83 protein-coding genes (2 of these 83 running past the window's edge) are annotated in these 115,343 nt (G+C 69.9%); 40 read left to right on the forward strand and 43 right to left on the reverse strand.

Going from position 1 to position 115,343, the window contains the following annotated elements; translation table 11 throughout:
• The 8 genes from Pla133_RS08210 to Pla133_RS08245 form a co-directional block, all read left to right on the forward strand.
• A protein-coding gene (locus Pla133_RS08210; RefSeq protein ID WP_145064433.1) for a carboxypeptidase-like regulatory domain-containing protein crosses the window boundary here: on the forward strand, nucleotides 1-23 show its 3' end. It extends 1,942 nt beyond the left edge of the window; only the last 23 of its 1,965 coding nucleotides appear in the window; the start codon falls outside the window, past its left edge; the stop codon is at nucleotides 21-23.
• Nucleotides 24-45: 22 nt separating this feature from the next.
• Nucleotides 46-2,001, forward strand: a complete 1,956-nt coding sequence (locus tag Pla133_RS08215; RefSeq protein ID WP_145064434.1) for a carboxypeptidase-like regulatory domain-containing protein — start codon at nucleotides 46-48, stop codon at nucleotides 1,999-2,001.
• Nucleotides 2,002-2,055: 54 nt separating this feature from the next.
• On the forward strand, nucleotides 2,056-2,541 hold the full coding sequence (locus Pla133_RS08220; RefSeq protein ID WP_145064435.1) for a hypothetical protein: 486 nt from the start codon (nucleotides 2,056-2,058) through the stop codon (nucleotides 2,539-2,541).
• Between the two features lie 86 nt (nucleotides 2,542-2,627).
• Nucleotides 2,628-3,134 carry a hypothetical protein gene (locus Pla133_RS08225; protein ID WP_145064436.1) on the forward strand — a complete coding sequence of 169 codons (507 nt, stop codon included), beginning with the start codon at nucleotides 2,628-2,630 and terminating at the stop codon, nucleotides 3,132-3,134.
• Nucleotides 3,135-3,655: 521 nt separating this feature from the next.
• Nucleotides 3,656-4,933 (forward strand): hypothetical protein, encoded by a 1,278-nt coding sequence (locus Pla133_RS08230; protein WP_145064437.1) that lies wholly within the window; start codon nucleotides 3,656-3,658, stop codon nucleotides 4,931-4,933.
• Between the two features lie 45 nt (nucleotides 4,934-4,978).
• The gene (locus Pla133_RS08235) at nucleotides 4,979-6,235 is read left to right on the forward strand and encodes a tetratricopeptide repeat protein (protein ID WP_145064438.1); all 1,257 of its coding nucleotides are present in this window, start codon (nucleotides 4,979-4,981) and stop codon (nucleotides 6,233-6,235) included.
• Between the two features lie 73 nt (nucleotides 6,236-6,308).
• Nucleotides 6,309-7,403, forward strand: a complete 1,095-nt coding sequence (gene ychF, locus Pla133_RS08240; protein ID WP_145064439.1) for a redox-regulated ATPase YchF — start codon at nucleotides 6,309-6,311, stop codon at nucleotides 7,401-7,403.
• A 168-nt stretch (nucleotides 7,404-7,571) separates the two neighbouring features.
• A complete protein-coding gene (locus Pla133_RS08245) occupies nucleotides 7,572-8,435 on the forward strand; it encodes a hypothetical protein (protein ID WP_145064440.1) in 864 nt (287 codons plus the stop codon).
• Nucleotides 8,436-8,563: 128 nt separating this feature from the next.
• Here the strand turns inward: Pla133_RS08245 and hisD are convergent, their stop codons facing one another.
• The 9 genes from hisD to Pla133_RS08290 form a co-directional block, all read right to left on the reverse strand.
• The gene (gene hisD, locus Pla133_RS08250; protein ID WP_145064441.1) at nucleotides 8,564-9,850 is read right to left on the reverse strand and encodes a histidinol dehydrogenase; all 1,287 of its coding nucleotides are present in this window, start codon (nucleotides 9,848-9,850) and stop codon (nucleotides 8,564-8,566) included.
• On the reverse strand, nucleotides 9,847-11,124 hold the full coding sequence (gene hisE, locus Pla133_RS08255; protein ID WP_145064442.1) for a phosphoribosyl-ATP diphosphatase: 1,278 nt from the start codon (nucleotides 11,122-11,124) through the stop codon (nucleotides 9,847-9,849). The genes hisD and hisE overlap by 4 nt, the downstream gene beginning before the upstream one ends.
• A complete protein-coding gene (hisF, locus tag Pla133_RS08260; RefSeq protein WP_419192242.1) occupies nucleotides 11,121-11,903 on the reverse strand; it encodes an imidazole glycerol phosphate synthase subunit HisF in 783 nt (260 codons plus the stop codon). The genes hisE and hisF overlap by 4 nt, the downstream gene beginning before the upstream one ends.
• Nucleotides 11,900-12,574 (reverse strand): imidazole glycerol phosphate synthase subunit HisH, encoded by a 675-nt coding sequence (gene hisH, locus Pla133_RS08265; RefSeq protein WP_419192243.1) that lies wholly within the window; start codon nucleotides 12,572-12,574, stop codon nucleotides 11,900-11,902. The genes hisF and hisH overlap by 4 nt, the downstream gene beginning before the upstream one ends.
• Nucleotides 12,571-13,194 (reverse strand): imidazoleglycerol-phosphate dehydratase HisB, encoded by a 624-nt coding sequence (gene hisB / locus Pla133_RS08270; RefSeq protein ID WP_145064443.1) that lies wholly within the window; start codon nucleotides 13,192-13,194, stop codon nucleotides 12,571-12,573. Before hisB ends, hisH begins: the two co-directional genes overlap by 4 nt.
• On the reverse strand, nucleotides 13,191-14,270 hold the full coding sequence (locus Pla133_RS08275; protein ID WP_145064444.1) for a pyridoxal phosphate-dependent aminotransferase: 1,080 nt from the start codon (nucleotides 14,268-14,270) through the stop codon (nucleotides 13,191-13,193). Before Pla133_RS08275 ends, hisB begins: the two co-directional genes overlap by 4 nt.
• A gap of 11 nt (nucleotides 14,271-14,281) precedes the next feature.
• Complete coding sequence (hisG, locus tag Pla133_RS08280) at nucleotides 14,282-15,160, reverse strand: ATP phosphoribosyltransferase (RefSeq protein WP_145064445.1); 879 nt, start codon at nucleotides 15,158-15,160, stop codon at nucleotides 14,282-14,284.
• A gap of 303 nt (nucleotides 15,161-15,463) precedes the next feature.
• The gene (locus Pla133_RS08285; RefSeq protein WP_419195434.1) at nucleotides 15,464-17,461 is read right to left on the reverse strand and encodes a hypothetical protein; all 1,998 of its coding nucleotides are present in this window, start codon (nucleotides 17,459-17,461) and stop codon (nucleotides 15,464-15,466) included.
• Between the two features lie 316 nt (nucleotides 17,462-17,777).
• Nucleotides 17,778-19,514, reverse strand: a complete 1,737-nt coding sequence (locus tag Pla133_RS08290) for a carboxypeptidase-like regulatory domain-containing protein (RefSeq protein ID WP_145064447.1) — start codon at nucleotides 19,512-19,514, stop codon at nucleotides 17,778-17,780.
• Nucleotides 19,515-19,697: 183 nt separating this feature from the next.
• Between Pla133_RS08290 and Pla133_RS08295 the strand changes: the two genes are divergently transcribed.
• Nucleotides 19,698-20,213 (forward strand): hypothetical protein, encoded by a 516-nt coding sequence (locus Pla133_RS08295; RefSeq protein ID WP_145064448.1) that lies wholly within the window; start codon nucleotides 19,698-19,700, stop codon nucleotides 20,211-20,213.
• 184 nt (nucleotides 20,214-20,397) lie between these two features.
• Here the strand turns inward: Pla133_RS08295 and Pla133_RS08300 are convergent, their stop codons facing one another.
• The 10 genes from Pla133_RS08300 to Pla133_RS26100 all read right to left on the reverse strand — a co-directional run bounded on the left by Pla133_RS08300 (nucleotide 20,398) and on the right by Pla133_RS26100 (nucleotide 34,829).
• Complete coding sequence (locus Pla133_RS08300; protein ID WP_145064449.1) at nucleotides 20,398-22,410, reverse strand: carboxypeptidase-like regulatory domain-containing protein; 2,013 nt, start codon at nucleotides 22,408-22,410, stop codon at nucleotides 20,398-20,400.
• Between the two features lie 32 nt (nucleotides 22,411-22,442).
• Nucleotides 22,443-23,183: an MBL fold metallo-hydrolase gene (locus Pla133_RS08305; protein ID WP_145064450.1), complete on the reverse strand. Its 741-nt coding sequence runs from the start codon at nucleotides 23,181-23,183 to the stop codon at nucleotides 22,443-22,445.
• Nucleotides 23,180-25,756 carry a S9 family peptidase gene (locus tag Pla133_RS08310; protein ID WP_145064451.1) on the reverse strand — a complete coding sequence of 859 codons (2,577 nt, stop codon included), beginning with the start codon at nucleotides 25,754-25,756 and terminating at the stop codon, nucleotides 23,180-23,182. The genes Pla133_RS08305 and Pla133_RS08310 overlap by 4 nt, the downstream gene beginning before the upstream one ends.
• Before the next feature lie 93 nt (nucleotides 25,757-25,849).
• Nucleotides 25,850-27,985 carry a hypothetical protein gene (locus tag Pla133_RS08315; RefSeq protein WP_145064452.1) on the reverse strand — a complete coding sequence of 712 codons (2,136 nt, stop codon included), beginning with the start codon at nucleotides 27,983-27,985 and terminating at the stop codon, nucleotides 25,850-25,852.
• Nucleotides 27,985-28,353 carry a hypothetical protein gene (locus Pla133_RS08320; protein WP_145064453.1) on the reverse strand — a complete coding sequence of 123 codons (369 nt, stop codon included), beginning with the start codon at nucleotides 28,351-28,353 and terminating at the stop codon, nucleotides 27,985-27,987. The genes Pla133_RS08315 and Pla133_RS08320 overlap by 1 nt, the downstream gene beginning before the upstream one ends.
• Before the next feature lie 174 nt (nucleotides 28,354-28,527).
• The gene (locus Pla133_RS08325) at nucleotides 28,528-29,664 is read right to left on the reverse strand and encodes a DUF4340 domain-containing protein (protein ID WP_145064454.1); all 1,137 of its coding nucleotides are present in this window, start codon (nucleotides 29,662-29,664) and stop codon (nucleotides 28,528-28,530) included.
• The gene (locus Pla133_RS08330; protein ID WP_145064455.1) at nucleotides 29,664-32,915 is read right to left on the reverse strand and encodes a Gldg family protein; all 3,252 of its coding nucleotides are present in this window, start codon (nucleotides 32,913-32,915) and stop codon (nucleotides 29,664-29,666) included. The genes Pla133_RS08325 and Pla133_RS08330 overlap by 1 nt, the downstream gene beginning before the upstream one ends.
• Nucleotides 32,912-33,718: an ABC transporter permease gene (locus Pla133_RS08335; RefSeq protein WP_145064456.1), complete on the reverse strand. Its 807-nt coding sequence runs from the start codon at nucleotides 33,716-33,718 to the stop codon at nucleotides 32,912-32,914. Before Pla133_RS08335 ends, Pla133_RS08330 begins: the two co-directional genes overlap by 4 nt.
• Before the next feature lie 44 nt (nucleotides 33,719-33,762).
• Entirely contained in the window at nucleotides 33,763-34,542 is a 780-nt protein-coding gene (locus Pla133_RS08340) for an ABC transporter ATP-binding protein (RefSeq protein ID WP_145064457.1), read from the reverse strand.
• A 119-nt stretch (nucleotides 34,543-34,661) separates the two neighbouring features.
• Nucleotides 34,662-34,829: a hypothetical protein gene (locus Pla133_RS26100; RefSeq protein ID WP_419192244.1), complete on the reverse strand. Its 168-nt coding sequence runs from the start codon at nucleotides 34,827-34,829 to the stop codon at nucleotides 34,662-34,664.
• Between the two features lie 503 nt (nucleotides 34,830-35,332).
• On the opposite strand from Pla133_RS26100, the gene Pla133_RS26105 reads away from it, so the two are divergent.
• Nucleotides 35,333-36,661, forward strand: a complete 1,329-nt coding sequence (locus Pla133_RS26105; RefSeq protein ID WP_419192245.1) for a glycosyltransferase family 87 protein — start codon at nucleotides 35,333-35,335, stop codon at nucleotides 36,659-36,661.
• On the opposite strand, the gene Pla133_RS08350 is transcribed toward Pla133_RS26105, so the two are convergent.
• The 4 genes from Pla133_RS08350 to Pla133_RS08365 form a co-directional block, all read right to left on the reverse strand.
• Nucleotides 36,614-37,666 carry an SPFH domain-containing protein gene (locus tag Pla133_RS08350; RefSeq protein WP_145064459.1) on the reverse strand — a complete coding sequence of 351 codons (1,053 nt, stop codon included), beginning with the start codon at nucleotides 37,664-37,666 and terminating at the stop codon, nucleotides 36,614-36,616. The two genes, Pla133_RS26105 and Pla133_RS08350, sit on opposite strands and share 48 nt — an antisense overlap.
• The gene (locus tag Pla133_RS08355; RefSeq protein WP_145064460.1) at nucleotides 37,663-38,721 is read right to left on the reverse strand and encodes an SPFH domain-containing protein; all 1,059 of its coding nucleotides are present in this window, start codon (nucleotides 38,719-38,721) and stop codon (nucleotides 37,663-37,665) included. Before Pla133_RS08355 ends, Pla133_RS08350 begins: the two co-directional genes overlap by 4 nt.
• A 185-nt stretch (nucleotides 38,722-38,906) precedes the next feature.
• Entirely contained in the window at nucleotides 38,907-39,338 is a 432-nt protein-coding gene (locus Pla133_RS08360) for a response regulator (protein ID WP_145064461.1), read from the reverse strand.
• The gene (locus Pla133_RS08365) at nucleotides 39,335-40,495 is read right to left on the reverse strand and encodes a sensor histidine kinase (RefSeq protein WP_419192246.1); all 1,161 of its coding nucleotides are present in this window, start codon (nucleotides 40,493-40,495) and stop codon (nucleotides 39,335-39,337) included. The genes Pla133_RS08360 and Pla133_RS08365 overlap by 4 nt, the downstream gene beginning before the upstream one ends.
• Before the next feature lie 288 nt (nucleotides 40,496-40,783).
• Between Pla133_RS08365 and Pla133_RS08370 the strand changes: the two genes are divergently transcribed.
• Nucleotides 40,784-41,893, forward strand: a complete 1,110-nt coding sequence (locus Pla133_RS08370) for a response regulator (protein ID WP_145064463.1) — start codon at nucleotides 40,784-40,786, stop codon at nucleotides 41,891-41,893.
• A 19-nt stretch (nucleotides 41,894-41,912) separates the two neighbouring features.
• Here the strand turns inward: Pla133_RS08370 and Pla133_RS08375 are convergent, their stop codons facing one another.
• Nucleotides 41,913-42,311: a hypothetical protein gene (locus Pla133_RS08375; protein WP_145064464.1), complete on the reverse strand. Its 399-nt coding sequence runs from the start codon at nucleotides 42,309-42,311 to the stop codon at nucleotides 41,913-41,915.
• Nucleotides 42,312-42,365: 54 nt separating this feature from the next.
• Nucleotides 42,366-43,088, reverse strand: coding sequence for a HEAT repeat domain-containing protein (locus Pla133_RS08380; RefSeq protein ID WP_145064465.1), 723 nt, complete (start codon nucleotides 43,086-43,088; stop codon nucleotides 42,366-42,368).
• 173 nt (nucleotides 43,089-43,261) lie between these two features.
• Between Pla133_RS08380 and Pla133_RS08385 the strand changes: the two genes are divergently transcribed.
• On the forward strand, nucleotides 43,262-43,627 hold the full coding sequence (locus tag Pla133_RS08385) for a hypothetical protein (RefSeq protein ID WP_145064466.1): 366 nt from the start codon (nucleotides 43,262-43,264) through the stop codon (nucleotides 43,625-43,627).
• A 28-nt stretch (nucleotides 43,628-43,655) separates the two neighbouring features.
• Here the strand turns inward: Pla133_RS08385 and Pla133_RS08390 are convergent, their stop codons facing one another.
• The 5 genes from Pla133_RS08390 to Pla133_RS08410 form a co-directional block, all read right to left on the reverse strand.
• The gene (locus Pla133_RS08390) at nucleotides 43,656-44,681 is read right to left on the reverse strand and encodes an ABC transporter ATP-binding protein (protein ID WP_145064467.1); all 1,026 of its coding nucleotides are present in this window, start codon (nucleotides 44,679-44,681) and stop codon (nucleotides 43,656-43,658) included.
• Nucleotides 44,678-45,763, reverse strand: coding sequence for an ABC transporter ATP-binding protein (locus Pla133_RS08395; protein WP_145064468.1), 1,086 nt, complete (start codon nucleotides 45,761-45,763; stop codon nucleotides 44,678-44,680). The genes Pla133_RS08390 and Pla133_RS08395 overlap by 4 nt, the downstream gene beginning before the upstream one ends.
• A 2-nt stretch (nucleotides 45,764-45,765) precedes the next feature.
• The gene (locus tag Pla133_RS08400) at nucleotides 45,766-47,712 is read right to left on the reverse strand and encodes an ABC transporter permease (RefSeq protein ID WP_145064469.1); all 1,947 of its coding nucleotides are present in this window, start codon (nucleotides 47,710-47,712) and stop codon (nucleotides 45,766-45,768) included.
• Complete coding sequence (locus tag Pla133_RS08405; RefSeq protein WP_145064470.1) at nucleotides 47,712-48,698, reverse strand: ABC transporter permease; 987 nt, start codon at nucleotides 48,696-48,698, stop codon at nucleotides 47,712-47,714. Before Pla133_RS08405 ends, Pla133_RS08400 begins: the two co-directional genes overlap by 1 nt.
• A 129-nt stretch (nucleotides 48,699-48,827) precedes the next feature.
• On the reverse strand, nucleotides 48,828-50,669 hold the full coding sequence (locus Pla133_RS08410) for a peptide ABC transporter substrate-binding protein (protein ID WP_419192247.1): 1,842 nt from the start codon (nucleotides 50,667-50,669) through the stop codon (nucleotides 48,828-48,830).
• A 359-nt stretch (nucleotides 50,670-51,028) separates the two neighbouring features.
• Here Pla133_RS08410 and Pla133_RS08415 point away from each other — a divergent pair, with 359 nt between their 5' ends.
• From Pla133_RS08415 to Pla133_RS08435, 5 genes are read left to right on the forward strand one after another with little or no spacing between them, the layout of a single operon-like run.
• Nucleotides 51,029-53,413, forward strand: a complete 2,385-nt coding sequence (locus Pla133_RS08415; protein ID WP_419192248.1) for an ABC transporter substrate-binding protein — start codon at nucleotides 51,029-51,031, stop codon at nucleotides 53,411-53,413.
• A gap of 54 nt (nucleotides 53,414-53,467) precedes the next feature.
• Nucleotides 53,468-54,946: an ABC transporter permease gene (locus Pla133_RS08420; RefSeq protein WP_145064473.1), complete on the forward strand. Its 1,479-nt coding sequence runs from the start codon at nucleotides 53,468-53,470 to the stop codon at nucleotides 54,944-54,946.
• Nucleotides 54,947-54,956: 10 nt separating this feature from the next.
• Nucleotides 54,957-56,762 carry an ABC transporter permease gene (locus Pla133_RS08425; protein ID WP_145064474.1) on the forward strand — a complete coding sequence of 602 codons (1,806 nt, stop codon included), beginning with the start codon at nucleotides 54,957-54,959 and terminating at the stop codon, nucleotides 56,760-56,762.
• Between the two features lie 2 nt (nucleotides 56,763-56,764).
• Nucleotides 56,765-57,802, forward strand: a complete 1,038-nt coding sequence (locus tag Pla133_RS08430) for an ABC transporter ATP-binding protein (protein WP_145064475.1) — start codon at nucleotides 56,765-56,767, stop codon at nucleotides 57,800-57,802.
• The gene (locus Pla133_RS08435) at nucleotides 57,799-58,800 is read left to right on the forward strand and encodes an ABC transporter ATP-binding protein (RefSeq protein WP_419192249.1); all 1,002 of its coding nucleotides are present in this window, start codon (nucleotides 57,799-57,801) and stop codon (nucleotides 58,798-58,800) included. Before Pla133_RS08430 ends, Pla133_RS08435 begins: the two co-directional genes overlap by 4 nt.
• Before the next feature lie 221 nt (nucleotides 58,801-59,021).
• Here Pla133_RS08435 and Pla133_RS08440 read toward each other — a convergent pair whose 3' ends face one another.
• From Pla133_RS08440 to Pla133_RS08485, 10 genes are all read right to left on the reverse strand, one after another.
• Nucleotides 59,022-59,744 (reverse strand): HAD-IA family hydrolase, encoded by a 723-nt coding sequence (locus Pla133_RS08440; RefSeq protein WP_419192250.1) that lies wholly within the window; start codon nucleotides 59,742-59,744, stop codon nucleotides 59,022-59,024.
• 185 nt (nucleotides 59,745-59,929) lie between these two features.
• On the reverse strand, nucleotides 59,930-62,593 hold the full coding sequence (locus Pla133_RS08445; protein ID WP_145064478.1) for a hypothetical protein: 2,664 nt from the start codon (nucleotides 62,591-62,593) through the stop codon (nucleotides 59,930-59,932).
• 1,101 nt (nucleotides 62,594-63,694) lie between these two features.
• A complete protein-coding gene (locus tag Pla133_RS08450; protein WP_145064479.1) occupies nucleotides 63,695-64,222 on the reverse strand; it encodes an ExbD/TolR family protein in 528 nt (175 codons plus the stop codon).
• Nucleotides 64,223-64,512: 290 nt separating this feature from the next.
• A complete protein-coding gene (locus Pla133_RS08455) occupies nucleotides 64,513-65,028 on the reverse strand; it encodes an ExbD/TolR family protein (RefSeq protein ID WP_145064480.1) in 516 nt (171 codons plus the stop codon).
• A 63-nt stretch (nucleotides 65,029-65,091) separates the two neighbouring features.
• Entirely contained in the window at nucleotides 65,092-65,586 is a 495-nt protein-coding gene (locus Pla133_RS08460) for an ExbD/TolR family protein (protein WP_419192251.1), read from the reverse strand.
• A gap of 418 nt (nucleotides 65,587-66,004) precedes the next feature.
• On the reverse strand, nucleotides 66,005-66,745 hold the full coding sequence (locus Pla133_RS08465) for a MotA/TolQ/ExbB proton channel family protein (RefSeq protein WP_145064482.1): 741 nt from the start codon (nucleotides 66,743-66,745) through the stop codon (nucleotides 66,005-66,007).
• A 301-nt stretch (nucleotides 66,746-67,046) separates the two neighbouring features.
• Nucleotides 67,047-68,258, reverse strand: a complete 1,212-nt coding sequence (locus Pla133_RS08470; RefSeq protein WP_145064483.1) for a tetratricopeptide repeat protein — start codon at nucleotides 68,256-68,258, stop codon at nucleotides 67,047-67,049.
• Nucleotides 68,259-68,410: 152 nt separating this feature from the next.
• Nucleotides 68,411-71,314, reverse strand: coding sequence for a tetratricopeptide repeat protein (locus Pla133_RS08475; RefSeq protein ID WP_419195435.1), 2,904 nt, complete (start codon nucleotides 71,312-71,314; stop codon nucleotides 68,411-68,413).
• Nucleotides 71,315-71,849: 535 nt separating this feature from the next.
• On the reverse strand, nucleotides 71,850-74,528 hold the full coding sequence (locus Pla133_RS08480; protein ID WP_145064485.1) for a hypothetical protein: 2,679 nt from the start codon (nucleotides 74,526-74,528) through the stop codon (nucleotides 71,850-71,852).
• A gap of 476 nt (nucleotides 74,529-75,004) precedes the next feature.
• A complete protein-coding gene (locus tag Pla133_RS08485; RefSeq protein WP_419192253.1) occupies nucleotides 75,005-75,949 on the reverse strand; it encodes a uracil-DNA glycosylase in 945 nt (314 codons plus the stop codon).
• Between the two features lie 140 nt (nucleotides 75,950-76,089).
• Between Pla133_RS08485 and Pla133_RS08490 the strand changes: the two genes are divergently transcribed.
• The 10 genes from Pla133_RS08490 to Pla133_RS08535 all read left to right on the forward strand — a co-directional run bounded on the left by Pla133_RS08490 (nucleotide 76,090) and on the right by Pla133_RS08535 (nucleotide 97,697).
• A complete protein-coding gene (locus Pla133_RS08490) occupies nucleotides 76,090-78,072 on the forward strand; it encodes a sensor histidine kinase (protein WP_145064486.1) in 1,983 nt (660 codons plus the stop codon).
• Nucleotides 78,069-78,767 (forward strand): response regulator transcription factor, encoded by a 699-nt coding sequence (locus tag Pla133_RS08495; RefSeq protein ID WP_145064487.1) that lies wholly within the window; start codon nucleotides 78,069-78,071, stop codon nucleotides 78,765-78,767. Before Pla133_RS08490 ends, Pla133_RS08495 begins: the two co-directional genes overlap by 4 nt.
• A 139-nt stretch (nucleotides 78,768-78,906) precedes the next feature.
• Complete coding sequence (locus Pla133_RS08500; protein WP_145064488.1) at nucleotides 78,907-82,110, forward strand: hypothetical protein; 3,204 nt, start codon at nucleotides 78,907-78,909, stop codon at nucleotides 82,108-82,110.
• A 126-nt stretch (nucleotides 82,111-82,236) separates the two neighbouring features.
• Entirely contained in the window at nucleotides 82,237-83,583 is a 1,347-nt protein-coding gene (locus Pla133_RS08505; protein ID WP_145064489.1) for a tetratricopeptide repeat protein, read from the forward strand.
• A gap of 626 nt (nucleotides 83,584-84,209) precedes the next feature.
• On the forward strand, nucleotides 84,210-86,183 hold the full coding sequence (locus tag Pla133_RS08510) for a trypsin-like serine peptidase (RefSeq protein WP_145064490.1): 1,974 nt from the start codon (nucleotides 84,210-84,212) through the stop codon (nucleotides 86,181-86,183).
• A gap of 160 nt (nucleotides 86,184-86,343) precedes the next feature.
• Nucleotides 86,344-88,320 carry a trypsin-like peptidase domain-containing protein gene (locus Pla133_RS08515; protein ID WP_145064491.1) on the forward strand — a complete coding sequence of 659 codons (1,977 nt, stop codon included), beginning with the start codon at nucleotides 86,344-86,346 and terminating at the stop codon, nucleotides 88,318-88,320.
• Nucleotides 88,321-88,591: 271 nt separating this feature from the next.
• Nucleotides 88,592-90,568: a trypsin-like peptidase domain-containing protein gene (locus Pla133_RS08520; protein WP_145064492.1), complete on the forward strand. Its 1,977-nt coding sequence runs from the start codon at nucleotides 88,592-88,594 to the stop codon at nucleotides 90,566-90,568.
• Nucleotides 90,569-90,962: 394 nt separating this feature from the next.
• The gene (locus Pla133_RS08525) at nucleotides 90,963-92,933 is read left to right on the forward strand and encodes a trypsin-like serine peptidase (protein ID WP_145064493.1); all 1,971 of its coding nucleotides are present in this window, start codon (nucleotides 90,963-90,965) and stop codon (nucleotides 92,931-92,933) included.
• 314 nt (nucleotides 92,934-93,247) lie between these two features.
• A complete protein-coding gene (locus Pla133_RS08530; protein WP_145064494.1) occupies nucleotides 93,248-95,224 on the forward strand; it encodes a trypsin-like serine peptidase in 1,977 nt (658 codons plus the stop codon).
• 514 nt (nucleotides 95,225-95,738) lie between these two features.
• Nucleotides 95,739-97,697 carry a trypsin-like peptidase domain-containing protein gene (locus Pla133_RS08535; RefSeq protein ID WP_145064495.1) on the forward strand — a complete coding sequence of 653 codons (1,959 nt, stop codon included), beginning with the start codon at nucleotides 95,739-95,741 and terminating at the stop codon, nucleotides 97,695-97,697.
• 185 nt (nucleotides 97,698-97,882) lie between these two features.
• Here Pla133_RS08535 and Pla133_RS08540 read toward each other — a convergent pair whose 3' ends face one another.
• The 3 genes from Pla133_RS08540 to Pla133_RS08550 form a co-directional block, all read right to left on the reverse strand.
• Entirely contained in the window at nucleotides 97,883-99,049 is a 1,167-nt protein-coding gene (locus Pla133_RS08540; protein ID WP_145064496.1) for a tetratricopeptide repeat protein, read from the reverse strand.
• A gap of 13 nt (nucleotides 99,050-99,062) precedes the next feature.
• The gene (locus tag Pla133_RS08545; RefSeq protein WP_145064497.1) at nucleotides 99,063-100,211 is read right to left on the reverse strand and encodes a saccharopine dehydrogenase family protein; all 1,149 of its coding nucleotides are present in this window, start codon (nucleotides 100,209-100,211) and stop codon (nucleotides 99,063-99,065) included.
• A 184-nt stretch (nucleotides 100,212-100,395) separates the two neighbouring features.
• The gene (locus tag Pla133_RS08550) at nucleotides 100,396-102,288 is read right to left on the reverse strand and encodes a CRTAC1 family protein (RefSeq protein ID WP_145064498.1); all 1,893 of its coding nucleotides are present in this window, start codon (nucleotides 102,286-102,288) and stop codon (nucleotides 100,396-100,398) included.
• A 154-nt stretch (nucleotides 102,289-102,442) separates the two neighbouring features.
• Between Pla133_RS08550 and Pla133_RS08555 the strand changes: the two genes are divergently transcribed.
• The 13 genes from Pla133_RS08555 to Pla133_RS08615 form a co-directional block, all read left to right on the forward strand.
• Nucleotides 102,443-103,171, forward strand: a complete 729-nt coding sequence (locus Pla133_RS08555; RefSeq protein ID WP_145064499.1) for a hypothetical protein — start codon at nucleotides 102,443-102,445, stop codon at nucleotides 103,169-103,171.
• A gap of 185 nt (nucleotides 103,172-103,356) precedes the next feature.
• Nucleotides 103,357-103,611: a small basic protein gene (locus tag Pla133_RS08560; protein WP_145064500.1), complete on the forward strand. Its 255-nt coding sequence runs from the start codon at nucleotides 103,357-103,359 to the stop codon at nucleotides 103,609-103,611.
• Between the two features lie 104 nt (nucleotides 103,612-103,715).
• Nucleotides 103,716-104,567, forward strand: coding sequence for a 7-carboxy-7-deazaguanine synthase QueE (locus tag Pla133_RS08565; RefSeq protein WP_145064501.1), 852 nt, complete (start codon nucleotides 103,716-103,718; stop codon nucleotides 104,565-104,567).
• A 97-nt stretch (nucleotides 104,568-104,664) separates the two neighbouring features.
• The gene (der, locus tag Pla133_RS08570; protein WP_145064502.1) at nucleotides 104,665-106,020 is read left to right on the forward strand and encodes a ribosome biogenesis GTPase Der; all 1,356 of its coding nucleotides are present in this window, start codon (nucleotides 104,665-104,667) and stop codon (nucleotides 106,018-106,020) included.
• A gap of 5 nt (nucleotides 106,021-106,025) precedes the next feature.
• A complete protein-coding gene (locus Pla133_RS08575; RefSeq protein WP_145064503.1) occupies nucleotides 106,026-106,532 on the forward strand; it encodes a hypothetical protein in 507 nt (168 codons plus the stop codon).
• 110 nt (nucleotides 106,533-106,642) lie between these two features.
• Nucleotides 106,643-107,596, forward strand: coding sequence for an ABC transporter permease (locus Pla133_RS08580; RefSeq protein ID WP_145064504.1), 954 nt, complete (start codon nucleotides 106,643-106,645; stop codon nucleotides 107,594-107,596).
• Between the two features lie 2 nt (nucleotides 107,597-107,598).
• Entirely contained in the window at nucleotides 107,599-108,885 is a 1,287-nt protein-coding gene (locus Pla133_RS08585) for an ABC transporter ATP-binding protein (protein WP_145064505.1), read from the forward strand.
• On the forward strand, nucleotides 108,882-110,153 hold the full coding sequence (locus tag Pla133_RS08590; protein WP_419192254.1) for a glycosyltransferase family 2 protein: 1,272 nt from the start codon (nucleotides 108,882-108,884) through the stop codon (nucleotides 110,151-110,153). Before Pla133_RS08585 ends, Pla133_RS08590 begins: the two co-directional genes overlap by 4 nt.
• Complete coding sequence (locus Pla133_RS08595) at nucleotides 110,150-110,830, forward strand: PIG-L deacetylase family protein (RefSeq protein ID WP_145064507.1); 681 nt, start codon at nucleotides 110,150-110,152, stop codon at nucleotides 110,828-110,830. The genes Pla133_RS08590 and Pla133_RS08595 overlap by 4 nt, the downstream gene beginning before the upstream one ends.
• A 143-nt stretch (nucleotides 110,831-110,973) precedes the next feature.
• Entirely contained in the window at nucleotides 110,974-112,701 is a 1,728-nt protein-coding gene (locus Pla133_RS08600; protein ID WP_419192255.1) for a PIG-L family deacetylase, read from the forward strand.
• Nucleotides 112,698-113,825: a glycosyltransferase family 2 protein gene (locus Pla133_RS08605; protein WP_145064509.1), complete on the forward strand. Its 1,128-nt coding sequence runs from the start codon at nucleotides 112,698-112,700 to the stop codon at nucleotides 113,823-113,825. Before Pla133_RS08600 ends, Pla133_RS08605 begins: the two co-directional genes overlap by 4 nt.
• A 12-nt stretch (nucleotides 113,826-113,837) precedes the next feature.
• On the forward strand, nucleotides 113,838-115,310 hold the full coding sequence (locus Pla133_RS08610) for a glycosyltransferase (RefSeq protein WP_145064510.1): 1,473 nt from the start codon (nucleotides 113,838-113,840) through the stop codon (nucleotides 115,308-115,310).
• 2 nt (nucleotides 115,311-115,312) lie between these two features.
• Nucleotides 115,313-115,343, forward strand: the beginning of a protein-coding gene (locus Pla133_RS08615) for a glycosyltransferase (RefSeq protein ID WP_419192478.1). Its footprint extends 1,370 nt past the window's final position; 31 of the gene's 1,401 nt are visible here — the first part of the coding sequence; its start codon is at nucleotides 115,313-115,315; its stop codon lies off the right edge, out of view.

The following is a 115,343-nucleotide window of genomic DNA, read 5'->3' on the forward strand; positions in this document are numbered from 1 at the left end:
TCGAGCTGGTGCAGGAACCCTGAGTCCAAGTCGGAGCGCACATCGGTGAAGAACACGCTCTACGGCCTCGTCGCGGCCGCGATGGTCGCCCTCTGCTGGTGGGCCCTGGCGGGGAGCCGTCCGGACGCCGAGGTCCCCGCTCGAGCCACGGACGCGGCCGTGCAGGGGTCTTTCGCGACCAGCGACGGTGACTCGGGCGGGGGCGGCGTCGCCCTGGGAGAGGCGAGCCTGGCCACGATCAGCCCGGTGGGCGACGCAGGGGAAACGTCGATCGAACGGCGCGCGACGACCGCGTCCCTCGGCCCCACGCCCGCCGCTGACGGCATGCTCGAGATCCGCGTGGTCGAGGCGGGTCGCGGCGTCGCGATCGGGAGTGCGCGCGTCGACGTCTACCTCACCGGTCCAGGCGGCGATCCCTCGGAGATGCTCGTCAGCGGCGGGACGGCCGCCGAGGACGGCACCCTCCTGATCGACGTCGACCTGCCCGCTGAAACAGCCCTCGCCGCACGCGCGGTGGCCGAGGGCTTCACGCCGGGTACCGCACGTCTACTCTGGCGCCCCAACCCCGGTTCGCCGAGGCCGCTCGAGGTCTCCCTCGCGCGAGGGGCGACCTTGGTCGGTCGATTGTTCGACGGGGCGGGCGAGCCGCTCGGGAATGGCCGCGCTCACCTGGAGCCCCTGGCGACAGGTGGAGACGATCACGACTTCAACCTGCCGTGCCTCCGCGACGGCAGCTTCGCGGTGGCGCCGCCGGCCCTCGGGGAATTCGAGCTGCTGGTGTCGAAGACTGGTCTGGGTACCTCGCCGCTCGTTCCGATCCGGATCGAGGCGGGTGAGCTGATCGACCTGGGTGACCTCGCGATCCTTGGATCCGGGGTCCTGGAGGGACGCGCCCAGTTCCCCGACGGCTCCCCTGTGCCTGGTCTATCCATCCGCGCCATGCCGAGCACGGGGCAGGCACCCGGCGGGCAGGGTTTCACCCGCGGTCAAGTGGGGACCCAAGCGAGCGGCGCCTTCTCGATCGCTGGCCTCGCACCGGGTCTCTACGACCTCGAAGCCAGCCCGCACACCCACGTCGCGGTACAGCGCATGGAGCGTGTGGTCGCACCCTCGCGCAATCTGGTGGTGACCTGCGAAGGCTGGCTGGTGGAGATCACCGCCCTCGACGACGGGGGCCAAGTCGTCGCCATGGACGAGCTCGAGATCGGTGCGATCGACCACGCGGCAGCGGGCTTCGGGGCCATCTCCAAGCGCCTGGGCTCAGCCACCAGTCACACCGCGCTCTTGCCCAGGACGGCACTGCTGCTGCGGGCCAAGGACACGCGGGGCCGCGTCTTCGTCCACCGGCTCGCGGCCGACCTGCCATCCGGTCACCACACCGTCGAGCTGCGTACCGACGACCCGACCCTCGCCAGCGTGCGCGTGCGAGTCACCGGCGAGGGCCTGGTCGGTGAAGAGCGCTTGTCGGTGATGCTGCTTCCAAGGGGTGAAGGGTCGATCGCCACGGAAGCCGGCTCCCCCGGCGCCTCGGAGCTGATCGTTCAGGGCCTGACTCCCGGCACCTATTACGTCCGCTCCTCCGTGCTCGACGCTCGGTTCTCGGTCGCCGACGCCGAGCCCGGGCAGATCGAGGTCCGCGCGGGCGAGCAGGCGACGATCGACGTGCCGACCTCCCACGGCGGTCGCCTGGAGTTCGTCGTTCGCCTGGCGGATGCGGGAGACGACAGTTCGCAGGCGGCCAGCCTGCCGGTCGAGATCCACCTGCGCGGCGCCGGGGAACCGGATTGGACGCGCAGCGCCGCCGAGTGGGCCAATGCCTGGGGCGGGGTGACCACGAGCATGTCGGGGCGCCTGGTGGCCCCCTTCGGACTGGGCCTGATGCTCGTGGGGGACTACGAGGTCAAGCTCGAAGTCGAGGGCTATCGCTCCGAGATCGTCGCAGGCAGGGTGCTCGCCGGACAGGTCACCCCGGTGGCGGTGGACCTGGTCCGCGCGCCTTGACGGGGTCGGCACTTCGACCCGCGGTCGCGCGAGACGAGGGTAGGATCGGCACCGGTGAACGAGCTCGTGATCAAACCCGCGCGAGGCCTCTTCAGCCGCGACCTCGAGGTCTCCTTGGGCGGCCGCAGCATCACGATCCTGGAGCGCCGGGCCTTCCAGCGATCGGCGCCCTTCGACCTGGCCGGCGCCACCTACGCCATCGCCCGCAAGGGCTGGACCAGCGGCCGCGTCGAGTTGACCCGCGCAGGCTCGTTGGTGGCCTTTGCCGAACGCAAGTCGGCCTTCTCCAGTCGCCAGCACGTCACCCTGCTCGAGCCCTCCGAGATCCCCGGAGGAGCCCTGGTCCTGCGCAGCAAGGGCTTCTTCAGCTCGACCAGCGTGGTCGAGGCCGGTGACGTGCAGCTGGGCGAGATCGTCCGTCGGGGCCTGTTCAAGTCCGGCCTCATCCTGCGTGTCGACGAGCGGGTGCCGCCGGCGGTGGCCGTGCTCCTCGGCTTCATCGCGACCGTGCAAGTGGAAGATCAGCAAAGCGGAGGCTGAGAGCGCCGATCCGCCGGCGCCGCTCGAATCCCCATCGAGGCCGTGCCCTTCGAATCGCGCGCGCCCGGCCGCGTAAGATCGGCGCCATGCAGAGCCTCGAGTTTCGCTGCCGCGGGCTGTTGGCCCGCCACTACGACGTCCTCCGAGACGGCCGCAAGGTCGCGCTGCTGGATCGATCCGTTTGGGGGGAGGGCGCGACGATCGAGCTGGAGGGAGTCGACTACCAGATGCGCGCGCGCGGCTTTCTCCGCAGCGAGATCGATCTGGCGCGAGGCGGCGAGTTCCTGGTCAGCGCCGTGCGCCCATCGGTTTGGTCTTCGACATTCGAGCTGCGCGACCTTCATCCCGAGCTCGCCTTCACCGGTACGGGTGAGGAGCTCGAGGACCTCATGCTCACCAGGTCGTCGCTCTGGTGCTCCAGCTACGAGATCAACTGTGGGCGCCGGCGAATCGGTTCGATGACCAGGACGAGTCTTTGGTCCCGCGGTGCGGTGCTCGAGTCGCGCGAGGAGCTACCCCTGGTTCTGGCGGTCTTCATCGGCTCCGTCGTGATCTCCCTGTGGGCGCGCCAAGCCGCTGTCGCGGCGACCTGAGGCAGGGGGAGGTCTGGCGTGCGGGCCTGGACAGGGCGAGTCGGCTGCACTGGGCTGGGCCGCGCCCAACTCTTCGCAGCCCCCTGTCCGCGCGCCGGCTCCGAAGGGCGCTGGGCCGCAGACGACGAGTCTTCTCGCAACTGCCGTCGACCTCCTCGGGGGTCGCACTAGACTCGCTCGAACCGGGGTCGTTGCGCGGTTCCGGGATGCTTCGAGTCAGGCCGTCGTCGGGTCGATCCCGGCGCCCCCCCTCGAGGCCGGTTGCCGGCCCTTCCGCCATGCGAATTCTCTGGGTACTGCTCGGCTTGCTGGTGCTCGTCGGCGCGTGCCTGCTGCTGCCGAGGCACGCTGGGGAGGAGCTCGACGCGGCACGGCCTGAATCCGGGGTGACCGCGTCCCGACCCCCCGAGCCTGAGGGGGCCTCGACGTCGGTTGCTCGTGGGATTCCAATGGTCCCGAGCAGCACGCGCCAGGTTGTAGCGATCGCGGAAGTCGGTGCACCCTCGCCGCCAACCTCGCCGGTGGTCGTCGAAGCAGGCGACGACTCTGCCACGGAGCGCGTCCCGCTCGAGTTGTTCCTGCTGGAGGTTCGCGTGGTCGACAGTCGGGGATTCGACCTCCCGGGGGCCGTTGTGGAGGCGCGAGCCTCGCACCAGACATCGACCAGCGTCTGGCGACTCGACGCCGAGGCCGCGGCGGCCTTCTCGGCCCGCACCACCGCGGATGTCTCGAGCGACGCAAGGGGTTGGACCCGGCTCGCCAGCAACTGGCGTCCAGCCGAATCCACGCCATCCACGAGCTACCGCTCCAGCCGATCTTCGCTGAGGGTCGAGGCCGGCGGCGTTCACCGCCTGGCCCTGTGCGCCACGGGCTCGCTCGAAGTCACCCTGCGCGCCGAGGCTCCCGGCTACCTGTTCCGCTCCGCTGAGCCGATGGTGATGGGGCCCTTCACCGAGCAGGTGCTGGTCCTCGATCGCGCGCCCGTCGTCCGCGGCCGGATCGTGGACGAGTGGGGGACCGCCTTGGAGGTGGGGGCCCTGCACGTCGCCTGCCAACCCGGTCTGCCCGACGACCCGCGGGCTCGCACCGACACCCTGCGCCTCGCCGTCGACGCGAGCGGCCGCTTCGAGGCCAGCTTGCCGGTTGCGAGCCGCGTCGACCTGCGCCTGTCCTCTCCCGGCCACGGCTACTCCGCGACGACCTCGATCACGGCCAGTCCGCAGGGCGAGTACGACCTCGGCGACGTGCAGGTGGGCGGATCGGCGGCCATCCGTCTGCGCCTCGAGTTGGCGGACGGCACCCCCCTGGCCGGGAGGCTGGTGCGCCTCGAGTCCCTCGACAGCCCTCCACGCCTGGCGCCGGTGCATCGCACCACGGACTCCGCCGGTCGGATCGAGTTCCGCGGCCTCGCTGCGGGCTCCTACGCGATCGCGCCCACGTCCCTGACCGGGCCGATCGAGCCGATCCGGAGGGCTGCGGTCGTCGGCGCACGCGAGGAGACCGCGATCGTGGACGCCCTGCTGGTCCAGTTCGAGCTCGCCGAGCAACCCGATGGGCGCACAGGTTCGTCGCCCCTGAGCCTGGTCGTGACCCCATTCGGAACCGGTGCGGGCGGCCCCTACCCGCGCACCATCAGGCTGGGAGAAACCCTGCTGCTGCCCGGCGGCGTCGAGATGCACGTCGCGGCCCAGGGGGTGACCGGGATCGGCTACGAGGGCATCGTCAACGCCGGGCTCCCATCGGGACGGCGTACGATCCTCTTGAGCAGGGTCGCCCGCGGCCCGCTGGACTCCGAATGATGCTCGCGCCGACCTTGTGCGGCGCACCCAACCAATCGAACCACCATGCTCTGCACGATCCTGCTGCTCGCTGTCCTCTCCTCGAGTCCGGTCCAGGACTCGACCCCCTCGACCACAGCTGAGCGCGCCATCGCCCTGGCCCAGGGGGGCGACTGCGCGGCCGCTTTGCCCCTGCTCGACGTGGCCATCGATGCCGCGCCCGACGCCGTCGACCTGCGGCGTTGGCGCGGGCACTGTCGCAACCTCTTGGGCGACTACGCCGCCGCGCTCGAGGACTACGACCGCGCCCTGGCCCTCGACGACACCGATCCCTGGACCCACTACGCGCGGGCCATGTCCCTGCACAACCTCGGGCGACTGGACGAGGCGGTCGCCGGGTACACGGCGGCGATCGAGCGCAGCCCCGACTACCTCAAGGCGATCCAGTGGCGCGCGTTCACGCAGATGCTCTCAGGCCAGTATCGCGCCGCCCTCGCCGACTACGACCGCGCCCTGGGGCTCGCGCCTAATGACGCGTGGACGCTCGAGAACAGAGCCCAGACCAAGGTGCGCCTGCGCGACTTCGAGGGGGCGGAGGGGGACTACACCGCGCTCGAGACCGCGTACCCCGACGAGGGGCTCTTCGCGCTGTACGTAGCCCTGGCCCAGACCCTGGCGGGGGAGCTCGACCAGGCGCGCGTGGGCTTCGACCGCCTGCTCCGGCGCGATCCGGAGGCGGACGGCCACGCGGCCCTGTGGCGCTGGTGGGTGGACGGCGATCGGGCCCGCGCCGAGCGTGAGCTGCGCGCCTGGCGGGGCGAGCGCCAGGGCTGGGAGGCACTGGTCGCGGATCTGCTCCTGGGCCAAGGCTCGATCGAGCGGCTCGAGGCCCACCGCCTGGCCCAGCCCGCGCAGGAACAGGCGGGCCTCGCCTGCGAGCGCGACTTCTACCAGGGCCTGGCACTGAGGGCCGCGGGACTGGGAGCGCGGGCTGTTCCGGCGCTGCAGGCGGTGATCGCCTCGAACCAGCGCGCAAGTTGGGAGTGGGACGCCGCACGAATCGAGCTGGGCTCCCTCGCGGCGGAGCTGGGACGCCCCTCGGCCCTGGGGTTCGAACTCGGGGAGGACGGGAAGGTGAGCCGCCTCGGGGCCGTCGCCGCCGGGGCGGGACTCGAGATCGGCGATCGAGTGCTCTCGCCGACCCCGGCCGCGCTGGCGGAGAATGAAGCCGGCTTCGGCGCGGGTCAGATCCTGACCCTGATCGTCGAGCGCGGCGACCGCTCCCTCACGATCGAGGTGCCGATGATCGTGGCCCGGGGCTGACGCTACACTGCGCGGCTCGGCCGACCCCGTCAGGGTCCGCGCTAACCCCTCCGCCAGCCCCTCCCGATCGCCCATGAGCCTCGCCGCAGGCATCGTCGGACTGCCCAACGTGGGCAAGTCGACGATCTTCAACGCCATCACCTCCGCGGGCGCCGAGAGCGCCAACTACCCCTTCTGCACGATCGAGCCCAACGTCGGCATCGTCGACGTGCCGGACGCGCGGTTGGAGGTGATCCACGGATTCATCAAGACCGATCGCGTCCTACCGGCCTCGGTCAAGGTGGTGGACATCGCGGGCCTGGTGAAGGGCGCCTCCACCGGTGAGGGTCTCGGGAACAAGTTCCTCGGCAACATCAAGGAGACCGACGCGGTGCTGCACGTGGTGCGCTGCTTCGAGAACTCCGACATCGTGCACGTGCACGGGACGATCGACCCGCGGGCGGACATCGAGGTGATCGAGCTGGAGCTCGGCCTCGCGGACCTCGAGACCTTGAACAAGGCCCACGAGCGCGTCTCGAAGAAGGCCCGCGCCGGCGACAAGGACTCGATCTTCGAGCGCGACACCTACGACGTGGCGCGCCAGCACCTGGAGGCCGGTGGCCAACTGCGCGCCCGCGAGTGGTCCGACCGCGAGCGCGCCGCCCTGCGCCCGCTGTTCCTGATCACCATGAAGCCGGTGCTGTACGTGGCCAACGTGGCCGACGACGACTTGGCCGGCGAGTCGCCCCTGGTCGGCGCGGTACGCGCCCACGCCGAGGCGACCGGTTCGGGCGTTGTGGTGCTCTCCGGCGACATCGAGGGCGAGATCGCCGGTATGGACCCGGCCGACCGCGCCGAGTTCATGGCCGACCTCGGTCTCGTCGAGTCCGGCCTCGAGCGCCTGGCCCACTCCACCTACGACCTGCTCGGCCTGCAGACCTATTTCACCGCCGGCGAGAAGGAGATCCGCGCCTGGACCATCCAGCGCGGCTGGACCGCGCCCAAGGCGGCCGGGGTGATCCACACGGACTTCGAGAAACTCTTCATCCGCGCCGAGGTCTACTCGGTCGATGACCTGGTGCAGTTCAAGACGGAGGCCGCCATCAAGGCCGCCGGCAAGCTGCGCGTCGAGGGGCGCGAGTACGTCATGCGCGAGGGCGACGTCTGCCACTTCCTGATCGGGAAGTGAGCCGGCCGGGGCGCTCGGATCCCCATCGGGGGCGGGTGGGGTGGTCGCAGATCGCCCCTGGCGGCGCCCAGGGGGCCTGGTCCAACCGGATTTCCAGGGCGCTCGCGGATCGGGCGGCAGTCGGCTAGGGTGGAAATCGACACCCGCTAGCCCCCCTCGACCGACTGCATGCAAGCAACTTCCATCCACCCTGCACCCTGGGCCGAGCTGCGACCGACCGAAGGGCGTGGTGAGGCCTGGCGACAGGCCCATCGCGCCGCCTTGGTCATCGGCGAGGTCGGGATGCTCTGGGGCCAGACCATGGCGGACCACCGCCACCTGGCCACGACCTACCTCCACGGCCCCCGCGCGCTGGTCGGCTGCCGGATCCGCGGCGAGCGCGACTTCCACGTGGGGCTGCGCCTGGCCTCGCCGGGCTTCGTGGTGCTCGACGACAAGTACGCCGTCTTGCAGACCTTCGATCTCGTCGGTCGGACGATCTTCGAGGCGCGCAAGTGGCTCCTGGAGCGGGCCGAGAAGCTCGTCGGCGGTCCGGCGCGCAACGAGGCTCACCTGGACGCGAGGCTCGACGCCCACCCCCTGATGGAGGGCGCGCCCTTCGGCCGGGGCTGTGAGGAGGGCTTCTGCGAAGTCGATCGGGCCTACTCCAACGCGGACGCGGTCCTGCGTCGGATCCTGGGCGACATCGCGCCCGGTACGGCGGTGCGCTGTTGGCCGCACCACTTCGACATCGCCGCGCTGGTGGAGCTGGACTCGGACGGCGACGAGCCCATGACGATCGGGCTGGGCATGGCGCCCGCGGACGATCGACAGGACCGCGCCTACCTCTACGCCTCGCCCTGGCCCCATCCGCGCGCCGGAACCGTCCTGCCGCCCCTGGCCCATGGCACCTGGCTCGAGGACGGCGCGCCCCTGGCCGTGCTGCCGATCTACAAGGTGGCGGAGGCCGGCAGCGGTGCCCTCCAGGCGCGCATGGCGGAGGAGTTCCTGCGCTCGGCCTACGAGGCCTGCGAGCAGGCGCTCGAGGGCTGAGTCGATCGCGGGTCTCGCCCTCGTCCGCCGCTCGTGTGAACCGCGCAGCGGCGGCGAGGGTGTACGCGGGCGGGAGCCGCAACGGCGCGGGCCTGCCCGATGCCGGAACCTTCGGCCCTTCGGGCTCTTCAACCGGCGAATGAGGAGGCTCGACGCCCACCGCCATGGCGAAGCTCGGCGGCGCGCGCGTGGCCCTCGAGGCCTTCGACGCGCGCCAGGCTGGCGGCGTCGTCGACGAGCACCTGGGCGGCCTTCGGATCGCTGATCCGAAGCTGGGTGCGGGCACGCAGGAACGTCGACACGCTGAGCCCGGCCTGGTGCCGCGCGCTGCCGCCGGTGGGCAGCACGTGGTTGGGCCCGGCGCCGTAGTCGCCGAGGACCTCGGCGGCGAGCTCGCCGACGAAGAGCGAGCCATACCTACGCAGGCGTGAGGCCACGGCCTCCGCTTCGCCGACGCAGAGCTGCAGGTGCTCGGGGGCGAGGCGCTCGCACAGGTCGATGGCCTCTTCGAGGTCCGCGGCTGCGACGCAGAAGCCGGAACCGATCGCCGCGCACGCGGTCGCCGCGGTGCTGAGGCCATCGAGTTGGCGTTCGAGCTCGTCGTTCACCGCTCCGAGGTCGCAGCCAGGCAGCGCGATCAGGATCGGCAGGGCGTCCTCATCGTGCTCGGCCTGGGCGATCAGATCCGCGGCCACGCAGGCCGGATCGGCGCCCCCGTCGGCGACGACCACCAGCTCCGAGGGACCGGCCAGCATGTCGATCGCGACGCGACTGGAGACGAGCTCCTTGGCGGCGGTCACGAAGCGATTGCCCGGGCCGACGATGGCCTCACAGGCAGGCAGCGGACCGGCGCCGGAGGCCAGGGCCGCGATGGCCTGGGCACCGCCGGCGGCGAGCAGGCCGTCGGCCCCCGCGATCGCGGCGGCGGCGAGGGTCGCGGGCGCGGGCTTGGGAGAGGCCACCCAGACCCGCTCCACGCCGGCCACCTTGGCGGTCAGCGCCGTCATCAGCACCGACGACGGCAGTGGGTGCCGGCCGCCGGGGGCGTAGCAGCCCGCGGACGCCAGCGGCACGAAGCGGTGGCTCGCCACGCAGCCGGGGATCGCCAAGTCCACGTCGGCCAGGGCTTCCCGCTGGGCGCGGGCGAAGGACTCGATGCGCGCGGCCGTCCGCTCGAGCAGCGCGCGAGTCCGCACGTCGAGTGCATCGCGGGCTCGCTCGAGGTCGGCCCGTGACCAGAACAGCCGCGCTCCGGGTTCCAGGTCGCCCAACTTCTCGGACCAGGCCCGAAGCGCGGTTTCTCCACCGCCGCGGACCTCGTGCAGAATCTCACGCGCCACCTCGCGGGCCGCCGGGTCGACGGGCTCGCGATCGAGGCCGGCCACGTCAGCGGGGGTGATTCGTCGCAGCATCATCGCTCGGCTCCGGTCCTGTTCGGCTTGGCGTCGCCCGGCCGGCGGCTGACGCGCAGGGCCCGCGCATCGAGGGCACGCTCGACATCGGCCAAGGGAACGCCGGCGGCGCGCAGCTTGGTCAGGGTGAAGAACAGCACGTCGGCGGCTTCCTGCACGACCTCGTCGCGACCCTCGGCGGCGATCAACTCCTCAACCTCCTCGCGCAGCTTGGCATCGAGCAGCGCCGGGTCGTCGAACAACCGAGCTGTGTAGGAACCGTCGGGCGCCGATGCCCGTCGTTGCCGAAGCGTCGTTTCGAGTGCCGCCAGGCCTGTGGCGTCCCCGAAGCAAGTCGCGGTCCCCCGGTGGCAGAAGCCGGCGCCGGTCTGGCGCACGATGAAGCGCAGGGCATCGCGGTCGCAGTCGACCTCGACGCGCAGCAATTCTTGGGTGTCGCCGGAGCTCGCGCCCTTGACCCACAACCCGCGCCTGCGCGAGTGGTAGGCGCCGACACCCCCGTCGATCGCCGCGCGGACCGACTGGAGATCGGAGTAGGCGAGCCCGAGCGCTCGACCCGTCTCGTCGCAGACCACAGTGGGCCACAGGCCGTCGGGCCGATCACTGGAGAGCGGCGCGGTGAAGCCCTCCGCCAGATCCAACCGTCCGGTGTAGAGCGCCATCCCGACCTGGGCGTCGATCCCCAGGCGGTCGAGCACGGCCACGTCCGCGGGCGTGGTGACGCCGCCGGCGTAGGTCAGTGAGCGGTCGCCGGCCGCAGCGCGCAGGCTGCGCGCCAAGGTCTCGTCGACGCCGCCGAGCCGGCCCTCGCGTTCGACCACGGTGACCAGGAACCCGGACACGAAGGGCGCCAGCTCGGCCATGCGTTCGGCCACTCGGGAGCCGGTGCCGACGGTCCAGCCCTCGACCACGACCTCGCCGTTGCGGGCGTCGAGGGCGGCGATCACTCGCTCGCGGGGCAGCTGGCCCAGGAACTGGGGTGTCGCGGCGGTGCCGACGACGACTTGCTCGGCCCCGCGGTCGAGCCAGCGCCGCGCCGCCTCGACCGAACGGATGCCGCCGCCGACCCGGACGGGGCCGAGGTCCACGAGCTCATCGATCAACGCCGTGTTCTCACCCGCGCCCAGGGCCGCATCCAGGTCGACCACGGCCACGGGACCGACCCGCGCAAAGCGCTGCATCAGCGGCCGCGGATCGCCCGCCTCGAGCTCGAGGACCGCGCCGCCGATCAACTGCACGGCCTGGCCGCCCTGCAGGTCGATGCTGGGCACGATCACGGCCGCACCTCCACGCCGCCCTCGAGCAGGACGCGCTTGACGTCGGCGACGGTGAAGTCGCCGTCGTGGAAGAGCGAGGCGGCGAGGAGCGCCTGGGCTCCGGCGCGCGCGGCGGACACGAAGTCCGCGGGGGTGCGCGCGCCGCCGCTGGCCACCACGGGCACCGAGACCGCCGCGGCGACGCGTTCGACGAGGTCCAGGTCGTAGCCCTCGCGCGTGCCGTCGCGGTCGATGCTCGTGAGCAGGATCTCGCCTGCGCCCATCGACGCGACCTCGCGCGCCCAGGCGACCGCCTCGAGCTCGACCGCCCGGGTCGCGCTGGCGACGCGTACGCGGTACGCGCCTTCGACGCGCTCGGCGTCGATCGCCACCACGATGCACTGGGTACCGAAGCGCTCGGCCAGGCGCCCGACGAGGGCAGGATCCGCGACCGCGGCGGAGTTGACGGCGACGCGATCGGCCCCGGCGTCGAGCAGGGCGCCGGCGGACTCGAAGTCGCGAACGCCTCCGCCCACGGTCAGGGGGATGCCCAAGCGCTCGCGCACGCGGCGCACCGTGCGCAGCTCTGCCTGGCGTTCCTCGATGGTGGCGGAGACGTCGAGCATCACGATCTCGTCGGCGCCGGCGGCCTCGTAGCGCGCGGCCAGCTCGGCCGGGTCGCCGGCGTCGCGGAGCCCTTGGAACTTGACGCCCTTGACCACTCGGCCGCCGCGCGTGTCGAGGCAGGGCACGACGCGGCGCGCCAGGCCCGAGGTCCGAGCTTCGCCTCCGACGATCACGAGTCACCTCCGCACAGGGCTGCTGACGCCGTGCGTCGGCGAACGCTCGAGCGCTCGAGCCAGCGCTCGATCAGCGCGGCGCCGAAGGCTCCCGACAGCTCGGGGTGGAACTGGCAACCGAGCACGGCACCGCGCTCGAGGGCGGCGATGTACGGCCCCCCGTGGTCGGCCCAGGCGACGCGCCAACCCACGGGTCGCTCGGTCAGGCGATAGCCGTTGGCAAAGGCGGCCCAGCCTGTCTGCAGCAGCTCGCAGTCCGGGTCCGCCTGGATCCGGTTCCAACCGATCTGCGGCCGCAGGACGCCGTCGGGGAAGCGATTGACCCGCAGGTCCAGCAGGCCGAGCCCGCGATAGCCGCGCGCTTCCTCGCTGGTCGTGGCCAACAGCTGCAGGCCGAGGCACACCGCCAGGGTCGGCGCGCCGGCGCGGATGCGGTCGGCGAGGGCCTGGTCCAGCTCGGCCAGGCGCAGTTGCTCCATCCCGGCCGCGAAGCTGCCCACGCCGGGCAGGATCAGCGCGACCGCATCGCGCACCTCTTGCGCCGTCTCCGCCACGCGCAGTCCGATTCCAAGGCGCGCGAATGCAGCACGCAGGGAGGCCACGTTGGCCACTCCCGTCCGGACCAGGTCTACGACAGGCGGCGAGGCTTCGGGTTCGTTCGAGTCGTTCACAATGATCCCTTCGCGCTGGGGACGGGGTTGGTCTCGCCGGCGAACTCGCCCGGCAAGGGGTCCGCGGCAACGGCCTGGCGCAGGCAGCGCGCGGTGGCCTTGAAGGCGGCCTCGACCTTGTGGTGATCGTTGGCGCCGCGCAGCACGTCCACGTGCAGGGTCGCGCGCATCGCCACGGCCAGGGATTGGAGGAAGTGCGTCGCGTTCTCGGTGGCGAGGGCGCCGATGCGCTCGCGCACCAACTCGAGCTCCACCCGCGCGAAGGGCCGCCCGGAGAGGTCCAGTGCGACCTGGGCCAGGGCTTCGTCGAGGGGCACCAGGGCCCAGCCGAAGCGCCCGATGCCGCGCCGCTCGCCCAGGGCCGCGTCGATCGCCTGACCCAGGGCCAGGGCGCAGTCCTCGGCGGTGTGGTGGTCGTCGACCTCGAGGTCGCCGCGACAGGTCAAGCTCACGTCGATGCGCGAGTGCAGGGCCAGGCTCGCGACCATGTGGTCGAGGAAGCCGATGCCCGTCGAGACCTCGGCCGCGCCGCTGCCGTCGAGGACCACCCTGCACTCGACGGAGGTCTCGCGGGTGCTGCGCGTCACCTGCGCGCTACGAGGGACGGTAGTCGCGCTCACGAGCGCGCCTCCAGGCCCGCGCGGGCTCCGCTCAGCTCGCCCAGGGCGCTGTCCAAGGCCGCGGCCAGGCGCGCCGACCCCGGATCGTCGACGGGCACCGATATCCGCAGCAGGTCCGCCAGGTCCGCGCGTCCCTCGAAGCGTCGCACGAGCACGCCCCTGGCGCGCAGGGCCTCGAAGAGCTCGGTCGCGCGAGGCGTCCGCACGCCGACGAAGTTGCCGCCGCTGGGCGGCGCGTCGATGCCGGCGGCGATCAGGCGCGCGCGCAAGCGCTCGCGCTCGGCCCGGATGCGTCGGATCGCCGATTCGGTCGGAAGCTCGAGGTCGATGGCCGCCCGGGCAAGGATCAGGGCCGGACTGGAGCAGGGGTAGGGCGGTGCGACGGCCCTGATGGCCGCGATCAGATCCCGCGGGCCCAGGGCGTAGCCCACCCGCAGCCCCGCCAGTCCCAGAGCCTTGGAGAGCGTGCGCAGCACCACCACGTTGGAGCGGCCCAGTGCCGCGGCCGTCGGGTCATTGGCGCCGAACTCGACGTAGGCCAGGTCCAACAGCAGCGGGTCCGGCGCGCAGGCGTCGGCGACGGCGAGGACATCGTCGATGCCGGCCTCGCCACCGGTGGGGTTGTTGGGCGTGACCAGGGCGGCCACGGCCCCGGGCTCCGCCGCCGCCTCGGCAAAGGGATCGCGGGGGAAGGCCCCGGCGCTCCACTCGACGGGGAACAGCGCGGCACCGAGCAGCTCGGCGCAGGCCGGGATCATGGCGAAGGTCGGCGCGGTGTGGACGAAGCGCCGACCCGGGACCACGAAGGCCGCAGCGAAGGCCGCGATGGTCCCGTCGCCGCCGGTGGTCACGAGGACCTGTTCGGGATCCACGCCGTGCAGTTCGGCCAGGCGCGCCTCGAGCTCCGACTTGTCGGGGTAGCGACGCAGGTCTTCGGGGTCGAGTGCGACCAGGGACCTCGAGAGCTCCGCGGGCGGCGCCGGTCCCTCGTTGCCATCCAGGCGCAGCAGCCCCTCGCCCTGGGGGCGGACGGGTGCGTCGTCCATGCGCGCTCGCGTGGTTCGATTCGAGTTCATGGCAGTCGAGCTCACGCGACGATCTGCGACAGGGCGGAGACGACCACGTCGCTGCCGCCGCGGGCCTTGCGCGCGGGGATCAAGCGCGGCAATGCGGAGCGCGGCACCGCCGCCTTGACCGCGTAGCCGCTGCCGCCGAAGAGCTCGGCGATGGTCGGTTGGCGCATGCAGGGCAGGACCTCGACCACGGCGTCGAGGCGATCGACGGGGACGTTGACCTCGAGCATCACGCGGCCGCGCGCCTCGATCACCGAGCCGATCACCAGGGCCAGGTCGCGCACGCGGGCGGCGCGGCCCTCGTCGTCGAGCACGGCGCGGCTGGCGTAGAGCCGGGTGCTCGATTCGACCAGGGTGTCGAGCACCACCAGACCGTTGGCGCGCAGAGTTGCGCCGGTCTGGGTGATGTCGCAGATCAGGTCGGCGTCCTCGGGCGGGAAGACCTCGGTGGCCCCGTTGGAGCGCACGAAGGTCGCGTCGAGACGGCGTCCTTCGATCCAGTTCGCCGTCAGTCGCTCGAACTCGGACGCGACCACCAGCGGCCGGCGGGGCAGGGCACCGTCCTCCAGCAGCTCCGCCGGGGCCGCGGCCACCAGGCGCACCGGATCGAGGCCGGTGTCGAGCAGTTCGACCACGTCGGCGTCCAGCTCGGCCACCCAGTCGGCCCCGGCGAAGCCGACGTCGCGCGTGCCGCTGTGCAGCATCTCGACCACGGTCCGCGGCTTGAGGACCTTGACCTCGAAGCCCGGGCCCACGGTGGGGCGGTAGTTGCGGCTGGAGGCGCGCACGGGCAGGCTGCCCTCGGCCAGGAGCCTCCAGATGCCCTCCTGCATGCGGCCCTTGGGCAGGGCCAGGCGCAGGTCGTCGTCAGCTCGTCGGGGTGCAGGGTTCACGGGGATCGTCGCTGGTCGGGGGTGTCGGTCGGTCCTGGAGCCGACGGAGCGCGACGACGGGCGATCCCCGAAACGCGCAACGCCGGCCCGAGGGGCCGGTGTTGCGGTGTTCGTGGGTCGTGAAGAGGACGGCCTACGCGCTCACCGGCGCCAGCCCGCAGAGCGCGGGATGGACGTGGTGATGGCGATGGGTCGGGGCGGTCTTCACGGCGCGAGAGGATGGGACGGGACCGGGAGCGGGTCAACCGCTCGAATCGAGATTCGGAAGCGTGGGCAGAACGGCACGCCCGTCACCTGGACAGCTCAAGGCCACTCGGGGACGGCGACGTCCGCTTCGAAATTGGCCCAGAACATCAGCTCGGTTCGCGTCTGACGGCCCTCGATCACGTCGAAGGGCGCCGACCGGGTCGTGCCTCCGCGCCAAGTCAGCTCCACGCGGTAGCTGCCGGGGACGAGCGGCAGGTGGGGCTCGACGAGCAGCAGTCCCTTCTGCGTCGGCTCGCTGTTGCGCGGACCGACGACGAATGCGGGGCCGTCGCCCATGGGAACCACGCGCAGGAGCCCCGCGAGGACCTCGGCGGGCGAGATGTCGGTGACGAAGGCGACGCCACCTGCCGGATTCAGGGTGATGGCGCGACTCACGGTCTCGCCGGCGGAAAGGGTCACATCGATCCAGTTGGCGGCGGCAGAGGACTCCCAGACCTCACCGGGGTCGGCCCACATGGCCGCATCCGACTGCTCCAGCACGACGCGGTAGCGCCCGGCGGGTAGCGACAGCTCCGCCCGGCCCGAAGGCGGCATGATCAGGTCGTCGGCCACCCAGGTCCCCGAATCGAGGTCGAGCACGCTGCAATCGACGTAGGAGCGCAGCCCCTCCGGCAGCTCCGTGTCGCCCGGGATGTACTCGATCGTCAACTGTGCGCAGCGCTCCGGCTCGGGAAAGCGCAGCACCAGCGGCGATGGAGGCAGGGCCCCGACGTCGACCGTCGCCGAGGCGACGCCCCGGGTCGGGCTGAACAGGCTCAAGCGGTGCCTGCCACCGGTGCGAAAGGAGATCCAAGTAGCGTCGTCGCCGTATCCGATCGCGCCGATCGACCCGACCTCGCTCAGCTCGCCGATGCCGAGCCGGGAACCGAGCTCGTCCCAGCGCAGGGTGATACGGTCCCCGTAGAGCAACGCCAACTCGTGGCCACCGATGCGGCCGATCTGCAGCCTTTGGCCGTCGTGGGTCTCGGCCCGCACCTCCAGGAGCAGCGGGCGAGCGACGATCGTCCCCACGTTCGACGGCGCCTCCACCTCGTGGGGCAGGAGCAGGGCGTACTGGTCGGCGAACGATCCGTCCGGGTCGGCCCCTGCCAGGCGATAGGGACCGGGGCGCAGGCCCGTGAACTCGAACTCGCCGTCCTCGTCGGTGGTGGCCGGCGCGCAGAGCCTGCCGCCCAGTGGGTGATCGTCGTCGACGCTGAGGGTGCCCGCGCCCAGGGCTTCGATGCCGAGGTCGTAGTCGGCCAGGGGCTCGCCCAGCCCGTCGACCACGCGCCCGACGACCGTCGCGCCGACCAAGCGCAGGACCACGGGTGCTTCAAGGTCGCTCGCATCGATCCACGCGGTCGAGCCGAGCCGGTCGTGGGAGGCCTTGAGCCGCGGGTTCTTGGCGCCGACCGCGACCTCGAAGCGACCACGGACATCGGTCTGTTCGTTGGCCAGCATGCTCAAGGGCTCGTTGCCCTCCAGCCACACGTCGGCCTCCGGCACCGGCCGCCCGGCGAAGTCGACCACCCGCCCGCGAACCGTGCGGCCCAGGGCCACCAGGAGTTCGACCAGGGGCGGTTCGTCTGCGGTGGCGGCGACCGCCGGAACCCGTTCAGCGCGAGTCGAATAGTGGCCCAGGGCGCGCACGTCCAGGATCGTCCCGTCCATCAGCGCCGCGCGCGGTAGCGCGAACTCGAGCATCGAACGCCCGGCGGCGTCCGTGCGCCCGTGTGCGATGGGGTCGTCGCCGAGCAGCACCTCGACCTCGACGTCGGGGCGCGGGATGTGCTGCTCGCGTCGACTGCCGCGGGCGAAGACCTCGATGTGTGCTGTGATCTGACCCACGGCGAGATCGCGGCGTAGTGCCTCCGAGGGGGCGGCGGCTGGCGACTCGGTCAAGCCGGCCATAGGCGCGGCGCCGCGCGAAGTGGGGAGGGCGGCAGTCGCCGAGGATGCGGGTGCAGCGTCTCCACCTCGATCGGCGAACCACAGGACGGCGACAAGGGCCAGGATCACCGCGGCGCCAATGAGGATTCGCGACGCCCTCACCGGATCGCCTCCGCTGACTGGCGGCGATGGGCGGGGGGCGTCGGCTCCACGGCGCGGAGAACCTCGGCGCGGAGAACCACGGCGCGGAGAACTTCTGCGCGGAGGACCTCAGCGCGGAGAACTTCTGCGCGGAGTACTTCAGCGCGGAGGACCTCTGCTCTGAAGACTCCGGCGCGAACGGGCGACTGTCGTTCACCGACTTTCGACGGCCCCATCTGGCAGGCCGTCGTAACTCCTCTTGGCGCGGTCTCACCGGGCGTCATCGCATACCCTGATGCGCCGTCGACCAGCCGACTCACCGTGGCGACACGGGTCATCACTGATTGCGGGCCTCCGACGAGGCGCTGCCACCGGCCGTTCCGGTGTCAGCCCGCAGGTGAAGTACGAGGCTGCGTACCTCCCCGGGTCCGAGTTCGACAACCTCTTCGGCCGTCGCTCCAGTTGCGAACAGGCCCTTCTTCGCTCGAACGCTCAGGGACCCGGCGGGCACGGCGACAGACGCCGGTCGACCGACGTAAATCACCTCCAGCGCCACCATCTCGCCCGATCCCGAGTCGCTGATCGTGACGACGGTCGGCGCCGTGGAGGGGGCGGCCGGGTCCTCGTCGACCTGCAGGTCGAGCCGAGCCGGGGCGTGTCGTCGCTCGAACTGCAACTCGATCGACTGCATCGAGTTCTGGGGGGTGACCAGGGCTTCGGCGATGGCGACGCCCCACTTCGGGTGGGCAGCGACCACTCGATAGGCGCCGGGTTCGGCGAGCAGGAACCGGGGCGGGCCCACGCCCGGAAGAACCGCAGGACCGGACCTGGCGCGCGACGAGTGACCTGTCGCGTTCGCTCCGGATGCAATCGGCAAGATGGTCACGATCGGCGGTCCGTCCTGGTCGAGGTCGTCGAGACCAGCAAAGCGCTGCGCGGACTCGAAGGCCAGGCTCGACCCGTCCCAGTCGAGCAGGTTGACCTCGATCTGCCGGCGCGCCACGACCATCTCGAGCGCGACGTTCGGCGGCCGGATCAGTCCGCCGTCGAAGACTTCGCTCTCACGGCCCCAACTCGCGGACAGCTCGAACTCGCCGTCACCCACGCGCGGTACCGAGAAGAAACCGTTCGCGTCCGAGGTCGTCTTGGCCTCGCTCGCGCCTCCGAAGGCCTCGAGCCGTTGCAAGTCGTCCCACTCGGCGCCAGCCGGTGTCAGCGTTACTCGCCAACCCGGGACGGCTCGCCCCAGGGGATCCACCAGGCGACCAGCGACCGAGTTCCAGCTCCGCAGCCGGATCTCGAATGTCGCGTGCGGATCGATGCGCTCGGGATCGACTGGAGTCAGAGCTGACCAACTCTCGCCCGGTGTGGCCTGGAGGAAGCGGACCCTCGGGAACCGCTCGGCGTCGAAGTGCATCAGGCCGAAGAACTTCTGCGACGAGAGCGCTTGGATCCACTGACCCTCAGCGTCGTAGGCGCGCACGGCCGAGGTTGCGAACGAGCGGCCGGACAGGTCCACCACCCGGAAGCGGATCGAGCCACCGGGCACGGCGCGGGCGGTGCCCGAGAGGCGCTGCACACCGCCGAGCTCCGGCACCTTGGCGGAAAGGGCCGTCATCCTGGATTGATAGCCGGGGGAGTCGACAACGAGATCCAGTTTCAGTGACTCGCCGCCGGCCGAGCTCGCCGGTGCCTCGAAGGACAGCGCCGCGCGTCCGGAGCGGTCGGACACCCCCCGCGCCATGGCGACGCCCTCGTGCTCGACGCGAACCGCGATCCCGCCCACGCGCTTGCGGAAGTCCTCGCCGGTGGTCGTGACCGACACTTCGATGCGTCGTTCCGTCGGAAGGGGCGCCCCCTCCGATCTGCGGAGGGTCTCGACCGTAGTCGAGTTCGAAGCAGGCTCGAGCCCGGCGGCGGTTGCCGCTCCGAGCACCTCGTCCCGGGCCGACTCCGGGAACGGACCGATCGGGCAAACCGGAGCCTCGGCTACGCCCCCGACCGGAGTCAGCCACAGGGCAAACCCGATCCAGAGCACCACGACGAGGGCGGTCATCAGGCTGAGCAATCGCATCACTGGCGCGCGTCGCGCACCGACCTTAGTCGCCGGGGGTCGAGGGCAACCGTCGGCGCCGCGGATTTGGGGTGCGCCACCCGACCGATCACGCTCCAGAGGCGGGTCCGCGCCCGAACCGAGCTCGCGGACCCGGCGCGCAGGCCCCAACCAGCCCGAGGAACAGCCAGCGAAGAGCCGGAGATGGGCCTGGCCGACCTCGATCGGCGGAACCAGGCCGAGGGCAAGGCGGCCGGTGTCGACTGCTTCGACGCTTCGGACTCGCGTCGACGCCCCGCTACGATCCGGACCTCGGTCGTCGTCACTCTCAGCGCTACACTCGTGTCCGCCTGTCTCCCCGTCACACGAAACCGCCACGCGCTCGCTGGTCAGGCCGAGACCAGCCATACGCTCAACACCATGCCGTCGCCGCTCAAAGACGCCGATGACCGACGTCCCGGTGAGTTCTACGAGGATTGCGCGTATCACCCATGCCTTTGCACGGCAACCGACATGGGGACAGTCGATGGGATTTCCCTCGTGGACGGCTCTTATCCGCGCAACTGCGGAGTTCCCCACTGCGGCGTTCGGAAACTGACCTTCGAGGAGGCGGTTCAGTGGCGCCTTCACGGTCCAGCAGACCTGCCGCCAGAGGTCGAGGCTCAGATGACCGATGCCCAGAAGTGTTGGCTGAAGCCCGCCAATGACAATCGCGTCTGACCATGGGCCGTGGCGAGCCGTTCCGGGCGCACACAGCCTGTGCTCGCACTCGCAGGCCGGCACACGTCTTCGTTCCGCGTAGGCGGTGCCGCGCTCCGGAGTCGCCGGAGGGCTTGCCAGAATGGGCGCACCGGGCGCGCCCGTGTTCCCTGCTTGCGAATCATCCGGGCCAGGGTCCTCACGCTCAGAAGCGGGCCAAGTCACGCAGCGGGTCGGGGTTCTGCTCGAGATCGACCCGCAGGGCGGTCGCTTCCCCGGCTCGGATCTCGACCGTTCCCGTGAATCCCAGGTGCCGCGGCACGCGTACGCGCAGTGCGTACTTCCCCGGGGGCAGGGTGACCCGTTGGGGGTGTAGGGCGGCGCCCCAGTCGAACAGCTCGTGCAGCTCCTCGGCCGAGAGTGCGTCGGCCAGGCTCTCGTACTGGGCCACCAGCGCGGTGAGCTGCTCGGGTTCCAGCCGCACTCGCGCGACGTCGAGTTCGAGGGTCAGGGGCGAGGCCGACGAGCCTAGAGGCGTCAGCACGACGTGCCCGTGCAGGTCGCGCGCGAACCAGCCGTGTCCGTCCTGGGCTCCGCCCGCCGGCGTGAGGTAGCCGGGATCGATCGGGGCCAGGGTCACGCCCAGGGCCAACTCACCCGCCGGCGGCAGGTCCGCGCGCACGGTGGTGATCTCGCTGGTGACGACCTCGAACTCGAGTCGCCGCCACAGTCCGTGGGTGCGCGAGGGGCTCCAGTTATCGCCGCCGCCGAAGCCCTCCGGGCTCAGCTCCACGTCGTAGGAGGCGTCGGGCAGCTCGAGCCGGGTGCCGGAGCGCGGGGCGAAGGTGCCCTCCTGGACGATGCGTTGGGACGGCGCGTGGCGTATGCGAAAGCGAACCTGGCCCGGGACCGCGACGTCCTCGGCCAGGCCCAGGTCGAGGGTTCCCGTTCCGGTCGGCGCGATGAGCGGCACGTCGAGCTCCAGGGGCAGCGAGGGCTCGATGCCAGCGGGGATGCGCGCGAAGGCCACGGAGCGGTCGGCGTTAAGGAAGGAGACGACCAGCTCCTCGCCCAGGGGCAGGAGCGCGGTCACGGAGCCGTCGGGCTGCTCGACCGCCCCGATCGGCGTGCGCTCGGAGGACGCGACGCGCTCGATCCGCAGCAGGGAGTAGCTCGCGTCGAGATCCAGAGACTCAGGTCGGGCCGAATCGACGCGAGTGGGCTGCCAGTTGCCCTGGCCGTCGACCGGACGGATGCTCGCGGGGCAGAAGTTCAGGCTCGCGTCAAAGCTGTCTGCATCGATGGCGAGTGGCGTGTCCGTCAGGAGCCTGCTGCCGAGCAAGGGGTTCGACGTGAACAGTTGGACCGCGTCGGACGCAGGCGCCAAGAGCTCGAAGGCTCCGTCGCGATCGGTCACCGCCAGGGGGTAGCCGTACAGCAGGCCCGCCTCGCGCTGCGGGTCGAGGGCGCGGCCCGACTCGATCAGCCAGGCCAGGTCCTGGGGAACCTCCGCGGGCAGGGCCACCAGCGTCAGGCCGACGAGGGGCTCGCCCAGGGCATCGGTCAGGAGGCCCGCGATGGGACGCCGCTCGCCGAAGCGCAGGTCGGCGCCGCTCGCACCGGGGGCGATCGTCACCGGACCGGCCAGACCGAGGCGCGCGCTGTAGCCGACCAGCTCCAGGCCGCGATGACCCGCCAGGTGCAGGCGAAAGCCGCCGGTCGCGCGCGACGGCGCGGTCGCCACCGCCGAGGGCCCCAGGTCGAGCGAGCCGGCCTTGCCGACCGCGGTGACCTGCACGCCCTCGACGGGCAGGCCGTCGGCATCGGTGACGCGACCCTGGAGCGTGACGCCGGGCAGGGCGACCACCCGCAGGGTCACCAGGCGCCGCTGACCGGCCCGCAACTGCCCGAAGCGCGGGCGCGCCTGCCAGCCCGGCTCGTCGACCATGGCGCGTAGGACCGAGTCGGGACCGATTCGGTGCTCGGGGATCGAGACGCGGGTGCGGGCCACACCCTGCTCGTCGGTGACGAGCACGGCCAGGGGCTCGTCCGCGAAGCTGAGGGACACCCGGCGGCCGGGCACCGGCTCCCGGCCCTCCTCGCGCGTGTCCGTGGTCAACACCACCACGTCGACGTCGAGGGAATCTTGGCGGCCGTCTCGAGCGACGGCGGCTGAGACGAGGGCGGCGAGCAGCAGCAGAACGGGAACGCGAATCATCGAGCGGTTGGCGGTGGGAGAGGCCCCGCCGCTCAGCGCTTCACGCGACTGCCCGGCACGAGGTCGAGCGCGCCCGATTCCTCGAAGCGCACCTGGCACTTGGTGCCGCCATCGTAGTCGCGGGCCTCCACCAGCAGGCGGGCGGGCTGGCCGAAGGCCGTGCAGGGCTCGTCGCGCAGGTCATCGACTCCGCGCCAAGCGCGCACGAAGGGGTTCGACTCCCACTCGGCGCCGATGGTGGTCTCGTCCACGTGACCCGGGTTGACCAGGGTGCCGTGGGGCAGGGCCATGAGGGTGCCCATGACCGACTCGCGCAGCTCTTCGAAGGTCCCGTGCCCCGGCGCGCGCGTGCCGCCGACGCTGCCCTTGAACAGGGTGTCGCCGGTGAAGACGCGGGACTCGTTGACCAGGAAGGCCAACTGGCCCTCGGTGTGCCCGGGGATGTGGAGCGCGCGCAGCACCAGGTCGCCCGAGCGCAGCTCCTCGCCCGCGGCGAGCTCGCGGTCCAGGTCTCCGAAGAGCTCTGCCTCCGCGGCGTGGCCGCAGATCGGGCAATCGAAACGCTGCTTGTAGTCGGCGTTGTGGGTGACGTGGTCGTGGTGGTGGTGGGTACACAGCACGTGGGTCACGGTCAGGCGGTGGGCCTCGATCGCGGCCAGGATCGGCTCCATCGGACCACCCGTGTCGATCAGCACCCCGTGCCCGCCGGGGCGATCGCCCACGAGCCACGTGTTCGAGAGCCAGCGGGGATCGAGGCTGCGTTCGACGATCATCGCTGTTGCTCCGAGGCGCCGCCGCGCAGGTGCTCCTCGAACAGTTGCAGGATGCGGCTGTACTCGTCGCGCCAGCTCGCGGGTTCCTCGAAGCCGTGGGCCTCGACCGGGTAGAGGGCCAGCTCCCAGCCGTCCTTGCCGAGATCGATCAACTTCTGCGCCAGTCGGATCGAGTCCTTGGCGAGGACGTTGTCGTCGACCATGCCGTGGCAGATCAACAACGGGTCGGCCAGGCCCTCGGCGAACTCGATCGGCGAGGAGCGCTCGAAGGCCTCGGGATCGCGCTCCGGCGTGTTGAGGATGTTGGCGGTGTAGCCGTGGTTGTAGTGGGCCCAGTCGGTCACGGGCCGCAACGCCGCCCCGGCCGCGAAGACCTCGGGCGCCTTGAACAGGGCCATCAGCGTCATGAAACCGCCGTAGGAGCCTCCGTACAGGCCGACGCGTTCGGGATCGACCCCGTGGTTCGCCACCAGCCACTCGACCCCGTCGACCAGGTCCTCGAGCTCGGGCGTGCCCATCTGGCGGTAGATCGCCGTGCGCCAGTCGCGGCCGTAGCCGGCGGAGGCGCGGTAGTCCATGTCGAGCACCACGTAGCCGCGCCAGGCCAGGAGGCTGTGGAACATGAACTCGCGGAAGTAGCTCGACCAGCCGTGGTGCGCGTTCTGCAGGTAGCCGGCGCCGTGCACGAACAGCACCGCGGGGCGCTGGCCCGCGGCGGCGGCGACCTCGGCGGGGGGCAGGTACAAGCGCGAATGGATCGGACGACCGTGGTTCGAGGGCACCGCCACGAACTGTGGTGCGACCCAGGGCAGGGCGGCCCACTGCGGCTCGACCGTGAAGGTCATGCGCTTGGCCTGGGCGCCGGGCCGCGCTTCCTGCAGGTACAGCTCGGTGGGGCGCAGGGCGCGGTCGTTGTCGAGCAGCAGCCACTGGCCGTCGGGCGAGAGCACGAAGCCCGTGCGCCCGTCCAGGTCCGTGATCTGCTCGGCGGCACCGGTCTCGGTGTCCAGTCGCCACACGTCGTAGATCCCCGGGTCGTCGACGTTGGCGCGGTAGTACAGGTGCGGCGTGGTCCAGGAGGGGCTCACTCGGCTGACCTCGAAGGCGCCGGAGGTCATCGCCGCGCCCTCGCCCGTGGTCGGGTCCCACAGGTACAAGTGGCTGTAACCGCTCGCCTCCGACAGGAACCACAGCCGCCCGTCGTCGAGCCAATCGCTGTCGCGGAAGCCGCCGTTGACCCAGGCCTCGTCGTGCTGGTGGTGGATCAGGCGCAGCGTCGGGGTGCTCTCCTCGCCGGGGGGAGGCGTCTCGAGCGCGACCAGCCACAGGTCCTTGTTGTCGTGGGAGCGCAGGGTGGTCACGGCGCGCCGCGAGTCGGGGGACCAATTCAAGCTCCCCGCGGTCACGGGGCGGGGCTTGGCGGCGGGGGCTGCGGCGGGCTCATGGCGCGAGTTGTCGCCCTCGGTCGCGTCGCCTTCATCGTCGCTCTCCTCCTCGCTCGCCTCGCCGGGCGGCTCCTCGTCGAGGAAGGCCAGGGGGTCGTCCGTGATCATCGGCAGGTCGCCGAAGTCGAACTCGTAGAAGCTGCGACCGGCGGCGTCGACGAGCATCAGGCGCGTGTCGTCGCGCTCGGAGTAACCGACGTGCGCGCGCACGGTGCGGTTCTCGACCCAGCTCGAATCGGTCACGAACTCCGGCATCGAGTCGCGCTTGCCGCCCGAGGACTTCGACTTGGTGACCTCCAAGGCGAGCCAGCGCCCGTCCGGAGACAGGCTCCTCGACAGCTCGCGCCAACCCTTGCCGACGTAGATCGGCCCCGGGGGGCGAGTGGGGTCGGCGTCGCGCAGCTCCTCAGCCCGCTCGCGCCGCCGCTCGTTCCGGGCGCGCTCGTCGCGCACGCTGGCCAGCAGGCGTTCCTGCTGGAGGGCCAGGTAGTCGCGGTCCTCCGCCTTCTCGTCGCCCTCGGCCTCGGGGTCGTCGGCGTAGCTGACGTCGACCAGCTCCCACTCGAAGCCGTCGGTCAAGTCCCGGGCCAGGAGGTCGCCGCCGCGCTCGAAGACGATCGCGTCGACGCCCTCGAGGGCGAGGGTCCCGTCGTCGAGGAAGCCGATCGGCCGCTCGTCGACGGAGGTGCGCGTCAGGACGCGCTCCTGCCCGGTGCTGCGGTCGAGCAGGATCAGGTCGCCGTGGCGCTCGAAGAGCTTGCGCGCCCGTTCGCGATCGAAGACCCCACCCCGGCCGGGGACCAGGCCCAGCTCCTCGTCGGGCAACCGCCGGGTCTCGCCGCTGATCAGGTCGACCTGGAACAGGTCGGTCAGGCCGAAGTCGTCGGCGCGCTCGCGTCGGTAGTAGAAGGACAACGAGTCGTCCGCCCACATGGCCCCGCTGGGGGAGCGAGCGATCCACGCGGGATCAGCCATGATCCGCTCGAGGGTCAACTCGCTCGCGGCCGCGCTGGCCGGAGCCTGCTGCGGCTCGGAGACAGCTGTTCCCTGGGTCGCCAGTGAAGCACAGGCCGGGAGCGGTGCCGCGCCGGCGGCGAGGACCATGAGCGTCGGAATCAGAGGGCGCATGGGCGGGATTGTGCCCCAAGCAACCGGTGCCGACGAGGTTTCGGTGGGGAGCCGGGGGCCGCTGTCCGGCGCTCCCCCCGGCCCTGCCCGCGCTCAGTCCGACAGGGCGCCGAGCAGCTTGAACAGGCTCGTGCCCACGAAGTAGTAGGTGCGGTCCTGGTCGACGCTCAAGTCCTGACCCACGCCGACGAACAGCAGCCCGTCCCAGAAGCGCAGCTGCACGCCGAGGCCGAACTCGGCGCCCTCGTCCACGTCCAGATCGACCGAGGCGGCGTGGACGCCGAGCCCCGGATCGAGCCAGTTCACGAACTTGCCCCAGCCGCTCTCCGGCTGCCGGTAGCGGTAGTGCCAGCTCGCCATGGCCGCCACGTTGGGCTTCCACTTCTGCGCCGAGTCCGGGCCGGAATCCCCGCGCACGAAGATGGCTTCGCCACGCACGCTGCGCCGCCAGCCCATCCAGGTCACGCGGAAGTCGAACTCCTCGCGCTCGAGCTGCTCGCCGTCGTCGCCGAGCGTCTGCACGACCACGCGTACACGGTCTCCGATGTCGACGTTCGAGCCCAGCTCGACCAGACCCTCGCGCAGGTCGTCGAGCCTGCGGGGCAGGCTGACGCCGTCCCCCGCTGCCACGGCGCTCGCGGCCGCTTCCAGGTTGCCGCTGGTCAGCTTCAGCACCGCGGCCGCCTTGGTGACGACGTCGACCCACGGCCCCACGTCGTCCAACCAGCCGTCGATCCCGACCCTGAGGGACTCAGGCACCAGAACGGCGTAGGCCGCATCGGCGTCCGCTGCGCTCAGCTCCGCGACGAGGTTACTCAGGTCGTCGATCTCATCGGGAACGTCCCGGGCCGCATCGAGGGCGGCTTTCAGCTTGTCCCTGGTCGCCTTCGCCTCGTCGATCAGCTTCTTCGCGAGGTCCGGCAGGGGTGAATCGTGGCCCTGGAGCAGGTCCGCGATCTCCCTCCTCACGTTGAGCCTGGTGATCTTCTTGCCCGTTGCGACCAGGGCGTGGACCGAGTCCGCGGCCTGGGCCGTGGCACCGACGAACGCCACCAAGGCGTCGCGAGCTTCGCGCGCAGCCTCGAGCGTCGGCGGCTCGCCGTCCGCCGCCGCGGGAATCGGAATGCCCTCGAGCGCCTGCTTGGCCCGCTCCAAGGTGAGCTGCACGGCGCGCAGCTCGTCACCCCCCGTGGCCGGGACCGGGATGCCCTTGAGGGTCTGCGACAACGCGTCGGCGAGTTCGTCGACTACGTCGCGCAACTGACCGCCGAGGTCGCCACCGGTCTCGACCAGCTCGCGAATGCGCTCGTCGATGTCGTCCAGGACCACCGTCGCCTTGCGCGCTTCGTCGAGCTCGCGCACGACCCGCTCGCGAGTCTCCGCCGAGAAGCTGAAGCCGAGGTTCTTCGGCGCCGTCGAGGACGCGCCTTGGATGTCGTCGTAGTTGCGAACGTGGAGTCGCACGACGTCGTCACCGGACCCGTCGGCGAAGGCCGAGACCATGACTCGCACCTGTCCGGCGTCGTCGAGAGTGTCCCTGACCGCGCGCCGACGCTCAGCGAGCCGCTCCGAGAAGTAGCCCGAGTAGCCGGCGAAAGCCGTGCTGCCGTAGGCACCGAGGAACTCGTCCAGGGGCGCAATGGCGGTGTCGTCGAGCTCGGAATCGTCCAAGAGCACGGATTCGTCCGCGAGGGCCCCGTCGTCGAGTGCCCCGTCGCCAAGACCGAAGAATGCCTTCTGCCGCGCCTCGAGTTCTGGCTCGAGCTCGAACAGTAGCGCCTTGGCCTCTTCCGCCAAGGGATCGATCGTCTTGACGTTGAAGTCCTCGGCCTCTTTCACCAATGCGCCGAGGGTTCCGCCATCGCGTGCGGCGACGATGCGCTCGGACAGGTTGGCCGATTCGACGGCGAAGGTGTCGAGCAGCGCGAGCCAACTCTGGATCGTTGTCCAGGTCTCGTCGGCGACCGGCGTCCGCCCGCGAGTGGGCCCATTGGACGCGAAGTCGACGACGATCATCGAGTTGCGGTCGACGTAGCCACCTGGCCGAACCAAAAAATCCTTGGCGTCGGCCGGAAGGTTGGCGGGGCGTTCGTAGAGCGCGAACTCGACCGGGCCGACGTGGCCGTCGAGCGTCGCGCCCGAGGGAGTGGACGCGCAGCCGCCGAGGAAGGGCAGGAAGCAGAGTGCGCCGACGAGGGGCGCGATCTGTGTTGCTCGTTGGGTCTGCATCAAACTGTCTCGGTGGCGAGCTTGTAGGCCTTGCGGAGCCAGGTATCGCTCAGCGCGCTGCGACCGGTCATGACGAAGGCGGTGGAGCCGCCCTTGTTGAAGAAGACACCCTTGGGAGCCGAGTTGCCGAGGGGCTCGCCGTTGGCCATGCGGCGATCGGACGTCCAGCCCTGGGGCCGAGCGGCATCGGTCCAGGTCAGGGAGTCGAGCTCCGCGGCGTCACTCAGCAGGAACAGATCGAGCAACTTGTGCTCGCTGAGGTGGAACTTGGCGGTCTTCCAGGCTCCGGAGGCCTCGTTCCCGAAGGTCACGTAGACGATGTTGGTTCCGCCTTCGATGGCGGCCGCGATGTTGGTGAGGGTCGTCATGGCAGTCGATTGGTCAGGCATCGCCGGTTGGTAAGGCGTCACAGCGAGCGTCAAGCTCAGATCGCGTGGTGTGGGCACGGAGGTCCGCTCACGATCAACTCTTCTAACGGTCGGCGTGGTCGAACCGATCGGGCCCGCGCCGATTTAGCCGCCAAGGCTGTCCCCCCGTGCGCGCTAGCGCAGGTAGGGATCCCAGGGGATTCCCATGCTCGGGTCGGTCAACTGCCGCACGTCCGGGAGCAGCAGCTCGGCAATGGCGCGCTCGACCTCCACGGCGGTCTGGCTGAAGCGATCGACGACGACCCGCGCCCCGTTGGCCTTGGGCCGCAGGAACAGCACTTCGAGGGCCTCGCCCTCGACCGGTTGGATCGTGAGCGTGGCGTCGGGGCGCTCGAGGGCGCTCGGTTGCACGCTGCGCGGATCGATCGGCGCCGCGAAGGTCGCGTGGGCCAGGAACAGCTCGAAGCCGGTGGCCAGCACCGGGTGGGCTGCCGCGGACTCGCCGGTCTCCGCGTCGACCACGGTCCAGGTGCCCGTTGGCCGACCGTCGGGGCCTGGGGGGCCCGGTGCGGCCTCGCGGCGCAGCTCGAAACCGGACCCGTCGGCCCGATCCACGAAGACCCGCGCGATGCCGCTGCGGAAGCCCGGCCAGGCGTTGGGGATCACGTGGCGGTCGATCAGCGGAGGTGTCGGCAGGCCGACGACCGGACGCGAGGTGAACCGCAGGCCGGCGGCCAGATCGCGATCGAGCTCCAGCACTTCATCACCGCCGATCCGACGCGCGAAGACGCCACCGCGTGCGAGGGAGCGCCCCAGGTCGACGGCGAACAAGACGTCGCGTTCCTCGTCCTTCAACACGTCGACGCCGTGCAGCGAAACGCGCACGCAGGCCCCGGCGTCCAACCCGTATTCGGCGAGGGTCGGATCGTCGGCCGCGAGGTCGGCCACTCGCACCACGCCCTTGGCGTCGATGACGCTCTGCACCAGACCGAGCACGGCGTCCTGGTCCGCTACCAGAGCCAGGTGTGTGGTGCAGCGCCACAGTCCCGACACGCGCGCGTAGAAGAACGACTCGCGGCCCCCGCGGCCGTCGGTGCGCTCGACGGTCACGGCGGCGACGGGGACCATCACCTCGCCACGCTCGTCGAACAGTCGACTCGAGGGGCGATCGACCAGGGCCGCGACTTCGCTCCCGCCGGCACGGCTGTCGGTGTCGCGTTGGGTCAGACTGGCGCTCCAGCGGCGCAGGCCGATGGCGAGCGCGGCGAGCGCGACCCAGAGTGCGAACAGGCGCAGTCGGGAGCGTCCCATCAGAGCGGCCCTCCATTGCGCTGCCGCGTGGCGCGACGCATCCGGGCGGCCGCCAGCAGTCGCAGGGCCAAGCCGATGACGAGCACCCCGGCGGGGCCGCCCGCGAGGACCGCGACGCGCCAGGCCAGGCGCTGGTCCGGCTCCACGTACTCGAGTCCACGGGGCACGTCGCGACGCGCCGTGAGCGCGGCGACCTCCGGCGGCAGGGTCAGGTGGGCGACCGCGTTGACCAGGAAGTGGTCGCTGCGGAAGCCACCCTCGAGCAGCCAGCGGTTCTTGAAGCACTCCGATGCGCCGATCAGGACCAGGTCGCCCGCTCCGGGCGCTGGCGCCAGGGGCGCGGGATCCTCGGCGGTGCCCGGTCGCAGGGGCTCGGCCGGCAGGGGAAAGCGGCCGCGCAGGCGCACGGCGAGGTTGCGCCGTCCCTCGTACTCGCCGTCCGGCGGACCTTCGAGCACGTCTTGGGGCAGGTCGCCGCCCTCCCAGTCGAAACTCCAACTGCGCTCGCTGGTCTCGATCAGGACCTCGCTCTCGAGGCCCAGGGCTGCCAGGCGCTGGGGGTCGAGGTCGATCGCGTTCGCGAAGGGCAGGGCCAGGTCGCCCACGCCGCCCATCATCGGCGAGTTCGCGTAGTCGGCGCTCGAGGCGCGGATCAGGAAGGGCAGGGCCGAGGCCTGGGCCTCGTAGTCCCGCTGGTTCGTCTCACGATTGACCTCCGTCGCCAGGTCGGCGCTGAACTTGAGCTCGTCGAAGACCACGGTGCGCTCGAGCTCCACGCCGAACTCCGGGAACCACAGCTCGTCGATGTCGGCGGACTGGGGCTGGGGCCAGTAGGCCAGCTCGAACTCGCGACCGCGGTAGCGCTGGGGGATGATCCGGAAGTGCTGCGCTGCGACCAGCGCCGAGCCGCCTCCATGCAGGTGGTTGGCGAGGGCCTCGAGGACGTACCGCACGTCCCGGCGCGGCTGCAACCAAACCACGGTGCGCGTGCCCTCGGGCAGGGTCAGGTGCGAGGGCCCCTCCGGCGCCGGCTTGTTGTCCACGTGCTCCACATCGAACCCCGCCCGCTCGAGGGCGCCCCGCGCCAGGCTGTAGACGTCGGTGCCGCTGGGCGCGAAGAGTTGGCGCAGTTGGTACTCGGTGTGGGCCTCGGCGGGGGAGAGGCGCGGCAGGTCGCTGGCCAGGGCGACGACGGGCCGCTCGCCCGTGCCCAGGCGCCAGAGGGCGAAGGCGACGCGGAACTCGGTGTCCTCGAAGGACAGGGCGTCGGGGAAGGCCAGACGCTCGACGCGCCCGCCCGCGCGCAGCTCGAGGGTCGCGAAGATCGAGCGCACGGTGGTCGCGCCACCGTCGGTGGTGCGCGTGCGGAAGGGCGCGATCCCGCGCTCGGCCAGGCCTCCGAGGGCATCCGCTTCGAGCTCTTCGGGCACCGTGCGGGTCAGCTCCACGCCCTGGGCCGAGCCCGCCAGGTCCGCCAGCCGACGGGTCGCCGAGCGGGCGGCGGCGCGCATGCGCGGCGGCAGGTCGGCCTCCCGCGACAGGATCCACTCGAGCTCGAGGCCTCCCGACGAGGCAGCCTGCTCGGCCAGCTCGATGGTGACCTCGGCCGGTCGATTGAGGCCGTCGCCGGAGAAGTCGGCTCCGACCCCCGCGGGCTCGAGCATTCGTCCGAGGCCTCCCAGAGCGAAGCCGACTGCAACGAGACCACCGATCAAGAGCAGCGGGCGCATTGAGCGTTCGACGCTCTGTCCGCGCGGTCGCAGGGCGCCGCGCAGGAGCGCGATCAACAACACCAGCGCGGGTCCCAGTCCGACCACCGCCGCGCGCCAGGCCAGGCGCTCGGATCCGGTCAACTCCGGCAGGGGTTGCGGGCGCGGGAAGTCGGCCCGCGCCATCACGAGGCGCTCGTCGCTGGTCAACTCGTCCAGCAGGATCGAGACCAAACGGCGGTGGGCGTAGCCGCTGGAGTCGAGGAACTCGTCGGCGAAGGGACTCGCGGAGGCGGCTGCGACCACCGAGCCCTCGAAGCTGGTCGGCGGCGAGAGCAGCACCAGCAGTGGTTGCTTGGGCAGGTTGCGCCCCGACTCGGGCACCAGGGCCGAGACGCGCAGGGGTTCGGGGTCGGTGATCTCGGCCAGGCCCGGCAGGGACCAGGACAGCTCGGAGCTGGTGGCCAGGACCTGAGCCTCGAAGCCGCGCTCGGCCAGGGCCTCACCGTCGAGCTCCAGGGGCGACGGCGTGGCGAACAGCAGGTTGCCGTTGGGTTGGCCAGGCAGCCCGCGGAAGTCCTGGTTGGGCGCGATGCAACGGAACAGGAAGGGCACCGGCACCGCTTGACCGTCAAGGATCAACGACTCGCAGCGGCGGTCGAAGACCGGGCTCTCGACCGCGCGCAGGCCGAAGGTCGCCCACAGGGCCTGGACGTCGATGTCGCGCGGTCGCAGGTCGACCGCGGCCTCGTCCTCCACCGTGCCGAATTCGCCGGCGCGCGCGCTGGCCGCGATCACGAGCCCGCGCCCCTGCGCTCGCCAACGCTCGACCGCGTCGAGCCTGGCGGCGGTGGGGGCCGTGGGCTGCATCCAGAACAAGAGGTCCGCGTCGTCGGGCAGGCTCGCGCCGCCGTCCAGGTCCACGTCGAGCACCTCGCCGCGCTGGGCCAGGGCGCCGCGCAGTTGCGAGAACCCGCTGGGCGCGGCGAAGGCGATGCGCGGTCGCGCCGGCTCCTCGAGCTGCTTCAGGTGCGCGCAGATCAAGGACTGCAGGCGCGGGAGGTGCTCGGGCAGGAGGCCGTTGACCACCGCCGCGTCGCGCGCGCCCAGGGAGATCTCGAGCGTCGACCAGACCTCGCGTTCGGTCCAACCGTCGCGCTGGACCGTGCGCACGCGGAAGGGCGCCAGGCGGCGCTGGGTCGCGAAGGCGGCGACCTCGGGCCGCTGGGCCGGGTCGACGATCTCGAACCGCACGCGCTCCGGCGCCACCTCGCGGATGGCCTCGAGGACCTCGAGCACGCCGCGCTCGAGGTGTCGCAGCTCGCTCGGCATGCTGGCCGGCTCGCTGGCGTAGTAGACGATGCGGACCGGATCGGCCAGCTCCTCGAGGAAGGCGCGGTTGCGGTCGTTGACGTCGCGCAGGCGCAGGTTGCCGACCTCGATCGAGGCGTTCTTCTGGCGCGCGACGTCCACGGCACCGCTCACGACGGCACCGAGCAGGCCGAGGGTGATCAGGCTGGCGAGGAGGGCTCCGGGCTTCATGCGCGGGAGATTCGCAGCACGAGGGCGTTGGCCCACAGCAGGGCCGCCGAGAGGCCGACGAAGTAGAGCACCGCGGGCAGCTCGACCAGGCCGCGCACGAAGCTTTCGTAGGGCGGCAGGACGGCCAAGGTGTCGTACAGCGTCGAGCCGATCGTGAGGCCGGGGAAGAGTCCGTCGAGGACCGAGACCACCCGTTCGTCGCCAACCAGCACCAGGGCGATGCCGGCCACCGTGGCCAACACGTAGGCGACGATCTGGTCACCGGTCAGGGCCGAGGTGAACATCCCCAAGGCCAGGAACATGGCGCCGAACAGCACCAGGCCCAGGTAGCCGGAGACGATGCGTCCGACGTCGGGGTCGCCGAGGACGCCGATCATGATCGGGATCGGCAGGGTGCAGGCCAGGAACACGCCGTACAGGGCCAGGGCCGCCGCGAACTTGCCGAGCACCGCTTGGGCCGGTCGGATCGGCAGGGTCAAGAGCAGCTCGATCGTGCGCTTCTGCGCCTCCTCGGCCCACAGGCGCATGGTGATCGCCGGCAAGAACACCGCCAAGAGCAGCGGCAGGAGATCGAAGAACGGCGTCATGTCCGCGCGGCCGGCGAGGAAGAACTCGTTCATGAAGATCGAGCCCGCCAGCGCCACGAAGGCGATCGTGTACACGTAGGCGATGGCCGAGTCGAAGTAAGCGCCGAGCTCTCGTGTGGCGATCACGCGCACGCCACTGAGGAAGCCGGGGGCGGGGCCGGTCGCGCTGGCGCGCCCCGTCGCGGATGCCGCAGACGGTGCAGTCGATTGCGCCATTGCGGTTGCCGCGCTCTGCGCGTCAGGTCGGGGGGCCTGGTCGCTCACGCCGCACCTCCACCGGGGCGCGCGCCGCCGCGCAGGGCCGCCTCGCGGCCGCCCGAGCGCTCTTCGACGATCTCGAGCACCAGCCGCTCGAGGTCGATGCCGCGCTCAGCGGCCTGGGCGCGCAGGTCGTCGAGCTTCGCGTCGGCCAACAGCCGCCCGCGGTTGATGACCAGGATGCGTTCGCAGATGGCCGCGACCTCCGACAGGATGTGGCTCGAGAAGAGGATCGCGCGGCCGGGTGCCAGCTCGTGGATGAAGTCGCGGAAGGCGACGACTTGCAGCGGATCGAGGCCGTGGGTGGGCTCGTCGAGCAGGAGCACCCGCGGGTCGTGGATCAGGCTGGCGGCCAGGCCGATGCGTTGGCGGTAGCCCTTCGAGCACTGGTTGACCCGCTGGCGCAGGACGTCCTGCAGCGAGCAGGAGGCCACGACCCAGTCCAGGCGCTCGGCCAGGCGCGGGCCGAACAGGCCCCGGGCCTTGCCCATGAAGCGCAGGAAGTCGAACACCCGCATGGTGTCGTAGAGGGCGTTGTGCTCGGGCAGGTACCCGAGCTCGCGCCGCGCCTCGAGGGCCTCGCGTTCGACGTCGAACCCGGCCACCCGCAGCGACCCCGAGGTCGGCGGAAGCCAGGTCGAGATCATCTTCAGGACGGTGCTCTTGCCCGCGCCGTTGGGGCCCAGGAAGCCGACGACCTCGCCCGCGCCGAGGCGGAACGAGACGTCGTCGACGGCAAGGGCGCTGCCGTAGCGCTTGGTGACGTGCTCGACTTCGATCATGGGAGTCCCGGCGGCTGAGCGCGGGGCCCGAGATCATAGGCGAGGAGGGCCTCCCGATCCCGTGAGCGCCGGTGTCAACGATGGTCGGTCGCCGATCCGGCTCGCCGAGGGTTGTCGGGTCAGGCTGCGCGCTTGCCGGTGCAGCCAGCCGCGCACCTCGCCCGCCGCTGCTCTCGACGACGGCGGACGAGGTCCGGGGCCAGCTCGAGGGGCACCGCCAGCAACAGGCAAAGGCCGGCCCCGAGTCCGAGCAGGAGCAGTCGCACGAGTCCCGGGCGGTCTTGCATGGAGGGTTCCCCGGCCGGCGCGACGCGCGCCGAGCCTTCGGAGCGGACACTACGGCGCACCAGGTCCGATCTGCCCCACGGGTCGGCGGGGTTACGGGCGGGTGACGAGATGCGGATCCGAGCGGTTCGCGGTCTGGCGGGGAGACGGCCGAGCATCCGGACTCGGAGCGACTCCTCCAGCACCGAGGCTGCTCGCTCGTGCCACCACGGATCGGAGCTCTCCGACGTGCTCGGCGCCTTCGATCGGAAGGCCGGGCAGCATCCGCGACCCGACCGCCAGAGGCCCCGTCGCGCCACCTCGCGAGGGCGCGACGTGGATCGGTCCTCGTGCACGCCTCTCGCGCTGCCGGAGCTCAGCTCCGCGCTGCGTCCCGGCCCCGGCGGCGGCGGTTCACCCGTGGGCCCCACAGCGACGACCCCTGCTCGGCACGAATAGCGCGGGTCGTCACGGACCGTGGTTGCTGCCGACGATCTTTGGAAACTGGACCCTAGACTCGCCAAGCATGTCCGCCGCGCTTTCCCAACGCCCGTCGCCCTGGCACTGCCGGGCCTTCGTCGTCCTCGCGATCCTGCTGCTGCTGATCGCCGGGCGCGGTTGGGAACGGGCGATCTCCGAGCGCGGCAACGACCTGACCATCTACTTGGACGCAGCCGCCGCGATGGCTGGCGGCTCGCTGGTCTTCGACGTCGACGGCTATATCTACCTTCCGTTCTTCGCCGCCCTCTTGGCCTGCCTCGCATGGTTGCCGGTGGCCCTACAGGCAGCGATCTGGCAGCTCGCCAGCTGGGCCTGCGCGGTGGGCGGCCTGGTCGGCGCGGCGCGGCTGGTTGACCCCGCCGGGCGTTGGCCCTGGCTCGGCTGGGTCACGACCCTCGTGACCCTGCGACTGTGGGACTCGAACCTCTCCTACGGCCAGGCCAACGCCTTCACCTTCGCGGCGCTGATCGGCGCCCTGCACTGGATCGTCGCCGGTCGTGGCGGACGCGCAGGGGCACTGATCGGGCTGGCGGCGGCCTACAAGGTGCTGCCGGGGATCGGGTTGGTTCTGCTGCTGGTGCGTCGCTCGGTGCGCGGTCTGGGCGTGGGCCTGGCGACCTTGGTCGGACTCTCGCTGCTGGTGCCGCCCCTGTTCCTCGGATGGGCGGGCTCGCTCGACGCCCATCGCGATTGGTTTCACGTCGTGGCGGAGCCCTACCTGCGTGGCGGCCAGGCCCTGCTCGAGGCCCGTCCCTACGTGGCCGGACAGAGCCTCTTGGCCAGCGCCTACCGCACCCTGGCCGCGACGCCGGTGACCAACTCCGATCCCGCGGCCCGCGCGGCCCTGGCCGAGTTGGATCCGGGGCTGGTGCATGGAGTCGTGCGCGGGCTGGTGGCGGCGCACTTCTTGGCGCTGTTGTTCGCGCTCTGGCGTCGACGCGACCGCACCGATGCCGAGTCCGTGGCCTGGGCCGGGGGCCTGACCCTTTGCACCGCGCTGATCGCGGGACCCCTGGTGCATAAGGCCCACGTGTGCTGGGCCGCCCTCGGCTTCGCGGTGTGCTTCGCCCGGGCGGCGGACGCCCGAAGCGCGCGGGCACGGGCGTTGGTGCTCGTGCCCCTGGGCCTGTCGACGCTGCTGATCTCGGCTACGACCGCGCTGCTGTGGGGCACGGACTCGGCCCAGCAGCTCGTCTCGCGCAACGCGATCTATCTGGGCGTCGAGCTGCTCTGGCTGTTGTTGCTGTACCTCGGCCCGCCGCCGCCGACGGACGGTCGAACTTGGAGCGCGACGGGGCACTCGCGCTCAGCCGCCGGCCAGCAGTCCTTGGAGCTGGTCGAGGTCGAGCACTGACGGCACGCCCTCGTCGCCGGGGTCGAGTTGGACCCGCTCGATCGTCAGGCCTTGTGCCGCGCGGCGCGCGAGGAACGCTTGTCCGCCGGGGCGGGCGAGGGACTCCAGGCGCAGGCGCTGTGACTCGGCCTGGGCGTCGGCGACGGCGCGTTGGCCCGCGGCTTCCGCCCGAGCCAGGGCGCGCTCGGCCTCGGCCTTGATCGTCGCGGCCTCGAGCTTGGCCTGGCCGACTCGCTGCTCGAGGTCGCGCTCGACCTCGGCTCGACGCTGCGCGCGTTCCAGCGACGAATCGGCCAAGAGGCGGGCCAGCTCGGTCTGAGCCTCCTGCTTCAGTTGCTCCAGCTCGCGTTGGACCCGCTCGACCGCGTCGGAGGCCTCGGCCCGGCGCAGGTTCTGGACGGCCGACTGCTTCTGCTGGAGCTTCTTGGTGTATTCGAGGCTGAACTCGACGTCGAGCAGCACCAGGTCCACCAGCTCCACTTCGAGCGGCGCGAGGGCCTCGGCCAGGCGCGGGCTCATCTCGTCGAGCACGCCCCTGCGCGCCGCGACGTCGAACCAGTCTTCCGAGCCCAGGCGCGCGAGCTCGGTTCGCGCCACGTCCTCGATCACGTCGCGCACGCGTTCGGGCAGGCGCTCGTCGAGTCCGCCGGCGACCACCGACCAGGCTCGGCCGGGCGCGATGCGCCACAGGGCACTGGCCGCGACGCGGGCGGTCTGGTCGTCGCTGGTGCGGATCTCGAGCGGCTGCCCCTCGTCGCCCAGGTTGAAGCTGGCGTCGCGCGTGCCCGCGGGCAGCAGACGCCATTGCGAATCGCCGGGTGCGACCCAGTGGCGACCCGCCTCGTACTCGACGGGGATCACCCCGCGGCTGTCGTCGACCAGTACGCCGACCATTCCCACGGGCACCCAATGCAGGCAGTTGGCGACCAGGGCTCCACCTGCGAGCGAGAGGGCGAGACCGCCCAGGCCTCCGGCCCACAGGACCCCTTCGATCGCGAGCCTCATCGGGCGTCCTCCTCGCCGCGACGCGGCGCGATCTCGAAGCGGACCATCGCGAGCCTCTCGACCAGGGCTTCACGTACCGCCAGGTCGCCGTGCTCGGCGAAGGCGTCGACGGTCGAAGCCAGCGACTCGGCCTGGGCCTGACCCTCGGCCAAGGTGTTGGCGGCCAGGGTCGCGAGCTCGGTCGTGCGCGACGCGGCCTGGAGGCCCAGGGCCGTGGATCGGCGTTGGGCCTCGTCGAGGATCTGGGCCACGGTTTCGTCCTGCTGGCCCTCGAGCACAGCCAGGGCTTCCTCCTGCTGGGCGGCCGCCAGCTCCAGCTTGGCGCGCGTCTTCTCGAACAGGGCGCCGCGCTGGGCGGAGAAGCCCTGGCGTTCCGTGGCCAGGCGTTCGGCCTCCTGCTCGAAGAGCTTGCGCTGCTCGATCGCCGTCTCGTACTCGCGGTCGAAGCGCGGCTTGGGCGCCGTGACCTGGATCAGCTCGAGTCCGTGTCGCTGCAGGTGCCGCGCCAGGTCGGCGCGGGCCAGCTCGAGCGCGTCGCGGGCGCGCAGGGCGTCCGCCACCTCCTCCGACTCGAGCACCCCGTAGGCGTCTCGCATGGCGCCGGCCGCCAAGGCTGCCACGCGGCCCGGCTGGTGGGGATCGCCGGCTCCGCCATCGGCGAGGGCCTGCGTGATGTTGTCCGGGTCGACGCGCCAATGGACCTCGAGCTCCTGCATTTGCAGCACGCTGCCGTTGCGCGCACGCACGCGCAGCGCCTCGCGCCGGTCGGAGCTGGCTTCGTCGTCGTTGGCATCGGCGCCGAAGACGATGCGTCGCGGCCGCAGGTCGACGACCTGCGCCTGGACGAGGGGTGCCAGGATCCGGTGATGACCGGCGCGGACCAGAATTCGCGGCTCGTCGCCGGGGGAGCCGGCGAGCACTGCGGCCTCGCCCGGTTCGAGGTCGACCGCGAGCCGAGTCTCGGTCAGAGCGATCGTCGTCAGGATCGTTCCGGGAACGGCGAGCGACAAGGCCAGGGCGATAGCGGCGACGGTTGTTGTCGTGGATCGGGACATCGGTGCCTCGAGCGAGTGGGGGAGCCCGCGGGGCGTGTGCCAGCGGTCGACCCCGACCCTAGGACCGTCCGAACCCGGACGCGTGCAGAACCTCACCTGGTTACCGGGAGGTGACGCGACGGCGTTACCAGCTCGTGACCTCGGCAGCGCTCAGCCGACGACCGATCTTCGTCACCCGAGGTGTCTCAACCCGCGGGCAGGAACACCGAGCGCGCGTAGGCGCCGATCAGGTCCGCCAAGTCACCGAAGGCGTCGCGATCGATCGACTTGACCACGTATGCGGCGACCTGTCGGTCATAGGCTCGGTCGATGTCGGCGGCGAGAGTCGACGAGGAGAAAACGAACACTACCGATCTGCGCAGCAGCGGGTCGGCGCGCAGGTGCTCCAGGAACTCGATACCGCCCATGCCCGGCATGTTCAAGTCGAGCACCAGCAGGGGCAGGCACTCGCGTCTTCGGCCCTGGTCGCGCAAATGCTCCAGTGCCCGTTGACCGTCGCTGGCGCTGGCGAGGTTGACCTCGTCGTCGCGTTTGACCAGTGCTCGGCGCAGGGCCGAGACGTCGATCGGGTCGTCTTCGATCATCAGGACCGAGAGCTGGGTCTGGAGCTTTCTCACCCCAAGATTGTCGTCTGTTCGCTGCTTCCTGATCCGATCGGCCACAGGAAACAGAAACGGGCGCCCCTCGGTTCGGCGGGCTCGACCCAGATTTTCCCGCCCTGGATCCGCACGTCACGAGCCGCGAGGGCCAATCCCATCCCATCGCCGACAGCACCGTCGGAAAGGCGCGCGAACATCTCGAAAATGTGCTCGCGGCTCCCGGGGGGGATCCCGGGATCGTCGTCTTCGACCGTGAACCGATAAGCGTCACCTTCGCGGTTGGCGCCCACTCGAATCGAACCCTGGTCTCGATCGTGGTGGGCGACCGCGTTCGCGATCAGGTTCTGCAGTACCCGTTGCAGCGGAGCCCGGGGTGCCTCCAAGTCGGGCAGGTGCCCATCGATCTCGAGACGGAAGCCCGCTGGCGCGGCAACCTGCTTCCAGGTCTCCTGCACCAGGTCCCGGGTGCAGACACGCTCGAGCTCCACGCCTCCAGAACCCGAGCGTGAGTACTCCAAGAGGCCGCGCACCATGCGCTGCATCTGGAGCGAACGCTCGCGTAGCTGACGCAGATGCTCGCGGCCGGCCTCGGACAGGCTCTCGGCCTCGTCCTCCTCGATGAAACCCGCCAGCAGGTACATGCCTCGCAGCGGGGCTTGCAGGTCGTGCGCGGCCGCGGAGGCGAAGCGGTCCAGGTCGTCGTTGCGATTGGCCAGCTCGCGCCGGGCCTGCTCCCGCTGCTTGACTTCGCCTTCGAGCCGATCGGAAAGGGCTGCGCGGCCGGGGAGGTCGAGGGCTCTGGGGAGGGTCGTGATCAGCGCACCCACGGTGACCCCGGAGACGCTGGCCGTCACGACCTTGAACAAGCCGGACAGGCGGTACCACGGATGCCAGAAGAGCGTCGCCTCGATCAGGTGAGTCGCGCCGCAGGCGAAGATGAAGGCGACGAACAGCCACGCCACCCGCGGAAAGGGCAGGTCGCGACGTCGCATGGCAAAGACGGCGATGACCGCCGGAATGGCGAAGTAGGCGGCGAAGGTGGCCGTGTCCGCAAGGATGTGGATCCAGCCCTCCAGACTGGTCCAGTTCCCGCAGTGCCAGCGGGCCGGGAAGTCAGAGGTGTCGAAGAGCTTCGTGAAGAAGTCGACGAGCGAACCGGTGTCACGGTCGGCCATGGGGAAAGGGTCCATTGTGGACTTGGGGCTCAGGTCGCCCGAGCCGGAATGCCGAGCACTGTAGTGCGGACCACGGATTGCTACCCCCGAGACTCCCGGCCAGGGCTCTGCCCCGAGCAGGACGCAAGGGTTGGACGGATCCCGCGCCTTGCGCAATGTCTCTGGGGAAGGAGTCCGCAAGACAATCCATTTAGCGTCCAGGGCGCGGGGTCGAACCGGGCTGGCCTCAGGGCGCGCTGAAGGTGCCCTAGATCTTAGGATTGTCAACCTCACCCCGCCCCTCGAACCATGCCCGAGGCCAGCATCGACCGATCACGGGACGATCGACCCGTTGTGCTCTACGTCGACGACGATTCCGTCGACGTCGCGAGCGTCCGTCGCGCGATCGATCGCAGAGGGTTGCCGCTCGATTTCCGAAGCGCGCCCGATCTCGCCACGGCTCGGCGAATCCTTGACGAGTCGGAGGTCGCGCTGATGCTCGTGGATCAGAGCCTGGGGGATGGGCGCGGGATCGACTTGCTCAAGTCGATGCCAGGCATCGCTTCGATCATCTTGACCGGGGGCGGCTCGGAGGAGCTGGCGGCGGAGGCCCTGCGGCGCGGTGCGGCGGACTATGTTGTCAAGCGTTCGGATGGGAGTCACCTGGACGGCCTGCTGGGCAGCATCATGGCGACCCTGGGCAGCCTGCGCGCCGAGCGGGCGAGGGCCGAGGCGGCGCGGGACCTGGCCGACGCCTATCGAGAGTTGGAGGTCGTGACGCAGGGGCTGGATCGGGCGCTCAGCGCACCGTTGCAGCGATTGGAGGAGCTCGGATCGAGACTGCGAGAGCAGCTCCCCCCGCAGTTCGAGGAGGCGCGGGCGAGCACTGCCGAGATCGAAGCGATCGGACGTGGCGGCTTCGAGGTGGTGCGGCAGCTCACTCGATTGGCGACCCTCAACCCGAGTGCCGAGCAATCTTGTCGGGTCGAGTTCAGCGACGTCGTTCGTCGAGCCGCCCGCCGCATTGCGATCGACTATCCCGATCGCGTCGAGGTGATGTTGGACGCCTCCCACCCGATTCAGGCGCGGCCCAATCAACTGCAGATGGCGATCGAGAGCGTGTTGGAGTTCGCGGCCAAGCACCGGCACCCGGACGGTCGCCCGGTCTCGGTCCTGGCGACCTGCGAATGCGACGAGGACTGGGTCGAGATGCAGTTCATCGATGGTGGCATCGACATCGGCCGAATCGATCGCGACGAGGTCTTCACGATCTGCGGCCGCGGGGACCTCGGCAGCGCCACGCCCGAACTCGCCGTGTTCGATCGGGTGGCGCGGCTGCACGGGGGGACGGCTCGGGTCGACGACGGGATCGACGGCTTCGCCTGCTTCAGGCTCCGAATTCCGCGCTCGCCGCGCTGAACTCGCGTCGGAGTTTGCGTCAGTCGCCCAGACCGACCACAGCGAGCAGGGTCACCACCAGCACCAGCAGTGTGGCCGACTCGAGCAACAGACCTCTCAGGAGTGCGCGGCTCCCGCGCCGTTCCACACGGCGGGTCCGGGGCCGGCCGCGGGGGTCGCGTTGGGGCTCACCGTCGCTGTCGACAAGGGGAATCCTGCGACCGTTGCGCCACAGCAGCAGCATGGTCAGGGGCGAGGCCAACAAGCCCGTGGCGGCCGTCGAGATCCAGATCGACCACCAGACCGAGCGCATCTCGATCTGGTCGGGGGCGGTGAACGCCAGGCCGATCGCGATCGCGAGGCTGATCGTGCCCACCAGCCGCGGCAACAGCAGCAGGGTCGGCGAGAGGGGGTCGGGGAGCGGGGCCGGGTCGGTCACGTGTTCAGCGCGGTCGATGGGGAGTACGGGCGATCGGGAGCGGGTCGGTGCGCCTCAGCGCACCGCGGGCGGGTGGAGCTCGAACCACTTCTCGTAGGACGCGAAGTCGTCGCCGAAGTCGGCCTTCGCGAGGCGCGCGAAGTGGTGGCGGTAGGGCAGGGCTCCGACGGACCCGGCGTCCGCCCAGCGTCGGCCGGCGTCGAGCAGGATCGGCAGGCCCACCGGGTCCCCGAGCTGGGCCAGGGCACTGGCCGCCGCCTCGGACACGGCCGGGTCGCGGTCCTCGAGCGTCTCACGCAGGGCCGACTTGGCCTCGACCCCGCTGAGGTGCGCGACCACCTCGCAGCCGAACACGCGCCAGCGGGGATCCAGGTCGTAGAGCAGCGAGACGACGGCCGAGACCGCCCGCGGGTCGTCGGCGCCGTTGACCATCTGGGCCAGGTACAGGCCGGGAACGCCGTCCGGTGACACGGCGCCGAGGCTCGCGTCGCGCCGGTCGACCAGGGCAGCCAGGACCTTGGGAGCCGGCGGGCGGCCGGCGCGCTCGCTCCAGTCGCGGACGGCCCCTGTATCACTCGAGCTGAGGGACTGGACCAGTCCGCGCAGGTAGTCTCGCGCGGCCTCGAGCTCCGCGTCCGTCGCCGGCGCGGCGTCCATGGCGGCCAGCTCGGAGAGGCGTTCCCGGTTGTCGACGGGGTCGTCCTGCGACGCCGCGCAGCCGACGGCGAACGGCAGGACGGCGAGTCCGGCCAGGAGCGATCGGTGGGCGCGAGTCATGGGGCGATGTTGGCGTGGGGGCGCGGCAATTGCACCCGCCCAGGCGCGGTACCGGGAGCGTAACGACCCGGAAGCGGCGGCGCGCCGCGCCGCTGGGGGCGCTAGTCTCGACGGCCGTGGGTGGCCCACGCAGTGCGATCCCCGCGCAGAACCGATTGTCGAAGGAACGTCCCGTGATTCGCCGTCGCCGTCCGATCGCCTCGATCCCCCTCGCGCTCCTCCTGTGCTGCGCCTGCGCCGCGACGCCGCCGACGGACAGCGCCGGGGCTGCCTTCGACCGGGCGACGAGCTACGCCTTCACCGGAGCCGATGGAGAGCTGCATCCGGTGCCGCTGGACGGGGACGAAACCCTGTTCGAGGCCTGGGCCGGGGCCGTGGGGCAGGGGTGGATCGAGCGCTCCACCACGCGGCTCGTGCTGGTGCGCGGGGAGGGCGAGGACGCCCTGGTGATCGCGGTCGACGTGGCGCCGATGCTCGCGGGGGACACGACGTTGAACGTGCTGGTGGCCGCCGGGGATCGGATCGGACCGGACCGCTGAGGCGCGCGGGCGGCGGCGCGCTGGGGGCTCAGCCGCCGACCGGGACGCGCGCCTCCTCGAGCTGCACCAGGTGGCAGGAGGCCTCGCGGCGGCCCGCCCCGGCCAGGGCCGTCAGGTGCGGCTGCTCGGTGGAGCAGCGCTCGCCCTCGACCTCGCCGCGCAGGTGACAGCGCGGGTGGAAGGAACAGCCCGAGGGCGGGTTGAAGGGCGAGGGCACGTCGCCCTCGAGCACGATCCGGCGCCGCGCGCGCTCGACCACCGGGTCTGCGACGGGGATCGCCGACAGGAGCGCCTTGGTGTAGGGGTGGCGCGGGTTCTCGAACAGCTCGTCGCGGTCGGCGATCTCGACGATGCGGCCCAGGTACATCACCGCCACGCGCTGGCACAGGTGACGCACCACGGCGAGGTCGTGGGCGATGAACAGGTAGGCCAGGCCGAAGCGCTCCTGCAGGTCGGCCAGGAGGTTCAGGATCTGGGCCTGGATCGACACGTCCAGGGCGCTGACCGGCTCGTCGCAGATGATCAGGTCGGGCTCGAGCGCGAGGGCGCGCGCGATGCCGATGCGCTGACGCTGACCCCCCGAGAACTCGTGGGGGTAGCGGTTCACCTGACGCGGGTTGAGGCCCACCGCGTCGAGCAGTGCCAGGGCCCGCAGGCGCCGTTGGCGGGGCTTGACCGTGCGGTGGATGCGCAGGGGCTCGGTCAGGATCGAGCCTACCGTCTGGCGCGGATCGAGGGAGGCGTAGGGGTCCTGGAAGATCATCTGCATCTTCCGGCGGTAGGGCAGCATGCGGCGGCGCGAGAGGCCGACCAGCTCGTTGCCCTCGTAGCGGATCGAGCCGCTGGTGGCGGGGTGCAGGCCGACCACCGCGCGGGCGGTGGTGGACTTGCCGCAGCCGGACTCGCCGACCAGGCCCAGGGACTGGCCGCGCTCGACGGCGAAGGAAACCCCGTCGACCGCGTGCAGGTAGCCCGCGGGTTCACCCCAGATGCCCTTGTGGCCAACGGGGAAGTGCTTGTGGAGGTCGGTGACCTCGAGCAGCGGACGGCTCATCGTTGGACCTCTTCGGCGCTGTTGGTCGGGGCGGGCAGGGAGGCCCTGGAGTCGAGCAGCAGGCGGTCGAGCTCGAAGCAGGCGCTGTAGCGGCGATGGACGCCCTGGCCCTCGCCGGCAAGCTCGAGCGGCGGCTCGCTCTCGCGGCAGCGCTCGTTCGCCAGGGTGCAGCGCGGGGCGAAGGAACAGCCCGGCGGCAGGTCCGCCAGGTCCGGCGGCTGACCGTCGATGGAGAACAGGCGCTTACCCGGCGAGCCCTCCAGGGTCGGGATGCTGGCGAGCAACCCGCGGGTGTAGGGGTGCATCGGCTGGGCGAAGAGCGGGTCGGCGGGGGCCTTCTCGACCACCCGACCGGCGTACATCACCTGCACCCGATCGACCATGCCGGCGACCACGCCCAGGTCGTGGGTGATCAGCACGATCGCCGTGCCGTGCTCCGCCTGCAGGCGCTGCATCAGCTCGAGGATCTGGGCCTGGATCGTGACGTCCAGGGCCGTGGTCGGCTCGTCGGCGATCAGCACCTTGGGGTTGCAGAGCAGCCCCATGGCGATCATCACGCGTTGGCGCATGCCGCCGGAGAGTTCGTGGGGGTAGGCCGCCAGGCGCTGCTCGGGGTTGGGGATGCCCACGTTGTCCAGGGCCGCCGCGCAGCGCGCGCGCGCCTTGCGCCCGCGCAGGCCCTCGTGGATCGCGAGCACCTCGCCCAGCTGCTTGCCCACCGTCAGGAGCGGGTTCAGGGACGTCATCGGGTCCTGGAAGATCATCGACAGCGCGCCGCCGCGGATCTTCCGCATCTGCCGCTGGGGCAGGGTCAACAGGTCGCGGCCGTCGAACAGCACCTCACCGGACTCGACCACCGCCGGCGGCATGGGTAGAAGGCCCATGATCGCCAGGCTGGTGACGGACTTGCCCGAGCCGGACTCGCCCACGATGCCCAGGGTCTCGCCGGGCTCCAGGGTGAAGCTGACGTCGCGCACGGCGCGCACGGCTCCGATGTGGGAGTCGAAGCGCACGCCCAGGTTGCGCACGTCGAGGACGGGCTTGGTGTGGTGCACGGCGATCGTCGTTTGGTCGTCGGCCATGGTCAGTCCTTCCCTCGCAGCTTCGGGTCGAGGGCGTCGCGCAGGCCGTCGCCGAGGATGTTGAGGGCCAAGAGGGTCGAGCCCATGGCCATGGCCGGGAAGACCACGACCCACCAGAAGGTCTTGACCGCGCTGATGGCCTCGGTGCCGTCCACGGCCAAGAGGCCCCAACTCACCTTGGGTGGCTCGACGCCCAGGCCCAGGAACGACAGGAAGGCCTCGAATAGCATCACCGCCGGGATCGTGAGGGTCAGGTAGACGATCACGATCGAGAGCACGTTGGGCACCAGGTGCACGAACAGGATGCGCGGCGTCGAGGCGCCCAGGACCCGCGCGGCTTCCACGAACTCCTGGTTCTTGAGGCTCAGCACCTGGCCGCGCACGACGCGCGCCATCGTCAGCCAGTAGATCGCGCCGATGACCACGTAGAACACGGTCATGTAGCCGATGCCGTAGTCCGCCAGGTCGGTGCGGTACTCGTTGATCAGGGTGATCAGGAAGATCACCACGAAGATGAACGGCACCGAGTACAGCACGTCGACGATCCGCATCATCAGGTTGTCGGTGCGGCCGCCCACGAGCCCGCTGAAGGCGCCGTAGGTGACGCCGATCAACAGCGAGCAGAGGGTCGCGACCAGGCTGACCTGGATCGAGATGCGGCTGCCCCAGACGATGCGCGCGAGCAGGTCGCGGCCCTTGTTGTCGGTGCCGAGCAGCGGCCCGGTCTGCCACAGCCCGAAGACCTTGGTGCGCACCCAGACCAGGGCGCGGTCCAGGGGATTGAGGTCCCAGATGCCGTCCAGGTGGGACATCTCCAGCAGCGCCGCGCGCGAGCCGCGGGAGGCGATCTCGGCGCGCACGGCGCGGGCCAGGTCCGCGTGGTTGTGACCCTCTTGGCCGATGGCGGGGACCGCTTGGCGTCGCACGACGATCGAGCGCTCGCCGTCCTGGGAGACCACCTGGAGCTCGGACAGGTGCTGCAGGTCGATCTGATCGGCGCTCTCCAGGGCTGCCACGAGGTCGTCCGCGGCGTCGGTCTGACCGTCGAGGCCGGCGGGGTCCGCGCCGCCGTCGACCGACCAGCTGAGCGGCACCCGCTCGCCGTCGATTCGAAGTCGGGTGACGGTGATCCCGTCAGCGCCTCGGACCTCGGCCAGGTAGCGCCGGTCGCGCAACTGGTCGCCCTCGTCGCCCAGGGTGTAGACCAGTTCGATGCCGTCGCCGGAGGTGCGAACCTCGTAGGACTCCAGTGCCCCGCGGTCGAGGTCGACCTCGAAGTCGACCCAGGCCTCGCGCGCGCCAGCGTCGCGGCCGACGACCAGGACCTGGGCGGTGCCGTCGAAGCCGGTGGGGCGGTACTCGACCCGCGCCCGGTCGCCGTCGCGCAGGGGCACGGCGTGGCGCTCGATCACCGTGCCGGGTTCGTCGCCATCCTTGACGAAGACGGCGCTGGAGCGGCCCGAAGCGGCCTTGACCAGGTCGCGCAGCTCGTCGCCGCCCGGCGGCGGGTCCCCGGGCAGCCACTCCGCTCGCAGTTGGAAGTCGAGGAAGGTGCGGTGGCGCCAGGCGTTGTCGGCGAAGGCGCCCAGGGACGAGGTGGCGCCGGTTCCGAACTCGAAGCTGCGCCCGGGGGGCAGGTTCTCGGGCAGGCGCGGGGAGGCCTCCCAGGGCAGGAAGGGCGGCTGGGGCTCGGACTGGGGGTCCAGGGCCATCGGCGACGGCAGGGGCAGGACCGGCGCGAAGAAGCTCAACCCCACGAACAGGGTCAGGAACACGAGGCTCCACCAGGCGCCACGATTGCGGCCCAGCCGGCGCCAGGCGTCCTGCCACAGGCTCTCACCCTTGAAGCGCTTGGCCTCGTTCAACAGCGCCTGGAGCTGGCCGGCGTCGAGGTCGAAGCGCCCGCTGCCGGAGTCGTAGCCGGCGGCCTCTTTGTGCTTGGAGGCCATCAGGAGTTCTCCAACTCGATGCGCGGGTCGAGCAGCGTGTAGGCCAGGTCGACCAGGGTGTTGAGCCCGTAGACCAGCACCGTGTAGAGGATCGTCACACCCATCGCGAGGGTGTAGTCACGGTTGAGCGCGCTGCCCACGAAGTGCGAGCCGGTGCCCGGGATGGCGAACATGCGCTCGATCACCAGGCTGCCGGTCAGGATGCCGGCCGTGGCCGGGCCGAGGTAGGAGACCACCGGCAGGATGCCGCCCTTGATCGCGTGGCGCAGCAGCACCAGCCACTCGGGCAGGCCCTTGGCGCGGGCGGTGCGGATGTAGTCGGCGCTGAGCACCTCGAGCATGCCCGTGCGGGTCAACCGCGCGATGTAGGCCGCGAAGGGCGCTCCCAGGGCCAGCGCGGGTAGCGGCAGGTAGCGCGGACTGCCCCAGCCCGCCACCGGCAGCAGCTCGAGCTGGAAGGCGAAGATGATGATCAGGAAGGCCGCGATCACGAAGTTGGGCAGGGCGATGCCGACGGTGGCGAACAGCCGCATGCCCAGGTCGAGGGCCGTGCCGCGCCGCAGGGCCGAGACGATGCCCGCGGTCAGGCCCAGGGTCAGGGCGATCGCCATGGCCACCGAACCCAGGGCGATCGAGATCGGCAGGGACTGGCCGATGATGTCGTTGACGGTGTAGTCGCGCAGCTTGAACGAGGGGCCCAGGTCACCGGTCAGCACACCGCCGAACACATTCGAGTTGTCGCCCCCGAACAGCACCAGGCCCTCGTGGTCCAGGTTGAACGGGCCCACGTACTGCAGGTACTGCTTCCAGACCGGCCAATCGAGGTGGTAGCGCGCCTCCAGGTTGGCCTCGATCGCCGGGTGCAGGGCGCGCTCGTTGTCGAACGGTCCGCCGCGCACGGCGCGCATCAGAAAGAAGGAGATCGTGACCACGCTGAAGAGCGTGATCGCGAACCACAGGAGGCGTCTGAACAGGAACTGGAGCATCGTCCGTGGTGGGGCGGCTTGGTGGCGCTGCGTCGAGGGCGGGGGCGGGGCGGCTTCGTCAACCCGTCCGGGAGGGCCGCGATCGAGGTCTCTCGCGAACGGAGGCGTCCGCGAGAGGGACCGTCCGCGTCAGTCGAGCTGGAGGGGAGAGAGACTGCGGCGGGGATCACCCACCGGGAACACGCCGGCGGGGGCATTGGGCGGATAGAGGCCGTCGGCGGGCCCGGGAGCGTCGACCAGCTCCCACTCCGGGGGCTGGCTCGCCCGCGCGGCGGCCAGCTCTTCGTCGCTGCGGAAGTACCACCACTTGGGGAACTGCTCGTCGAGCAGGTTGCCCGGGAAGCCGCCGACCCGCGGGTTGATGATGCTCTGGGTGGTGTAGGAGTAGATCGGCAGGATCGGCAGCTCGTCGGTCAGCACGCGCTCGGCTTCGTAGAAGTACTCGAAGCGCTGCTCCGGGTCCGTCTCCCGCTTGGCGAGCTCGATCATCTCGTCGTAGCGCGCGTTGCCCCAGCCGGTCTTGTTGTTCTCGCCACCGGTCACGAACATGTCCAGGAAGGTGTTCGGGTCCAGGTAGTCGCCGATCCAAGCCGCGCGCGAGACGTCGTAGGAGAGGGTGTTCTGGGTGTCGAGGTAGACCTTCCACTCCTGGTTCAGGAATTTGACGTTGATGCCCAGGTGCCGCTTCCAGCCGTCGGCCACCAGCTCGGCCACGTCGCGGTGGGTCTCGCTGGTGTTGTAGTGGATCTCGATCGTGGGGAAGGTCTTGCCGTCGGGGCCGTAGCCCGCCTCGACCAGGAGCGCCTTGGCGGTCTCGATGTCCTTCTGCAGGCCGGACTCCCAGTTCTCGCCGACCTGCGCCGCGTGGGGTAGGGGCTGTGGCGTGTAGCCGGCCATGCCGTAGGGCACCAGCGAGAACCACGGCATCTGCCCCGACTTGGTCACGTACTTGGTGATCGCGTTGCGGTCCATGCAGAGCGCCAGGGCGCGCCGCACGCGCGGATCGTCCATCGGCGCCCGCGTGGTGTTGACGCGGTAGAAGTAGGTGCCGAAGTAGGGCGTGGGGTTGAAGTCCTCGCGCTGCAGCAGGCGTTCGATCAACTGGTTGGGGATGAAGTTGATCCAGTCCGCGTCGCCCTGGAGGTACAGGTTCAGGTTGGTCAGGTACTGCTCGACCGCCAGCACGTCGATGGTCTCGAAGGCGACGCTGTCGCGGTCCCAGTAGCTGTCGCTCTTGCGCAGGCGGATGCGATCGTTGACCCGTCGCTGGACCACCCGGTAGGGGCCGTTGGTGACGATGTTCTCGGGCCGCAGCCACTCGAACTGCCAGGTGTCCGGGTACAGCTCCTGGGCCTCCTCGATGCAGCGCCGGTTGACCGGGAAGAGGGGGTAGAAGCCCGTCAACTGGATGAAGAAGGGCGTCGGTTGGTCGAGGACCACCTCGAGGGTGTGGTCGTCCAGGGCGCGAATCCCGACCGTGTCGAAGGGCTGCAAGGGGTGGCCCTGGTCATCGAGCTCGGTGGAGTAGGCCTTGGCGCCCTTCACGTACCAGAGCTGGTAGGCGTACTCCGCGGCCGTGCTCGGGTTGAGGAAGCGCTCCCAGGAGTAGAGGAAGTCCTGGGCCGTGACCTCGTCGCCGTTGGTCCAGCGGGCGCCGTGGCGCAGGTGGAAGGTGTAGGTCAGGCCGTCCTCGGAGATCTCCCAGGTCTCGGCCATGCCAGGCATCGGCTCCAGGGTCGCCGGGTCCTTGACCGTCAGGCCCTCGAAGATCGCCCGCAGCACGCGGCCTTCGGGCACGCCGGTGACCGTGGCCGGGTCGAGGGTCTGGACCTCGGTGCCGTTGATGAAGGTGAAGTCCGCCGGCTCGAGCCGCGTGGTCGTCGTGATCCGCGTCCCCAGCGCGATGGCGCCGGCGAGCAGTGAGATGGGGACCACGGTGCGGATCCAAGCGGCCTGTCCCGAAGTACGCATGCGGTGGATGCTAGCGGGTTGACTCGCCATGGCTCTGCGTGAGGCGGCGAGGGAAGCGCGGGTGCGTGCCCGTTGTGGGCGTCTAAGTCGTTTGCATGGAGCGACTTGTGGCTACGAGTTCGCATCGGTGTGCCCAGGGCCGAGCGATCGTCGCGGGGGATTGTCGGCGGCCCGTCGGTCCGTGGGTAGGGCCTTGTGAGCGAGGGCTCGTGTTCGACCTCGGCCGACCCCTCGCCCGCGATCAGGGCGGGCAACGGGGCCGCCGCGCGCGTATCCTGTGGGCCCCCGCACCCCTCCCTGGGCACGCGAGACCCTCTCCGGCCCGGCCGACAGCCACGCCGACTCCGAACCACAACGCTATGTACGACGCCGCCCGGCCTGCGTCCTCGGCGCTGCGGCGCCTCGCGCCCGCTTCGCCCCTCCTGCTGCCGACCGTCCTGTTCTCGGGCTTCCTGAGCGGCTGCTCGTCCGAGGGCTGGGAGGCCCCGCCGGCGGTCACCCGCCAGGACGACGCCAACGTCGCGCTCGTGAACAAGCTCACGGACGTCATGGAGGAGAGGCAGCTCTGGGCCCTGGAGATCGAGGACGGGGCGGTCCGGGTGCACTTGGACCGCCGCGAGTCGGGCGGTGGCGGGATGCCGATGATGGTCGCGCCCGGTTCCTACGCCCCGGGTGGGGGCGCGGCGAACTCCGGGAGTTCGATCGCCGCGGGCGGCGCAGCGAGCAGCGGGGGCGCGGGCGGCGGGCGGAACACCGGCGGCACCAGGCCTGCGCCGGCCAAGACCACCGACGAGGCCGGCCCCGGCGCCGCCCCGGTGGACGTCTTCCACCCGGACAATCGCCTCCTGGCGGACGGCTCGACGCCGGCCCAGCCGGACCCCCTCTACGGCGGGCGGGTGATCGTGCACCTGTCAAACCTGCCCAAGCACACCAACTACGTGACCGAGAACTCCGCCGTCACCCGGCGGATGCTCTACGAGGTCCACGAGACGCTGGCCCCCCAGGACTGGGAGTACCACGATTACAAGCCGCGCCTGGCGACCGGCTACCAGGTCGAGGACATGGTGGTGCTCGCCGACGGTGCGGAGGTGCGCTACGACGACGCCAAGCCCCTGCGGGTGCGGCCGCTGGGCTTCGAGGAGCCCTTCGACGGCCACGTGCTGTACGGCAAGGTCACCGAGCTGGCGGACGGCGGCTGGCGCGTGGAACCTCAGACGGACGGTGGGTCGGCCCTCGAGTCCCTGATCGAGCTGCCCGCGGGCGACGTGATGAGCGTCGAGCTGGGCTGCGTCCTCACCTACCAGCTGCGCGACGATGCCCTCTGGCATCCGGCCGCGGGGGAGGCGAACGGTGCGGCCTACTCGATCGCCGACCAGAAGATGGACGCAGCGGACGTCTACTTCTCGTGGGCGCTCTACTCGAACATGGGCGTCGACTGCGACGAGAAGCGCTTCAACTTCGAGAAGGTCACCGACTGTGAGGTGCTCGGCGACCACGAGGTGCGCTTCTTCTACCAGGAGCAGTACTTCTCGACGATCCACACCCTGGGCGCGAACCTCACGATCCTGCCCTCGCACATCTACGACCTGTCGGACCCCGACTGCCCCTGGTACGACCCCGAGGCGACCGAGGCGGCCCAGGCCGAGCACATCAACGAGAACCCCCACAACCAGCTCTGGATCGGGTTGGGTCCCTACCGGGTCACCGACTGGAACCAGTCCTACGTGGAGGCCCAGCGCTTCGACGGCTACTTCGATCCCGACAACGGCGGCTACGTCGACACGATCCGCTGGCGCTACATCGGCGACGACAACTCCGCCTTCCAGGCCCTCCTGAACGGCGAGCTGGACTACTTCGAGCGGGTCAAGTCGACGGACTACTTCGGCGCGGCGACCGAGAAGCCCGACTTCGTCTCCCAGTTCTACAAGGGCTACAAGTACCTGGGGAGCTACGGCTACACGGGTTGGAACACCCAGCGGCCCTACCTGTCGGACAAGCGCGTGCGCCAGGCCCTGGCCCACGCCTTCCCCTTCGACGACTACCTGATCACCAACTACAAGAACCTGGCGCGCCAGATCACGGGGCCCTTCCCCTACAACTCGGCCGGCTACGACCACTCGGTCAAGCCCTTCCCCCACGACCCAGAGCGGGCGCGGGAGCTGCTCGAGGAGGCCGGCTTCTTCGACAGCGACGGCAACGGCATCGTCGACCGCGACGGCCGCGACCTGGTGATCGAGTTCATGATGCCCTCGGGCAACGACGCCTCGAAGTCCCTCGGCCTGGTCATGCAGGAGAGCTTCGGCGAGATCGGCGTCGGGCTCGAGTTCGCGGCGCTGGAGTGGGCGACCTTCCTCGACCGCATGAAGAAGCGCGAGTTCGACGGGTGCAACCTGGCCTGGGTGCCCGAGCTCGAGAGCGACCCCGAGCAGGTCTGGCACAGCAAGTGGGGTGCGCCCGAGGTCGAGGGCTCGAACAACTCCGGTGTCCAGGAGCCCGAGCTCGACGCGCTGATCCTGGCCGGCCAACGGGAAGTCGACTTCGACAAGCGCCAGGAGATCTGGAAGGCGATCCACCGCTTCCTCTACGACCTGCAGCCCTACCTGTTCGGCTACAACGTCCCGCAGAAGTTCGCGATGTCCAAGCGCATCCGCGGCTTCCAGGCCTTCGCGATCGACCCGGGCTATTCCATCCGGCGCTGGTACTTCGTCGACCCGAGCGAGCCGGGCACGCGCCCGAATCGCTGAGTGGTGGTCTCACCAGGGTTTCCCTTCCGCCACGAAAACGAGGTCTGACCCTTCGTGCTTGCGTTCATCCTGCGGCGTCTGCTGCTGATGATCCCGACGACGTTCGGGGTCGCTCTCGTCATCTTCGGGATCTACCACGCGGCCCCCGGTGACCCGGCCACGGTCATGATGGGCATGAGCTCCGGGGGCAACATGTCCCAGGGCTCCGACGCCGGCGCGCGCATCGACGCCTTCCGGCGCGAGTTCGGCCTGGACCGCAACGTGGTGGTCCAGTTCGTGAACTACATGGGGCCGTTCAACCTGCTGCGGGACGGCCATCCCTGGTTCTCGTCGCCCTACACGGAGCGCGAGTCCGAGCGGATCGAGGTCGACGGCGTGGGGCAGGTGGTGGTGGGCAAGGCCCTCGACATCGACTACCTGCCGGGCACCTCGGACGAGCGCCGCACGCAGATCGACACCGCCGTGAAGGGGCTCCTCGGCGCGACCGACACGGACGCCGCGGTGGCAGAGGTCGCCGGCTTCGGCGACGACGCGATCCCGGCCCTGTTGACCGAGCTGCACGCCGTGCGCCGGGCGCGGGGAGCGGACGTGCCGACCCGGGCGCGGTTGCTGAACGATGCCCTGGTCGCCGTCACCGGTCACGAGCCCGCTGTGCCGGTTTCGGTCGAGGAGGAAGCGCCCCGACAGCTGCTGATCGACCACTGGTTCGGCTGGTACTACACCGCGGGCGGTGGCGACCGCGTGAAGAACAGTGGCGAGAATCCCTGGGGCGGCCTGCTGTACTTCTTCGACCTCGGCAAGGAGATGCAGACCAAGACGCCGGTGGCCGAGGAGCTCGCCAAGCGCCTCAAGGTCACGGTGCCCCTGGCCCTGGTCTCGACCCTCTTGGGCTACTTCATCGCCCTGCCCCTGGGCATCTTCAGCGTCCGACGTCAGGGCACGCGCATCGACGCCCTCACCACCACGGGCCTGTTCATCCTCTACTCGATCCCGACCTTCTGGGCCGGTCTGATGCTGATCCTCCTGTTCGGCAAGACCGGCGTGGATCTCCTGCCGGTGATCGGGCTGCACGACAAGGACGCCGACACCTTCACGACCGGCCAGTACATCTGGGATACGGTCCTGCACTCGATCCTGCCGATCGTGACCCTGACCTACGTCAGCTTGGCCTACCTGTCGCGCCAGATGCGGGCCGGCATGCTGGACGTGATCCGCCAGGACTACATCCGCACTGCGCGGGCCAAGGGGCTGAGCGAGAACGTGGTCGTCTACAAGCACGCCCTACGCAACTCGATGATCCCCGTGATCACGCTGCTCGCGTCGATCCTGCCGATCCTGATCGGCGGCTCGGTCATCGTCGAGCTTGTGTTCGACATCAACGGCATGGGCAAGTACGCCTACGAGGGGCTCCTGCGGCGGGACTTCTACATCGTCATGGCGACGACGATCTTCGTCGGGATCATGACCCAGATCGGCATCCTGCTGTCCGACATCACCTACTCCCTCGTGGATCCGCGGATCCGGCACAGCTAGGCCAAGATCCATGAGCAGCATCGTCAGCGAGAGCCCCGATCCGGGCCCCCGTACAAGCTCCAGCCCGGGCCCGCGTGGGCCCGCACGGCTGATCGACGAGGGCGCGAATTACTCCAAGGACTACTGGGACCTGGTCTTCGAGCAGCTCGCGCATCGCGGGATGTTCAAGTTCGGCATGTGGGTCCTCGCGGTCCTCTACGGACTCGCGATCTTCGCGCCGCTGATCGGCAACGACCGGCCCTACAAGCTGGTGGCGATCGACTACGGCGGCTACGAGCGCGCGAACCGCGCCATCGGCGGCCTGGTCGGCGCCGCGGTCGATCGCATAGCGGCGGCGCAGACCGAGGCCGATCTGGAGCAGGCGGCGACGGCGAGCGAGCGCGAGCTCGAGGCGGTCTCGGTGCGAATCGAGACCATGCGGACCTACCTGCCCGCGCAGGAGCACCCTGCGCTCAACGATCTCGAGGCCGAGTTCCAATCGCTGGTAGCCAGCGCCAGGGAGGGCCGGGCTCCGCCGCAAGGGGAACTCGACAGCCTCGCGTCGGCCGCCCTGGCCGTCAGCGCCGAGTACGTCTCGACCGGCCCGAAGCCGACGGCCGAGAGCACCGGCAAGCGTCTGATCGCCCACCGCAGCTACCCCCTGGCCGAGGGCCTCGGTTGGGGCTCGGTGGTCTTCATCGTGCTCTGGGTGATGCTGGTCACCTACCCGGGCTGGAGCAAGGTGTGGAACCGCGGCTGGCTGGGCGGCGACCGTGAGCGCATTCGCGACCACAGGCGCTACAAGCTGGCGCTCGTCATTGGCGTCCCCGCCCTGGCCGGGCTCCTGTGGGCCGCGTTGATCGGTGGTGGCGCTCCCGCCTTCGACCTGTCGCCCTACAAGCGCGCACTGACCGACGGGACGATGGTGGCCGTCGAGCCCCCGCTCCTGGCGCCGGTGCCGATCGGCTACTCCGAGACCCACAACGAAGAGAACTTCCGTCCGCCTACCTGGCTCGCCAGCTCGCGACTCGACTCCAACGGCCGGTACATGACCGGCCTGCGGGTCGCCAAGCCGGACCCGATCACCGGCTACCTGCCGCCGCCCACGCCGACCGAGGTGCGCTTCGGCGAGGCCTGGCCCAACGCGCCGCACCGCCACCTGGCGGGCACCGACGAGCTGGGGCGCGACTTCTTCGTACGCCTGTTGTGGGGCGGTCGCGTCAGCCTGGCCGTGGGCATCCTCTCCGCCTTCCTGCTGACGGTCATCGGCGTCGTGCTCGGCTCCCTGGCCGGCTACTTCGGCGGCTGGGTCGACGTCGTGATCATGCGCGTGATCGAGGTGCTGCAGTCGATCCCGGCCTTCTTCCTGATCCTGGCCTCCCTGGCCTTCATCGACCCCAACAAGGTCGGCATCCCGCCGATCATGATCGTGGTGGTGGTGATCGCCCTGGTGCGCTGGACCGGCACGGCGCGCCTGGTGCGCGGTGAGTTCCTGCGCCTGCGTGAGCAGGAGTTCGTGCTCGCCGCCCGGGCCCTGGGCTTCTCGAACCTGCGCACGATCTTCCGCCACGTGCTGCCCAACGCCCTGAGCCCGGTGCTCGTGAGCGCCGCCTTCGCGGTGGCGTCGGGCATCCTGACCGAGTCGGCCGTCAGCTTCCTGGGCTTCGGCGTGCAGCACCCGGAGGCCTCCTGGGGCAGCCTGGTGAACGAGTCCAAGAGCCCCGAGTTCTGGTGGGTGCAGGTCTTCCCCGGGGTCCTGATCTTCGTCACGGTCACCTGCTACAACCTCGTCGGCGACGCCATCCGCGACGCCCTGGATCCGAAGATGAAGGTCTGACCTTGGCTTCCGAACAGACGACGGCCGCCGGACACGGAAGCGCTTCGGGTGAGAAGCGCGTTCTGCTCGACGTTCAGGGCCTGCAGACCTACTTCTTCTCCGACGAGGGCACCGCGCGTGCCGTCGACGGGGTCAGCTACCAGATCTTGGAGGGCGAGACCCTCGGTGTGGTGGGCGAGTCCGGCTGCGGCAAGAGCGTCACCTCGCTCTCGATCATGCGGCTGATCCCCGACCCCCCCGGCAAGATCGTGGGCGGCCACATCAAGTTCGAGGGCCAGGACCTGGTCAAGCTGTCCGAGGAGAAGATGCGCCGCATCCGCGGCGACGACATCGCCATGATCTTCCAGGAGCCGATGATGGCCCTGAACCCGGTCTACACGGTCGGGAACCAGATCATGGAGACGGTGATGCTGCACCGCGGCATCGACAAGCACGCTGCGCGGGCCCACGCCATCGACATGCTCGAGAAGGTCGGCATCCCCAGCCCCGAGCTGCGGGTCGACGCCTACCCCCACGAGATGTCGGGCGGCATGAAGCAGCGGGTCATGATCGCCATGGCCATGAGCTGCGATCCGAAGCTCCTGATCGCCGACGAGCCGACCACGGCCCTGGACGTCACGATCCAGGCCCAGATCCTCGACCTGATCCGCAAGCTGCAGGACGAGACGGGTATGAGCGTGCTGCTGATCACCCACGACCTGGGGGTCGTCGCCGAGACGGCGCACCACGTGGCCGTGATGTACGCCGGCAAGGTGGTCGAGTACGCGCGCGTCGAGGAGCTGTTCGGTCGGCCGCGGCACCCCTACACCATCGGGCTGTTTCGCTCCCTGCCGGACCTCGCCCCGCCGGGGCAGCGGCTGAGCACGATCCCCGGCATCGTCCCGGCGGCTACGCGCTTCCCCGAAGGCTGCCGCTTCCGGACCCGCTGCACCATCGCCACCGACCTCTGCGCGTCGGTCGAGCCGCCCCTGCTGCCGCTCGACAGCGACGGCGGTCACACCGTCGCCTGCCACCACCTCGAGGAGGCCGAGAAGCTGTGAGCGCCACCACCAAGACCGCCCCGCTGATCGAGGTCCGGGGTCTGAAGAAGTACTTCCCGATCAGGCGCGGTGTGTTGCAGCACCACGTGGGCGACGTGAAGGCCGTCGACGGGGTCGACTTCGACATCCACCGCGAAGAGACCCTGAGCCTGGTGGGGGAGTCCGGCTGCGGCAAGACCACCGCCGGGCGGACCCTGCTGCGGCTGCTCGACCCGACGGGCGGATCGGCCCTGTTCCGGCCCGAGCCGAACGAGCGCCCGATCGACCTGTTCGAGCTCAGCAACCGGGCCATGCGCGTCCAGCGCAGGAACCTGCAGATCATCTTCCAGGATCCCTTCGCCTCCCTGAACCCGCGCCTCACCATCGGCAACGCCATCGGTGAAGCCCTGGACGTTCACGGGGTCGCTTCGGGGCACGAGCGCGAGCGCCAGGTCGCGGAGCTGCTCGAGCACGTGGGCCTGCGCCCGACCGTGGCGAACCGGTACCCGCACGAGTTCTCTGGCGGCCAGCGTCAGCGCATCGGCATCGCTCGGGCCCTGGCCCTGCGGCCGAAGTTCATCGTCTGCGACGAGGCGGTCAGCGCCCTCGACGTCTCGATCCAGGCTCAGGTGATCAACATCCTGAAGGACCTGCAGGCCGAGTTCGGTCTCTCCTACCTGTTCATCGCCCACGACCTCTCGGTGGTGAAGTACATCTCCGACCGCATCGCCGTGATGTACCTCGGTCGCATCGTCGAGATCGGCGACACCAAGGAGATCTTCGAGTCGCCCGCGCACCCGTACACGAAGGCGCTGCTGTCGTCGGTGCCCGTTCCGGACCCGACGGCCAAGCGCGAGCGCATCTTCCTCAAGGGCGACGTGCCCTCGCCGGCCAACCCGCCCAAGGGCTGCCACTTCCACACGCGTTGCCCGGTTGCCGAGGCGCGCTGCCGCGAAACCTACCCGTCCCAGGTGGCGGTTTCGACGACCCACACGGCGGCCTGTCATCTGCTGACCTGAGGCGTTCGTACGGTGCCAGGCACGAAACCGCCGCCTGAGCGCCACTCAGATCACCGCCGAAAGCGGTGATCTGAGTGGCGCTCAGGCGGCGGTTTCGTGCCTGGCACCGTACGAACGCCTCAGGCCACGCGCGTGCCGCGTCGCGTTCACGTCGTGCGTTGGCGGGCGCTCAGTCGTTACCCGATCGAGCTCATCCAGCGAGGAGCGCGACCGCGGGCGGCTCAGAGCGGGACGGCGTACTCGTCCCGCAGTATCTGGCGGAGCTGCTCGAAGTCCGAGACCACGTGGTCGGGTTCGATCCCGGTGCCCTCGAGTCGGTGCTTCGCGGCGCGCTCGGACCAGACCGTGACCATTCCCAAGGACTTGGGCGGAGCGATGTCGTGCTGCGGGCTGTCGCCCACGTACATCACGCGCTTCGGCGGCAAGCCCATCTGGCGCAGCGCGGCGAGGTAGAGCTTGGGATTGGGCTTGGCGATCCCGATCTGGTCGGAGATGAAGATCGCGTCGGCATCGAGGTGGGGGACCAGGCCCAGTCGGACCAGCTTCTCCGCCTGCTTCGTCGTCCAGCCGTGGGTAACAATCCCCCGGCGCAATCCGGCGCGCTCGATCCCCTCCAGCAGGGGGAGCACGTCGTCGAAGGGCTTCAGCTCGCGGTACTTGGTGTCGTGGTAGGCCACGATCCCCGCGGCCACGATGATCGCCGGGTTGCGTCCGCCGAGCCCCTCGGGCTTGACCCGCTTGAGGAGTTGGTCGAAGTGGCGGTCGTAGTTCGATGAGAACTCGCCGATGATCTCGCCGAGCTCTTCCAGCACTTGGTCGGGGTCGGCATCGAGTCCCGCCGCGACCATGGCCTCGACGGACGCACGGCGCGCCCGTTGGGCGAACTCCGTGGTCGAGAAGAGGGTGTCGTCGATGTCGAACAGGACGGCGTCCAGTCGGGCCATGGGCAGCATGGTCCCAGGCGGACCCTTGGATTGCCATCGGCAAGGATCGATCCGATGCAGCTCTGACACAGGGCGACCGATCCTGCCTCGGGCCACCGTCTATGCGCCTCGCCGAACGCGAGCGGGGCCCGCTCCTCGTCTGAGGAGCGGGCCCCGCTCGGGTCGATGTCAGGAAGGGGAGCGGATCAACGCCGCTCGAGTCGGGCGATCTCTTCCTGGACGTCCGTGATCCAGGCCTTGAGCAGGATCATCAGGCTTTCTTTCTCGTCGCTGTAGCCCTCTTCCTTGAAGAAGAAGCCGACGATCGGGATCTTCGCCAGCCACGGCACTTCGGCGCGACGCTCGATGTTCCGCACGCGGCTGAGACCGCCGAGCAGGATCGAGCCGCCGTCCGGAATGACCGCCGTCGTGGCGATGTGCTGGACCTCGAGCTCGGGCAGCTCGAATTCCACCGGCTGACCGACGGTACCACCCAGGTTGGTGGAGAAGGTGGTCAGGCTGACGACCTCGGCAACCGTGGGGCGGATCTCCATCCGGATGTACTTGCGGTCCTGGGTGATGGTCGGGCGAACCTCGAGCACGACGCCCTCGATCAGCACGTTGATCACCGGGTCGGCGATGGCCTGGGCCGTCGCGACCTCCACGTCGAAGTCTTGGATGTAGGCGCGCTGGTTGATGACCGAGACGTAGGAGCGCTGGGTGTTGAACACGCTCAGGGTCTGGTCGTTGACCACCTCGACCTGCTCGTCCTTCTCGATCATCCGAAGGATGAAGGAGAGTTGGGCGTCGTCGAGCACGGTCCACTGGGTGGTCATCCCGCCGACGGTGGACAGGGCCTTGCCGAGGGAGGTGCCGAAGATGTTCGACGTGCTGCCCTTGAAGTCGCCGTCGCCACCGTCGTCGTAGAAGAAGCCTGCGCTGGGCGGACCCGCGGCGTTGGAAACGTTGACGCCCCCGCCACCGTTGTCGAAGCCGGCGTTGGCGTTGTCGTCGAGACCGTTGGTGACGTCGTCCAGGTCGGTGAAGGGATCACCGGGGTTGTCCAGACCGCGCCACTCGACGCCGATCTCCTGGATGAAGTTGTCGGCTACCGTCAGGAACTTCGACTCGATGGTCACCAGCGACGAGTTGAACTTTCGCAGGTCGTCGAGGAACTGGCGAACTTCGGCCTGGACCTCGTTGGTGTGGACCGCGACGAGGTAGCCGGTGTCGAGCACCTGCAGGCTGACGCCGTCGTTGTCCCAAGTACCGATGGCGACGTTCTCGCGCACCAGGCCCTCGAGGGTGTCGGGCTCCATCAGGGTCTGACCCTCGGTGAGGCCACCGAAGGGACCGCCACCGTCGTCGTCCTCGATGTCTTCGAACAGGCGCAGGCGCTCGAGACGGGGGCTGAGGAAGTTGGTCAGCGCGAACAGGATGTCCTGGACGTCGTGGACCTGCGGGACGTGGTCGCCTTGGGCCTTCTCGATCGTCGTGACCAGGACCGCCTCGTGGCGCACGGTCCAGGTCACCTGCTCGCCGGCGAGGTCGGTGATCAGGTTCAAGACCTTGTCGACCGACATGGGGTTCTCGAGGCGCAGGTCGAAGATCACGCCCTCGTCGTAGGCCGCCTCTTCCGCGGCGGCGTCGACCACCAGGGCCAGGCCCGTGATAGCGCGCAGGTTGCTGATGACCGCGCTCAGGCTCTCTTCGTCCTGAACCACCAGGCCAGGGATGGAGCGCTGTGCGAGGTTGGCGCGCAGGGCCACGTCGGCGGCCGACGTCTGGCTGCCACCACTCAGGGTCGCCTGACCCCGGGTCTCGCTGATCTTGGCCCAGAACTCCGCGTCGGGCAGGCCGATGATCTCGGTATCCGCAATCCGCAGGGCGCGGATCTCCTGCTCCCAACGCTGGAACTGCTCGCGCTTGCGTTCGATGTAGCTCTCGCGAACTTCCTTGCGTCCTGCCTGGAAGGCCGCATCGCGAAGCTCGATCGCGCGGTCGTTGCGCGGATCCTCCTGCAGCACGCGGTCGGCGAGCTCGATCGAGGTATCGTAGGCGCCGGCATCGAAGGCTCCGATGGCCTGCTCGAGGACGGCGTTGACACGGTTGGCGCGGCGGGCGTCCTCGGCCTCACGCTCTTGGCGCAGCAGTGCAGCGGTCTGCTCCTCAGCCTTGGCGCGTGCGGACTCGGCGGCGTCCGTGCGTGCGGTGCGAGCCTGGGCCAGGAGCGACTCGGCCCGCTCGGCGATGCCGTCGTCGGCCATCTCGACCGGCGCGAAACGCGCGTGCTCTCGGGCGAGGACGAACTCGTTGATGGCGGCGTCGTAGTTGCCGCGGGCGAGTTCTCGCTGACCGTTCTCGAGGGCCGTCTCGGCCTTGGCGCGTAGCTCCTGTTGCTTCAGGTTCCAGCGCGTCTCGAGGTCGTCGGTCGCTGCCGAAGCCACGCCCTGGGTGTCTCCGAGAAGTTGCTTGACCTCCAGGAGTTCCTCTCGGATCTCCTGGTTGTCGGGCGTCAGCAGCAGCGCGCTCTCGAGGGCCTCGGCTGCTTCGTCGAAACGCAGGCGCGAGCGCTTGTCTCGAGCGGTGAGCAGGAGTTCCTCGGCGATGATGGCTCGCTTCTGATCGCGTAGTGCAATCTGGCCGATCTCCTTGTCGAGGTAGCCATCTTGCGACATGCCGCCGCTACCGGCCGAAGCATCGGTCGCGCCGGCGTCCGCAGTTTCAGCACCCTCCGCCGGCCCGTTCGAGTCGGTGGCTTCGATGTCGGTGCCGTCGCTGTTCGTGCTGCCGCCGTCGGGCGTACCGACAGCGTTGCAGGAGGCGAGGGTCAATGCGCTCAGGGACAGCGCGAAGGCGACTTTCCTCATCGGTTCTCGCATGGGGCTTCTGGGTCCGGTCTGGCTCGTCGTTCGCGGCGGTGAGGTGGGGACGTCACCGCGGTCCGCGATTGGGGGGACCGACTCGGGCCTTGGGGCACTCGGGGATGGGGTTCTGACGGGTGGCGATGGTCGCCTCGCAGAGCTGGACGATCGGTCCTGCTCTGCGTGTGGTCTGGCCGTTGGTGGTCCGGCCCTGCGGATGGTCTGACTCGGCGAGTCGTCTGGCTCTGCAGGAGGAGTCGATTCGGCCGACGCGGCCGGACCTCCTCGCGCCCCAGCGGGGCTGCTACGACTCGGATTCGTGCTCACGAATCCGGCGCCGCAGATCGGTGCCGTAGAGCGATCGATCGGGTCGCACACCATGCCACGACGCGCGCGTCGCGGCGGAGTGTTGCCACCCGTCCGAAGTGATGCGGACGATAGCAGTTGACGGTTGTCGTGACTAGCGTCGAGCCGCGAAATAAGGGCCGTCGTGTCAAGGGGTTAGAGCGATTGAGCGGGCCCGGCCTCGACTCTCGACGCGGACCTTGGAGCTACCCCTCCCCGACCCCTGGGTTTCGTTCCCAAGACACTTGTCAGGGGTCTTTCGAGTCGACCCTCGAGCTCCGGTCAGGGACGGGGCGGGAAACGGAGGCCCGCCCGAGCGCGGGACGCCACGGGCGACCGAAGAATTCGAGTCCCGACGGCGCGGGTGCGCGGCCCCGATCAGGGGGACACCGCTCCCGGTAGGTGGGCCGGGTCGGAACCACGACTCGGAAGACCAGCCTCGAGCAGTGAGCCGGAGCGGAGAGTCGGAGCAGAGGCCCAGTGCTGCGGGCGCGCTGATCGGCCGGGCCCCAGCCGAAGCCCGCCGGGGAGCCAGGAGGCCGAGACCGACCACAGCAGACGCGGATTTCGCATCCAAGGTGCAACCCACTCCGCGCCCGTTCGTCTCCCCGGGTGGTTGGGGGCGGAGGTGGGTCGGGCCCCCCGCCAGGTCCCCGGGGGAGTCGCAAGGTCGTTGTGCCTGGGTTGGTCGTCGTGCCTGGGTTGGTCGTCGTGTCTGGGTTGTCGGCTCTCCCGGAGCACGCGAGGCGTCGGGGTCCGACCTCACTCGGAGGAACCGGTGAAGGTGATCCCGTCCAGTCCGACGCGAGTCGCCAGGTCCACGACCTGAATCACGTCGGCGTAGGTCGTTCCGGGGCGGGCATCGAGCTTGATGCGCCGCAAGGGGTCCTGTGCGTGGAGCTCTCCTACGCGGGCGATGGCTCGCTCGGGCGAGGTGTACTGGCGGGGACCGACCCGGTAGGTGAGCTCGCGCGCCCCATCGAACTCGAAACGACCCTGACCGGTCCAGGCGACGCCGGTCCGCGGATCGACTCGCAGCCCCGTCGCCGCCACGCGGACCTCGATCGTGATCGGTTCAGGTTGTAGGGCGGAACGCAATGCCGGACCGGTGTCCTTCGGCAGGTAGGCGGCCAACCGCCCTTCCAGCGTCCTGAACTGGAGCGTGCACATGAAGAAGATCAGTAGTAGGAAGGTGACGTCGATCATCGGCGTCATCTCCATCTCTGCCTGCGGAGCCTTCTCGTTTCTCTTGGCCGAGCGGTCTCGGCGTCGCTTGGATGTTCCCAGCATCACAATCTCCCTTCGCGCTCCAGGGCGCGCTTCGGCGTTGTTCCGGCGATCGAGGACGGCGGCAGTCCCGGGGGCAATCGTCTCGCGTCGCAGGTCGAGTCAGGGCCGAGCCTCGAGATACGAGGCTCCTTGCCACCGATGAATAACCCACTCCCACCGAGCGGTTTCGCGATCCGAGCTCTGACCGACGTTCGAGCAGCTCCTGAACGGGAGCGGGGCGCCCTCCGTTCTCCGGAGGGCGCCCCGCGCCGCGATCGTTGGCCGGCCCCGGGTGGGGCGGCGCTGCCGGCCTACTTCTCGTAGGACCCCGCGAACGTGATCTCGCGGAACTTGGCCTGGATCGCCGCGTCGAGCACCTTGACCACGTCAGAGTAGACGACGCCCTTGCGGGGGTCGATCGTGACAGGGCGAGGGTCCGTCGGGTTGTAGAGCACGATCAACCGATCCTTGACCTCGGCCACCGTCGAGAAGCGGACAGGGCCGACCGAGTAGCTGAGCTCGCGATCGGCGCCGTACTTGTAGCGACCCTCACCCTCGTAGGGGCCGGTCCCCTTCGCGTTCAGCTTCGAGCCCTCGTTGGTCACGGTCAGCTTGATCTCGATCTTCTCGATCGGCTCGGCCTTCGAGGTGTTCACGCCGACGTCCTTGGGCAGGTAGGCGGCCAGCTTGCCCTCGAGCGTTTTGAACTTGATCGTGCACATGAAGAAGATCAGCAGCAGGAAGGTGACGTCGATCATCGGCGTCATCTCCATCTCGGCCTTGGTGGCCGTCGCCTCTTCCATCTTGCGCTTGCGTCGGTTCGCCATGGGGTGCTACTCGGTCTAGGTGCGGTCGTGGTCGTTCGAGGTGCAAAAACAGCGTGGGCCGGGTCAGATGCCCGGGCCTTCGTCGGGCGGCCGCGACGCAGCCAGCTCCACCTTCCAGATCTGGATGCCCTTCTGTCCGCAGAGCTCCATGATCTTCTGGATCATCTTGAAGGGCGTGTTCTCGTCGGCGCGGATCAGGATCGGATCGTCCGGCACCATGACGCTGAGGCCCTCGGGGGTGTCCTTGTCCATGAGCTGAGCCATGTCGACGAGGTACTCTTTCAGACGGGTGTAGTCGTCCTCCTCCGGCGTGTAGATCACCTCGCGCCGGACAATGATCGTCCCGTCCTGCTTGATGTTGACGATCGGACGACGCTCGTCCTTGTCGGGCTTGTCCTCGACTGCCTCTACGGCCACCGGCAGGACGAGCTGCTCCAGCTCCTGCTGGGTCAGGTCCGTGATGATCATGAAGAAGATGATGAGCAAGAACACGACGTCGATCATCGGCGTCATGTTCATCTCCATATCCGTCTCCGGATCGTGCTTGGACATCTGCATCGCGGTCTCCTTGTAGGGAGTCGGCCCGGGGGGGAGGGGGCCGTCTGGGTGGGGCCGGCTGGGTGGGGCCGTCTGGGTGGAGCACCGTCTTGGGGAGGTGCCGCCGAGTTGAGGCTGGATCCTTGCTGTGGGATCCATCGGGGATGGGGCCGCCGGCGGTACGTCCGAGCCGCGCGAGACCCGCGGCTCCCCGATGGCGGGGGACGGGTCCGGTAGGAAGTACCCGGAAGGTCGTGCCGGGCAACCGTCCTAGCGGGTTCGAATCGCCGGACGGTGCGTCGAGGGCGCGGGACAGCGAGAGGCCAGACCTGCCGGGGGGAGAGCAGGGGGCGACCTTCCAGGGGAGTAACCCATTAGTGGGCGCCGAAGGGGCGTCCGCGGCGGTCCCGTGCCGCGGACGCCCCCGGTCCAGTGAGACCTAGCCCTGGCTGGGGCGGAAGCGCTCGAAGAGGTCTTCGACGATCGCACCCACCTCGATCACGGACTTGATCAGGGTGTTCCGCAGGTAGGCGAAGGCCGCCGTGGTCGGGATGGCCACGACCAGACCGAACATCGTCGTGAGGAGCGCCTGGGAGATACCGTCGGCGAGCTCGGCCGGGGAGGCCTGACCGTTGGAGCTGGCGATCGTCTTGAACGCCAGAACCATACCGAACACCGTACCCAGCAGACCGAGCATGGGGGCGACGTTGGAGATCAGCGCCAGCCAACCGATCTTCTGGTGGAGGCGGATCGACTCTTCGTCGCCCATCTCCTCGATGGTCTTCTCGATCACCGCGAAGTCGTGGCCGATCTTGGAGATGCCGGCGCCACAGATGCGGGTGAAGAAGGCCTGCTCGGTCTCGCAGAGCTCCATCGCTTCCTGGAACTGCTCCTCGTCGAACAGAGCCTGGATCTCGTCGATCAGCTCCGGCGGGGCGAGCTTGTCGCGCTTCAGCGACACGAACGCCTCGATGATGAGGGCCAGGGCGAGGATCGAGAGACCGATCAGAATCCAGCCGAAGATACCGGAGTCGGCGATCAGGCCGCCGACCGAGAGACCCGGCTCGGGCGCGCTCTCCGTGTCCTGCGCCAGGACGGGGGATGCCGTCAGTGCGATTGCGGCCAGGACCGGAAGGGACCGCACAGCGGTCCGAACGACTTGGGGGGTTCTGAGCATCATGCTCGCGGGACTCCTTGAGGGTCTTGGACCTGGTGCCGGCCGAGGGAGTCGGTCCGGTGGGGATGGTCTTCGACGGGGCGTCGGTGAATGGGCGCCGCTGAATGGGCGCCGCTGAATGGGCGTCGAGATGGGGTCGACCCTGTGGAGCTGGCGTCACACGCCGGTCCAAAGAGTTGATTCGTTCTGCCGCTGCGGCGGCCGTGGCCGATGCTGGGCTCGGGCGCGCGGCGGGTCGAAGCAGGCGGGTGTCCTCGAGACGGGGCAGTCCAGTGGCGGCCGCCCGCTCGTGAGGCGCCAGAGTCTACAGATCGCGGAGCAAGGTGTGCGCTGCCGGTGCGGCCAGGGTGTCGCCTAATTCTCGCTGGATCTGTTCGAGGCATGCGCGGGCCTGTTCACGCCCGCCGCTTCCGGCTGCCAGAGAGGCCTCGGCCAGGCCCAGGAGGGCGTCGGCCAGGAGGTCGCGGTCTCCGAAGACGGTCGCGCTGACACCGGCAAACTCGATCTGCGCCTGGCGCGACTGCTCGAGGGCGAGCAGGGATTGGGCCAGGCCGAGGCGGGTCGCGGCGCGAACCGTTTCGGTGGCGCCCTCGGCGACTTCTAGGCGGGTCTGGAAGAAGCTCCGCGCCTGGGTCGAGCGACCCCGGGCCAGGAGGGTCACGCCCTCTCCCAGTTGGGCCAGGCCACGCAGATTCTGGAGCTCGGGAAGCCTGGGATCGTCCGCCTCGAGGTCCGAGATCACCCCCGGAAGGGCGCTGTCGAGCGCGGCGAAGAGGGTCTCGGCGCGGGCGGCGTCGTCGGCGGCCACTGCCGCATCAGCCGCCAAGAGACCCGCGCGATAGCAGGTCAGCACGTCGTAGCCCTCCGGCACCGTCGAGCCCTGGGCCTCGCGGAAGAGTGCTTCCAGGTTGTTCGCGGCTCCGGAGGCATCTCCCGCGAGGAGTTGGGCGCGGCCGAGAAGCAATCGCGCCTCGGGCAGGTCCCGATGGTTCGGATGGCTCGAGACGAACCGTTGGGCCGCTGCGACGGCATCGGAGGCGCGGCCGGGATCCGTGGCGGTCAAGCGAAGCAGGCTCTGGGCCGCGCGCAGGCGGGCGACCGCAGCAACCACCGGACTCGCATCCGAATCGTCCGCCGCCGCAGCGAATGCGGCGGCGGCGTTCTCGAAGTCGCCGGACTCCGCGCGAGCACGACCCTCCTTGAAGGAGTCCGGGACCTGGTTCAGGCTCACGCGGACCACCTCGTCGGGGCTGAAGCGTCGCTCGCGGTCACCGACGTCGATCACCACACCACTCAGGTCCGCCGAGATGACGACGCCCGTGACCGGTCGCACATTGCGGCGCTCACGCACGAAGACCTGGTCCGGCCGCCCGCTGAGTTGGGCACTCGTCGCGGACGCCGAGCTTGCGACCGAGAAGGACGCTGCTGAGGCCGGAGTCGCGAAGTACGTCGTGGTACCGACGGTCAAGGCCGTGAGCGCAAGCGCGACGGAGACAGTGGAGCGCTGGATGATCATCACGTTGGAGCGGGGGTGCCGTGCGGGGGTGCCGTGCGGGGGTGCCGTGCGGGGGTGCCGTGCGGGGGTGCCGTGCGGGGGTGCCGTGCAGGGGTGCCGTGCAGGGGTCGTAGCGACGTCGATGGGGTGCGGGTGAGAGACGGCTCGGTCGCTCACAGCTGCTGGTCGAGCCAACGGAAGAGGTCGCGCACGCGCGGATCGTCGTCGCAGTTGTCCTCGACGAGCGCGAAGCTCGAACCCGTCTCGGTCTTGATCACGCGCACGATCTGCTTGGCCACCTCGAGCTTCTCGCTGTCGAGCTTCGAGTACTGGTAGTAGTTCCAAGCTCGGTTGAACTCGGTCTGGTACCAGTCGCAGTCGAGCCACTTGGTATAGCGGTTCGAGATCTTGCGCCACCACTGGCCCGCCCGATCGAGCTGGGCCGCGTCGCCGACGCCCGGGACGATCGTCGGGTTGGAGGGATCGCCCTCGACCCAGCCAGCAACCGCGCGGCAGAAGGTCTCGATCGTGGCCTGGGCCGGGACCTTGGCTTCCTTGTCCTCGGGGTCGGGTACCAGCGGGACGAGCAGTTCGAGGGCCTCGGCGCTGCGGCGCTGCTCGATCAGGCACAGGGCCAGGTCGGGGATGACCGAACTCTCGATCGTGCCGGCTTCTTGGGCGTCGCTAGAGTTCGCGTAGTCACGCGCCAGGCCGGCGAAGATCACCTCGGCCTTGGACCACTCGCCCAGGTCGCGCCACAGGCGCGCTTCCTGCAGCAGCGAGCGGAAGGACGGCGTGGTGGCCAGGCTGTTGGAGATCTCGAGGTAGCTCGCCATCTCCCGCAGCATCTGCTTGGCGACCTCCACGTCGCCGGCCTGCAGGGCGCGATCACGGGCGTCGGCGACGTGGTTGAACAGGCGCGTCGCCCCGTTGCCCGTCCACTGGGCGGTGGGGAACTCCTTGACCAGCCGCTGCTCGAAGCGCTTGGCACCCGCCAGGTCGTCGAGTTCCAGGCTCGACTGGATGCAGTAGTAGAGCGTCGCAGCCGCGAGGTCGCTCTGGCCGGGGAAGCGGTCCGCGAAGTCGCCGTAGAGCTTGACGACGTCGGCGTGGCGCCCCTGGTCCCAGGCGATCTGGCCTTGGAAGTAGACAGCCTCCGCGGTGGCCTCGTCACGGGCGGCCTGCCTGGCCGTCTCGGTCGGACCGAGGCGGTTGCGCGGGTCGGCGACGAAGTTCTGCAGGTAGGCGTCCAACTCGGCCAGCGCCTGGTCGAGCTTGCCGGTCTCGTAGAAGCAGCGGGCAGCCTTGACCAGCGACTTCTCGTAGTTGGTGGCCTGGCTCTCGACCTGCTGGAAGGTCTCGCGCGCGAAGTCGAAGTCCTTCTCGTCGAAGGCGCGCATGGCCTGGGTGTAGACGATGTCGGTGTTGTCCCCGAGGCTGGCCTTGTAGGACTCGGCCTCCCGGAAACGACGCTCGATCTCCTGGTCGTCCTTGATCGTCCGACGCACGAGCTGCATCGCGCTGTAGTACCCGTTGGCGTTCTGGGCGTCGTACTCGGCGTCGCCGCTCCAGCGCTCGATACCCTCGCGGAAGGCCATGGCCGCCTCCAACTGGCGGTCGAGGCGCTGGAAGGAGCGACCGATGTACCACAGCACCTTGGGGTAGTGCAGGCGGCGCGCCGTCTCGTCCTTGGCGGCGGCCATCACCGAGCGGAAGGCGCCGATCGCGCGGTCGTAGTCCTGGCTGTTGTAGTAGCCCTTGGCCGCTTCGAAGAGCACGGTCAGGTCGACTTCGACCCCCGGACGACCGATCGCGTCGGCAATCAGGCGCTGGGCGCGGATCTGCAGCGTGTTGCCGACATTCTGCTCGTTGACGAGTCCAGCCAACTCCAAGGCCAGGTCGGCCGAGGGGCGGATGCGCCGGTCGTTGTTGCCCGCGTCCTTGGCGGCCTCGTAGGACTCGAACCAGGCCAGCTCCTCGCGATCGCCGCCGAGGAACCCGCCGACGTCGAGCAGGGTCCGCGCCACGGACAGCATGGCCAGGTAGCCCTGGGGCGACAGGTTGAAGCCCTCGCGCCGCCAGGTGTTCTGGAAGTGCAGGGCCGAGGTCAGGGCGCCCTCGGCGTCGCCGGCGGCGAGCTGGGCCTCGATCAGCTTCGGCGTTCCGAGTTCGACGAAGTACCACAGGCCGTCCAGGCGCGCCTGGGAGGGCTGGGCCTCGGCGATCCATGCCGACCACGCGCTACGGTCGAAGGGGATCGTCGTGTCGACGACGAAGACGTACATGTCCGCCGCGTCGGCCGGCGCACCCTGGGCCTTGTAGACGTCGCCCAGGACCAGATAGGCCGAAAGGCCCCAACCGCTGGTGGAGCCGAACGCGAAGGTCAGGTCCTCGACGAAGGTGGCTGCGCTGTCCAGGTAGGAGGAGTAGTCGTCACCCAAGCGCCCGTAGGTCAGGGCCATCTGGGCGCGGTAGAGCATCAGCTTGGCCAGCTCTTGACGTTCGCGCTCGGTCAGCCCGGTCACGGCGTTCAGCTCGGCGACCTGCTCGCCGGCGTACTGCAGCAGCTCCTCGAGTCGGTCGGCCAGGGTCTCGCGAATCCGCGTGGCCTCTTCGCCCACGGCGTCCTCGAGCGCCATCTCCATCGAGGCGATGTAGGCGGCCCCCAGGTCGACGTAGGAGCGCTTGGCGTCGGCGATCACCGGTGAGCGCTCGTTGTTGTCGATGTAGTTGCGGTACGAGTCCAGGGCCTGGACGAAGAGCTGCTCGCGCAGGTTCGGATCGGCGCTGTAGCGGGCGCCGGCGCCGTAGACTTCGCAGCGGGCGAGCTCGAGCTCCTGGCGCAGATCCCGGTCCAGCTTCGAGCTGGCGAGGCCCTCGAGCACGGACTCGGCCAGGTCGATGAACTGCCAGTCCGCCGCCAGTCCGCGGGCGAAGTCGATGTCCTCGCGCAGCTCGGTCTCGGTCTTGTCGACCGCCTGGCCGCCGAACGCGCTGGTGCTCGTCGGCACCATCGCGGAAGCGCTCGTCAACATCGCGGAAGCGCTCGTCAACATCGCGGAGGCGCTCGTCAGCATCGCGGAAGCGCTCGCCAGAGGGTTGGCCAGAGCCAGGCTCAGGGCAGCGGTCGCGGCAGTGCGGAGAGGACGGGAGATCGGAATCATGATCGTCGCCAGTGAAGGGTCGGCGGGTCGCGGCAGGCGACCGTTGGGCACGGGGTCCCGGGGGGGGGGAGGTGGACGGCGTGCGCGCCGTGGTCTGACTCGCGGTAGGGGAGCTTCGAAGCTCTTTGTCAGCGTTGACCGGCCGCCGAGCGTCACCGCGACGTTTCAGGACTCCGGGAAGAGGTCCCACGAGGTCCGGCAGCGGGGTTACTGGAGGGCTGGTAACGGTCCGGCGCCGGCGGGCATCTGGCCCTCACCGGCAGTTGTGGCGCATAGGTTACCCGAACACCGGCCGGTGGTTTCGTCCGAACCTCGCGCTGAGTCGATCGCATTTCGAGATCGCCTCGATTCATCTCCGGGCCTCCCCGAACGACCGCGGGCCGATCCCTGAAGGACCGGCCCGCGGTTCTGTCCCCGAGTGGGGGCGACGTCCTCTGCTCGAGGCTCGTCAGCGCGTTCCGGCGAAGGCGTTCATGGTCGCCTCGCTCGGCTCGAACTCACGCGGGATCACGATGCCAGCGGTGAGCAGGATCAGGAGCTTGCGGTTCGCGATGAACGTGCCCTTGCGCTCGAAGAAGAAGCTCAGGATCGGGATCTTGTTGAGGATCGGGACACCTGCGGAGTAGTTCTGCTCCGTGTGCACCTTCAGACCGCCGAGCAGGACCGTTCCACCGTCGGGCAGCGGGACCGTCGTGCGGACCTTCTGGATGTCGAGCTCGGGCAGCTGGATCGTGACCGGCGTCAGGTTGGCGAGACCCGTGGTGATCTCGCGGATCGGACGTTGGAGTTCGGCGACCGTGGGCCGCAGCTCCAGGGTGATGTAGCGGCGGTCGGCCGAAACCACCGGGCGCACGTCGAGCACGACCCCCTCTTCGACGACGGCGATGATCGGGTCGGCGATGGAAGCACCGGTGGCGATCTCGACGTCGTAGTCCTGGACGTAGGCCTGCTGGTTCAGCACCGACAAGTGCGAGCGGGCCGTGTTGAAGATCAGGATGCGCGGCGCGGTGACCAGCTCCTGACGCTCACTCTTGCTGACCGCACGCAGGATCAGTTCGAACTGCAGGTCGTTCAGGTAGGTCCACTGGAACGAGAGGCCGCCGGCACCGTTGAAGGAGTCGCTGCCGAGCCCGTTGTCGTAGAGGTTCTCGATGCGCGACTTCACGTCCCCGTTGCCGGTGTCGAAGAAGGCGCCGGTGTCGAGGTCGGTACCGATGATGTCGTCGTCACCGGCCAGGCCGCTGATCGCGCTCGGGTCACCGAAGTCGTTGAAGAACGCGTCCTGACCGAGGCCGGGCTGGCCCAGGCCGCGCCAGTCGACGCCGATGTCCTCGAGGAAGTTGTCTTCGACTTCGAGGAAGCGGGCCTCGATGTCGACCATGATGCCGCTGGAGTCGCGCAGGTCCTTCAGCAGGCTGCCGATCGCGGCCTGGACCTCGGGGGTCTGGTTGACGACCAGGGTGCCGCTGTCGGTGACTTCGATCGTGTTGCGATCGTCGTTCGCCCAGGACTCGGGGGCGATGTTGTTCTGGATCAGGTCGGTCAGGTCGTCGCCCGTGAGGACCAGGGCGTCGCGCTCGGGAAGATCCTCTTCCGGATACTCGATGCCCTGGGACGGCAGCACGTTGATCTCGCGGCTGACGTAGTCCTGGATCGGGGTGACGAGGTCCTTGACCTCGAACATGTTCAGGACCTGGCCCCCGGTCATCTCCTCGGCGACCACGAACTTGACCACACCGTCCTGGATCTTCCAGAAGAGACCTTCGGAGGTGTCGGTCATCAGCTCGAGCAGGCTGTACACGCTGCGCGCGGGCAGGTCGAGGGTGACCGTGGTCTCTTCCTCGTCGAGCTCGTCGATCACGCGCGGGCTGACGACGAAGTTGATTCCGGTGCGCTGCTGCAGGTAGGCGGCGACCACGGCCAACTCGGCGCCGTCGTCATCGGCGCCGAAGCGCGCCTCGACGCGGGTGTCGCGCAGAACCTGGAGCACGGCTTCGCGCTCGGGGTCCGCGTTGGAGCCGACGCCGCCGAACTCGTAGGCGGTCCGCTGGCTGACGCGGTACCAGCGCTCGAGGTCGTCGATCACGACCACGTCGGTCTGGGGGATCGCCAGGGTGTCCAGGTCCTCGAAGGTGCGGATCCACTCCTCGCGGTAGCGGCGGCGCAGTTCCGTGTCGGTCTTGCGGTGACGGGCCGTGCGCGCGATCTCACGCATCTCGCCCGCGGCCTCGTTGGCCGGATCCTGGAGCAGGATCTGGTCGGCGAGGGCCTCGGCGTCGCCGTAGCGCTCGGCCAGGAAGGCATCGTTGGCGCGCTCGTAGAGCGTGCGCAGGGTGTTCTCGCGGTAGCGACGCTCTTCTTCGACCTTGGCGGCGGCCGCGGTCGCAGCCTCCACGGCCCGGCGCTCGGCGGCCTCGAGGCGCGAGTTGTCGCGCTCCTGCTCCGCGGCGGCGACCAGGCGCTGGACGCTCTGCAGGTCCAGGTCGTCGGAGCTGATCAGCGGGTTGTAGCCCAGGATCAGTTCCGCGCGCTTGAACTCCAACACGGCGGAGTCGTAGTCGCCGTCGCGCATGGCCTGTTCGCCCGTGGCGATGGCGCGCTTGGCCTCGATGCGGGCCTGGGCCCGGCGCACCACCTCGCGCTCGACCTCGTCGTCGAGCAGGGAGCTGGCGGTGGCGTAGTCGTCGCCCATCAGACCTTCGACCCGCTGCAGGCTCTCCAGCGCGGTCTGGTCACCCGGAAGGAGATCCAGGGCGTTGGCGATGGCCTCGAGCGCTCCAGCGTAGTTCTCGGCCTCGATCTGGGCGGTGGCGTCGCGCAGGTACTCGTCGACGAGCACGCGCTTGCGCTGTTCGAGCAGAGCACGGCGCTGGGCGGCGTCCTCGAGGATGGAGTCCTGACGCAGCGAGACGCTGGCGGGCTGGGCGGAGGGCACGGCCGACGCGGCGGAGACCTCCAGCAGAGCTTCGCGCGGCTGTACTTCACCGGGATCCTGCTGGGCGACCGGCGCGGACGCGTTGACCCCGTCCTGCGCGGTGCCCTGCTCGGCGTCGCCGGGCTGGGTCGACTGGCAGGAGAGGACGGGGAGCGTCAGGAGGGACGGGACGAGGAGTGTGCGGAGGCGCATCAGTTACAGGACCTTCCTGTGGGATCCCTGCTCGAAGGTTGCGCGGCGTCGTGTGAACCGGCGCTGGCGAGTCGGTCGCGACCGGGTGCAGTCGAAACCGATTGGGGGGATGAGTCTGCACCACACCTGCCACGGGACCATTGCCGGAAGGGCAATTGTCCGCGGGGCGAGTGCGGAAGCGGGCGAGTGTCGAACTCGTCCGGACCGACCGGGGTGGGGACCCGGATGCGGCGCGGCCTGAACGCGTTGCAGGCCGACCGCGGAGCGGCGCAGTGGATGATGGGGAAAGAGCTGAGTCGAAGGTGTTCCTGACGGATGCATCCGTCGACCGACTCGAGGTGCCGTGCGCGGGTCCCAGGGTCGGCGCTCGCGAGCGCCTGTAGTGCCTGCGGCCCGGGCGGGGGGAGGATAGCCGTGCCCCAGGGGGGGGTCAACACGAGCGCGGCGCCAGTGCGGTCCCCACGGAGCAAACGCCTCTACCCCCGGCCGTCCTCTCGGCTACGCCGCGCTTGCGGGATCGGCAGGCCGATCTCGCGCATGGCGAGTTGGATGTCTTCCCAAGTCGCTCGCTTCTGATCCGGGCTCCGCAGCAGGTAGGCCGGATGGAAGGTGGGCACCACGGCCCGTCCCCGGTGGCGGTGGACCCGGCCACGCAGTCGGCCCATCGGTGCGTCGGAGCCGAGCAGGTGCTGGGCCGCGTGGCGTCCGAGGGGGATCAAGACCTGGGGGTCGACCAGCTCGATCTGTCGCTCGAGGAAGGGGGTACAGAGCCGCTTCTCCTCCGGTTGGGGGTCGCGGTTCCCGGGCGGGCGGCACTTGAGCACGTTGGCGATGTAGACGTCGCCGCGGGCCAGCCCCATGCCTTTTGTGATGATGTCGGTAAGTAGCTGCCCCGCTCGACCCACGAAGGGGGTTCCTTGGAGGTCCTCGTCGGCCCCCGGGGCCTCGCCCACGAACATCACCCGCGCCTGCGGATCCCCGTCGGCGAAGACGGTCTGGTTGCGGCTCTCGCACAGGCTGCAGGCCCTGCAGGAGGCCACGGCGCGGCCCAGGGCGTCGAGGTCCGCAGCCGCCTGGGCAACCGCGGCCGTCGAGGGCTCGCTGACCGGGGCCGTCACCGCCGGCTGGGGGGCGGGAGGCCGGGCAGCGGCGGGTGAGGGCCTGAGGAGTTCGGCCGGCGTAGCCTCGCCGGAAGAGACGGCCGAGGGCCGGGCGGGGGGCGCAGAGGCGGGCGATGCGGCGGCCACGACCGGGTCACCCGCTGCCGACTTCGGCTGGGGCCCGACATGGGCCCCGGGAGCCATGGCCTGGACCGTCGCTGGCAAACGCCGGCGGCCGCGATCGCGCTCGCGGCGCAAGTGGCGCCGCAGGGCTCCGGCCAAGAGGGCGAGCTCGCCCCGGTCGTCTTGCTCTGCGCTCATGGACGGGCTTCGAGGTTGGTGGAAGGGGGCCCGCCGACCGATCCGCCTGGCTGGGCCTGCGGGCATCGGACGGGGGACGCCCCGGGATATTACGCGGGCGCCCCGGCGCCGACGCCGCTGGGGGCAGGCACAATCGCCCCGTGGGATCCGCAGCGCAGCGCCGCGCCTCCGGCGAACTCGACTCTATCGTGGCCGAGCGAGTGGCCCTCGTGGCGGGGGTGCTGGCGGCCGCGCTGCTGGGCGGCGTGGCGACGCTCCTACTCGGGACTTCGGGGTCCCTGGGCCGGGGGGTGCTGGCCGAGAGGGCGGCGAATCGCTCCGGCCTGGTGGAGGCCACGTGGCGGCGCATCGCGGCGGATCGGGAGCTTTGGTTCGGGGAAGCAGAGGGAGCTGTCTCCAGCTTCGACCCCGCCGCGAAGCCGCCGGGCGCCGATCCCCTGGCGCCAGAGGACCTGGGCCCCGACGCTCCGGCCTTCTCCGCCCTGCTCGACGAGGCTCGGCGCCTGCGCTCGGCTGGAGTCGACCCACTGCGGGTTCACCAGGCACTCGATGGCGCGGCCAACCTGGCCCGCGGACCGGTACGGGCGGCCGAGGTGGGCCTGGAGCGGCTCCGCTTCGAGTCGTCCGAGCAGGTCTTGGCCCCGTCGTTCGACGATTTCTGGGCCCAGACTCCGCCAGCGGTTCTGGTCGACGGCTTGCCGGCCGTGGCCATCGGCTACTTGACCGTGGCCGAGCGCCTCGATCCCGATCGACGACGCGAGTGCGCCCGCCAGCTCGCCGAGTGGATCGCCAACGGCGCCCTGGCACTGCCGGAGCAGCCAGCACGTTGGAGCCTCCCGCGCGGTGGTGGGCAACCGACGCTGAGTCGGTCCCCCCGTGTTCGCTCACTCGTCGATTCGATCGAGGGGCTGGCGGGCGTGCCGCTCGAGGGTGCTCGGGCCGCGTTGGACTCCGCCGCCGTGAGTGCCGCGACCCACGAGCACTTGATCGAACTCGGTTGGACCTCCAAGCCTGGGCCGAGCTTCATGCCCGAGGGCGGGGGCTTCTGGGCTGCCGCGGCGCGCGCAGAGGGCGGGTTCGGGGCGCGCTGGATCTCGACCGGCGAGTTGGCCGCGAAGCTCCGCGATTCGGTCGCCTCCGGGACCATCGAAGACGGCGAGTTGGCGGTGGCGCTGGGTCCGGACGACATCGGGCTGGGCGCGGCGGTGGGGCCGCCGATTCGGCTCGCGGGTCTGCCGCTCGAGGCCCAACTGCGCCACCCCGACCCTTCGTTCATGGCGGCCTCCGGCGGAGCGCGGGTGCGGGCGATCGCCTTCGGGCTCTATGCCCTGGCGGCCCTGGCCCTCGCGGCCGGTTGGACCACGCGCAACTCGCTCATGCGCCAGCGGCGACTGGCCGCCCTGCGCAGTCGCTGGGTCGCCGCGGTGAGTCACGAGCTGCGCACGCCCGTCGCCGCCCTGACCCTGACCGCGGGGCGACTCGAGCGCACGCGCCTGGAGCACCCCGAGCGACTGCCGCGCTACCACGAGGCGATCCGCGCGGAGTCCGAGCGGCTCGAACGGCTGGTCGCACAGGTGATGGACATCGCGCGCATCGAGCGCGGACGCCCGCCGGCCCTGCGCCTGGAAGCGTTGGATCCGAGCGCGGTGTTGGAGGGAATCGTCGAGCGTGGCCGCCTGGCCCTCGCCGATCGGGGGCTCGAGCTCGAGCTGGATCGCAGCGAGCTGCCGGCGGTGGTCGTGCTCGACAGCCTGGCCCTGGGCCGCGCCCTCGAGAACCTGATCGAGAACGCCGCTCACCATTCCGGTGGCGAGGTCGTGCTCGTGCGCTGGCGCCGCGACGGGTCGAATCTCTTGGTGGACGTGCGCGACGACGGCCGCGGCCTGCCCGACGACTCGCGCCTGTTCGACGCCTTCCACCGCGGCGAGGGCGCGGATAATGCGCGAGGCGTAGGCCTCGGGCTCGGGATCGCGCGGGAACTCGTGCGGGCCCACGGCGGCGACTTGACGGCGCTCGCGGGTACGGATGGGCGCTTCAAGGGGGCGGCCTTCCGCATCCTCCTGCCCCTGCGCGCCGCGCCCGGCGACGAGCGACGTGATCAGAGCGAGGAGCGCAGCGCGTGAGCGAGCGGACACGGGTGTTGTTGATCGAGGACGAGGCGTCGATTCGGATGCCTCTGGTGGACGAGCTCTTGGACGCCGGCTACGAGGTGCTCGAGGCAGCCGACGGCGAGCTCGGTCTGACCATGGCCCTGCGCGAGGACCCCGACCTGATCCTGCTGGACCTGATGCTGCCTGGGCGCGATGGCTTCTCGGTCCTGCGCGCCCTGCGCGCCGATCGCGTCGTCGCACCAGTGATCGTGCTCTCGGCCCGCGGCGAGGAGTGGGACCGCGTGCAGGGCTTCGAGGTCGGCGCCGACGATTACCTGGTCAAGCCCTTCAGCGCCCGCGAGCTGCTCTTGCGGATCAAGGCCTTGCTGCTGCGCTCGCGCGGCGCCGCGCCGGGGGTCGCGGCCGGCGGCCTCGTGCGCCTCGGTGCGGCCACGATCGACTTCGGGGGCTACGGCGTCGAACGCGGTGGTGTCCGCCAGGCGCTCTCGCGTCGCGAGTTGGATCTGTTGCAGTACCTGCTCGAGCGCGAGGGCCGCGCCTGCTCTCGCGACGAGCTCCTGGATCAGGTCTGGGGGTTGGAGGCCGACGTGACGCCGCGCACGGTCGACCAGCACGTGCTCAAGCTCCGCAAGAAGCTCGAGCCCGACCCCGACGCCCCCGTGCACCTGCTCACGATCCGCGGCGTGGGCTATCAGTTGGTGCGCTGAGACGCAGCCTGCGCCGGTGACATGGCGTTGACACGGCGTGCGCCGGCCCGTGACGGCTCGCCCCTTCGATCGTCGTCCAATGCGCCCTTACGACTCCGCACGGGAGCCCGCACGGCGGGCCATTTCACACGAGGGGCATATGAAACGAATCGCAATCACGAGCCTGGCCGCGATCCTCTGGTTGGGGAGCGCCGCGGGGGCACAGGGGACCGACCAGCGCGACTACGAGACCTTCACCCGCTGGATGACGGCCCAGCCGGCCGTGGTCAAGCTGAACGAGAAGCTCCAGGCCTACTCGATCGGCACCGGGGAGTGCCGCGAGAAGCTGGAGGAGGAGCTGGCCGGGATCGAGTTGATGGTCGCCACCGAGAACGTATCCGCGTTCGTCGTGGAGCGACTGGAGCTGCTGCGTCTGGTGGCGTCGGCCGACCTCATGCCGTCCGCGCTGCGCGGCGAGCCGATCACGGACCTTGTCGGGCGCACGGCTCGGCTCGCGGCGCGGGCCCACATGGCAGTGGGGGAGGTGGACGCTGCGCGCGAGGTCCTGACCGAGTTGCTCCCCGACGAGGAGAGCTGGCGCAGGGCAACGGGGCAGGTCTTCGCGGGGGATGCGCCCGCAGACGTGAAGGCGCTGGCCCTGAGGGCGCAGGCACGCACCGGCCTGGATGCGCAGCTCGACGCCCAGCTCGCGCTGCCGGAGCACGCCGCACTCCTGGAGCGCGCGAGGTCCATGCAGCAGGGCGGCGCTCCCGACTGGCTCGGCGAGATCCTCGAGCCCTTGGCCGCGGAATGGGCGAGGGCGCATCTCGACGTGCCTTCGCGCGAGGTCTACGACTCGGTTCGCCAGATGGGCGTCTCCGGGGGTCGGGCCTTCGAGTCCTGGCAGATCGCGAGCGCGACGATCTGGATCCTGGCCACGGATCGGTGGGGGGCGAACTCCACCGACGTCTTGTTCGACAACCTGTGCCAGACGGATCCGGAGCTCGCTGGCGAGCTCGATGCGCTGATCGCGCCGAGGGAAGGCCTCGCCTGGCGTCGAGCCGCCGTCTCGGGGGCCTCTTCGGCCTTGGGCCGCAACACCGACGAAGCCTTGGTCCTGGCCCTGTCGCCCCTGGTCGTGAGGTTCCTGGAGGATGACCGACTGATCGGGGATCCCAAGTTCAAGAGCGTCCTGAGGCGCGTGGCCCAGGGGCCGGCCTTCGTCCCGGTGGAGCTCGTCGAGGCCTGGCGCGAGGCCATCCGCACCGGCTCGGTCGACGACGCGTTGTTTTTGATCTCGATCTGGGGGGCGATGCCGCGGGATCCGTGGGGAGACGCGCGCCCGAGGTTCCCCAAGAACGAGGACTGGAATCGGGACGTGCAGGCTGCGTGTTTGGAGCACCCTGCCAGCGAGATCCGCCTGCTCGCGGCACCGACCTTCATCGGCACTGGTGAGGGCGAGGCGATCTACGGTTGGGCGGGCGACGCGGACCCGCGCCTACGCCAGATGGCGCTCGAGCGCCTGCGCCATCGCAATGCGTTCTCGAGTTGGCCGATCGAGCCTTCGAGTGCGGAGTTCGAGGCCGTGCTGCAACTCGTGGCCGACCCCGAGCCGGAGATTCGAGGCGCTGCGGTGGAGGACGTGCTGGGTGCGCGCAATCCCATCCCGGCGTGGCTCGAGGCCGCGCTCGAAGCGGCGACCGACGAAGAGCGTCTAGGGCTTGTGGAGCGCCTGGTGAGGCTCCCCCTGGGCAGCGCTTGGAGTCTCACCCTGGCGCAGAACGGCGGGCTGCGGGCGCGGATTGCCGCCGACCCCGACCCGGCCGTGCGGGCAGCGCTGGTGGGGGGGCCGTGGCAGACCCCCGAGACGGTCAGCGAAGTCGTGGGACGCGCCGCCGCAGACCCCGCGCCCGAGGTCCGCGACGCGGTGGACGCTTGGCTCGAGTACTCGGAGAATTACGACGGTCCTTTCGGGGAGGTGCTGCTGGCTCGAATGCGCGACGCGATGTCGCCGTTCGACTTGACGACCCTTCCTCGGGAGAGGGCCTTCGAGCTGGTCGCTCGGTCGGGTGCCCTCGGCGAGCTGCTAGGCCTTGCACTCGATCGAGGTGACTCGCTGCTGCGTCAGCTGGTGCTCGAGTCGCTGGCGGCCACTCCGAAGTCAGCCTTCTCGGATCCTGACCGCAGGCCCGCGATCGTGGATGAGGTCGGCCTCGATCTGGTCATTCGGGGGGCTCGCGGAGGCTGGTCCTCGCTCGCACCTGAAGTGCAGGGCAAGCTCGCCTGGAGACTCGCGATGCTCGGTGAGAGTCAGGCGGCCATCGCTGCCGATCGAACCAATCCGCCGGAGCTGCGCTGGGCGGCGTTGACCCAAGCGCCGGAGGCGGACCGGCCGACGGCAGCCGAGTTCCTGGCAATGCTCGATGAGTCGCTCGCCGGTGAGAAGCCCTTCCAGGCCTTCCCGCCGGCGGAGCTCAGGCAGATGGTACGGGACAGCCGGCTCGCCGGGGCCAACCCCAATCTCGCCGCTTGGCTCGCGTCCCACCCGGCTGAACCGGCCGAGGCGCTCTGGCGGGCCGAGACCCGCGGTCTCGTCTACGCGCTGCTCGATGATCAGGGCGAGGGGGCCACGGAGGCGGCGACGGCGATCCTCTCCGACTTCTGTCACTCGTTATTCACGGGCGCGAACGGTGGCAACGCCATTCCCGACAGGCTGCGTTCGGTCGTCCTCGCGCACGGAGAGGACCCGCAGTTGATCGCCGAACTCGGGCGGGCGTTGCGAGAGAGGCCCGATTCGAGGTTGGTCGGTATCGCGGCGGCGGCGCAGTCGGAGGAGCTGATCGATCCACTCGGGAGCTTGGTGGAGATGAGCTTCGACCGCCTGCTCGAGCTGACTCGGTCGACGGAGGGCTCGGTTCGATCGGAGTTGATCATCGCCATCCAGCAGACCGCCGCCAGTGGGCTGCGCCGCTTTCCCGGCAACCCGCGGGCCAACGAGGCGCTGCGGCGGGGCATGCTCCAGGGGAGCGAGAGGTTGCGAGACACCTGCGCGGGTGTCTTGGAATCCCATGCGGCCTACCTCGAGCTCGAGCAGAGCAGCGGCCAGGTCGAGACGGTCGCGGGCGCCAAGGCGCGCCTGTTCGCGATGCTGAAGGGTGACGACGCCGCGCAGGCGGCCGAGGCGGCGCGGGCTCTGGCGACGATCGGTGCGGTGGAGGCCCTGCCGGATTTGATCGGGGCCCTGGCCCACCCGGACGCGGGGGTGCGAGCGGCGGCGCGGGAGTCGATCGATCGGCTGAACGCCCGGGAGCCCTTGCGCGAGGCACCGGCAGTCGAAGAGTCGAGGCGGACGGACGGGGACTGATTCGGACGGCGACGCGCGAGGCGACGACCGGCCACCCACGGGAGGTCGGGCGTCGCCTCGTTTCCGTTGGCGGCGGCGCAAGAAAGGCGCCCGCGGGCCAGCGGACCGGGCGCAGAATGTTCGCCCATGTTCGGCCGCCGACCCATCGCCCTCGCCACCGTCGTGACCCTCGGACTGCTGCTCGCCGCCTGTGATGGTGGGGAGGCGCGCGGCGCGGGGAACTCCGCGCCGACTCGCGTCGAGCGTTCCGACGACCCGCGCGCCGCGGCCCTGCGCACGGCCCTGGAACAGGGCCAGACCGGGGCGGCGCGGACCCTCTACGACCAGGTCGCGCCGCGGCTCGGGGCCGAGGGCCCGACCCTGGAGGCGCGGCTCTTGGTGCTCGAGGGCGACGTGCTCGGGGCCCTGCGCGTGCTCGAGGCGGCCAAGACCGACTGGCCCGGCGACGGGCGGCCCTTCGCGGCGGCTGCCGAGCTGTATGCGGGTCTCGGCCGGCTGCAGGCGGCCCAGGACGAGGTCGATCGCGGCCAGGCGGTGGTGGGGCGCACGCCGGCGTTGATCCGCGCCCTGGGGATCGTCGGCATCGCTACCCCCGGCGGTGCCCAGTCGGGCCTACAGCTGCTCGAGGAGGCGCGCCGCGCGGACCCGAACCTGCCCTTCTGCACCGAGCCCCTGGCCACGGCGCGCACGCTCGTGGCTCGGATCGCCCTGCAGCAGCCCGATCTGCCCCGGGCCGAGGCCCTGGCGCGGGGGGCCCTGGAGCTGCGGCCCGGGGACGCCGACGCGCGCGTGACCCTGGCCGACGTGCTCGAGGGCAAGGGGGACTTCGAACCGGCTGTGGTCCTGATGGAGGCGCTCTTCGAGGAGGGCGAGGTCAGCGTCGACGACCTGCGCGAGCTACTGACCCACGCGGCCACCGCGGCGATGGTGGAGCGCGACCTGGCGCGGCAGTTGGCGCATCTGTTGCGCGCGCGGGAGTTGGGCGCCACCGAGGCCCAGTTGGGCTTCGGCGCGACCGTGCTGCGTCGCGAGGCCCAGTCGGCGATCGACCGCGGGCGTGAGGCGCAGAAGGCCGCTCGACTGCTCGACGTCGAGGGGGCTGATGAAGAGCTGCGCGCCATGCGCGCCGAGAAGCTGGCCGAGGCCGAGGGGGAGTACCTCTACGCCCGCCGCCTGGACCCCGAGGCGATCGAAGCCTTCCACCGCCTGGCCCAGCTCGAGTGGGACCGGGGGGACTACCGCGAGGCCGCCCTGGCCTGGGAGTCGGCGGCGGCGCGGGTCCGCACCCTCCCGGAGGGCTCGCCGCGGCCCGCGGTGCCCCTGCACGAGAACGCCGCCCAGGCCTGGCGCAAGGCCGGCCGCCCGGACCTGGCCCGCGACACCCTGACGGGCTACCTGGCCGAGGAGCCTGAGGGGGAATGGGCCGCGAGCACCCGCGCGCTGCTGGTCGAGATCGAGGCCGCGGACGAATGAGCCCCGGTGGGTGAACCTCGGCGGCCCCCTGCGGGCCGCGGAGCTTCGCCCGGTTGACATCCGGCGGCCGCATCTCGAGGACCGGTCACCGGCGGCCGAGAATCGCGGGGCCGAGATTCGCGGGGCCGACGCCCGGACCGTGGGGGCCACGCCGCCCGGAGGGCTGCTCCGGTGGGGCCTCGTCTCGAGGGTCCGCGGGCAGAACTCCCCGCCATTTGCCTCTCGGGCCGACCTGACCGCTGCGAATGGGGGAAACTTTTGCCATCCGGGCCAGTGAGCCGAGTCCGGAGGGAACCTGGGGACGCCCCGCCGGGTCACTACGCTGTCGTTCCCCCGCGGCCCGGACTCCCCCGGGCCCATGAGCGCCTCCGCGGCGCATCAAGCCCGCTCGATCCACCGATCAGACCAAGCCCCCGGACCTACTTCGGTTCGCGGGTCGACCTCCCTTTCCAGGGCGGGATAGCGTTGATCGGAGGCTCTCGAGATGGGGCGGTCGTGCGACCACAGGTCACGACCTACTGCCAAACGGGCCACTGCCCAACGAGCCACCCCGCGGGGGGAGATACGGCGCCGGCGCGCCAGATTCTCGACTCCTTCGGATTCGGCCAACCGACCCGATCGAACACATGCTCGACGCCCGCATCAGCGCTCTCGTCGCCCTGGCGCTCTCCAGCAGCCTGGCTTCCGCTCAGATCAAGTCCGAGGGAGCCGCCGCGGCGGTCGCCTACGGACTGCCGACGGCCGAGGTTCCGACGGTCTTCGTCCAGCCCCCCGACGTGGGGGCCTACCTGGCCGAAGACGAGGTTCGCGGGCCGTTCCCGCTGCGCTACGGCGCGCTGATGGACGTCGACGTGGCCTGGGCCAACGACGGCGTCTGGGACCAGCTCGAGAACGGCGACTGGGCCTGGCGCTTCAAGGTGCTCTCGCCGGGCGCCAAGTCGATCGGCCTCGAGTTCGACGAGTTCTGGCTGCCCGAGGGCGGCCAGATCAACCTCTACGACGACACCCTCGAGACCGTCTTCGGCTCCTACACGTCGGTCAACAACCAGCCCCACGAGCAGATCCAGTTCGAGCCCTTCCCGGGCGAGAGCGTGATCTTCGAGTACGTGCACCCGGCGGGTGCGCGGGAGATGGCCAAGTTGCACCTGGGCACGGTGATCTACGACTACCGCGGCCTGTTCGAGCTCGAGAACCAGCTCGACGACGGCAGCGGCGGCGGCACCGGGGCCGGTAGCTGCCTGGTCAACGTCAACTGCCCCGAGGGCGACCCCTACGAGCTGCAGAAGCGCGCCACGGTTCGCACCCTCTCCGGCGGCTCCCTGTGCTCGGGCGCGCTGATCAACAACACCGCTTTCGACGGCGAGCAGTTGGTCCTCACCGCCTGGCACTGCGGTCAGGGCAGCAACACCGTCTTCCGCTTCAACTACCAGACCTCGGGCTGCAGCGGCGGCAGCGCGCCCACCGGGCAGAACGTGTCCGGCGCGACGAACCTCGCCAGCTACCAGAGCTCCGACGGTCGCCTGCTGCGGATCAACAGCAACATCCCGTCGAACTACAACCCGTACTTCGCCGGCTGGAACCGCACGACCCAGAACCCGACCTTCGCCATGTCGATGCACCACCCCAGCGGTGGTGTGAAGAAGATCTCGATCGACAACAACGGCGCCACCAAGGTCTCGGTCGGCTTCCAGGGCATCGGCACGGTCCAGGCCTGGAACTGCAACTGGAACGTCGGTGACACCCTGGGCGGGAGCTCGGGCGGGCCTCTGTTCGACCAGAACGGGCAACTGCGCGGGGGGCTGACCGGCGGCCCCGGCGGGAACTGCCCGATGATCGACTACTACGGGCGCTTCTACACGTTCTGGAGCAACACCAACATCGACACCTGGCTCGACCCCCTCGGCCTGGGTGTGACGTCGATCGACGGCTTCGATCCGAACAACCCCGGCGGAGGCCCGGGCGGTACCACCCCGCAGATCGACTCGATCTCGCCGGCGACCATCGCAGCGGTCAACCCGACCTCGCCGGTGACGATCACCCTGACCGGTGACGGCTTCGACGGCGTGACTTCGGTCGAGGTCGACGGCGTTCCGCTGAGCGCTTTCCCGCCGGAGTTCTCGGTCCCGAACAACTCGACGCTCGTGGTCACCCTGCAGCCGCCGTACAACGTCGGCACCAAGACGATCAAGGTTATCGAGGGTGCGCTGAGCGACGAGGTGGTCGTGCCGGTCACGTTCAACTTGACGCCGACCATCGACCTGGTGAACTCGGACCCGAGCTTCCTGATCTCGGCCTTCCCGCTGGAGGTCTACATGGGCTCGTTCCCGAACGACCTGGCTTTCCTCCTGGTGTCGACGAGCCTGGTGCCGTCGACCCTGCCCGGGATCTTCAGCGCCTCGATCGGTAACAACCTCACGAACCTGTTCCTGGTGAACAACTTCGTGATCAACCCGGCCACCGGCTACGCCAAGGTCGACATTCCGATCTCCGGCCTGCCGACGGGCACGAAGTTGTACTTCCAGGCCGGGGTGCTCAGCTCGGTCCTGCCGAGCCTGCCGCTCAACATGTCCAACGTGGAGTCCGGTACCGTCCTCTTCTAGGTATCGCTCCGCACGATCCTCGGGCGCTTCGCTACGGTGGAGCGCCCGATCCCGTTCTCTGGTGGCTGACGCACGACGCTGATTGGCGCGACAGGCGGCCACCCGAACCCCCCGAGGTCCGGCAAGGGACCTCCCCATCCGACCCGAACCCCCACGCCCGATGCAGTTGAACCAAACCGCTCGTATCGCCGGCCTCGCCGCCATGGCTGCGGCCGCCACGGCCGCCACGGCCAACGCGCAGATCAAGGAGGCGGGCAGCCCCGCCGCGATCTGGGCCGATCTGCGCACCGAAATGGTGCCGACCGAGTTCGTGCAGCCCCCGCAGGTCGAGAACCTCAAGCTCGAGGACGAGCTCAACGGGTACAAGCCCCTGCGCTACGGGGCCATGGTGCCGATGGACCTGACCGCGGATCAGGCCGGCATCTACGACGAGCTGCCCGACGGCACCCTGATCTGGCGCTTCCGGATCTACAGCCCCGGGGCCTACTCGATCGGCCTCGAGTTCGACGACTTCGTGCTGCCCGAGGGCGCGCAGGTCTTCATGTACGACGACACCCTGGAGACCGTCCTGGGTGCCTACGGGGCCATCAACAACCAGCCCAACGAAGAACTGCTGTTCGAGCCCTTCCCCGGCGATCATGTGATCTTCGAGTACCAGCAGAAGCCGGGCGTGATGGGCACGCCCGAGCTGAGTCTGGGCTACGTGGTCTACGACTACCGCGATGTGCTGAACATCTCCGACGCTCAGCTGGAGCAGTGGGGCATCGGTAGCGGCTGCGGCGATGTCGACGTGAACTGCCCGGTGGGCGACAACTGGGAGCTGCAGAAGCGCGCCACCGTGCGCACCCTCTCGGGCGGCGCCCTGTGCTCGGCCGTGTTGCTGAACAACACCAACGACGACGAGACCGGCTACGTCTACACCGCCAACCACTGCGGCCAGAGCAGCAACACGACCTTCCGCTTCAACTACCAGAAGTCGGGCTGCAACACCGGCAGCGCGCCGACGGGTCAGAACGTCTCCGGTTGCACGGTGCTGACCAGCACCTCGACCTACGACAACCGCTTCCTGCGAATCAACAACGCGATCCCGTCGAGTTACGACCCGTACTACAACGGCTGGACGCGAACGACCCAGAACCCGACCTACGCCTTCTGGATGGGGCACCCGGGTGGTGGCGTGAAGCGCATCGCCTACGACAACAGCGGTGCCACCAAGGGCACGCTCGGCGCGCCGAATTCGGCCTGGTTCGTCGACTGGGACGAGGGCTACACGCCCCCCGGCGCCTCGGGTGGCCCGCTGTTCGACCAGAACGGACAGGTGCGCGGCACGGCCTGCTGCGTGAACACCTACAGCTGCCCCGGGCAGGTGGCCTGGTTCGGTCGCTTCGACAAGTTCTACAGCGCCAACAACCTGGCCCAGTGGCTCGACCCGGCTGGTGTGAATCCCACCAGCTTCGACGGCTTCGACCCGAACAACCCCGGTGGCGGTGGCGGCGGCGGCACGACCCCGCAGATCGACTCGATCTCGCCGACGACCATCGCTGCGGTCAACCCGACCTCGCCGGTGACGATCACCCTGACCGGTGACGGCTTCGACGGCGTGACTTCGGTCGAGGTCGACGGCGTTCCGCTGGGCGCTTTTCCGCCGGAGTTCACGGTCCCGAACAACTCGACGATCGTGGTGACCCTGCAGCCGCCCTACAACGTTGGCAGCAAGACGATCAAGGTCATCGAGGGCGCGCTGAGCGACGAGGTGGTCGTGCCGGTCACGTTCAACTTGACGCCGACCATCGACCTGGTGAACTCGGACCCGAGCTTCCTGATCTCGGCCTTCCCGCTGGAGGTCTACATGGGCTCGTTCCCGAACGATCTGGCCTTCTTGCTGGTGTCGACGAGCCTGGTGCCCTCGACCTTGCCGGGGATCTTCAGCGCCTCGATCGGCAACAACCTCTCGAACCTGTTCCTGGTCAACAACTTCGTGATCAACCCGGCCACCGGTTACGCCAAGTCGGAGATCCCGATCTCCGGGCTGCCGACGGGCACCAAGCTGTACTTCCAGGCTGGGGTGCTCAGCGCGGTCCTGCCGAGCCTCCCGCTCTCCATGTCCAACGTGGAGTCGGGGACGGTTCTGTTCTAGGGCGCGCTGTCCTGGAGCGGTAGCGCTCCAGCGCGCGTCTCGATCGACGGAGCCAGCCGGGCTTCGGTCGATCGCAATCATGGCCCCCGTGGCGTCCTCGGATGTCGCGGGGGCCGACTCATTCGGGAACCCAAACGCATTTGGCCATTTCCACGGCTCCCGTTCGGGCTCTCGACGGTCAGAAGTAGTGCGAGACCCTGTCGTCCCTCCGCTCCCCCTACGGCGCACGTGTGGCCGTGCCGCGAAGGACCATCCAACCCGACCATCGACCATGCGATCGCTTCCGTTCGTTCTCGCCCTCGCGGCGACCCCTTCCCTGGCCCTGGCCCAGATCGAGTCCGACGGCACGCCCTGCGCCCTCACCGACAACCTGCGCACGGAGCTGGTGCCGATCGAGTTCGTCCAGCCGCCGGACGTGGGTGCCTACCTGGCGGAGGACGCCGCGCGCACCGAGGCTGGCCCCCTGCGCTACGGCGCGCTGCTCGAAGTCTCGATCAACCCCTTCGACAACGGGGTCTGGGACGAGTTGGCCGACGGGACCCAGGTCTGGCGCTTCAAGGTCTACAGCCCGGGGGCCAAGTCCATCGGGCTCGAGTTCAGCGAGTACTGGATTCCCGACGGGGCGCAGATCTACCTCTACGGCGACACCCTCGAGCGGGTGCACGGGGCCTACACGTCGATCAACAACCAGCCCCACGACCAGATCCAGTTCGCGCCCTTCCCGGGTGACAGCGTGATCTTCGAGTACGTGCAGCCGGCGGGCGTCGAGGGCCAGGCGCGGCTCGAGCTGGGCACGGTGATCTACGACTACCGCGACCTCTTCGCGCTGGAGGCCGGCCTGGACGCCACGGGCGGTCTCGTCGGCGGCAGTGGGGCGGGCAGCTGTCTGATCGACGTCAACTGCCCCGAGGGCGACCCCTACGACCTGCAGAAGCGGGCCACCGTGCGGACCCTCTCGGGCGGCGGTCTCTGCTCGGGCGCGCTGATCAACAACACCTCCCAGGACGGCACGCGCTACGTGCTCACGGCCTGGCACTGCGGACAGAGCAGCAACACGGTCTTCCGCTTCAACTACCAGACATCCGGCTGCGGCACGGGTGGCGCGCCCACGGGCCAACAGGTCTCGGGTGGCACCAACCTGGTCAACGATCAGTCGGCGGACGGCCGGCTGATGCGGATCAACAACAACATCCCGGCCAGCTACAACGCGATCTTCGCGGGTTGGAGCCGCTCGACCCAGAACCCGAGCTTCTGCATGTCGATGCACCACCCCAGCGGCGGTGTGAAGAAGATCTCCATCGACGGCAACGGGGCCACCAAGGCGACCGTTCCGATCGGCGGCATCGGCAACGTGCTGGCCTGGAACTGCAACTTCGTCGGCGGTGTCCAGGGTGGTAGCTCCGGGGGGCCCTTGTTCAATCAGAACGGTCAGGTGATCGGCGACTTGAGCGGCGCCAACTTGGGGGTCTCGTGCCCCCAGTCGACGTCCTATGGTCGGCTCTACAGCTTCTGGGCCAACGTCAACGTGGCCCAGTACCTGGATCCCACGGGCACTGGCCTGACGTCGGTCAACGCCTTCGACCCGGCCAACCCGGGTGGCGGGCCCGGCGGCACCGTGCCGCAGATCGATTCGATCGCCCCGACGACCATCGCCGCGGTCAACCCGACTTCGCCGGTGACGATCACCCTGACCGGTGACGGCTTCGAGGGCGTGACCTCGGTCGAGGTCGACGGTGTGCCGCTGAGTGCCTTCCCGCCGGAGTTCTCGGTCCCGAGCAACTCGACGATCGTGGTCACCCTGCAGCCGCCGTACAACGTCGGCACCAAGACGATCAAGGTCATCGAGGGTGCGCTGAGCGACGAGGTTGTCGTGCCGGTCACGTTCAACTTGACGCCGACCATCGACCTGGTGAGCTCGGACCCGAGCTTCCTGATCTCAGCCTTCCCGCTCGAGGTCTACATGGGCTCGTTCCCGAACGACCTGGCCTTCCTCCTGGTGTCGACGAGCCTGGTGCCGTCGACCCTGCCGGGGATCTTCAGCGCCTCGATCGGCAACAACCTCACGAACCTGTTCCTGGTGAACAACTTCGTGATCAACCCGGCCACCGGCTACGCCAAGTCGGAGATCCCGATCTCCGGGCTGCCGACCGGGACCAAGCTGTACTTCCAGGCTGGAGTGATCAGCGCGGTCCTGCCGAGCCTGCCGCTCTCGATGTCCAACGTGGAGTCGGGGACGGTGTTGTTCTAGCCGGTCACCAGGATCCGCGCCCAGCACGCCCAAACAGCGATCTGCGGCCGCCTCTCGCCCGCTGACGGCACCTTGCAGACCGACCCGTCGCGGTCGGGGCGTGAAGCCCCGACTGCGGGGACTCGGTCCGCAAGGCACCGCCAGCGGACGAGTTGGACCCACTGGACACGAATCCTGGTGACCGAAGCGGGCTGGGACCCAGCTCCGAGCCGGCGGCGCAAGCGGGGCTGACCGATGTTCCGCCCCCGCGCCGTTGGGAAACGGCGCGGGGGCGGTCCCGTTCAGGGGCAGCCCGTTCCCGGTTCAGGCGAAGTCCGGCCGGCTGAGGCATGCTGGAGCGGCCCCGGCGCAAGCTCCGCCCTTCCCCGCGCACTTCGGTCCACCGCCACCGCCCATGCGTTCGACCACGCTCCTCTTCGCCCTGTTGGCAGGCCAAGGTCTGGCCTCGGCCCAACTCGAGTCCGAGGGACTGCCCGCGGCGATCTTCGCCGGCCTGACGCCGGATCAGGTCCCGATCCAGTTCGTCCAGCCGCCGGACGTTTCCGCCTACCTGGCGCAGGACGCGGCGCGGACTGCCGCCGGGCCCCTGCGCTACGGCGCGCTGCTCGACGTCTCGATCGATCCCACGACCCACGGTGTTTGGGACCGACTGCCGGACGGCAGCTTGGTCTGGAGGCTGTTGCTCTTCAGCCCCGGCGCCAAGTCGATCGGGCTGGAGTTCCGGGAGTTCTGGCTCCCGGACGGGGCGCAGGTCCACCTCTACGATGAGTCGCTCGAGGTCGTCCACGGGGCCTTCACGTCGATCAACAACCAGCCCCACGGGCAGATCCAGTTGGCGCCGTTCCCGGGGGATCGGGTCGTCTTCGAGTACCTGCAGCCGCCCGACGTCCGGACGACCGCGCGCCTCGAGCTGGGCACGGTGATCTACGACTACCGGGACCTGTTCGCCCTGGAGACGCAACTCGCCGGGGCGACGCCGACCGGTGGCTCGGGCGATGGCGCTTGCCTGATCGACGTCGATTGCCCCGAGGGCGACCCCTTCGAACTGCAGAAGCGCGCCACGGTGCGGACCCTCTCCGGGGGAGGACTGTGCTCCGGTGCCCTGCTCAACACCACCGCCCAGGACGGTGCCGGCTACGTCCTCACGGCTTGGCACTGTGGTCAGGGCGCGAACACCGTCTTTCGTTTCAACTACCAGCTCGACGGCTGTGGCAGTGGCGCGCTCCCCGAGACCCAGGAGCTCGCGGGCTGCACGGTGCTCGCCAGCGACAACCCGTCCGACGGACGCTTGCTGCGGATCAGCACGGCCATTCCGGCGAGCTACGCGCCGTACTTCTCGGGCTGGAGTCGGTCGACGACGAACCCGAGCCTCGGGCTGTCGATGCACCACCCAGGCGGCGGGGTCAAGAAGCTGTCGATCGACGCCGACGGAGCGACCAAGACGACGCTCTTCATCATCGGGATCGGGAACGTGCCGTCCTGGCGCTGCGTCTTCTCCGGTGGCTTCCAGGACGGTAGTTCGGGTGGGCCCCTGTTCGACCAGGGTGGGCGCCACCGCGGCTTCCTCAGCGGCGGTCCGAACGTGGCCTGTCCGGTCGAGGCCTACTTCGGCCGGCTCTACACCTTCTGGGACAACGTCGACCTGAGTCCCTGGCTGGACCCGACCGGGACGGGTCTGACCGCGATCGACGGCTTCGACCCCGACAATCCCCGCGGTGGACCGCCGGGGACGGATCCGAAGATCGACTCACTCTCGCCGGCCTCGATCCAGGCGGTCGAGGCCGACTCGCCCGTCGCCGTGACCCTGTCGGGAACCGGCTTCGAGGGCGTGACCTCGGTCGAAGTGGACGGAGTCCCCCTCAGTGCCTTCCCGCCGGAGTTCTCGGTCCCCGACAACTCGACCTTGATCGTCACCTTGAAGCCGCCCTTCGACCTGGGCTCCAAGCACATCAAGGTCATCGAGGGGGCGTTGACGGCGGAAGTCGACCTGCCCGTGGACCTCAACGGCGAGCCGACGATCGACCTGGTCAGCTCCGATCCGAACTTCCTGATCTCCGCCTTCCCCCTGGAGATCTACATGGGCGCCCAGCCGAACGACGCGGTCTTCCTGCTGGTCTCGACCAGTCTGGTGCCGACCAGTCTTCCGGGCCTGTTCGAAGCCTCCATCGGCAACGGCTTCGCCGACCTGTTCCTGGTCAACAACTTCCTCGTCAGCGGCGCGTCGGGCTACGCGAAGGTCGAGATCCCGATCGCCGGACTGCCCACGGGGACCAAGCTCTACTTCCAAGCCGCGGTGCTGGCCGCGGTCGCGCCCACCCTGCCCCTGGCGATGTCGAACGTGGAGAGCGGGACCGTCTTGTTCTGAGTGGGGGGGCACTGTCACGAAGAGGGCCCGAACCGGGTGGAGCCGCAGGGGTCGCGGCCAACGGCGACCCTGGGGACAGCCGGGCCGCACGATCCGTTGCGGCGCGACGGGCACGGTCCCGAACACGAGTTGAGACCTAACAAGTCCGTTACCACTCGAGGAGTTCGGTCGCGTCAAGATCTGCACCACGTATTCAGTCGGTGTTCTGCGAGAATGCGCCGGTGACCTCGCTCTTCCCGAGGCGGCCGCTGAACCGTCCGCGCGAGTGCGGGGCTATCGCGCCCAGCCCTCCCAACCCAAACCCAATCAGCCCCATGCGAAAGCTCACGCTTGGCATCGGCCTCGCCCTCGCGGCGTCGCCCAGTCTCGCCCTGGCCCAGATCGAGTCCCCCGGGTCGCCGGCCGCGCTGCTCGCGGACCTGCGCACCGACGCCGTGCCGATCGAGTTCGTCCAACCCCCTGACGTGGGCTTTCTGAAGGCCGAGGACGCGACCCGCACCGAGCCCGGACCCCTGCGCTACGGCGCGCTGTTGCCGGTCGACATCAACCCCGCCGAGAACGGCGTGTGGGATCAACTCTCCGACGGCTCGATGGTCTGGCGCTTCAAGGTCTACAGCCCCGGCGCCAAGTCGATCGGTCTCGAGTTCAGCGACTACTGGATCCCGGAGGGTGCCGAGATCTTCCTCTACGACGACACGCTGGAGCAGGTCCACGGCGCCTACACGTCGATCAACAACCAGCCCCACGACCAGATCCAGTTCGCGCCCTTCCCGGGTGATAGCGTGATCTTCGAGTACGTGCAGCCGGCGGACGTCGATGCTCGCCCGCGCCTGGAGCTGGGCACGGTGATCTACGACTACATGGACCTGTTCGCCCTGGAGGCCGAGCTGATCCTCGAGAACGAGGGCCAGGGGATCGGCGCCGGCGCCTGCGACGTGAACGTCAACTGCCCAGAGGGCGACCCCTTCCCGCTGCAGAAGCGCTCGGTGGTCCGCACCCTCTCGGGTGGTGGCCTGTGCTCGGCCGTGCTGGTCAACAACACCGCGGGCGATCAGACGCGCTACGTGCTGAGCGCCTGGCACTGCGGTCAGAGCAGCAACACCGTGTTCCGCTTCAACTACCAGACGGCGAACTGCACCGGCGGCTCGGCGCCCACGGGACAGCAGGTCTCGGGCGCGACCCAGTTGGTCTCGAACCAGGCCTCCGACGGCCGGATCATGCGGATCAACAACAACATCCCGGCCAGCTACAACCCCTTCTACGCGGGCTGGAGCCGCTCGACGACGAATCCGTCCTTCGCCATGTCGATGCACCACCCCGGCGGTGGGCCGAAGCAGATCGCGATCGACGGCAACGGCGCCACCAAGGCGAACGTGAACATCGGCGGCATCGGTGTCGTGCCGTCCTGGCGCGTCGTCTTCAGCCCCGGAACGACCGAGGGCGGCAGCTCCGGTAGCCCCCTGTTCGACCAGAACGACCGCGTCCGCGGCACCCTCAGTGGCGGTCCCGCAGGGACCTGCCAGGCCGAGGGTTTCTACGCGCGCCTCTACGACTTCTGGAACAACGTCAACATCGCCCAGTACCTGGATCCCCTGGGTAGTGGCGCGACGGCTATCGACGGGTTCGATCCGAACAACCCCGGTGGCGGCGGCGGAACCTTCCCCGACATCACCAGCATCTCCCCGACGTTCATCACGGCGGTCAACCCGACCTCGCCGGTCTCCGTGACCCTGACGGGTACGGGCTTCGAGGACATCACCTCGGTCGAGGTCAACGGCGTTCCGCTCTCGGCCTTCCCGCCGGAGTTCTCGGTGCCCAACGACACGACCCTCGTGGTCACTCTGCAGCCGCCTTACAACGCGGGCACGATCAACATCAAGGCGATCGAGGGCACGCAGAGCGACAACATCGACCTCTCGGTCACGTTCAACACCACCCCGACCATCGACCTGGTCAGCTCGGACCCGAACTTCCTGCTCTCGGCCTTCCCGCTCGAGATCTACATGGGCGGCTTCCCGGGTGACTCGCACTTCCTGCTGTTGTCGACCAGCCTGATTCCGTCGACGGTGCCCGGGATCTTCAGCGCGGGGATCGGCAACAACCTGACCAACCTGTTCGGCCTCGGGGTCTTCACGGTCAACCCGGCCACCGGCTATGCCAAGGTCGAGGGGCCGTTCACCGGAATTCCCACCGGGACCAAGCTCTACTTCCAGTCGGGCGTGCTGAGTGCCGTCCTCCCGAGCCTGCCCCTGACCATGAGCAACATCGAGTCGGGCACGGTCCTCTTCTAGGGCCGCTTCTGCCCGAGTCGGTTCCCCGGGTCGGACTCTCGGGGACTGGGTTCACCGGGCCTTCGCTTCGAGGCCGCCCGCCTGAGCCCGGCCCCGAGGGAGTCCCACCCCTGCGCAACCGACCGACTTCTATCGGGCCCCGCCCCCTCCAGGGGGCGGGGCCCATTTTCGTACCTGCAACCCACTGAGCGGGCCTCGAGGGGCGTTTGACGGGTAGGTGACGGAATCGACACCTACCTGGCCCCCAATCCGGGCCTAGTATTCAGGATTCCACCGATTCGGGCGCGACTCTCGGGGGCCCGGTACCGTCCAAGCCGTGCCTGAGGAGCGAGACGGCTCCCCCCCGGATCGCCTTCCTGGCCGCCGCTGGCGGGGCCAGGTTGGACCGTCCGACGCCGTCGGACCGATCGCTCGGCCCTGGAGCCGCCCCCGCCGGGGGCACGCCGGCGCCCCGATCGGTCCAGAACAACTCTCTCCGCTGATCCCCATCGCCACGACCCAGTCAGCCCATTTCATGCGTAGCCAATCCTGGATCCTCGTCAGTGCCCTCTTGGCCGCCCCCGCGGCGGCCCAGATCGAGAGCGAAGGCTCTCCGATGGCCGTCCTCCAAGACCTGCGAACCGACGGGGTCCCGATCGAGTTCGTCCAGCCGCCCGACGTGGGCGCCTACCTGGCCGACGACGAGGTGCGGCCGCCCCTGCCCCTGCGCTACGGGGCCCTGATGCCGGTCTCGATCAACCCGGCCGACAACGGCGTCTGGGACGAGTTGGCGGACGGAACCATGGTCTGGCGTTTCAAGGTCTACAGCCCTGGCGCCAAGTCGATTGGCCTCGAGTTCGACGACTTCTGGCTGCCCGACGGCGCCGAGATCTACCTCTACGACGACACCCTCGAGACGGTCTTCGGGGCCTTCACCTCGATCAACAACCAGCCCCACGAGCAGATCGCCTTCGCGCCCTTCCCCGGCGACAGCGTGATCTTCGAGTACGTGCAGCCGACCGGCGTCGAAGACGGCGCGCGCCTGTCCCTGGGCACGGTGATCTACGACTACCGCAATGTCTTCAACCTGGAGGCCGAGCTCGACGCTCAGGCCGCTCAGGCGGGTGGCAGCGGCGCGGGAGGCTCCTGTACCGTCAACGTCAACTGCTCCGAAGGCGATGCCTGGGAGCAGCAGAAGCGCGCCACGGTCCGCACCCTTTCCAATGGCGGGCTGTGCTCCGGCGCCCTGGTCAACAACACCGCGGGTGACGGGACCCCGTACGTCTACACCGCCTGGCACTGCAACCAGGGCAGCAACACCGTCTTCCGCTTCAACTACCAGACGGCCAACTGCAACGGCGGGAGCGCGCCGACGAACCAGAACGTCTCCGGCGCCACCAACCTGGTCAACCACCAGAGCTCGGACGGGCGCCTCTTGCGGATCAACAACTCGATTCCGAACAACTACCTGCCCTTCTACGCGGGCTGGCGGAACACGAGCACCAACCCGACCTTCGCCATGTCGATGAACCACCCCGCCGGTGGTCCCAAGAAGATCTGCGTCGACAACAACGGGGCGACCAAGACCACGGCCAACTTCCAGGGCATCGGGAACGTCTCGGTCTGGCGCTGCTTCTGGAACGTGGGTGAGAGCCAGGGCGGTTCCTCGGGCGGCCCACTCTTCGACAACAACGGTCGGGCGATCGGCGCCCTGTCCGGCGGGCCGGGTGGCACCTGCGTCGCCACGACCTACTTCGGGCGGCTGAACGTGTTCTGGAGCAACGCCAACGTGGCCCAGTACCTGGATCCCCTGGGGACCGGGGCGACGGCGATCGCCGGACTCGATCCCTTCGGTGGTGGCCCCGGCTCCTTCCCGACGGTCGACTCGATCTCGCCCACATCGATCCAGACGGTGAGCCCCAACTCTCCCGTGGTCGCGACCCTCACGGGCACGGGCTTCGATGGAGCGACGGCGGTCGAGGTCGATGGCACGCCCCTCCCGGCGAGCGACTACGCGATCGTGAACGACACCACGATCACCGTCACGCTCTACCCGCCCTACAAGGTCGGGACCTACGTGATCAACGTGGTCGAGGGCCTGCTGGACGACAGCATCAACCTCGGTAGCTCCTTCGCGCTGGTCCCCACGATCGACCTGGTGAACTCGAGCCCCGCGTTCCTTACCAGCACCAGCCCGGCCGAGATCTACATGGGCGGCTTCCCGCTCGAGACGGTCTACCTGACGGGTTCGCTGAGCAACGTGCCGTCGGCCTTCCCCGGGGTCGTCAACCTCGGGATCGGCAACAACGGCCTGCAGCTGGTGATCATCGGCATCTTCACCGTCGATCCGCTGCTGGGCTACGCCAAGACCGAGGTCAACCTGCCCCTGCCGGCCGGCACGACGGTCTACTTCCAGGCCGCCAACCTCAGCGCGATCTTCCCGACCTTCCCCCTGACGGCCTCGAACATCGAGACCGGCGTGGTCCTGTTCTGATCGCGCCGAAGCCTGCCGCCTGATCAGGCGGCGCTGCGAGACCATGGCCCCTCCATCGCAACGGCGGTGGGGGGGCCTCGTCATTCTGCGTGCTCGGCGTGGACGCCTCGGGCACGGCCCGTTGCGACTCCATCGTGGTAGACACCGGGGCCCGGTTTCGATCGCCCGTGGGGCCAGGCTCGAATTCAGAGCTCTTCGTCGCCGCCGAGCGCGCGGTAGCGCTCGTAGGCGGCGGCGGAGTCCTCGGTGCGCCCGGCGTCGCGCAGGGCCCGGGCCAACTCGAGGTGAGCGCCGAGGAACAGCGGGTCCTCGGCCGCGTCGCTCGAAGCCACCGCCGTGAGATCGGCCAGGGCCTCGTCGTTGCGTCCGGCCGCGCGCAGCAACAGAGCCCGGTTGAGGCGCGGGCGCATGTCGGTGGCATCGCACTCGATGCACGCACCGTATGCCTCGATCGCTCCGGCTGCATCGCCGCCCAGGCGCCGCGCCTCGCCCAAGTGAAAACGAGCGCGGCAGTAATCGGGCTGGATCGCGAGCAGGGCCTCGAGTTCGGCCGCCGCGCGATCCCAGGCCTCCACCTGCATCCAACCCAGGGCCAGGCCCAGGCGCGGCAGGGGCTCGGTGGGGGTCTGGCGCATCTGGAGCCGCCGCACCCGCATGACCTCGTGCCATTGGCGCAGTTGGTTCGAGCGCTCGAGCAGTTCCTGGGCCTCGGCGCCGGCCCCGCGCTGGGCGGCGTCGCGCGAGAGCAGGTGCCACGCGCTGGGCGCGTCCTCGTGCAGGGGCGCCAACTCGAGGAAGCGCCGCGCAAAGAGCGCGGCCTGGTCCAGACGACCCGCGCGGGCCTGAACCCGAGCCAGCAGGATCCAAGCGGCCGGCAGTTCCGGATGGCGCAGGGGCGTGGTTCCGCCCGATTGATCGATCAAGAGCGCGCGCGCCTCGTCGAGCTGGTCGCGCTGCAACGCGATCCAAGCCCGTTCGAGGTCTACCCAGCCGATGGTGTCCGGGCTCACGCGGGCCCGCACCAGCAGGGCGTCCGCCTCGCTCTCGCGCCCGGCCTGGAACAGTGCCCGCGCGACCGTGGCCACCGCGCGACCGTCGCCGGCGAGCATCCCGCCCTCGGCCACCAGGGGCAGACCCAACTCGAGAGCAGGCCCCTGGAGCCCGAGTTCGAGCCTGGTGAGCAGCTCCTGGAGGGCCTCCACGGCGGCGCGGCTCTCGGCCTTCAGGGGCTGGTCCTGCGTCGCTCCGGACACCTGCGTCTCCGCGATCAGCGCACAACCGGGCCCCGCCCCCAGGGCGGGGGCGATGGGGGCCGAGGCCATGAACACGAGCGTCGCGAGGCGGAGTTGCATGGGGCGGTCGAGCCTACCGTGGCAGGCCGAAAGCGAGCCTGACGAACGGGCCGCTGAGGTATTCGCGGGTCGGGATCTGACTCTGGAGCAGGGGCCCGGTCAGGCCGCGCTCCAGGATCAGTCGTAGGGTCTCGGCCACCCCGGCGGCAGTGGTGGACTGGATCGCCCGCAGATGGCGTCCGCCGACCTCGATCGGATCGCAGACCCAACCGCGCCGCAGGGCGCGCCGGCGCCCCTGGGAGTCGAGACCCTCGACCGAGGCGAAGATCGCCACCTCGTCGTCGTCGCAGTGGGGGATGGCGGCTTCCATCCGCTCCTGCAAGCGCGCGGCGCGGTCGGTGCCCGCGCCGATCTCGGCCAGTTGCCGGTCCACCCAGGCGTAGTGCCCGAGGTGGCGCAGGGTCTTGTAGTCCAGGTGTCGCACCCGTCCTGCCAGGGCGGTGGGCAGGTCAGCGGCGCCCCCGGAGGTGAGGTCCTCCTCGAACTGTCGACCGTCGACCAACAGCGTGCGGCGTTCGGAGAGGGACTTCACGCGCAAGGTCTCGCCCTCGCGCACCACGATCGCGTCCTCCACGTACTCCGTGGCCACGCCCACCGGACTCCAGGTCCAGCCGTAGAAGTGCGGTGCGGTCGCGTGCCGGGTCAGCGCGCCCACGCGCATCGCGATCGAGTCGACCCCGTTCACCTCCCAAGTCTCGCAGGCGCGCTCGAACAGCGAGTTCGCGAGCACGTTGATGTAGCCGGGTGCCAGGCCGCACTGCAGGGCGAAGCAGGTCGACGCGCCCTGCGCCAGGCCTTGGATCTCCTCGGTCTCGCGCACGTACTCGGTCAGGTTGAGGTAGTGCAACCCGTGCTCGAGGGCCAGGCGCGCCATGCGCGGAGCCTGTGCTCCTGGCAGGCAGTCGATGATTGCGTCGGCGCTGGACAGGGCGGCGGTCAACTCCGCACTCACGCCGTCGGCCGGCATGGCGATCGCGACCGGCGGCGGATCCTCGCCGTCCGCAGTCGCGAACTCGGCCGCCGAACGCGCGGCGTCGAGGGAGAGGTCTCCGATGGTGACCGCGCAGGGCAGGGTCGGTTCGTTGCGCAGCAGGAGGGCCAGGGCGCGGCCAATGCCGCCGCCGCCGGCGATGAAGACGTGGTGTCGATCCGTGGCAGTCATGATCGCGCGGGTCGGACCCGCGCCGGACAGTTGGCGCCGCACGGGATCGCGCGGGCAGGGAATCCGCACGCAGGCGCGCGGCTGGATTGGAAGCGCTCGGGGCCTGCCCGAGCTTGGAAGTCGTGGCCGGAAGCCCTCAATGAAGGGGGCCCGCCAGCGCTGATCGAGCGCAACAGGTTAGCGACTAGCGCAGTGGCGAGTCCTCGACCAAGCCCTGGCCCTCACGGATCACCAGCCGGCGATCGGCGGCTCCCGGGCCGAGGCTTTCGACCCGACCCGAGGGCCAACGCACGTCGAGGCGCGCATAGCCCTCGAGGTCGCCGAGCCCGAAGTAGAGCTCCGGCGCCGAGGACGACTGGTAGCCCTGGGCGGTCATCACCTCGGCCTTGAGCGCGAACTGCTGGGAGTCAGGCGTGCCGCGCGGGAAGGCGGGCACCAGGATGACCGTCGCACCGTGACCGTCCGCTGGCGTGCGCGGGCCCTGCCCCTCGGCGTGAACGCTCGGCCCCAAGCAACGCACCACCAGGCGATGGGCGTCGGACCCGGTGCGGTTCATGCCCAAGGCTGCGGGCCCGTCGATCGTGACCAGGACCAGGTCGGGCGCGCCGTCCCCGTCCAGGTCGCCCACGGCGGTTCCGCGAGTGCCGACATCACGCGCCAGGATAGATTGCGCCGTTGCGGGTTCGACGGCCTGGGCCCGGGCGTAGGGACCCAGTCGCCAGAGGCCGTCGGGCTGCCCGTACTTGGTGCCGGTGCTGGGCTCGTCCGCCTGGGGATACACGTGCCCATTAGCGGTGAACAGCTCGAGCCAGCCGTCCCCGTCGAAGTCGACCAGATGCACTCCCCACGACAATAGCCGGCGCGTGGCGTTGCCGAGGCCGAGCCTGTAGGTCTGCGTCGTGAAGCCCACGTCGGCCCCGAACAGGACCTGGGTCGGCTCGTCCGAGAAGTTCGTCACCGCCAGGTCGAAGCGCCCGTCGCGATCGACGTCGCCGACCGCGACGCCCATGCCGGCCTCGGGCATCCCGTCCTGGTTGACGGCCACGCCGGCCGTGGGGGCGACGTCGCGCAGCCGCCCCGTGCCGTCGTTGATCAAGAGCAGGTTGGCCACCGAATCGTTGGCCACGTAGAGGTCGTCGTCGCCATCGCCCTCCGCGTCGAAGGCCACCACGCCGAGGGTGAAGCCCGCCGTGTGGTCGGGTAGCCAGGCGGCGGTCTTGTCCTCGAAGGTCCCGTCGCCGCGGCCGCGCAGAATGCGATCGGACTGGGCCACGAGGCCCCGCGGTCCGCAGTAGACGCTCAGGCCCTTCCATTGGCAGGGCACCGACAGCACGCCATCGCCCAGGGTCCCGATGGGGGGGGCGACCGGATCCAGGTCGAGGTACTGGCCCAGGTAGGCGTCCAGGTAGCCGTCGCGGTCGGCGTCGAACAGGGCCAGGCTGGTGGTCCACAGGGGCACCGAACCGGCTTCCCGGGGCTGGCCGACGACCAGGCGGGCGCCGGGGGCCTCGGCCTCGGTCGGCATGGTGCCCGGGTCGGCCACCGGCACGAGCCCGCCGGCCTCGCTCTGGAGCAGGACGGCCACGTCGCCGAAACCTCCGACCATCAGATCCGCGCGCCCGTCGCCGTCCAGGTCCCCGGCGCCCAGGCCTGTCCACCAACCCGAGAGTCCGGGGCCAGGGAGGGGCTCGAAGTGGCCCTCACCGTCGTTGACGAACAGCTCGACGTCCGCGCCGGGGCCGGTGATCAGACTCCCGAGCGTGTCGAGGCCCTGGGAGAAGGCCAGGTCCAGGTCGCCGTCACCGCCCAGGTCGAGCAGGGCCACTCCGGCTCCATTGGCCTCCAGGATGGTCGCCTTGCCGGGTTCGCCGCTGTGGTTGCGGTAGGTCAGCCCGCGGGCGGCCGCCTCGTCCGGAAAGCCCCGCGGCTCGGTCTCGGGGGACTTGTCCTGGACGCGGGCGGCCGTGCCGGTGTCCGTCACCGGGGCCGAGACCGGGTCCGGATCGGAGCAGGCTGCCAGGCCGGCCAGGGCCAGAAGGGTCGTCAGGCCGAGCGGGGCGGGGCTGTGTGAGGTCATGGGGAGTTGCAGGTCGCGGGGCGGCCGAGGATCCTAACTGCCGCTCGAGGGTCTCCGGCCGTTGACCGTCGGCGCTTCGGGGCCGTAACCTCTGCGGTTCGCTCCGCGGCTCGATGGTCTCCACGGACCCTCCCGCGACCGGTACCCGATCTCTATGGCACGCAAGGACCTGATGCAGGCCTTTCGCGAGCTGGAAGCCCAGCGTCGCGGGAGTGCTGACGGTAGCACCGACGGTGGCGCCGATCAGCGCGCCTCGGTGACGTCGTCCGCGGCGGCGCCTGGCGCGGCGGGCCCGTCGTCGGTAGCCGAGCCGCCTGCGGTCGCGCCGTCTCGTCATCAGGCCCCTGGCTCCGCTGCTGCCGGTGGCGTAGCCCGCGCCTCGCTCTTTCTCCCACTCGTCCAGCCGATCGTGCTGGCTTGCCTCGCACTGGTCTTCGCCCTGGGGTTCTTCCTCGGCAGCAACCGCGCCGCGGGCGTGTCCGCCGCTGGCCCGGATTCCGGTTCCGGATCCGCTCGCCCCGTCGAAGATCCGAACGGGCGCTCCCTCGACGACGACGCCTCGGGCGCGTTCTCCGAGGTGAATGCTGCCCTGCTCGACCGCGACAACCGCTACACGGTCCTGGCGATCACCTACGACACCAACTCCGCGCGCAACCGCGAGTTGGCGGGCGCGACCGTCCAAGCCTTCCGCGACGCGGGCCTCCCCGCTGCCCGGCCCCAGGCCAGTGGCGCGGCGCTGGTCGTGGTCGTCGGTGCCGCACCCACCCAGGAAGACCTGTTCGACCTGCGCGAGGCGGTGCGCGGTGCAGCCGCCCCCAGTGGCCGGGTGGGTGAGTTCTCAACTGCCGGCATCTACGCCATCGACAATCTCATCGAGCGCTAGATCTGATCGAGCGCTAGCTTCCCAGCCCATTCAGCCGTCGCGTCGGCGCCCCTTGTGGGCGACCACACGCGCGCGGCGAGCCTTCTCCTGACTGACCGACCGGTCCTCCGCGGCCGAGCGCACGCGACCCTTCATCGGCGCCGACGAAACACGGCGCCGACCAACCACAGCGCCGACCAACAGCCATGTCCATCCACAGAAGCCTCCGTGGCGTCGACACCCTCAAGGGTGAGCGCAGCGTCCTCACCCGCTTCGAGCGCATCCAGAAGATGATTGCCGACGGTCGACTCGACCCCGCCGGCGACTCGTCCTTCGGGCTCCCGAAGATGCGGACCAAATTCAAGATCGTGTCCGGCAAGAAGGCCAAGGCCCTCGCCGATCAGCGTGCCGCCGACGCCAAGGATGGCGACGAAAAGGGCAAGAAGGCCAAGAAGAAGTAGTCCGGTCCGCCGCCGGTGCGAGCCGGCGGCGCGCGGGCTGCGTGCGTGGCGCCGGGCGGCCGGGTCGCAGGACCCCCGTTCGGCGGGCGCTCAGCGAGTTGGACATGCGGACCTCCACCCCAGCGGCGGCGACGCGCAGGCGCGGCGCGCGTGCGCCGGTCCTGGAGGTCTTTGCCTCGATTCAGGGCGAGGGACGCTATGTGGGCGAGCCCCAGGTGTTCGTGCGCCTGCGGGGCTGCCCCCTGCGCTGTAGTTACTGCGACACGCCCCATTCGTGGCTCCTGCGCGAGGGCGATCGGGCCCATATCGCCGGTGGTGATCCGACCGACGACGCCTGGGCCAGCCCCTTCCAGGTGGCCTGCTGGGTCGCTCAGGCCGAGCCCGGGGTCCCCCGAGCGGTGAGCCTGACGGGCGGCGAGCCGCTCTTGTGGCCGGACTTCCTGGTGGAGCTGGCGGGGATGCTCGGTCAGCGGCCCCTGCGCCTGGAGACCGCCGGCGCCCACCCCGACGCCCTGGAGCGGGTGCGCGACGTGATCGCGCACGTGAGCCTGGACTTGAAGTTGCCCTCCGACCTGGGCCCGCCGGTCGAGCTACCGCGCGGGTCGTCGGCGCCGGAGGGCGAGCTGCGCCACGAGCCCGTGGACGACGCGGTGCCCCGCAACGCCGCCGAGTGGCGCGCGACCCGCCGGGAGACCCTGCCGCTTCTGCGCGGACGCGACGCCGTGGGCAAGTTGATCGTGACTTCGCAATCGCCGGTTGCGGAGGTGCTCGAGGTGCTCGAGGACGTGGCCGAGCTGTGCGCGGAGCTGCCGATCGTGATCCAGCCGGCGACGCCCGTGGCCCGCGCGGGCCAGCCCTCCGCGGCCGAACTCGACGCCGTGGTCGAGCTGGCCCTCGAGCTGGGCCTCGAGACCCGCTTGCTGCCCCAGCTCCACCGACTGATGGACCGGCCCTGAAGGCGGCCCCTCCAGGCCGCCCCGGCGTCCGAGCCTGATACCTTCCTAGGCCCGAATCCCCTGCCGACTCGCCCGTGACGGGCCCCGGCGCACTCCGATGTCCTCCCCCGATCCCTATCGCATCGCCATTGTCGGCCGACCCAACGTGGGTAAGTCGACGCTCCTGAACCGCCTGTTCGGTAGTCGGGTCTCGATCGTCGAGCCCACCGCCGGCGTCACCCGTGACCGCATCGGCGTGCGGGTGGAGCTGCCCTGCTACAACCGCACCCGCGTGGTCGAGGTGATCGACACGGGCGGCATCGGCATCGTGGATCGCCACGACCTGGGTCCCCACGTGGAGGAGCAGGTGCGCGTGGCCACCATGGCCGCGGACCTGATCCTGTTCATGGTCGACGTGCGCGACGGCGTGACGCCGCTGGACGTGGAGGTTGCGAGGCGCCTGCGCGGCCTGTCCAAGCCGGTCCAGTTGGTCTGCAACAAGGCCGACACCGAAAAGTTCAACTGGGAGGTCGACGCCTTCCGGCGCCTGGGCATCGTCGGCGAGCCGATCGCGATCAGCGCCCAGAACGGCGACGGCATGGTGGCCCTGGTGGAGCGCATCAACGAGCTCTTGCCGCCGGTGGAGGGGGAGGCCGAGCGCTTCCGCCCCTCGCTCAAGCTGGCGATCGTCGGGCGTCGCAACGCGGGCAAGTCGACCATGGTCAACGCCCTGGCCAAGGAGGAACGCATGATCGTGTCGGAGATCCCCGGCACGACCCGCGACGCGGTGGACGTGATCCTCGAGCGCGACGGCCACACGATCGTCGTGATCGACACCGCGGGCATCAAGAAGAAGAGTTCCTTCGACGACCCGATCGACTTCTTCAGCGACACGCGTTCCTACCGCGCCGTGCGGCGGGCCGACGTGGCCCTGTTGTTGTTCGACGCCACGGCGCCCCTCTCGGGTCTCGAGAAGCGCCTGGCGCGCTACGTCGTCGACCACCACAAGCCGCTCGTGCTGGGCGCGAACAAGTGGGACCTGGCGCGGGGCAAGATGGAGCCCGAAGCCCTCGAGACGTACCTGGCCACGCAACTGCCGGGGGTGCCGTGGGTGCCGCTCAGCTTCCTCTCGGCCAAGAGCGGCTGGCACGTGGAGGAGACCTTCCGCCTGTGCGAGGAGCTCTTCGAGCAGTCGTCCCTGCGGGTCGGCACCGGTGAGCTCAACCGCGTCCTCGAGCGCGCGTTGCAGGCCAAGAACCCCAGCTCGAAGGGCCACCGGGTGCAGATCCGCTACGCCACCCAGGTCTCCGAGCGTCCGCCGCGCATCCTCTTGTTCGTCAACGACAAGCGGCTCGTGACCAAGGACTACCTGCGCTACTTGGAGAACCGCTTCCGCGAGGAGCTGCCCTTCAAGGAGATCCCCATGCATTTCGTGCTGCGCGACAAGCAGGACGCCGTCCTCGAAGAGACTTGAAGCCGATGAACATCGAATCTGCCCTCGCGCGCCTGCTGTTGCTGGTGCTGCCCCTGTCGGTCTTCGTGGGCTGCTCGACCACGCCCAGGGAGCCCAAGCCGACCTGGAGGGAGGCCGAGGTGTCCGCGCCCAGCGAGAACGTGCTGCGCGTCATGTCGATCGGAGCCCTCGAGCGGCTCGGCTACAAGAAGGTCGAGTCCGACCCCACCGGCCTGCAGATCACCTCGGGCTGGCGCAACTCCCTGGCGCCCTTCAGCGGGGACGGCTACCGCGTGATGGCCGAGATCGAGTACGAGCCCCTGCGCGCCGGCGCCTGGAGCGTGCGCGTGCGGGTCAAGCGTCAGGTCAACATGTCGATGGTCAACCCCAACGATCCCGCGTTCGCCAAGTGGGAGTGGGGGCCCGACGACGTCCAGGAGGCGGGGGTGTTGCTGCAGCAGTTGCGCTCGTCCCTGGACCCGGTGGAGGACTTCAAGGTCGGCAGCGAGGTGGACCGCCGGTACCTGCGGTGACCGCTGAAGGACCTCGGAAGGGTGCGCGAGCCAGCACCTAGGTCGAGGCCCCGCCCACTCACGCCCCGGCTGCCAGAGACCCCCCCCAAGAACTTTCCGCAGAACCTTCGATGACGCCCCCTCCCGAAGCGATTGCCGTGGATGCCTCCGACGACGGTTGGATCACCTCCGACCCGCCCGGCCCGGCCCACGTTGTGCGACGACTGGTCGGCTTGCCGACGATGCTCGCGCGGCACCGAGACCTGATCTACACCTCCGTCCGCCGGGAGCTCGAGGCGCGCTTCACAGGGACCCTGCTCGGGTGGCTGTGGCCGCTCGTGTACCCGGTGTTCATGTTCGTCGTCTACTACTTCATCTTCGCGCGGCTCCTGGACCTCAAGCTTCCGGATCTGCCCGAGGGGCTGGAGGCGTCGATGGGCATCTACATGTTCACCGGCATCTTGATCTGGTCGGGCTTCGGCGAGGGCTTGGTGCGCGCCACCAACGTGATCGTCGAGAACGGCAACCTGATCAAGAAGCTGGCCTTCCCGACCGAGATCCTGCCGCTCAACATGGTCCTCACCCATCTGGTGACGATGATGTTCGGCGTGGTCGCCTACGTGGCCGTGCTGCATGGCTCGGCCCTCTTCATGGAGACGCCGATCTTCCCGCCGCCGACGGCGATGTTGGCCTGGATCCCGGTGCTGCTCTTGTTGCAGATCGTGTTCACCTTCGGCTTGGGCCTGCTGTTGGCGACGCTGCAGGTCTTCGTGCGCGACACGATCCAGGTCACGACCCTGCTGGTCACCATCTGGATGTTCATCACGCCCATCTTCTGGGTCGCGAACCCCGAGGTGATGAGCAGCATCGAGCCCTTCCTGGACTCCCTTGCCTTCAACCCCCTCTACCACCTGATCTACGCCTGGCGCGTGGTCCTGATGTCCCGCCAGCCTGAGATCGCCTTCGTGGGCGAAGACTCATTCATCGGCTCCCTGGGGATCTTCGCGGTCTGGTCGGTGGCCGTCTTCCTGGTCGGCTACACCTTCTTCGTCCTGTCCCAACGGCGCTTCGCCGACGAGGTCTGAGCGTGACCGGATCCATCTCGAGGAGTGACGGTTGGGCGATCGAGGTCGAGGGCCTCGGCAAGGCCTACCGCATGTACAAGCGCCCCCTCGACCGTTTCGTCGAGTGGGGCAGCGCCGGGCGCTTGCAGCGCCACGGCCAGTTCTGGTCCCTGCGGGACGTGAACTTCAAGCTGCGTCCGGGCTCGTCCATGGGCCTGTGCGGGGCCAACGGCGCGGGCAAGTCGACCCTTCTGAAGGTGCTCTCGGGCATCACTGCCCCGACCGAGGGTCGCCTCAAAATGCGTGGCCGCGTGGCCAGTCTGCTGGAGCTGGGCGCGGGCTTCCACCTGGACTTCACGGGCCGGGCCAACATCTTCATGAACGGCGTGATGATGGGCTTCTCGCGCCGCGAGATGGCCGCCAAGGTTGACGAGATCATCGAGTTCGCGGAGCTCGGCAACTACATCGACGAGCCGGTACGGACCTACTCGTCGGGGATGGGCCTGCGCCTGGGCTTCTCGATCGCGGTGGCCGTCGACCCGGACATCCTGATCATCGACGAGGTCTTCGCGGTCGGCGACATGTACTTCCAGAAGAAGTGCATCGACAAGATCTACAGCTTCAAGCAGCGCAACAAGACGATCCTGTTCTGCAGCCACAGCCTCTACGACGTGCGCCAGCTGTGCGACGAGGCCCTGTGGATGCGTGACGGTCGGGCCGCGGCCCAGGGTGATTCGGTTTACGTCACCAACGAGTACACGGCCTTCCAGCGCGACCACATCGGCGAGCAGAAGGAGGTCCTGGGTGACGAGATCCCCAACGCCTCCGACCACCTCGGAGCGAGCGTCAAGCTGCCGCGCATCCGCGACGCGCGGGTCTACCGCCTCGGCACCGAGGAGGAGACCTACGAGATCACCTCGGGCGACAGTGTCGAGATCCGAGTCTGGTGGGAGAACCCCGATCCGGCGGCGACGCCGATTCACCTGGGGGTGGGCTTCTTGCGCCAGGACATGACCACCTGCGGCGGCATGGGGACGCACCTGGACGGCCTCGAGCTCGAGGGTACCTCCGGCTGTACGGTGCTCGAGATGCCGAACGTCAAGCTGCTCGCGGGTCAGTTCCTGGTGCCGATCCTGCTGCTCGACGAGGGCGGCGTGCACAAGTACCAGGAGTTCCTGCTGCCGGAGAACCTGGTCGTGCGCTCGGTCACCCGCGACGTCGGCCTGTTCCGACTCGACCACGCCTGGCGTCTGAACGACGACCGGCCGGTCCCCGCACCGGTGGAGCGCGAGGCGGAGGAGGCCCGTTGAGCGAGGCGTCCGCCGCGCCGGCGCCCGAGGTCGGTGTGGGCCCGCGCCACCACCGGCGATTGTCGGCCCTGGTGGTGAACTACAACACCGGTGCCTTCGCCGTGCAGTGCGTGCGCTCGCTCCTGCGCGAATGGCGCGACGAGGGGCGACGGCCCGAGGACCTCGAGGTGGTGGTCGTGGACAACGCCTCGCCGGCCGACCAGAGCGCCGCCCTGGCGGAGCTGGAGTCCCTGGGCGTCGTGGTCGTGGCAGCCGGCGACAACCTGGGCTACGCCGGCGGCATGAACCTGGCCCTGGAGCACACCTCCGGCGGGCCCCAGGACATGGTCGCCCTGCTCAACCCGGACCTGTTCATCCTGCCGGGCGCGATCGGCACGATGCTCGAGTTCCTGGTCGACCACGCGGACGTGGGCGCCGTGGATCCGCGAGCCACGATCGATCCGGGTCAGGCCCTGAACCTGCCACGCAATGCCCTGCCGACGGTGGCCGAGCACGCGCTGATGAACCTGGCCCAGTGGCGGCCCTGGTTCACCCGCGCGTACAGCAAGAGGCGCACTCGCGCGGCGATCGAGTGGTGGACGGCAGACGGTCCGATCGACGCGGACATGCTCTCGGGCTGCTGCGTGATGCTGCGGCGCGAGGTCATCGCCGAGCTGCCCTACCCGTTGCTCGACCCGCGCTACCCGCTCTACTTCGAGGACACGGACCTGTTCCGGACCTTGAACCGACTGGGCTACCGCAACGTGCACCTGGGCAACGCGCGGGTGTTGCACCACTGGTCGCGCTCGGCCGGCTTCGGCGCTTCCTTCGCCGGCGAGCCCCAGCGACGCCAGCACTTGGCCCAGGCGGCCTACTTCAGCAAGTTCTACGGACGCCTGGGCGCGCGCCTGGCGGCCTGGCTGTCGAAGAAGGGCGCGCAGTGGGAGGGTGCCGGCGGCGAGCTGCACCCCATGGTCGACCTGGGACCCTGCGCGGAGCCGCCGGAGCTGGAGTTCGGCTCGCGCCGACGCTTCGTGGTGGAGGTGGGGCTCTCGCCCAAGTTCCTCCTGGCCTGCGGGGTGGTCGGCGAGGGCGACCGCTGGCGCTGCGCCGACGACACCTGGACCTGGTGGTTCGAGGGCGCCTACTACCTGCGCGCGCTGGACCTGGACACGGGCGCGCTGATCGGCGCGTGGCGCCTGGTCAAGACGGCGCCTGGGCGACTGGAACCCATGCGTGAGGACGAGTGGGAGTCCGCCGCCCGCACGGCGGACGGGGTGAGTCGATGAGCGAGCAACGCTCGCCCCTGCCCGAGGTGGTGGGGGAGCTGCGGCGCGGGCCGGTGCTGCTCCTGGCCCCGCACCCCGACGACGACCTGATCGGACCGGGCTGCACCGCCGGCCTGCACGCCGCCCAGGGCGACCAGGTGCACGTGGTCGTGGTCTACGACGGCGCGGCCGGCAACGCGGGAAGCGACCTGCCGCGCGAGGAGTTCATCGCCCTGCGGCAGCGTGAAGCCCGCGCGGGCGGCGCGCACCTGGGGCTCTCCAGCTACGAGTTCTGGGGCTACCCCGAGGGTCACGAGCCCGGCCCGGCCGAGTTCCAGGCCGGAGTCGAACGCCTGGCGGCGGTGATCGCCGACAAGCGCCCCGCGACGGTCTACGCCCCCTGGATCGGCGAGCACCACGTGGACCACCACGTGCTGGCCAAGGTGACCCGCGCCGCCCTGGAGCTGGCCGGCTTCCAGGGCGAAGCCTGGGGGTATGAAGTCTGGTCCGCGCTCGTGCCGACCCGCGTGGTCGACATCACCGAACTCTTCGAGCGCAAGGCCGCGGGCCTGCGCGAGCACCGCTCACAGCTCGCCCACACGGACCTGGTCCACTGCATCCGCGGCCTCAACGCCCACAGAAGCCTCTACCTGCCCCGCGGCGGGGAGGCCTACGCCGAGGGCTTCGCGCCCCTGTGAGGCGACAGAGTAGGCGGACGTCAGGTGCCAGGCACAAGACCGCCGCCAAACGGCGCGCCCCGTCCGGAAGCGGGGCGCCCGCCCGGGCCTCGAGACCGGCACGGCGGTAGACTTTGCCGCTCTCCCTGGCCCAGAAAGCGCTCTTGAAGCCCCTCTTCCCCCCCCTCGCCGACCCGTCCTCCCTCCCGCGGCGCGTGCTCTGCATCGCTCCCCACGCCGACGACGAGGTCTTCGGCTGCGGAGGCATGCTGGCCTTCCACGCCCTGCGGGGAGACGAAGTGCGCGTGGTCGTCCTGACCGACGGCGCAGCCGGCGACCCGGGCTCGAAGGAAGCCGACATCCGGGCGGCCCGCGTGGCCGAAGACCGGGCCGCCGGCGAGGCCCTGGGAGTCACCGACCAGCGCTTCCTGGGCCTCCCCGACGGGACTCTGGGCGCCCTTCCGGACCTGGTCGCGCGGATGTCGGCGGAACTCGAGGCGTTCGAGCCCGAGTTGGTCTACGGGCCCTCGCCCCAGGAGATGCACCCCGACCACCGCGCCGCGAGCCATGCCCTGATGGCGGCCCTGGCCCGCGGTCCCGAGCGCCGCGTGCTGCTCTACGGGGTCAACAACCAGGTCACCGCCGGCGTGCTGTTCGACACCACCGCCCAATGGGATGCGAAGGTCGCCGCGATCCGCTGCTTCGAGAGCCAGCTGCGCTACCACGACCTGGTGGGCAAGGCCGAGGCCGTCGACCGTGCGCGCACGGTGAACATCGAGGACGCCAGCGTGCGCTTCGTGGAGGGCTTCGCGGACCTCTCGAGCGACGACCTGGCCACCTACGAAGGCCGCGTCGGCGCGCTCCTGGACAGCCTGTTCGGGGCCGGCCACGGCCTGCCCTCCAACGCCGCCAACCCGGGGCCCTGGAGCGGCAACGCGACCAGCGGCCAATCGGTCGCCGCGCGCCGCGGCCTGCCCGAGACCACGGCGGTGATCTCCACCTGGAACAAGGTCGAGGACGTCTGCGCCAACCTGGACGCGATCCGGGCCCAGACCCTGCCCTTCGCCGAGGTGGTCGTGGTCGACAACTGCAGCTCGGACGCGACCGTGCGCACGATCCGCGAGCGCTATCCCGAGGTGCGCGTGGTGTCGATGCCGCACTCGGCCTACGGCGCCTGCGAGACCTTCAACATCGGCTTCGCCTGCGTCACCACCGAGCTGACCGCGATCCTCGACGACGACATCGTGATGCCGCCGGAGTGGCTCGAGAAGACCACCGCGCGCCTGCTGAAAGAGCCCGCGAGCACCGCGATCGTCTCCACCAAGATCGTCGAGCCGGGCATGCCCGAGAGCTACAAGAGCTCCGAGCGCGTCAACACCGAGCGCTACATGAGCACCTTCCGCGGCTGCGCGAGCCTGGCGCGCTCGGCGGCGATCCGCGAGGCGGGCTACTACGACGAGCGCCTGTTCATCTACGGCAACGAGCGCGACCTGACCTGCCGCCTGCTGAACCGCGGCTACCGCGTGCTGCAGTACCCGGGGGTGGAGACGTTCCACCGCACGCCCTTCGGCATCAAGATGGGCAAGCGCAGCCTGTACTTCCACGCGCGCAACGCCTGGCTGACGATGTTCAAGTACGCGCCCCTCGGTGACCTCGTGCGCCTGCCCTGGCTGGTGCTCACGCGGGTGCTGCTGCGCGGTTCCAAGTCGGAGGCCAAGGGCAGCGTCACCGACGCCACCGGGACGATCGGCATCGGCCGCTCGATCCGGGAGACGCCCGGTGCCTGGTGGGTGCTCGTGCGCGCCGGCTGGAGCGTGGTCGTGAACATTCCGTACTGCCTGGCCCACCGCGAGCCCGTGCGCGCGGACGACTTCGAGTTGCCGCTCAAGTGACCGCCGACGGACAGCCGGTCGCCGGGGGGGGGCGTGACCAGGGCGCACCCGCCGGGCCGCGCATCGCCGCCGTCAGCGCGGTCGTCTGCAACTTCAACGGCGAGACCTATCTGGCCGCCTGCCTGGACGCGCTGCTGGCCATGGGCGAGGAGCTGGACGAGATCCTGGTGGTGGACAACGGCTCCACCGACCGCTCGATCGAGATCCTGGAGCGCGATTACCCGAGCGTCGACGTGTTGGCGCTGGGGGTCAACGGGGGGCCTGGGACCGCGCGCAACGCGGGCATGCGGGCGGCGCGCAACCGTTGGGTCCTGGCCGTGGACAACGACGCGGTGCTCGAGCCCGATGTGCTCGCCAAGCTGCGCGCGGCCCTCGAGGCGGACCACGCCGCGGTCCTGGCCCAGCCCCGCTCGCTGGTGCATTCGGACCCCTCGACGGTCCACTACGACGGGGCCAGCTTCCACTACGTGGGTCTGTTCACCCTGCGGAACTTCTGGCGCCCCCTGGCCCAGGCCGAGGGCCACGGCACCGTGCCGGTGGACGGCCTGGTCTCGATCTGCGCCCTGATCGATCGCGATATCGCCCTCGACCAGGGCGGCTACGACGAGGACTTCTTCATCCTGTTCGAGGACTTCGACTTGAGCCTGCGCCTGCGCATCGCCGGGCATCGGATCCTGTCGGTGGAAGACGCGATCGTGCTCCACAACGCCGGTACCCCCGGCATCAGCTTCCGCAACGAGCAGTACCCGCGCCGGCGCGCCTTCTACCACTCGCGCAACCGCTGGATCCTCCTGATCAAGAACCACGGTTGGTGGACGCTGCTCTTGAGCTCGCCCGGGATCCTGGTCTACGAACTCGCGTGGCTCGTGTTCGTCCTGCGCTCCGGGCACCTGGGCGTGCACCTGCGCGGCAAGTGGGTCTTCGTGCGTGATCTGCCGACGACCCTGCGCAAGCGCCGCCGGATCCAGTCCGGGCGCCGCACCCGCGACCGCGACCTGCTGGTGGGGGGGCCCCTGACCCTCTCGCCCCAACTCGTGGCCAAGCCCGTCGCCGCGCGCCTGGCGGGCCTGCTCGACGGCGTCCTGCGCCTGTGGTGGGCGCTGGTCCAGCCCCTGGTGCGTTAGCCTCTTGGCCCCATGCGGATCCTCTTCGTCAGCCACAACTTCCTCCCCAAGCACCCCGCGGGGACGGAGATCTACACCTTCCAGTGCGGGCGCGCGCTGGCGGAGCGTGGCCACGAGGTGCACGTCTTCACGACCGAGAAGGACATCGGCCGCAAGCACCTGACGGTCAACGTGCGCGAGTACGAGGGCTTGCCGGTCCACGAGCTGGTCAACAACCTCTTCTACAAGGACTTCCGCAGCACCTGGGACAACCCGGCCATCGCGCGGACCTTCGCCGACTTCCTCGACGACCTGAAGCCGGACGTGGTGCACTTCATGCACCTGATGTACCTCTCGGTCGGCTGCCTCGAGGAGGCGGCCAAGCGCGCGCCGGTCTTCTACACCCTGCACGATTATTGGCTGCAGTGCGCGCGCTTCGGCCAGCGAGTGCACGCCGATCGCTCGATCTGCCACACGATCGACACCGATCGCTGCGGCCGCTGCATGGTCGACTTCAAGTTTCGACAGAGCGACACCCAGCGCCGAATGGCGAAGGTCATTGCCGCGGTCAACGGCGCGACCGGGATCGACCTGGGGCCGGCGGCGCGGCGCTTCGAGGCGCGGCTGCAGCCCTCCAAAGGCGCGCTCGAACAGGCGCCGCCGGGCTCCCTGCGGATGCCCGACGGCACCGAGCAAGCGCCCGTTGCCGCCGAGCCCCTCACGCCCGAGGAACAGGTCATGGCCGACTCGATCCGCGAGCGCGACGAGGCCCTGCGTGCGCGCATCCTGCCGGCGGTCACGCGCTTCATCGCCCCCAGCCGCTTCCTGCGCGGTTCCTTCGTCGAATGGGGCATCCCCGAGCAGCAGATCCTTCACATGCGGACGGGGATCGACCTGCGCCGCTTCGAGGGGCTCGAACGCCGCCGGGGCGAGAAGCTGCGTGTGGGCTTCATCGGCACGATCGTGCCGCACAAGGGCCTGCACGTGCTGTTGCAGGCCTGGCAGCAGCTTCCCGCCGACCTGCGCGCCAAGGCGGAGCTGGCCGTCTACGGTCCGACCGAGCACAACCCCCCTTACGTGCGCGCGGTGCGCGAGCTGGCCACGTCGATGGGGGTGCCCCTGCGCGGGCGCCTCAAGGCCGGCGACGTGGCGGAGATCCTGCGCGGGGTCGACCTGTTGGTCGTGCCCAGCGTGTGGTACGAGAACTCGCCGCTGATCATCCTCGAGGCCCTGGCCACGCGCACGCCGCTGATGGTCTCGAACCTGGGTGGCATGGCCGAGCTGGTCGAGCCCGAGGTGACCGGCTTCCGCTTCGAGGTGGGCGACCCGCGCGACCTCGGCCACCGGTTGCGGTTGATCCTCGAGGAGCCCGGCCAGCTCGAGGCGCTGTACCCGGACCACAAGCAGATCCGCTCCGCCGAGGACGATGCCGAGGCCCTCGAGGAGCTCTACGGGGCCGCCCTGCGTGGGACCGTCGACCAGGTCGTGATCGGAGGACCGGGTTGAAGGTGGCCCTGGTCCTGCACGGCTATCCGCCGG

This window comes from Engelhardtia mirabilis (genome assembly GCF_007748095.1).
Classification (GTDB): domain Bacteria; phylum Planctomycetota; class UBA1135; order UBA1135.

What these genes read in the sequence shown, in the direction of transcription:
- Pla133_RS08520 (WP_145064492.1), top strand. Translation starts at nt 88,592, where the DNA reads ATGCGATCGCTTCCGTTCGTTCTCGCCCTCGCGGCGACCCCTTCCCTG.
- ychF (WP_145064439.1), top strand. Translation starts at nt 6,309, where the DNA reads ATGAGCCTCGCCGCAGGCATCGTCGGACTGCCCAACGTGGGCAAGTCG.
- Pla133_RS08300 (WP_145064449.1), bottom strand. Translation starts at nt 22,410, where the DNA reads ATGATTCGCGTTCCCGTTCTGCTGCTGCTCGCCGCCCTCGTCTCAGCC.
- Pla133_RS08310 (WP_145064451.1), bottom strand. Translation starts at nt 25,756, where the DNA reads ATGCGCCCTCTGATTCCGACGCTCATGGTCCTCGCCGCCGGCGCGGCA.
- Pla133_RS08340 (WP_145064457.1), bottom strand. Translation starts at nt 34,542, where the DNA reads ATGATCGAAGTCGAGCACGTCACCAAGCGCTACGGCAGCGCCCTTGCC.
- Pla133_RS08610 (WP_145064510.1), top strand. Translation starts at nt 113,838, where the DNA reads ATGCGGATCCTCTTCGTCAGCCACAACTTCCTCCCCAAGCACCCCGCG.
- Pla133_RS08530 (WP_145064494.1), top strand. Translation starts at nt 93,248, where the DNA reads ATGCGAAAGCTCACGCTTGGCATCGGCCTCGCCCTCGCGGCGTCGCCC.
- Pla133_RS08465 (WP_145064482.1), bottom strand. Translation starts at nt 66,745, where the DNA reads ATGATGCTCAGAACCCCCCAAGTCGTTCGGACCGCTGTGCGGTCCCTT.
- Pla133_RS08410 (WP_419192247.1), bottom strand. Translation starts at nt 50,669, where the DNA reads ATGCGTACTTCGGGACAGGCCGCTTGGATCCGCACCGTGGTCCCCATC.
- Pla133_RS08390 (WP_145064467.1), bottom strand. Translation starts at nt 44,681, where the DNA reads ATGAGCCGTCCGCTGCTCGAGGTCACCGACCTCCACAAGCACTTCCCC.
- Pla133_RS08355 (WP_145064460.1), bottom strand. Translation starts at nt 38,721, where the DNA reads ATGTCCCGATCCACGACAACAACCGTCGCCGCTATCGCCCTGGCCTTG.
- Pla133_RS08450 (WP_145064479.1), bottom strand. Translation starts at nt 64,222, where the DNA reads ATGCTGGGAACATCCAAGCGACGCCGAGACCGCTCGGCCAAGAGAAAC.
- Pla133_RS08580 (WP_145064504.1), top strand. Translation starts at nt 106,643, where the DNA reads ATGACGCCCCCTCCCGAAGCGATTGCCGTGGATGCCTCCGACGACGGT.
- Pla133_RS08425 (WP_145064474.1), top strand. Translation starts at nt 54,957, where the DNA reads ATGAGCAGCATCGTCAGCGAGAGCCCCGATCCGGGCCCCCGTACAAGC.
- Pla133_RS08595 (WP_145064507.1), top strand. Translation starts at nt 110,150, where the DNA reads ATGAGCGAGCAACGCTCGCCCCTGCCCGAGGTGGTGGGGGAGCTGCGG.
- Pla133_RS08505 (WP_145064489.1), top strand. Translation starts at nt 82,237, where the DNA reads ATGTTCGGCCGCCGACCCATCGCCCTCGCCACCGTCGTGACCCTCGGA.
- Pla133_RS08445 (WP_145064478.1), bottom strand. Translation starts at nt 62,593, where the DNA reads ATGAGGAAAGTCGCCTTCGCGCTGTCCCTGAGCGCATTGACCCTCGCC.
- Pla133_RS08315 (WP_145064452.1), bottom strand. Translation starts at nt 27,985, where the DNA reads ATGCAGACCCAACGAGCAACACAGATCGCGCCCCTCGTCGGCGCACTC.
- hisD (WP_145064441.1), bottom strand. Translation starts at nt 9,850, where the DNA reads ATGATGCTGCGACGAATCACCCCCGCTGACGTGGCCGGCCTCGATCGC.
- Pla133_RS08540 (WP_145064496.1), bottom strand. Translation starts at nt 99,049, where the DNA reads ATGCAACTCCGCCTCGCGACGCTCGTGTTCATGGCCTCGGCCCCCATC.
- Pla133_RS26105 (WP_419192245.1), top strand. Translation starts at nt 35,333, where the DNA reads ATGTCCGCCGCGCTTTCCCAACGCCCGTCGCCCTGGCACTGCCGGGCC.
- Pla133_RS08335 (WP_145064456.1), bottom strand. Translation starts at nt 33,718, where the DNA reads ATGGCGCAATCGACTGCACCGTCTGCGGCATCCGCGACGGGGCGCGCC.
- Pla133_RS08460 (WP_419192251.1), bottom strand. Translation starts at nt 65,586, where the DNA reads ATGCAGATGTCCAAGCACGATCCGGAGACGGATATGGAGATGAACATG.
- Pla133_RS08365 (WP_419192246.1), bottom strand. Translation starts at nt 40,495, where the DNA reads ATGGCCGACCGTGACACCGGTTCGCTCGTCGACTTCTTCACGAAGCTC.
- Pla133_RS08400 (WP_145064469.1), bottom strand. Translation starts at nt 47,712, where the DNA reads ATGGCCTCCAAGCACAAAGAGGCCGCCGGCTACGACTCCGGCAGCGGG.
- Pla133_RS08555 (WP_145064499.1), top strand. Translation starts at nt 102,443, where the DNA reads ATGGCACGCAAGGACCTGATGCAGGCCTTTCGCGAGCTGGAAGCCCAG.
- Pla133_RS08475 (WP_419195435.1), bottom strand. Translation starts at nt 71,314, where the DNA reads ATGCTGACGAGCGCCTCCGCGATGTTGACGAGCGCTTCCGCGATGTTG.
- Pla133_RS08560 (WP_145064500.1), top strand. Translation starts at nt 103,357, where the DNA reads ATGTCCATCCACAGAAGCCTCCGTGGCGTCGACACCCTCAAGGGTGAG.
- Pla133_RS08470 (WP_145064483.1), bottom strand. Translation starts at nt 68,258, where the DNA reads ATGATCATCCAGCGCTCCACTGTCTCCGTCGCGCTTGCGCTCACGGCC.
- Pla133_RS08545 (WP_145064497.1), bottom strand. Translation starts at nt 100,211, where the DNA reads ATGACTGCCACGGATCGACACCACGTCTTCATCGCCGGCGGCGGCGGC.
- Pla133_RS08415 (WP_419192248.1), top strand. Translation starts at nt 51,029, where the DNA reads ATGTACGACGCCGCCCGGCCTGCGTCCTCGGCGCTGCGGCGCCTCGCG.
- Pla133_RS08325 (WP_145064454.1), bottom strand. Translation starts at nt 29,664, where the DNA reads ATGGGACGCTCCCGACTGCGCCTGTTCGCACTCTGGGTCGCGCTCGCC.
- Pla133_RS08525 (WP_145064493.1), top strand. Translation starts at nt 90,963, where the DNA reads ATGCGTTCGACCACGCTCCTCTTCGCCCTGTTGGCAGGCCAAGGTCTG.
- Pla133_RS08275 (WP_145064444.1), bottom strand. Translation starts at nt 14,270, where the DNA reads ATGAACTCGAATCGAACCACGCGAGCGCGCATGGACGACGCACCCGTC.
- Pla133_RS08575 (WP_145064503.1), top strand. Translation starts at nt 106,026, where the DNA reads ATGAACATCGAATCTGCCCTCGCGCGCCTGCTGTTGCTGGTGCTGCCC.
- Pla133_RS08380 (WP_145064465.1), bottom strand. Translation starts at nt 43,088, where the DNA reads ATGACTCGCGCCCACCGATCGCTCCTGGCCGGACTCGCCGTCCTGCCG.
- Pla133_RS08320 (WP_145064453.1), bottom strand. Translation starts at nt 28,353, where the DNA reads ATGACGACCCTCACCAACATCGCGGCCGCCATCGAAGGCGGAACCAAC.
- Pla133_RS08510 (WP_145064490.1), top strand. Translation starts at nt 84,210, where the DNA reads ATGCTCGACGCCCGCATCAGCGCTCTCGTCGCCCTGGCGCTCTCCAGC.
- Pla133_RS08245 (WP_145064440.1), top strand. Translation starts at nt 7,572, where the DNA reads ATGCAAGCAACTTCCATCCACCCTGCACCCTGGGCCGAGCTGCGACCG.
- Pla133_RS08395 (WP_145064468.1), bottom strand. Translation starts at nt 45,763, where the DNA reads ATGGCCGACGACCAAACGACGATCGCCGTGCACCACACCAAGCCCGTC.
- Pla133_RS08305 (WP_145064450.1), bottom strand. Translation starts at nt 23,183, where the DNA reads ATGATCGTCGAACGCAGCCTCGATCCCCGCTGGCTCTCGAACACGTGG.
- Pla133_RS08235 (WP_145064438.1), top strand. Translation starts at nt 4,979, where the DNA reads ATGCTCTGCACGATCCTGCTGCTCGCTGTCCTCTCCTCGAGTCCGGTC.
- Pla133_RS08295 (WP_145064448.1), top strand. Translation starts at nt 19,698, where the DNA reads ATGGGCCTGGCCGACCTCGATCGGCGGAACCAGGCCGAGGGCAAGGCG.
- Pla133_RS26100 (WP_419192244.1), bottom strand. Translation starts at nt 34,829, where the DNA reads ATGCAAGACCGCCCGGGACTCGTGCGACTGCTCCTGCTCGGACTCGGG.
- Pla133_RS08515 (WP_145064491.1), top strand. Translation starts at nt 86,344, where the DNA reads ATGCAGTTGAACCAAACCGCTCGTATCGCCGGCCTCGCCGCCATGGCT.
- Pla133_RS08405 (WP_145064470.1), bottom strand. Translation starts at nt 48,698, where the DNA reads ATGCTCCAGTTCCTGTTCAGACGCCTCCTGTGGTTCGCGATCACGCTC.
- Pla133_RS08480 (WP_145064485.1), bottom strand. Translation starts at nt 74,528, where the DNA reads ATGCGCCTCCGCACACTCCTCGTCCCGTCCCTCCTGACGCTCCCCGTC.
- Pla133_RS08500 (WP_145064488.1), top strand. Translation starts at nt 78,907, where the DNA reads ATGAAACGAATCGCAATCACGAGCCTGGCCGCGATCCTCTGGTTGGGG.
- Pla133_RS08550 (WP_145064498.1), bottom strand. Translation starts at nt 102,288, where the DNA reads ATGACCTCACACAGCCCCGCCCCGCTCGGCCTGACGACCCTTCTGGCC.
- Pla133_RS08535 (WP_145064495.1), top strand. Translation starts at nt 95,739, where the DNA reads ATGCGTAGCCAATCCTGGATCCTCGTCAGTGCCCTCTTGGCCGCCCCC.
- Pla133_RS08370 (WP_145064463.1), top strand. Translation starts at nt 40,784, where the DNA reads ATGCCCGAGGCCAGCATCGACCGATCACGGGACGATCGACCCGTTGTG.
- Pla133_RS08565 (WP_145064501.1), top strand. Translation starts at nt 103,716, where the DNA reads ATGCGGACCTCCACCCCAGCGGCGGCGACGCGCAGGCGCGGCGCGCGT.
- Pla133_RS08440 (WP_419192250.1), bottom strand. Translation starts at nt 59,744, where the DNA reads ATGGCCCGACTGGACGCCGTCCTGTTCGACATCGACGACACCCTCTTC.
- Pla133_RS08290 (WP_145064447.1), bottom strand. Translation starts at nt 19,514, where the DNA reads ATGCGATTGCTCAGCCTGATGACCGCCCTCGTCGTGGTGCTCTGGATC.
- Pla133_RS08350 (WP_145064459.1), bottom strand. Translation starts at nt 37,666, where the DNA reads ATGAGGCTCGCGATCGAAGGGGTCCTGTGGGCCGGAGGCCTGGGCGGT.
- Pla133_RS08225 (WP_145064436.1), top strand. Translation starts at nt 2,628, where the DNA reads ATGCAGAGCCTCGAGTTTCGCTGCCGCGGGCTGTTGGCCCGCCACTAC.
- Pla133_RS08455 (WP_145064480.1), bottom strand. Translation starts at nt 65,028, where the DNA reads ATGGCGAACCGACGCAAGCGCAAGATGGAAGAGGCGACGGCCACCAAG.
- der (WP_145064502.1), top strand. Translation starts at nt 104,665, where the DNA reads ATGTCCTCCCCCGATCCCTATCGCATCGCCATTGTCGGCCGACCCAAC.
- Pla133_RS08485 (WP_419192253.1), bottom strand. Translation starts at nt 75,949, where the DNA reads ATGAGCGCAGAGCAAGACGACCGGGGCGAGCTCGCCCTCTTGGCCGGA.
- Pla133_RS08330 (WP_145064455.1), bottom strand. Translation starts at nt 32,915, where the DNA reads ATGAAGCCCGGAGCCCTCCTCGCCAGCCTGATCACCCTCGGCCTGCTC.